The sequence below is a fragment of the Kitasatospora sp. NPDC053057 genome, from assembly GCF_044546945.1.
GTDB lineage: Bacteria > Actinomycetota > Actinomycetes > Streptomycetales > Streptomycetaceae > Kitasatospora.
The window spans coordinates 1-86,299 of sequence record NZ_JBITZP010000019.1 but is presented as its reverse complement, the minus strand read 5'-3'; the positions used below and the strand labels follow the sequence as shown (position 1 = coordinate 86,299).

Genomic DNA, 86,299 nt, shown 5'->3' with positions numbered 1-86,299 from the left:
GGTCACCGAAGCCGGCACCACCTCGCCCAGGTCCACCAGCTCGAAGGCGCTGTCATCCAGCACCAGGTTGTCGAAGTCCTCCATGTCTTTCACCTCCTTCGCCTGTCTCGTGCGGGGCACGTGCGTCGCGGTGTCAAGCACCGGATCAGGTGCAGGAGCAGCACGGGCAGCAGCAGCAGCAGCTGCTGGCGCCACCGGAAGCGGACAGCTCCGTGAGGCCGTAGCCGGCGGTCACCGAAGCCGGCACCACCTCGCCCAGGTCCACCAGCTCGAAGGCGCTGTCATCCAGCACCAGGTTGTCGAAGTCCTCCATGTCTTTCACCTCCCTTCTCGTCGTCAGGTCGATGCGCCCACAACCACATCGGGGCAGCACCGACGATCAGAGTGCTTTCACCTCCGGCAGGACCTGGTCGCAGAAGAGCTCCAGGGTCTGCCGAGCTTCGGGGAGCGGCATCGCGCCGAAATCGACCTGCCACAGGATCTGGTCGACGCCGCCGATGTGGTCGTTGAACGAACGGATGCGGTCGATGACCGTGGCCGGCGATCCGACGATCGCGCCGCCTTCGGTGTAGAGCTTGTTGGGCTGCAAGTTGCGCAGCATCCAGCCGAACCCGGAGTAGCCGCGGTAGGCGGAGGACTCCCTCCGGTCCCACGGGCTCACGGCTTCCGCCCACACGTCCAGGTAGCGACGCAGGTAGGTCTCGGCGATCTCGGTCGCGCGCTCGTCGGTCTCCGCGACCACCAGCGGCAGGCTGGCCATGACCCGGGGCCGCAGTTCGGAACCGCCGTGCGCCGCCTGGAAGGCGTCGCGGTAGAGGGTCAGCTGGTCACGGAACTCGTGGGGCGAGATCATCGGCGTGATCAGGAGCCCCAGCCCCTCGGTGCCCAGCCAGGTGAAGCTTTCCGGTGTGCGCACCGCGGCCCCCCACATCGGCGGGTGCGGCTGCTGGGTGGGCCGCGGCAGTCCGGTCACGTCGCGGTAGGAGAAGAACGGCGTCTCTTCGCTGACCTTCTCCTCCGTCCAGATCCGCCGTACCGCGCGGATGGTCTCGCGGTACCGGTCGACGCTCTCGTCCATCTCCACGCCCAGCGCGTCGAACTCGTCCGGCAGGTACGCCCGGGCGAACCCCACGTCGAGCCGGCCACCGCTGATCGCGTCCACCTGGGCGGCTTCCGCCGCCAACTGGATCGGGTGGTGGAAGACCGGGAGGACGCATCCGGTGATGAGCCTGACCGAGCTCGTCCGAGCGGCCACCGCGGAGAGGAAACCCAGCGGGCTGGGGCAGTAACCGCCGTAGTGGTGGAGATAGTGCTCGGTCATCTTCACCGAATCCAGACCACCCGCCTCCGCCTGGACCGACAACTCCAGCGCGTCGCTGAAATAGGTCTGCGGAGATTTCGTCTCCGGGGTGCAGTCAGGAAGAAAAGAAAGCCCGAAGCGCACCGATACCACACTCCCTATAACAGCCGAATTTCCACCAGATGAATCCCGGGGGTTCGTCACCCGAGCACTCCGGGGCCTGTCGGCACACCACCGGGTGTTTCGCCGCTGACGCTACATCGGGTCACCAGGGCCGTCAATAACGACCAGGATTCGGGGCCCGAACTCAAATAAAGCTCAAATCTTCCCGGTATCCTCGGAGATACCTAAGGTGCTGGGAGTGCGTTATTGACGCCGTTGCACGGCGCTGGAAATGTTGGCATCCGTTGGCACCCTATTTAGCCGGGGCGTTGCGCCCGGGTGAACGGCGCCGGAAAGCGGAACCCGGGCGATGTCGTGCGCGCGGGTGTCGCGGTGTTGTGCGCGGTCCTGAAGGGCACGTGGAAGTGCCGCTTCGGCGTACAAAATGTCCATCTTGCCCGACTCCGCCTGGATGTGTAGTCATGACCTCCACCATCGACACCAACGACGTCGCCGCCGGAGTCGCCAACGCCGGCAGGAAGTCGACGCAGACGCCCGACCAGCGGAAGGTCGTCCAGCTCGTCGAGTTCACCGCGATGCAGGGGGTCCGTTACAGCGTCACCCTCGGGTACCTCAAGGCCACCGCGATCGCCGACCCTGCCCTCGACGCGGCCTGCGACTTCCGGATCAGCGTGCGCGAGCAGAGCGGCGGGGAGCAGGCGACGAAGGAACTGCTCGACACCTGGGACGAGCCGTTCGCCGTCGCGCTGACCGTGTTCTTCTGGAACCGCGCCCAGTCCCTGGAGCTGGCCCGCCAGGTGAAGGAGCGCTGGCCGAACTGCCGCGTCGTGGTCGGGGGCAACGACGTCAGCTACCAGCAGGAACCGCTGTTCGCCGAGGCGCCCTGGTTGGACGTGCTGGTGCACGGCGAGGGCGAACTGCGGTTCCGCGACCTGCTGCACGCCTTCCTGGCCGACGGGGACCTCGACGCGATCCCCGGCATCAGCCACTGGCGGGACGGTGTCGTCGTCACCAATCCGGACGCGGACCGCATCACCGACCTCGACCAGGTCGTCTCGCCGATCCTCACCCCGGTGTACTCCGACGAGGAGATCACCGGCTCGTCCATGATCGTCTACGAGACCAACCGGGGCTGCCCCTACGGGTGCGCGTTCTGCTACTGGGGAGGCGCGACCAACTCCAAGGTCCGCCAGTTCGACCTGGGGCGGATCTTCGCCGAGCTGGACCGGCTGATCCGGCTGATGCCCATGGACGCCACGCTGTTCATCGCGGACGCGAACTTCGGCATCCTCGCCCGCGACCGGCAGATCGCCGAACACATCGTGGAACTCAGCCGGCGCTACGGCAAGCGACTGATCGTCAGCACCAACTGGGCGAAGAACGGCAACGAGCGCATCGTGGAGATCGCGAGCATGCTGCACGCCGCCGAGCTGACCGGAGCGATCACGTTGTCCGCGCAGTCCTTCGACGCGGACGTGCTGAAGATCGCCAACCGCGCCAACATCCGCACCGACCACTACCGCCGGCTGCTGGCCCGCTTCCGCGAACTCGACGTGCCCACCTACACCGACCTGATCTGGGGCCTGCCCGGTGAGACCTTCGACAAGTACCTCAACGGGATCGAGGAGGTGTTGACCGCAGGCGGATCCCCGGTGATCTACCCGCTGCTGCTGCTGAACAACACCGACTACTCGCGCGAGTCCTTCAAGGACGAGCAGGGGTTGCGGACCCGCTGGATGCCCGCCGACATCACCAATCCCGAACTCATCGCCGACGTGGTCGTCGAGCACAGCGCCATGACCGCCGAGGAGTGGGTGCGGGGCATGGAGTTCCGGGTGTCCATGACGCTGTTCCAGAAGATCCTGCTGCGCTGCGCGCTCCGCGTCCTCCACGCGACCACGGGCGTCCGCATGGTCGAGCTGTGCCGGCAGCTGTGGTCGTTCCTGCTGGACGACTGCGCCGACCCGTTCATGCGCGCCGTCGCCCGCGATGTCGCCGCCGTCTACCGGGATCCGTCAGCCCTGGACATGGGGCTGCTGAGGACGGTCATCGGCAACCAGGTCGTCGTGCCCGAGGAGGTGCACTACCAGGCCTTGCTGTGCCGCGCCGTACGCACCGAGCGCGCCACGGCGGACCTGCTCAACGCGGCGGTCGACCACCTGTGCACCTGGCTGGCCGGCTGCGGATTCGAGGTCGACCGCGTGCTGGTCGACAGTGCGCTGACCCTCGACATCGCGGCGACGACGATCCTGCGCGCGAGTCTGCGCGGCGAGCTCGTCGAGAAGGAGTTCGCCGTCCCGAGGCGGGGCTGGGACCTGCTCGTCGCCGCCGGTGACGTGCCGTCAAGCCTCGACACCGGCGATCAGGGGAATCTCGTGCGCGGCACGGTGTGGGCGCCGCCGCGCTGGGTCGACTACCCGATCAGCGTCTACGCGCTGTCCATCTGGCACGGCACCGGTCGGCCGCTGTACGACCTGCTGTTCGCGCTGCCCGACCGGTTGCCGGCCGTCGCGTGACCGTGGTGCACCAGCCGGGGTTCGGTCACGTCCGGGTCCGGGTCGGCCGGGATTGACAGCCCTTCGCTGACACGAACATCATGGGCACATCACGTGCATCACGTATCTTGCGCACATCACGTGCATCATGCGCATCACGCACATCACGCGCGGCCTGGGGTACCGCATCCCGCTCAAGGCCGCTGCTGTGTCCCGTGAACGTTGGGGGACCATGACCACCGAACGCCCTGTCCACTGCTCCGAAGCCAGCCGCTCGATCCTCGATCAGATCACTGACAAGTGGTCGATGACGGTCATGGCGGTCCTTGAGGAGCCCAGACGGTTCAACGAGATCAAGCGCCGCATCGAGGGCGTGACCCAGCGGGTCCTGACCCAGACTCTGCGCCGTCTGGAACGCAACGGGATGATCATGCGCCGGGTGCTGCCGACCTCGCCGGTCGGGGTCGAGTACTCCCTCACCAAGCTCGGCGAATCCCTGCGGGAACCGTTCGACCACCTGTGCGCCTGGACCGCCGCCAACACGGACGAGATCCGGGCGCACCAGATGGAGTACGACCGCCGGACGCACCGAGGCCGAAGCCAGAAGGCTTCCGCGCCAAGACAGTTGGAAGAGGCCGAGCGCGCCTGACGTGGCGACGGGCGGCTGGCTCGGACCCCCGGCCCCGCCATCACGTTGCACGGCCCGGCCCCCGTTCCCCGCAGCGCGTGTGACGGTGCGTCACCTCCGGCCACGGGTAATCGTCCTGAGGGCGGCCGTCACGCGGTGCTGCCTTCTGTTCGAACTGCCGGAGCTGTACCGGCTGTTCGGGGCGGGGTGGCTCCACCTGGGGGTGGATGGGGGTGGGGGCGGTGGTTCCACCCGGGGGTGGTGGTGAGGGGTCGGGGCGGCGGCGGAGGCTGGCGGCATGGGTTCTCTGCAATCGGCAACGGTCCTGCTGACCGATACGTGCGTTGCGATCTTCTGTGTGGCCTGGGTCGCGGGTGTTCTGTACTTCGCGGTGGTGGGTCGTGCCGGCTTCCGGGGGTGGCTGGGCGGGCTGCGCCGTTCGCTGCTCCGGCGGGTCCTGCTGGTCGTCGGGGTGTACGTGGTGTTCGCCCTGCTGGACCGTACTCAGGCCTTCTGGCGCCACTTGCGGTACTGGCAACCGGAACTCGCGCTGGTGGGCGCCGCGTTGGTGGTCGCCTCCACCGTGCTGCTGCTGTGGGCCCGTTGGGTCCTGGGCACGATGTGGGCCAGTGTTCCCGCCGTCCAGGAGCGGCACGAGCTGCGCACCGACGGCCCGTACGGGCTGGTTCGTCACCCCATCTACACCGGTCTGCTCGGTCTGATCGGCGGGGGGATGCTGGCTTGCGGCTTCGGGGTGTGGATCGCCTACCTGCTCGTCGCCGTTCCCTGGCTGCTGCTGAGGGTGCGGGCCGAGGACGGCATGATGGCCGGCCTGTTCGGCGTGGACTACGAGGGCTACCGGGCCCGGGTCCCGGCGCTGATCCCGCGCGGGTGGTCCCGCTCCGGTCCGACCGGGCCCTGACGGCACCCGGGCGCCGGGTGGTGATCTTGCGTGGCAGGGAGGTGGGGTGACTGCCAGGGCGTTCGATGCGGTGCTGTGTGATGTGGACGGCGTGATCCGGTTCTTCGACGGGGCCGAGGTGGCGGCGTTGGAGCGGGCGGCAGGGGGCGGGGCAGGAGGCGGGGCAGGCGGTGGGGCAGGTGGCGGGGCAGGAGGGCGCGGGTGAGGATCGGGGGGACCGTACGGACCCCTGAGAGTGGTGGGCACGGATGCCGGAGCAGATGGGGGAGACGCGGGCGGAGCTGTCGGCGCGGTTGAACTGGCTGCGGGCGGCCGTGCTGGGCGCCAATGACGGCGTGGTGTCGACGGCCGGGATCGTGACCGGGGTGGCGGGCGCGGCCGGGTCCCGTACGGCGCTGCTCGCGGCGGGGGTGGCGGGGCTGTTGGCGGGGGCGATGTCGATGGCGGCCGGTGAGTATGTGTCGGTCAGCACCCAACGGGACACCGAGCGGGCCGCGTTGGAGAAGGAGCAGCGCGAGCTGACCGAGGACCCCGAGGGCGAGCTCGACGAACTCACCGACTACTACCGGGACAGCGGGCTGGCCGCCGGCCTGGCCCGGGAGGTGGCGGCGGCGCTGACCGAACGGGACGCGCTGGCGGCCCACGCGCAGACCGAACTGGGCATCGACCCCGAGGCGTTGACCAATCCCTGGGCGGCGGCGCTGGCCAGCGCGGCCGCGTTCACGCTGGGCGCGCTGGTGCCGCTGCTGGCGGTGATGCTGCCGCCGGAGGCGTGGCGGCTGTGGTTGACGGTGGCCGCGGTGGTGCTCGCGCTGACCCTTTCGGGCTGGGCCAGCGCCCGGCTGGGCGGGGCCGGGCCTTGGCGGGCGGTGGTACGCAATGTCGCGGGCGGACTGCTGGCGATGGCGGTGACGTACAGCGGCGGCGTGCTGCTGGAGCACATCACCGGCTGAGACGCGTGGGGCGGATGCGCTCGGGAGGGAGGCGCGCGGGACGGAGGCGCTCGGGAGGCGGGCGCTCGCGCCCTGTGTTTGTGTGGCTGCAAACCGCTTGGGAGAGGTGAAGTGCCGTGACCATGCCCCCGTTCGGATCGAGCGACCCGTTCTCCGACCTGCTCAGCCGGTTCTTCGGGATGAGTCCGCTGGCCTCCCCGCCCGCCGTGCAGCGGGTGCCGATCGGGCGGTTGCTCAGTGAGTCCTCGCAGGAGCTGCTGGGGCTCGCCGCGCGGCGCGCGGCCGAGGACGGGAGCAGCGATCTCGACACCGCGCACCTGGCCTGGGCGGCCACCCGGGTGGAGCCCTCGCGGCGAATGCTGGAGCGGGCGGGCATCGACCCGGACCGGCTGTCCGACGACCTGGAGAACGCGCTGCCGTCGGGGAGCCCGTCCTCGCTGGACGGGCAGCCCGCGCTGACACCTTCGGCCAAGCGCGCGCTGCTCGCCGCGCACGCCCGTTCGCAGGCGGTCGGGGCCTCGTACATCGGCCCGGAGCACATCCTCGGCGCGCTGCTGGAGCAGGAACGTTCCGGCGCGGGGACGGCGCTGCGCAACGCGGCGCCCTCGCAGGAGGCGCTGAAGTCGGTGCTGGAGGGGCGCGGCACCGGCGGTGAGCGCAGCAGTGCGGGGGCGCATCCGAGCGAGACGCCGACACTGGACGAGTACGGGCAGGACCTCACCGAGGCGGCGCGCTCGGGCCGGCTGGACCCGGTGGTCGGGCGGGCCGAGGAGATCGAGCAGACCGTCGAGATCCTCTCCCGGCGGACCAAGAACAACCCGGTGCTGATCGGCGAGCCGGGCGTCGGCAAGACCGCGATCGTCGAGGGGCTGGCGCAGCGGATCGTCTCCGGGGACGTGCCGCAGAGCCTCAAGGACAAGCGGGTGGTCACCCTCGACCTGACCGCCCTGGTGGCCGGTTCCAAGTACCGGGGCGAGTTCGAAGAGCGGCTGAAGAGCGTGATCGACGAGGTCACGGCGGCCGAGAAGAGCGTGATCCTGTTCCTGGACGAGCTGCACACCGTGGTCGGCGCGGGCGGTGGCGGCGAGGGCTCGATGGACGCCGGCAACATCCTCAAACCGGCGCTGGCGCGCGGCGAGTTGAGCGTGGTCGGCGCGACCACGCTGGACGAGTACCGCAGGCACGTGGAGAAGGACGCCGCGCTGGAGCGCCGCTTCCAGCCGGTGCTGGTGCCGGAGCCGAGCGTCGAGGAGACGATCGAGATCCTCCAGGGGCTGCGCGACGCGTACGAGGCGCACCACCAGGTGCGGTTCGGCGACGAGGCGCTGGACGCGGCGGCGACGCTCTCCGACCGGTACGTCAGCGACCGCTTCCTGCCCGACAAGGCGATCGACCTGCTGGACCAGGCCGGTGCCCGGGTGCGGCTGCGCAGCCTGACCGGCTCCACCGCGGCGACCTCCGTGCAGGACCGGATCACCAAACTGAAGCGGGAGTTGGACGAGGCCGTGGCGGACGAGGAGTTCGTGCGGGCCGCCAATCTGAAGACCGAGCTGCGGCAGACCGAGGACGAGCTGGCGGCGATCGCCGAGTCCCGCGAGGAGGTCGTCGACGTGACGGCCGACGACATCGCTCAGGTGCTGTCCTCCCGGACCGGCATCCCGGTCGCGGAGCTGAACGCGACCGAGAAGGAGCGGCTGCTCAGGCTGGAGGAGCACCTGCACGAGAAGGTGGTCGGGCAGGACGAGGCGGTCACCGCCGTCGCCCAGGCGGTGCGCCGCGGCCGGGCCGGGATGGGGGACCCGGAGCGGCCGACCGGCTCCTTCCTCTTCCTCGGGCCGACCGGCGTCGGCAAGACCGAGCTGGCCAAGGCGCTGGCCGCGCTGCTGTTCGGCGACCCGGACCGGATGATCCGCTTCGACATGAGCGAGTTCCAGGAGAAGCACACCGTCTCCCGGCTGGTCGGCTCGCCGCCCGGCTACGTCGGCTACGAGGAGGCGGGGCAGCTGACCGAGGCGGTGCGCCGCAAGCCGTACAGCGTGCTGCTCTTCGACGAGGTGGAGAAGGCGCACCCGGACGTCTTCAACCTGCTGCTCCAGGTGTTGGACGACGGGCGGCTGACCGACTCCCAGGGGCGTACGGTCGACTTCCGCAACACCGTGGTGATCATGACCAGCAACATCGGGTCGCAGCGGATCCTGGACCGCTCGGGGAGCGTCGACCCCCGGAGCGGAGCTCCTGACCAGGCACTGCGGGACGACCTGATGCGTGACCTGCGCCAGCAGTTCCGGCCTGAGTTCCTCAACCGGATCGACGAGGTGATCGTCTTCCACGCGCTCACCCGCAAGGACCTGCTCTCCGTGGTCGACCTGCTGCTGGAGCGCAGCCGGCGGCGGCTGCGGGCGCAGGACGTGCAGCTGGACGTCACCGAAGCGGCCAAGGAGTTCCTGGTCAACCGCGGCTACCAGCCGGAGTTCGGGGCCCGGCCGCTGCGCCGGACGATCCAGTCCGAGCTGGACAACCGGATCTCCAACCTGCTGCTGGACGGCACCGTGCGGGAGGGGGACACGCTGATCGCGGACGTGAGCGACGGTGAGCTGGCGGTGACGCTGGCGCGGCCGGAGCCGTCGGCGACCTTCGAGCAGGCGGAGGAGCGGGCGCGGGCCGCCGCGGCCGCCGAGGGCTGAGCCTTCTCGTGCTGCCATCCCTCGTGCAGCCATCCGGTTCGGGCGTACTCCAGCGGGAGTACGCCCGAACGCCACTGGTGGAGGACGCGCGCGGGCGGGGCCGCGTAGTGGCGCAGGCCGCTGAATTGTCAGTGACGTGCTCTATGTTTGCCTCGGCAATCGAAGGGGGTGTTCCACGATGTTGTCCGGCCGCCGGTACCGGCTCGAACTCACGGCTGAGCAGGCCATGTTGTGCGAGGCGTTCGGTGACATCTGCCGGTCGGTGTGGAACACCGCGCTGGAGCAGCGCAGGGAGTACCGACGGCGTGGGGCGTGGATGAACTACGTGCCGCAGGCCGCGGAGCTAGCCGAGGCCAAGCGGGAGTTTCCGTGGCTGGCCGATGCGCCGTCCCACGTGTTGCAACAGACCCTCCGGGATCTGGACCGGGCGTGCCGGGAGCACGGCACCTTCCGAGTTCGATGGTGTTCCAAGGCCCGCTGGACGCCGTCGTTCCGGTTCCCGGCGGGGAACCTCATCACCGTCGAACGCCTCGGACGGAAGTGGGGCCGGGCGAAGCTCCCGAAGCTCGGCTGGGTTCGCTTCCGCTGGTCCCGGCCACTCGGTGGTGAGGTGCGCTCGGCAACTGTCATCCGCCAAGGACAGCACTGGTTCGTGTCGTTCCTGGTGGAGGATGGAAAGATCACGCCCGAGCGGCATGCGATGAACGGGCTGGAGGCGACCAGGAGGATCGCCGAGGACCCGGCGCTGTCCTCCGTACGGGTGGTCGTGCTGACCACCTTCGAGCTGGACGAGTACGTCTTCGAGGCGCTGCGCTTGGGTGCGGCGGGCTTCCTGGTCAAGGACACCGAGCCGGCCGACCTACTGCGGGCGGTGCTGGTGGAGGCCTTCGGGACGGTCGGTGGGCTGGGGCTCGGCGCCTTCCTCGGCTGGGCGCTGGTGAAGGCCTCGGACAGCGCCGGGACGGGATCGTTCGCGATACCGCCCGGGCAACTGGCCGTGGTGCTGCTGGCCGGACTGCTGGCGGGCGCGGTGGCCGGGCTCCGCCCGGCGGGCCGGGCGGCGCGGCTGGACGTACTGCGGGCGATCGCGACGGACTAGGCCTGTCCGACGGAGTGGGAGGGCGAAGCCGGGACAGAAGGGAGAGACCCCCGGGAGCCCCTTGGCTCAGGACCTCGCGGCCTGCGGGAACACCTCCCGCAGGAGCGGGTCTGGCAGGCCGCGCTTGCGCCACTCGCGTGGGTAGCCGAGCGAGACCTCCTCGAACGGGACGCCGTCGTAGCTGGTCTTGCGCGGGATGTGCAGGTGGCCGTAGATCATCGCGGCGGTGTTGAAGTGGCGGTGCCAGTCGGCGGTCAGTTCGGTGCCGCACCACTGGGCGAACTCGGGGTACCAGAGGACCTCGGTGGGGTGGCGGACCAGCGGATAGTGGTTGACCAGGACCAGCGGGACGTCCGGGTCGCAGGCCGCGAGCCGCTGCTCGGTCAGCCGGACGCGCTCGCGGCACCAGGAGTCGAGGTCCGGGAACGGGTCCGGGTGGAGCATCCGCTCGTCCGCGCAGACGATGCCGCTCTCGTAGGCGGCCGCCAGGGACTCCTCCTTGGTGGTCGTGCCCGGGGCACGGAAGGAGTAGTCGTACAGGAGGAAGAGCGGGGCGATCCGGACCGGTCCGCCGGCGCCCTGCCAGATCGGGTACGGGTCCTCGGGGGTGACGACGCCGAGAGCACGGCACAGTTCCACCAGGTGGTCGTAGCGGGCCACGCCGCGGAGCTGGACCGGGTCCTCGGGGTGGGTCCACAGCTCGTGGTTGCCGGGCGCCCACACCACGCGGGCGAAGCGTTCGGCGAGCAGGCCGAGCGCCCACTCGATGCTGGTGGTGAGTTCGGCGACGTCGCCGGCGACGAGCAGCCAGTCGTCGGGATGGGTGGGCTGGAGCTTCTCCACTAGATCGCGGTTCTCCTGGTAGGAGATGTGCAGATCGCTGACCGCGAGCAGTCGCCCGCCCCCGCCTGCCTCACCGCCCGCCTCACCGGGCGTCGACTGTGCGTCGCTGCGGATCTCGGTACTCACTCCTGCCCCCCTGGGTTCACCCGGCCGATGTGGCCACCCTACGTGGCGGGCGGGGGTCGCGGGCCGGGTTGACGCGATCAGCTGTTCGACCCGGGGCCGGGGAGCTGAGGGGAACTGAGGTCGGATCAGGAGCTGATGTCGATGAGCACACCGTGGGAGGTGGCGGTGGTGACGGCGAGGATGGCCAGCGAGGCGATGCCGAGGGCCAGCCCGAGGAAGGCGCGGCCGCGGCGGCTGGTGCCGCGGACCAGGGCCAGCGTGGCCAGGGTGATCGCGATCGGCCCCAGGACGATGTTGAAGAGCAGCAGGCCCGGGAGACCGAGGAGGAAGGAGGCGATGGCCAGGTTGTCGGCCTCGGCCGTGCGCTGGCGATTGGCGTCCCGGCGGTTGCTGACGGCGGGGTTGGTGACGGTGCTCATGGCGGTGATGGTCCTCTCAGCGGGAGTGGACGGGGGGCGGTGCCGGTGGCGAGGCGATCCGCCGGGGTCAGCGGCCCCGGGTCAGCGGTGCCGCAGGCGGGCGATGCCCTCGCGGGCGCCGAAGGCGAGCAGCCAGGCGGTGATGGCGGCGGAGGCGGCGAGGAACACCGGGAGGGGGAGGTGGGCGGCGGTGCCGATCAGGACTCCCATGGCGACCAGTGCGGAGAACAGGATCACGGCTGGCTCCTTCAGCTGCGGCTGCTGCTGCGCCGATTTCGGTTGACAAGTGTTCACTGACTTCGAGCCCCACTGTACGCCCGGCTGGCCAAGTTCGGCAAACAACTGTTTACTGAATGGCGTGAGTCACACCGTTGGGGCCAGACAGGCCCAGAAGCAGCAGAGTCGACGGGCCTTGCTGGACGCGGGGCTGCACCTGCTGGCCGATCAGAACCTGGCGAGCCTGGGCGTCCGCGAGGTCACCCGGGAGGCCGGGCTGTCCCCGGCGGCCTTCTACCGGCACTTCCCCGACCTGGCCGCGCTCGGCGTCGCGCTGGTCGAGGAGTCGCTGGCCAGCCTGCACGTCATGATCCGCTCGGTGCTCACCGAGGCCGGCGGTGCCGAGGAGCTGATTGACCGTGCGGTCGACGTGATCCGGCAACATGTCCGTGAACACCGGCCGCACGTGCGCTTCCTGGCGCGCGAGCGGCACGGCGGGGTCCGGCAGGTCCGCGAGGCGATCGACGCCGAGCTCGGCCGCTTCGCCGCGGAGGTCGGCTCCGCCCTGGCGCTCCAGCCGGTCTCGCGCGGCTGGAGCGAGCAGGACCTGCGGATGCTCGCCGAGTTGTACGTGGACCACATGGTGTCGACGGCCTCCGCCTTCCTGGAGGCCCAGGAGGCGGACCCCGCCCGTGAGCAGCGGATCGCCGCCACCGCTCGGCTGCAGCTGCGCCTGATCAGCCTCGGTCGGCGCCATTGGCAGGGGAGTTGAGCGTACAGGTCGGCCGGAAGCCCTGACGGTGGTCGGCCGCTTGCCTTAGTGTGCCGATTGGCCGCTCGGTCAGGGCGGACCTCTTGACATATGGTCATGTCCACGACAATTTTGGGAGACCCCCACACCGAGAGGTCTCTCATGAAGAAGCCGCTCATAGGCATGCTCACCGCGGTCCTGGTCGCCGGAGCCACCGCACTGACCGGAGCTGCCCCGGCTCAGGCCGCCAGCGCAACCACTGCCACCGCAACTGCCGCCACCGCGAAGGTCGCCAGGGTCGCCGCCGTACCGGACAAGGCCGCCCGCCCCCTCGACGCCGTCGACTTCAGCGGCACCGTGGCGCTCAGCAACTGCTCCGGCTCGCTGGTCCGGATGCCAGGTTCGGTCGGCAGCGACCTCGGACTGGTGCTCACCAACGGCCACTGCCTGGAGACCGGCATGCCGCGCCCCGGCCAGGTGATCGTCAACCAGCCGTCCAGCCGCACCTTCACCCTGCTCGACGGCTCCGCCAATGAGGTCGGCACGCTGAACGCCACCAAGGTGGTCTACAGCGCGATGACCGGCACCGACGTGACGATCTACCAGCTCGACTCCAGCTACGACACGATCCAGGCCCAGACCGGGATCTCCCCGCTGACCGTCTCCGGCGACCACCCCGTGCAGGGCACCGACATCCGGGTGGTCTCCGGCTACTGGAAGCAGATCTACTCCTGCTCGGTCGACGGCTTCGCCTACCAACTCAAGGAAGCCGACTGGACCTTCAACGACTCGGTCCGCTACACCTCGGGCTGCAACGTGATCGGCGGCACCTCCGGCTCGCCGGTCGTCGACGCGAACACCGGCCTGGTCGTCGCCGTCAACAACACGATCAACGAGAACGGCGAGTCCTGCACCCTCGACAACCCGTGTGAGGTCGACCAGTCCGGCGCGGTGACGGTGCACCAGGGCATCGGATACGCCCAGGAGACCTACATCATCCCGGCCTGCTTCTCCGCCGGGAACACTTTCGACCTCACCCTCCCGGGCTGCACGCTGGCCCGCCCGTAACCTGCTCCCCCCGTAAGCCTGCTCCGCCCGTGAGCACGACCCGCCCGCGGGCACCGACCCGCCCGCGGGCACCGACCCGCCCGCGGGCTCCGACCCGCCCGTGAGCCCTGGCCCGCCCGCACCGCACCCCTTCAGCGGGCGGCCACCCGAGCAGCCGACGGAACCGAGGCAACCCCACTGACCAGCACCTTCCCCCGATGGGCCACCCGCCACCAGGTGGGTGGCCCATTCGGCCGTCCCCGGGCGGCCGCCGCACCACCCGCACCGCAGTGTGATGCCGACGAGGCAGCTGTCATGTCCGTTTACCAGATGGAGAGTTGATGACAACCAAGCTGAAGAGGCTGTTGGTTTCCGTCCTGCTGATACCGGTGTTCGCGATCACCGGCCTGGCCACCCCGGCCGCGGCCGCCGTCGGCCAGGGGAGCGAGGCGGCCGCGGCCGCGCACGGCCGGAGCCCCGCCGACGATCCGAACGCCGACATCAAGGACCGACTGGCGGCGATCCCCGGGGTGACGATCACCGAGGAGCAGCCCACCACCACCGGCCACCGCTACTTCCTGGCCACCTACACCCAGCCGATCGACCACTTCCGCCCCTGGCTGGGCACCTTCCAGCAGCGCTTCAGCGTGCTGCACCGCGGCTACGACCGCCCGACCGTCTTCTACACCAACGGCTACACGCTGGGCACCACCCCGTCCCGCACCGAGCCGACCCGGCTGGTGGACGGCAACCAGGTCTCCATCGAGTACCGCTTCTTCACCCCCTCCCGCCCCGAGCCGGCCGACTGGTCCAAGGCGGGCATCCGCCAGCAAGCCGCCGACTCGCACAAGCTGGTGACCGCGCTCAAGCGGATCTACCAGCAGGAGTGGCTCTCCACCGGCGCCAGCAAGGGCGGCATGTCCTCCACCTTCTACCGCCGGTTCTACCCGGACGACGTGGCGGGCACGATCGCCTACGTCGCGCCGAACAACACCGACGTCAGCGACTACTCGGCCTACACCGACTTCTTCCGCAACGTCGGCACCCCCGAGTGCCGCGCCAAGCTGAACGCCGCCCAGCGCGAGCTGCTGGTGCGCCGCGACCGCCTGGAGCCCCGCTACATCGCCGACAACAAGGCGGCGGGCTCCACCTTCAACACCCTCGGCACCCCGGACCGCGCCTACGAGGCCGGCGTGCTCGACGTGGTCTGGGCGTTCTGGCAGTACAGCCTGGAGTCGGACTGCGCCAAGGTCCCGGTGGCCGCCACCGCGACCGACGACGAGCTGTACGCCTGGTACGACGCGCAGTCGGGCATCACCGGCAACAGCGACCAGTCGCTGGCGAAGTACACCGCGTACTACTACCAGGCCGCGACCGAGCTGGGTGCGCCGTTCTTCGACGTCTCGTACCTGCAGGACCAGCTGCACTACGACTACAAGGAGCTCTACTCGGCCCGCTCCTACGTGCCGAAGGAGATCCCGACCGTCTTCAACCCGTACGCGATGCCCGACATCGACCGCTGGGTGAAGCGCGAGGGCGAGCGGATCATGTTCGTCTACGGCGGCAACGACCCCTGGGGTGCCAAGCCGTTCCACCTCGGCTGGGGCAGCGACGACAGCTACGTCTACGTCGTGCCCGGCGGCAACCACGGCTCCAACATCGGCAAGCTGCCGGCCGAGCAGTCGGCGGAGGCCACCGCCAAGGTGCTGGAGTGGGCCGGTCTGGGTGACCAGGCCGCCGCCCGCTCGCTCGCCAAGTCGCCGCAGGCGGGGGCACCCTTCGGCCCGCTCGACGTCGAGGGCCAGCGGCTGGAGCAGGAGCGCCGCCCGCTGTAACCCTCGGTAGCAGTCCCGCAGAACCAGGAGGCCGCCCCGCCCGGGGCGGCCTCTCGTCGTTCGGGCCGGGCGCCGCAGCCGCCGGCACCAGGGCGACCGCGCCGACCCCGCCTACCGACGCACCCCCGCCGACCCCCGCCGATCCAGCCGACCCTGCCAACCCCGCCGATCCGGCCCCCTCCCCGAAGCACTGAATCAGTGCTTCAATACTTCCATGGCCTACCGACGCACCCCCGCCGTCCAAGCCCGCCTGGACGCCCAGCGCGAGGCGGTGCTGCAGTCGGCGGTGGGCCTGCTCGCCGAGCGCGGCTACGGCGACTGCACCATGGCCGCCGTGGCGGACCGCGCCGGGATCGCCACCGGCAGCCTCTACCAGCACTTCGCCAACAAGGCCGAACTGTCGGTGGAGCTGTTCCGCCGGGTGGTCACCCGCGAGATCGCCGCCGTGAACGCCGCCGTCGCCCGCCGGGACGCTCCGCAGCAGCGGATCGCCGCCGTGGTGGAGACCTTCGCCGCCCGCGCCCTGCGCGCCCCCCGGCTGGCCTACGCGCTGCTGGTCGAGCCCGCCGACGCGGTGGTGGACGGCGAGCGCCTGGTCTTCCGGCGGGCGTTCCGGGACGTGATCGCCACCGAGATCGCCGCCGCCGTGGCGGCCGGCGAACTCCCCGAGCAGGATCCGGTGCTGACCGCCGCCGCCCTGGTTGGCGCGGTCGGCGAGGCACTGGCCGGCCCGCTCGCGGCCGAACCCTCCGATCCCGGGCGGGCCACGGAGGTGGTCCCCGCCCTGGTCTCCTTCACCCTGCGTGCCCTGGGAGGACGCGATGACAGCGACGCATGAGGTCACCAACCAGGTGCCCCTGCCGTACGGCCACGACACCGCCGCCGACCCGACCCTGCTCGCCGCCCTGCAGCGGGCCGGCGCGGGCTGGGCCGAGCCCGAACTGCGCGAACTCGGCCGCCTGGCGGGCTCCGAGCAGGCCGCCGAGTGGGGCCGGCTGGCCAACGAGAACCCGCCGGTGCTGCGCACCCACGACCGCTTCGGCCACCGGATCGACGAGGTCGAGTTCCACCCGTACTGGCACGAGCTGATGCGCACCGCCGTCTCGTACGGCCTGCACGCCGCGCCCTGGCGGGACGAGCGGCCCGGTGCCCACTCCGCCCGCGCCGCCAAGTTCTTCGTCTGGGGCCAGGTCGAGGCCGGCCACACCTGTCCGATCTCGATGACCTACGCCGCCGTCCCCGCCCTGCGCCAGAACGCCTCCCTGGCCGCCGAGTTGGAGCCGCTGCTGGCCGCCACCGAGTACGACTTCGGGCTGCGCGAGCCGCGCACCAAGCGCGGGCTGATCGCCGGCATGTCGATGACCGAGAAGCAGGGCGGCTCGGACGTCCGCACCAACACCACCGCCGCCGCGCCGCACGCCGACGGCACCTACCGGCTCACCGGCCACAAGTGGTTCACCTCGGCGCCGATGTCCGACCTCTTCCTGACCCTCGCCCAGGCCCCCGGCGGGCTCAGCTGCTTCGTGCTGCCGCGCATCCTCCCGGACGGCAGCCGCAACCGGCTGCACCTGATGCGGCTCAAGGACAAGCTCGGCAACAAGTCCAACGCCTCCGCCGAGCTGGAGTACGACGGCGCGGTCGGCTGGCTGGTCGGCGAGGAGGGCCGGGGCGTGCCGACCATCATCGAGATGGTCAACATGACCCGCCTGGACTGCACCATCGGCGCCGCCTCCGGCATGCGCTACGGCGCCACCAGGGCCGTCCACCATGCCCTGTACCGGCGGGCGTTCGGCAGGGCGCTGGTCGACCAGCCGCTGATGCGCAACGTGCTGGCCGACCTGGTGGTGGAGTCCGAGGCGGCCACCGCCGTCGCGATGCGGCTCGCCCAGGCCACCGACCTCGCCCTCGCCGGGGACGAAACCGAGACGCTGGTACGGCGGTTGGGCCTGGCGGTGGCCAAGTACTGGGTGTGCAAGCGCGGCCCGGCGCACTCCGCCGAGGCGCTGGAGTGTCTGGGCGGCAACGGCTACGTCGAGGAGTCCGGGATGCCCCGGCTCTACCGGGAGGCGCCGCTGGTGTCGATCTGGGAGGGCTCCGGCAACGTCGCCGCCCTGGACGCCCTGCGCGCCATGGCCAAGCGCCCGGAGACGATCGAGGCCTTCCTCGGCGAGCTCGACGCGGCCGCCGGCGCGGACCGCCGACTGGACGCGGCCGTCGCCGAACTGCGCAAGCAGCTCAGCGACTTGACCGATCTGGAGTACCGCACCCGGCGACTGGTCGAGTCGATGGCGCTGGCCTTCCAGGGTTCGCTGCTGGTCCGGTACGGCAGCCCGGCGGTGGCCGACGCCTTCTGCGCCAGCCGGCTCGGCGGCGACCACGGTGCCGCCTACGGCACCCTGCCGCCCGGCGTCGACGCCGGGGAGATCATCGACCGCGCCCGCCCGGTGCCCGCATGAGCGAGCGGAGCGAGCGAGTCATCAGGAGGTGCGCGTGGGCGCATGGCCCTGCCGAGCGCGGCGAGGCGGGCGCATGAGCACCCAAGAGGCCACGGAGGTACGGGAGTTCTGGCAGTCCCTGGGCCTGCCCGGACTGGTCGACGTGCACACCCACTTCATGCCGAAGAACGTCCTCGACAAGGTGTGGGCCTACTTCGACGCGGCCGGCCCGCTGGTGAACCGCGCCTGGCCGATCACCTACCGGGAGGCCGAGGACCAACGCGTCCAGCGGCTGCGGGACTTCGGCGTCCGGGCGTTCACGTCCATGCTCTACCCGCACAAGCCGGGCATGGCGAGCTGGCTGAACGCCTGGGCCGCCGACTTCGCCGCCCGCACCCCGGACTGCCTGCACACCGCGACCTTCTTTCCCGAACCCGGGGCGGCCGGTTACGTGGCGCGGGCGATCGAGGACGGCGCCCGGGTGTTCAAGGCGCACCTCCAGGTCGGCGGCTACGACCCGACGGACGCCCGGCTGGACGAGGTCTGGGGCCTGCTCGCGGAAACCGGCGCCCCAGTGGTCACCCACTGCGGATCCGGCCCGGTGCCGGGCAAGTTCACCGGCCCGGGGCCGATCGGCGCGGTGCTGGACCGGCACCCCCGTCTGGTCCTGGTGGTCGCCCACCTCGGCATGTCCGAGTACCGAGACTTCCTCGACCTGGCCGAGCGCCACCCGGCCGTCCGGCTGGACACCACCATGGCGTTCACCGACTTCGCCGAGGCCGACGCCCCGTTCCCGCGCGACGAACTGCCGCGCCTGCGCGGGCTGCGCGAGCGCATCCTGCTGGGCAGCGACTTCCCCAACATCCCGTACCGGTACGTCCACCAGCTGGAGGCGCTGGCCGGGCTGGGGCTGGGGGAGGAGTGGCTGCGGGCGGTCTGCCACGACAACGCGGCCGTCCTGTTCGAGCTCGGCTGACGAGGTCATTCGGCCTCACCTGACGACGCGCAGCACGCCCACCGCGTCCGCGTGCAGACCGGGCGCGGCGACCAGGAAGCTGTCCGAGTCGGCCGTCCAGGCCGCCCCGGCGGCGTCCGTCACCGCCGCGCCCGCCTCGCTCGCGATCAGTGCTCCGGGCAGCAGGTTGCCCGCGTCCTGCCCGTACTCCCAGAACAGCGCCAGGTGCCCGGAGCCGACCTGGGCCACCTGCAGGGCGGTCGGGCCGAGGTTGCGCACCGCCAGCACCGCGCCCACCATCGCGGACAGCGACTCGCCGGCCCGGCGCAGCGCCACCGGGTCGGCGGCCACCAGCGGCGGCTGGCTGGTGGCGGCCACGGTGGCCGCCAACTCGCGCTCCAGCGGCGCGATCGGCCGACCGTCCAGCTGCGCCCCGCCGCCCAGCACCGCCCGGTAGGTCCGGCCCGCACCGAACAGCTCCGGGGCGTGCACCACGGCCAGCACCGCCGCACCGTCACGCACCAGCGTCGCCGTCACCGCCCAGTGCGGCTGCCCGAGCAGGTACTGCACCGCGCCGTCGGTGGCGTCGCACACCCACCACTCGCCCTCGGCGGGCACCCCGTCCAGCTCCTCCGGCACCCACCCGGCCTGCGGGCGCAGCGCGCTCAGCCGCTCGCGCAGCTCGGCGGCGGCCGGGCCGTCCAGCTCCGCGAACCGCGCCATCGCCTCCTCGGCCGTCCGCTCCGGGGTCGGCTCGGTCGACCGACCGGCCGCCAGCTCGGCGCCGACCCCGCGCACCGCCGCCTCCACGGCCTCCGCCAGGGTCCACAGCTCCACGCCGTACTCCGTCATGTCGTACTCCTCGACTCGATCGCTTCCGCGGGCCGGTCCGTTCCGGCCGAACAGGACAAGGAGTACCGTCAGGGCTGCCGAACAGGACGCTCAAGCGCGGAGAAGCGACGGAGATCGGACATCCATGAATCTCGCCACGACCGATCCGGACACCGTGCTGGACCTCCTCGACCGCCGCCTGGTCTGTGCGCTGCAGCTGGACGGACGGGCCGAGCCCGGCCGGATCGCCGAGGTGCTGGGGGTCTCCGCCCGGACGGTCACCCGCCGGCTGGGCCGGATGCGCCAGGCCGGGGTGCTGCAGGTGGTCCGGATGCCCGACGTCGAGGACGCCGCCGTGGGCGCGCTGCTGCTGCGGGTCCGGGTGCTGCGCGGCCGGGTGGACGCCATCGCCCAGGCGCTGGCCGACCGCTCCGACATCCCCTTCGTCGACGTGATGCTCGGCGGCCACGAGGTCGGCGCCGTGATGATGAGCGACGCCGGTGCCCGCGACCGCCTGCTCTACGGACAGCTGCCCGCGACCGGCGCCGTCACCGAGACCACCACCCACGCCGTTCTGCACGCCTTCGCGGACGCCGGTCAGTGGCAGGCCGGCTGGCTGACCGACGAGGAGGCCGCCGCACTCGCCCGGCCCCCGGCGCCGCGCCCCGCCACGCCCCCGCCGCTGGACGACCTCGACCGCGCCCTGCTGGAACGTCTGGGCGAGGACGCCCGGCAGTCCCACGCCGTGCTGGCCGGAGCGGTCGACGCACCCGAGTCGACCGTACGGCGCCGGCTGCACCGGCTGGACCGGCTCGGGCTGCTGCGCACCCACGCCACCGTGGACCCCCGGTTGCTCGGCATGGCCGTGGACGCCAACCTCTGGCTGGACGTGCCGCCCGGCCGGCTCGCCGAGGTCGGCGCCGAGCTGGCCCGCCACCCCCAGGTGCACGGCGTCTTCGCCACCAGCGGCCCGACCAACCTGCTGGCCACGCTGTTCTGCCCGGACCACGGCGGCCTCTACCGCTTCCTCACTGACACCCTCGGCCCGCTCGGGGTGACCCGCGCCGAGACCACGATCACCGCCCGCGCGGTGAAGCGGGCGGGCGTGCTGCTGCACCGGCCGCGCCGCCCGTGAGCACGCCGCCGCATGGCCTGAGGCGGGGCGGCCGTCAGCGGTCCGGGCCCACCGCGGACCGCAGGAAGCGGTCCGTCTCCGCGTCGGCCGGCAGGAAGGTCTCCAGGGCCAGTTCGGAGACGGTCACGTCCAGCGGTGTGCCGAAGGTCGTGACCGTCGACAGGAAGGACAGCACCCGGCCCTCGTGCCGCAGCCGCAGCGGCAGCGCGACGGGACGGCCGACCTCCCCGACGCCCTCCGCCGGATCAGCCGGGTCCGCCGGGTCGCCGGCCGGCTCGGGGTAGCCGCCGACCTCCTCCCGCAGCCGCCGCAGCGACTCGGTGCCGACCAGCTCCACCTGCTGTTCCAGCCGTTCCAGCAGGTGCCCGCGCCACTGCCGGTGGTTGACGATCCACGGCGCCAGCCCGTCGGGGTGGAGGGCGATCCGGACCGCGTTGAACGGCGGCCGCAGCAGGTGCGGGGCGACGCCGTCGAGCAGCAGGGCGAGCGCGCGGTTGGCCGCCAGCACCCGGAAGTCCCCGTCGACCACCAGCGCCGGGTACGGGTCGTGGGCGGCGAGCAGCCGCTCGATGCCCCCGCGCAGCGCGTCCATCGACGGGTCGTCCAACGGCGTTTCGGGGAAGTGCGGGGCGTACCCGGCCGCGAGCAGCAGGGTGTTGCGCTCGCGCACCGGGATGTCCAGCTGTTCGGCCAGCCGCAGCACCAGCTCCCGGCTCGGGTGGGAGCGGCCGTTCTCGACGAAGCTGAGGTGCCTGGCCGAGCAGTCCGCCCGCAGCGCGAGGTGCTGTTGGCTGAGCTGTCGCCGTTCCCGCCAGCCGCGCAGCAGCGGGCCGACGCCGGTCCCCGTCGGGCTGCCCATGCCCGCCATGATCGTCATGATCGAGGACGGTACTCGAACGGGCCCGGCCCGCGGGAGGGGGCGGTGCGGATCAGACGCCGGTGGACGAGCCCGGGCGGATGACCATCAGCACCACGACCACGGCCCACAGCAGGTTGAACACCCCGGCGGTCATCGGCAGCATCCGCAGGCCGCTGACGGCCTTGGTGCGCTGCTCGTCCTCCGGGGCGAGGCCGAGCGCGTCCACGGCGGCCTGCTGGCCGGGCAGGACGAAGAGCAGCAGCGAGAGCGCGGCGACCGCGGTGAGGATCATCGAGGCGATTAGCCAGGACTGGCCGAGCACGTCCATCACCTGGGCCAGGCCGATGCCCAGCACCGGCACCGCGACGCCGAGCAGGGCGTAGACCTGGGTGATCCGGTGCAGGACGCGCAGCACGCCCGCGTCCGAGGCCTGGTCCGGTCCGCCGGCCAGGGCGGCCTTCGCCCGGCGCGGGAACATGCTGACGGCCACCGCGACCGGGCCTATGAACAGGACCGACGCGAGGACGTGCAGGCTCAGCAGGAACTTGGCCATGGCGGGGCACCCTTTGATCCGGTGGGCAGCTGGGGTCGGCGGGCGTGCGCGGTCGGCGTGCCCACGACCAGGCACGCTAACACCGCTTATTCACCGGCCCCGCGCTCGGGTGCCCTCGCCCGGCCTCGCCCGGCTCAGCCCGCCGGGACCAGCTCCACGATGCGCGGCGGGGCGGTGCTGACGGCCGCGACGGCGGCGCCGTGCTCGGGGTCGGTCCAGTCGAGCAGGTGGAGGTCCTCGAACCGGCTGCGCAGCGGGGCGCCGGGCGGGACGTCCAGCGGCAGGGCGGACATGTCGACCTGCCCGAGGGTGTCCAGGGTGGCCCGTCCGATCTTGATCAGCGACTCCTTTCGCACCCACTGCCGCAGGAACGCCCGGTTCGGCTCCGGGGCGGCCTCGACCAGTGCCAGTTCGGCCGGGGCGAGGACCCGGCGGGCGACCGCGCCCAGCGAGCCGCCCCGGGCGGCCAGCTCGACGTCCACGCCGACGGGCTGGTGGCCCGCCCCGGCCGCGACCACGCCCCGGGTGTGGGACAGGCTCACCTGCACCCCGGGGTGGTCCGGCAGGTAGGGCTTGCCGTGGTCGGCCAGGCCGCAGTCCGGGCACTCCTGGGCGAGGACCAGCCCGGCCGCCGGAACGCCGAGCAGCCGGGCGGCGCAGAGCCGGACCAGGACGTGCCCGGCGACGAAGTCGGCCCGTCCGGACTCCTGCCGGAAGCGCGCGGCGCGCGCCCGCTCGATCTCGGTGAGCAGGTGCTCGCCCGCTTCGGGGTGCCGCAGTACGGCGTCGGCGGACGCGACGGCGACGAGCGGCGCGCCCTGCTCCTGGGCCTCGGTGGTCATGCCGTCCAACCTAACCCCTTGGGCTGTTCGAAGGACTTTCGTATCCGATCTGAGGGGCCGTGAGGTGTGAATAGCCCGTTTTGGGGTTGGATGTCCCGAATCTATGAGATTGACAGCTGATAATACGGAACATGGCAGGTCATCCATACCTGCCCTTTTCTATGCGCGGAGGAATTGTCGATGGGTCAGGCCACCGGTTCGCCGGATCACAGAACGACCGCCGTGAGAGGCCGGATACCCCGCGAGCCCCGAGTCGAGCAGCCCGAAGGCCCGTTCCACCGCCGCCTCGACCCGCTCCCGCACCGCCCCGGCCGGTTCCCCGGCGACCATCGCCCGCCGGATCTCGGCGAGCACCGCCCGGTGGGCCCCGGCGACGGCGCCCGCGACCACCCGGGGGAGCGGGTCCTCCGGGTCGGCCCCCGACTCCTCGGCGAGGACGGCCGCCAGCTCCGCCTCGGCGCGCTCGCCGAGTTCCAGCAGTCGGGCCCGCAGTGCCGGGCTGTCCGCGATGATCCGCCAGAACGTGCTCACCTCGGGGTTCAGCCCGACCGTCGGTTCCCCGTCGGCGACGCCCGCCAGCAGGTCGGCCCGTACGGCGTCCATGGCGGAGCTACCGGCCGGCCGCCGTCGGACCACCTCGGCCAGGTGGGCGGCCACTTCGTCCTGCCGGTCGAAGAACAGGTCCTCCTTGGTCGGGAAGTAGTTGAAGACCGTGTTGGGCGAGACCCCGGCGGCCCGGGCCACCTCGACCACGGTGACCTGCTCGAAGCCGCGCTCGGCGAACAGGCCCATGGCGGTGTCGGCCAGGAGCTCCCGGGTCTGCTGCTTCTTGAGTTCGCGAAGTCCCATAGCGGGATCCTACTGCCAAATCATGGTGTCACTTAAAACTTGCAGTGACACCAAAAATATCCGCTACGGTGTCCGCATGACTTTCACCTTCGGCATCTACCCCGGCGGGTCGCTCGGCGACGAGACCGGCCTGATCGAGCCGGTTCGCCCCGACGATCCCGCCCGGATCACCGCCGCACTGCGCGAACTCCAGGGCGACGAACCGGAGTTCCTGGTCCGCGCCTACCGCTCGTACGCGGCTGACGAGCACCGCACCCCGAAGCGGCCCGAGCAGTACGCGACGGACGGGAGGAAGCTTGAGCTGGTGCTGCAATTCGGCGTCCGCAGCGGCGAGTTGGACGGCTGGACGGACTACGTCCGGCAGGTCGTCCGGACCGAGGGTCCCCGCCTCGCCGTCGTGCAGATCTGCGAGGAGCCCAACCTGGACCTCCCCGTCCTGGACGGCAGCATCCCGAACGTGCGCCGGGCGCTGGTCGAGGGCGTCATCGCAGCCAAAGAGGAGGCGCTGGCCTGCGGTTACGACGGTCTCGCGGTCGGCTTCAACGCGGTGCCGTCCTTCGACCCGGCCGACACCTTCTGGCCGGAGCTCGGAAAGCTCGCCGACGAGCGCTTCCACGGCGCCCTGGACTACGTGGGCCTGGACTTCTTCCCGGACGTCTTCCGCCCCGTCCCGGGCGGCCGACTCGCGGAAGCCGTGCGGGCGGTGGTCACCGGGTTCCGCGACGACGCGCTGCCCCGGGCCGGGATCGGCCCGGCGGTTCCGCTGCGGATCTGCGAGAACGGCTGGCCCACCGGCCCGGGGCGGAGCGAGGAGCGACAGGCCGAGGTGGTGGAACAGGTGGTCCGGGCGGTGGCCGAACTGGCCGACCGGCTCGCCGTCCGTAGCTACTCGTTCTTCGCCCTCAGGGACGCCGACAGTGCCGGTCCGGGGCTGTTCCACCACTTCGGCCTGCTGCGGGACGACTACACGCCCAAGCCCGCCTTCGACGTCTACCGCAAGCTGGTCGGCGAACTGACGGTTCGTTAGTCCACTGGCGGTGCGAGGGGCCCGCGCGCTCGCTCCCCCGTCGTCCGGTTACGTCACCTCGCCCCGGCGGGAGAAGCGCTCATCCCGCCACTCGCCGCTCGCCAGCACCTCGGCCAGCTGCCGGGCCGCGTCCCACACCTCGGTGTACGAGAGGTAGAGCGGAGTGAAGCCGAAGCGCATCAGGTCCGGCGCGCGGAAGTCCCCGATCACCCCGCGCGCGATCAGGGCCTGCACCACCGGGTAGCCGTCCGCGTGCCGCAGCGCGACCTGGCTGCCGCGCCGGGCGTGCTCGCGCGGGGTCACCACCTCGACCCCGTCCAGGTCCTCGACCAGCGAGATGAACAGGTCGGTCAGAGCCAGGCTCTTCGCCCGTACGGCGGCCAGGTCGGCGCGCTCCCAGATGTCCAGCGAGGCGCCCAGGGCGGCCTGGCCGAGCAGCGAGGGCGAGCTGGTCAGGAAGCGGCCGATGCCCGGCTTCGGGTCGTACCCGGGCTCGAAGGCGAACGGGCGGGCGTGCCCGAACCAGCCGCTCAGCGGCTGCCGCGGACCGGCCGCCAGGTGCCGTGCGGCGACGTACAGGAAGGCCGGTGCGCCGGGGCCGGAGTTCAGGTATTTGTAGGTGCAGCCGATCGCGAAGTCCGCGTTCGCGGCGCCGAGTTCGATCGGCAGCGCGCCGACCGAGTGGCACACGTCCCAGATCATCAGGGCGCCCGCGGCCTGCACCCGGGCGGTGATCCCGGGCATGTCCAGCAGCTCGCCGGTGCGGTAGTCCACGTGCGACAGGACCACCGCGGCGACGTCGCCGTCCAGGTGCCCGTCCAGCTCCTCGGGGCGGATCAGCACGCTGCGCCCGCCCTCGACCAGACCGGTCACGCCCTCGGCGATGTACAGGTCGGTGGGGAAGGCCTCGACGTCACCGAGCACGGTGCGCCGCCCCGGGCGCAGCTCCAGCGCCGCCGAGAGCACCTTGAACAGGTTCACCGAGGTGGTGTCGCAGACGACCACCTCCGCCGGATCGGCCCCGATCAGCGGCGCGATCCGCCGCCCCAACCGGTACGGCTGCTCGAACCAGCCGGCGTCGTTCCAGCTGCGGATCAGCTCCCGGCCCCACTCCTGCTCGACCACCTGCGCCACCCGCTCCGGCGTGCGCACCGGCAGCGCGCCCAGCGAGTTGCCGTCCAGATAGATCACCCCGTCCGGCAGGGCGAACTCCTTGCGGAACGCCGCCAGCGGGTCGACGGCGTCCAGCGCCGCGCACTCCTCGCGCGTGATCATGCCCGTTCTCTCCTCCGCCACCGACTCGGTCACAGCTCGTCCCTGATCGTCCACAGCTCCGGGAACACGTCCTGCTCGGCCGCCTTGCGCAGCCAGGTCAGCCCGCTGGAACCGCCCGAGCCGGGCTTGGCGCCCATGGTCCGCTTGACCGAGCTCAGGTGGCGCTGGCGCCAGCGGGTGACCCGCTCGGCCACGTCCAGCAGCGCCTCGCCGAGCGGCTGCAGGGCCGCGAACTCCGGCTCGGTGTACACCCGGCGCCAGGCCGCCGCGACCTCCTCGGACGGGCGGTAGCGCTGCTCCGAGGGCTCCGCGTGCACGGCCAGGCCGCGCCGGGCCAGCAGGCCGAGCACCTCGTCGTACAGGCCGGGGGAGCGCAGCGCCTCGGTCAGCTCGGCCTGCGTCTCGGGCATCCCGTCGTACATGTTCAGCAGCGCGGCGTTCTTGTTGCCGAGCAGGAACTCCAGGTGCAGGAAGGCCGAGGACTGGAAGCCGGAGGCCTCGCCGAACAGCGAGCGGAAGGAGTTGAACTCCTGCGGGGTCATGGTGGCCAGCAGGTCCCAGGACTCCACCAGCACGTCCTGAACGTGGGTGCCGCGGCGCAGCGCGGCCAGCGCGGCGGTGAGGTCGTCCTCGCGCAGCGCCTGCCGGGCCGTCGTCCACTCGTGCCGCAGCAGGTCGAAGAGCAGCTCCATCACCTGCGTGGTGACGATGAACGACAGCTCGGCCGGCTCCTTGCTGCGCGGGTGCTGGAGGCTGTGCAGCTCCTCCAGACGCACGTACTGCGCGTACGGGGTGCCCCGACCCGGCTGGCCGCCCCTACCGAACGACAGGTTGGGTGTCTCCACCGTGTCGTGCCCCATCCCGATTCCTCCTGGTCCGTCCGGGCCTCGTCGCCCGGGGCCGGCGGAGCGGACGGACGTCCTGGTTCCACCGGGGTGCCCATTGTGCGGCGGTGGCACGTCCCGCTTGAATGGTCGACGGGCACCGTAAGCGCGTTTCGACCTGTCGTTCGCGAGGCATTCGGTCGATCCGCTTTACGAATGAAAAACCGCTGATCACAACCGCTCCGGGGAGCCGTCATGGACGCCGTCGACCGCCGCCTGCTGGCCGAGCTGCAGGCCGACGCCAGGCTCTCGTACAACGAACTCTCCCGCCGGGTGAGCCTGTCCGCACCCGCGGTGGCCGAACGGGTCCGCCGCCTGGAGGCGGACGGGGTGATCAGCGGCTACCACGCCCACGTCGACCCCACTCGGGCCGGGCTGCCGATCACCGCGCTGGTCCAGGTCCAGTGCTACGGCCCGCGCTGCGTGCTGCGCGACCCCGATGTGGCGACCTGGCCGGAGGTGCTCCAGCTGCACCGGGTCACCGGCGGGGCCTGCTGCGTGCTGCTGGTCGCGGTGGCCACGATGGCCGAGTTCGAGGCGCTCTGCGATCGGCTCGGCGGCTACGGCCCGCCGGCCAGCTCGATGATCCTCTCCAGCCCGGTGCCCTGGCGGCCGCTGCTGCCGAGCTGACGGCCGCCTGCCGGGAACCGGCGGCCGACGGCCGGCGGCTGGCCTTGACGTGGACGTCAAGGAGTAGGTTCCTCGGCATGCCGAACGAGCGCCACATCCTGCTGCTGCCCGGGAGTCTGCGGGCCGGTTCCGCCAATGAGGCCGTGCTGCGCACCGCCGCCGCGGTGGCCGGCGACCTGCCGGGCGTCCGGACCACGTACTACGCCGGGCTGGCCGGGCTCCCGCACTTCAACCCGGACCACGACACCGACCCGCTGCCGGAGCCGGTGGCCGGGCTGCGGGCGGCGATCGAGGCGGCCGACGCGCTGCTGTTCTGCACCCCCGAGTACGCCGGGACGCTGCCGGGCTCGTTCAAGAACCTGCTGGACTGGACGGTCGGCGGGGTCGAGATCTCGGACAAGCCCGCGGCCTGGATCAACTGCGCCGCCCCGGGCCGCGGCCAGGGCGCCGAGGCCACCCTGGGCACCGTCCTCGGCTACACCGGCGCGGCCGTGCTGGCGGAGGCCTGCGTCCGGATCCCGCTGGAGCGCGGCGCGGTCGGCGCGGACGGGCTGGTCGCCGACCCGCTGGTGCGCGAGCGGATCGGCGAGGTGCTGGCCTGCCTGGCCGCGGCCTGACCACCGGCGGGCCGATCCGGCGGGCCGATCCCGCGGGCTCAGTGCGCTACGGGCAGGTGAGCCCCCAGCCCGGCCAGCCCCTCCAGGAAGAGTTCCACGCCGACGGCCGCCAGCAGCAGCCCGAGCAGCGGGGACGGCACCTCCAGCGAGGTGCTGTGGGTGCGCCGCATCAGCGGCGCGAGCACGGCCACGCAGAGGTAGTCCGCGGTCGGGCGTGGCGTTAGTCTCCCCCATCCGCCCGTTCATTCCTGGCCACGGGCGAATTCGCCCGGATGGCGGTCCCGGCTCGAACGGGTGGGCGCTCTCGGGTGCCATGGAGGTACGTACGACCACACCTTGGCGGTACGGCCACTCCGTGGCGGAAACGAGGATGCGACATGTGCCTGAACCGTAAGGACCTGGGCCTGCTGGCCCTGCGCAGCGCGGTCGGCGGGGTGCTGATCGCGCACGGCACCCAGAAGCTGTTCGGCTGGTTCGGTGGTGGCGGCCTGGAGGGCACCACCCAGGCGATGGACCACATGGGCTTCCACCCGGCCCGGGAGAGCGCCATCGCGGCGGGCGTCGGCGAGGCGGGCGGCGGGGCGCTGCTGGTGGCCGGGCTGGCCACCCCGGCGGCCGGCGCGGTGGTGGCCGGGACGATGGCCGGCGCGGTGGCGGTGCACGCCCCGGCGGGCTTCTTCGCGATGTCCGGTGGCTACGAGTACCCGGCCTTCCTCGGTGCGACCGGCCTGGCGATCGGCCTGGCCGGCCCGGGGCGGTACTCGCTGGACCACCTGACCGGGCACGTCTTCGACCGGTCGTGGGTCGGTGTGCTGGCCTTCGTGGCGAGTGCGGCGGGCGCGTACGGCGCGGTGGCGCGGCGCCGCCACCTGGTGCGGCTGCGCGAGGAGCGGGCGGCGGTGGAGGCCGACGCGCAGGAGGGTTCCGGGCTGTCCTAGCGTCCTGAGTCACCCGGAGGCAGCACCCCTGCTGGCGGGGGCGGCGGGCGGCTCGGAGGGTGGGCGGGGAGGTGTGCCGGGCAGCCCGGCACCGGGAAGGAACGAGGACCGCATGGACCGCCAGCCGCTCACCCGAGCCGCCTCCGGGCCGCGCCCCACCGCGCAGCGCCCGACCCGGCTGACGAAGCGTCATCATCGCTTGGCGGCAGCGGTGTTGGCCGCCGCCGCGCTGGGTTCGGCGGTGCTGGCCGGCTGCTCCTCCGGGAAGAGCGCGAGCAGCTCGGCCTCCTCGGCGGCCGGGGAGGCGCAGAAGCTGGCGAGCGCCGCCGCCTCCGCCGCGTCGGAGCTGGCCTCGGCGGCCGGCGGAGTGGGCGGGGCGATCGCCTCGGCGGAGGCCGCGGCCTCGTCGGCGATCTCGGCGGCCTCCTCGGCCGTCGCCGGGATCAAGGGCGGGCTGGACGCCAAGGGGGACGTGTCCGTCGGGGCGGTGTCGACCGGCTCGGACGGCAAGGCCCAGGTGCAGCTGACCGTCACCAACCACGGGCAGCAGTCGTACCGGTACGTGATCCAGGTGAACTTCACCGACGAGGGCGGCAAGCTGCTGGACGCGACCGCGGTGACCGTCCAGGACGTGGCCGCGGGCCAGAGCGCCCAGGCCGTCGCGCACGCCAACCGCGACCTCTCGGGCACGGTCAAGGCCGAGGTGGCCAACGCCGTCCGCTACTGAACCCTCGCGGCTCGGGCCCGGTTCGGGGCGGGAGTGAGGGTGGGGGGAGGACGGGGCGGGGCGGGTGCGGGGCGGGTGCGGAACCTTAAGCGGGTCTCAAGGCCAACGGCACCTCTTGACGGGCGAGTTGGTCTAGTCCATTTTTATTGCCCAGGTGCAGGGAGCCCCTGAACCGGCGTCACCGGTCTCGTGCCGGGGCGCCGGTTCGGCACATCCCGGTGTCCGTCCGTGTCCGTCAAGGCCTGCCCGCTCGATTCCCCACCCCTGATCTGTCATGTCCCGGTCGTCCGGCCCCACCCGGACGTGCAACCCCACCGGGCGACGGAACCCCCACACCCAGGAGTCACGCACCCATGCTGCGCTCACGCATTGAAAGGGCCGGAACCCCGGCTCCGGACGGGGCCCGCCGGCGCCGCCCGAAGGGCCTGGCCGTCATCGCGGCCGGCACCACCGCCTCCCTGCTGCTCGGCGCGGGCCTCGCGCTGTCCGGCGGCGGCGCGGCCAGCGCCGCGACCACCAACTCCACCGGCGCTACCGCCACCAGCGGCGGCATCAAGGTCGCCTACTACGACCAGTGGTCGGTGTACGCCAACGCGTACTACCCGAAGACGATCCAGGACACCGGCGTGGCCGGGAAGCTGGACTACCTGATCTACGACTTCGCCAACATCTCCCCGACCGACCTGGGCTGTTTCGAGGCGACCAAGGCCGCCGACACCAACGACAACAACCCCAACGCCGGTGACGGCGCGGCCGACGCGTTCGCCGACTACCAGAAGAGCTTCGGCGCGGACATCTCGGTGGACGGCGTCGGCGACGTCTGGAACCAGCCGATCGCGGGCAACTTCAACCAGCTGAAGAAGCTGAAGGCGAAGAACCCCAACCTCAAGATCCTGCTCTCGATCGGTGGTTGGACCTACTCCAAGTACTTCTCGTCGGCGGCCGCCACGGACGCCTCGCGCAAGCACCTGGTCTCGTCCTGCATCGACATGTTCATCAAGGGCAACCTCCCGTCCGACGCCGGCTACGGCGGCCCGGGCACGGGTGCCGGCATCTTCGACGGCATCGACATCGACTGGGAGTACCCGGGCGGCGGCGGCCACACCGGCAACATCTCCAGCCCGGCCGACAAGCAGAACTTCACCCTGCTGCTGCAGGAGTTCCGCAACCAGCTGGACGCCCAGGGCAAGGCCGACAACAAGACCTACGCCCTCTCGGCGGCGGTCGGCGCCGGCCAGGACAAGATCATGAACGTCGAGACCGACAAGATCGGTCAGTACCTGACCTTCCTCGACGTCATGACCTATGACATGCACGGCGGTTGGGACCCTCAGGGGCCGACCAACCACCAGGCCCCGCTGTACTCCGGCCCGAACGACCCGTCGACCCCGGCCAAGCCGGGCAACGGCAAGTACTCGATCGACAACGCCATCAAGGCGTGGACGGTCGGCGACGCCCAGTACGGCATCCCCGGCGGCTTCCCGGCCAACAAGATCAACATGGGTGTGCCGTTCTACTACCGCGGCTGGACCGGCGTCCAGAACAACGGCAGGAACGGCCTCTTCCAGCCCGCCACCGCCCCGGCCGCCGGCGCCGCGATGTCCGGCAACGTCGCGGGCATCCAGATGTACAAGGAGCTGGCCGGCTTCGTCGACAACCCGTCCAAGACCTTCTGGGACGACGACGCCAAGGCGACCTACTTCTACGACGGCAACACCTTCTGGAGCGGTGAGGACGCCCGGTCCATCCAGGCCAAGCTCGACTACGCGCACTGCAACGGCCTCGGCGGCTCCTTCGCCTTCTCGCTGTACGACCTGGGCACCAACACCACCCTGTTCGACAAGATGGTGAGCGCCACCAACGGCTCCGCCGCCGGCTGCCCGGCCCCGCCGACCGGCACCCCGACGCCGACCCAGACCCCGACCGGCACGCCCACCGGCACCCCGACCGGCACGCCCACCGGGACCCCGACCGGCACTCCGACCGGCACTCCGACCCCGCCGGCCACCTGCTCGGCCGCCCCGAGCTGGGACCCGAACGCCACCTACGCGGCCGGCGGCACCAAGGTCTCGTGGAAGGGCCACTACTACACCAACAAGTGGTGGACCAAGGGCGAAGATCCGACCCAGAGCGGCCAGTGGGGCGTCTGGGCCGACAACGGTCCCTGCTGAGCGGCTGACCGCCCGAGGGCCCGACGGACCTCGCGGCACCTGAACGAGCACGGGTCCGGCCCGCCGGGGGAGCATCCCCCCGGCGGGCCGGACCCGTGCGTTCCGCCGTGTCCGGCCGCTACGGCGCCAGGTCGGCCGTGCGCCCGAGCGCGTCCGGCTGGCTCTCCTCGATCCGCCGCAGCATCCGGGCCAGCAGGCCGGACAACGCGGCGCGCTCCTCGCCCGCGAGGTCCTGCAGCAGCTCCTCCTCGAACACCGCCGCCATCCGCATCGACTCCAGCCACTTGTCGCGGCCGTTCTCGGTCAGCTCGATGATCACCCGCACCCGGTTGGACTCGTCCCGCTCCCGGGTGACCAGGTCCTCGGCCACCATCCGGTCGATCCGGTGGGTCATCGCGGCCGGGGTGAGCCCCAGCCGCTTGGCCAGCTCGCCCGGCCCCAGCCGGTACGGGCTGCCGCTCACCACCAGCGCCTTGAGCACCTCCCACTCGGCGGAGGTGATTCCGAGCACGGTCAGCTGCCGGTCGTACGCCACGCCCATCCGCCGGGAGACCCGGTTGAGGGTCTGCACGATCGTCTCGACCTGAGGGTCGACAGTGGGGAACTCCCGCTGGTACAGGGCCACTTGCTCGGCGATGCCGAACTCCAGCGGAGTGGCCCGCGGAGGCTTGTCGGCAGCCGGCGACGGCTTGTCCGTAGTCATGCGGACCAGTGTCGCACGGGCGTGCACTCCTTAAGCCTTTGACTCCGCAGCCTTCCGGTGCTAAGACTTTATCTCGTCACAGTTTAGGTCTGAAATCTTCTGGGCTTAAGAGTTCCAGTCGAAACCAGGAAGGGATGTGCACGGTGACCGGCACGGTGAAGCAGCAGAGGCAGCAGCGTGGAGCGGGCGGCCCGCTGCGCCGCGTCCAGATCGGCAACGCGCTCAGTGCTTTCGGCAGCGGATTCACGATGCCGTACATGTTCGTGTACGTGGACCAGGTGCGCGGGCTGGGCTCGCTGGCGGCGGGGATGGTGTTCACCGTCTTCGCGCTGGCGGCGCTCGCCGTCCTCCCGTTCACCGGGCGCGGCATCGACCGGTACGGTCCCCGTCCGGTGCTGCTGGCGGGCGCGGGCCTGGCCGCCACCGGCGCGTTCGCCTTCGGTCACGCCACCGGTACGCCGGCCCTGCTGGTCTCCTCGTTCCTGTTCGGCGCGGGTGTCACCACCTGCCAGCCGGCGCTCGCCACGATGATCGTCCGCTGCTCGACGGCGGCGACCCGCTCGCACGCCTTCGCGCTGCAGTTCACCCTGGTCAACCTGGGCATGGGCATCGGCGCGCTGGTCGGCGGGCAGATCGTGAACATCGCCGACCCGGCCAGTCTCACCCGGCTGTTCACCATCGAGGCGGCCACCTTCCTCGGCCTGGCCCTGGTCACCGGCACCGCCCACGTTTCCAATGGTTACGGCCCGATGGCCCAGCTGAGCGTCGTCCAGGAGAAGAACGACGGCCCGACCGGCCTGCGCGCCCTGTTCGCCGACAAGGCGATGGTGCGGCTCAGCGTCCTCGCCGGGCTGATCTTCTTCACCTGCTACGGCCAGTTCGAGTCCGGCGTCGCGGCCTTCGCCACCGACACCGTCGGCACCGCGCCCTCCACCCTGGGCTTCGCGATCGGTGCCAACGCGGTGACCATCGTGGTGCTGCAGATGTTCATGGTGCGGATCACCGCGCGCCGCCGCCGCACCACCGCGATGGCCGCGGCCGGCGTGGTCTGGCTCGGTGCCTGGGCGATGGCCCTGGTGGCCGGCCTGATCCGGACCGAGACCATGGCTGCCACGGTCGCCATCGTCTCGATCTACGCCCTCTTCGGCGTCGGCGAGTCGCTGCTGGCGCCCACCATGGGCCCGATGGTCGCGGACCTCGCCCCGGCCCGGCTGCTCGGCACCTACAACGCCGGGTACGCACTGGTGAAGCAGATCGCGATCGCGGTCGGCCCGGCCGTAGGCGTGCTGCTGGTCGGCTCCGGCACCTGGCCGCTCTACCTCGCCGCCATGGCGGGCTCGACGCTGCTGATCGTCCTGCTGGCGCTGCGGCTGCGCCCGTACCTCACGGCGGAGCAGGACAACGCGGCCCCGGCAGTGGTCCGCACCGCGGCCCCGGTCCGGGAGCTGCAGACCGCCGCGTGACGGTGCCCGTAACGGTGTTCGAGACGGGCGTCGGCCAGGTCACCTGGTCGGCGCCCGTTGCGCTTGGCTTCCCGGGCACCGCCACATAATGTCAGTGGCTGTTGACCGCCCCGGCCCCGGCTCGGGCAGCAGACCCGGGCCCGGTACAGCACCCGCGGGCCCCGCAGACAGGCGAATCGGCAGGCTATGACGCAAGCGGCGCTCACGCACCCCCCGGCGGCCCCGGCCACCGCCGAACCGGACCCGGCCCCGGCCCCGCGCGGGCTGCTGCGCTGGGCCGCCGACCGCTCCGGCTGGCTCGGCCCGATCGGCATCGCGATCTTCGCCGGCCTGCTCCGGTTCTGGCACCTCGGCTATCCCAACGCCTTCGTCTTCGACGAGACGTACTACCCCAAGGACGCCTGGTCCCTGCTCCAGCAGGGCTACGAGGGCACCTGGCCCGACCACGCCAACACCGACATCCTGGCCGTCCCGCAGTCCATCCCGCTCAGCTCCGCGCCCGAGTTCATCGCCCACCCGCCGCTCGGCAAATGGGTGATGACGATCGGCGAGCAGCTGTTCGGGCTGCACCCCTTCGGCTGGCGGTTCATGACCGCCCTGCTCGGCACCGTCACCGTGCTGATGCTGGCCCGGATCGGTCGCCGGCTCTTCGGCTCCACGCTGGTCGGCTGCGCCGCCGCCCTGCTGATGTCCGTCGACGGCCTCCAGTTGGTGATGAGCCGGGTCGGTCTGCTGGACGGCATCCAGATGTTCTTCGTGCTCGCCTCCTTCGGCGCCCTGCTGATCGACCGCGACCACGCCCGCGCCCGGCTGGCCCTTGCCGCCGAGGCCGGTGACGACGGCGACACCGTGCGGCTCGGGCTGCGCCCCTGGCGGATCGCCGCCGGGGTGCTCATCGGCGCGGCCTGCGCGGTCAAGTGGAACGGCGCCCCGATCCTCGCCGCCTTCGGCGTCCTGACCGTGCTGTGGGACCAGTCCGGCCGCCGCGGCGCCGGCGCCCGCCACCCCTGGCGCTCCATGCTGCGCCGGGACGCCGTACCCGCCTTCCTCGCCATGGTCGGCTCCGCCCTGGTGGTGTACGTCGGGGCCTGGAGCGGCTGGCTGGCCAGCGGCGCGAACGGCGAGGGCGGCTACGACCGGCACTGGGCGGACGGCCGCGCCGGGCTCTCCCCGGACCACGCCTTCGGCATCCCGCTGCCACAGGTCTCGATGAGCTGGGTGCCCGCGCCGCTGCGCAGCCTGTGGCACTACCACTCGCAGATGTACGACTTCAACACCGGCCTGAGCACCCCGCACACCTACCAGTCCAACCCCTTCGCCTGGCTGGTCGACGGCCGCCCGGTCTCGATGTACTGGGAGCAGATCCCGACCGGGACGCGCGGCTGCACCTCCTCCGGCGGCTGCGCGGCGCAGATCCTGGGCCTGGGCACCCCGTTCCTGTGGTGGGCGGCCTGCTTCGCGCTGGTCTACCTGCTGTGGCGCTGGTTCTTCCGCCGGGACTGGCGCTCGGGCGCCGTGCTGTGCGCGGTGGCCGGGATCTACCTGCCCTGGTTCCAGTACCAGGAGCGGACGATCTTCTCCTTCTACATGGTCGTGCTGGTGCCGTTCCTGTGCCTGGCCGTCGCCCAGATGCTGGGCGCGATCCTCGGCCCGGCGGGCTGCAGCCCCGAGCGCCGCCGGTACGGGGCGATCGGGGCCGGGCTGATCGTGCTCGCGATCGTCGGCTGCTTCGCCTTCTTCTACCCGCTGTACACGGCGGAGGTGATCCCGATGTCGTCCTGGCAGGACCGGATGTGGTTCACCAGCTGGATCTGACGCCGGTGCCGTCGGCGGCGTCCGGCGGGCAGCTGTTGCCGGTCACCCCGGCGCTCGGAGTGGTCACCGCGGCGCTGCTGCTGGCCGCCGTGGCGGTGGCCGGGTGGGGCCTGCTCGGTCACGGGCGGGCGGTGGCGCGGGCCGGGCTGCGGGCGGTCGTCCAGCTCGCGGCCGTCGCCGCGGTGATCTCCTGGGTGGTCGGCTCGCGGTGGTGGTCGGCGCTGTTCGTGCTGCTGATGTTCACCGTCGCGGTGCACACCGCCGGGCGGCGGATGACCCCGGGCCCGGGCTGGGTCTGGGCGGCCGCCCCGATCGGCGCCGGGGTGCTGCCGGTGCTCGCCCTGCTGCTGGGTGTCGGGCTGCTGCCGCCCAGGGGCCTGTCGGTGATCCCGGTCGCCGGGATCCTGATCGGCGGCGCGCTCACCGCCACCTCGCTCGCCGGGCGGCGCGCCCTGGACGAGCTGCGGCAGCGGCGCGGCGAGGTGGAGGCTGCGCTGGCGCTCGGCTTCGACGAGCGGGACGCGCGGTTGGAGATCTGCCGTACGGCGGCCGCGACCTCGCTGGTCCCGGCGCTGGACCAGACCCGGACGGTCGGCCTGGTCACCCTGCCCGGCGCCTTCGTCGGCATGCTGCTCGGCGGCGCCTCGCCGGTCCAGGCGGGGGCGGTGCAGCTGTTCGTGCTGATCGGGTTGCTCGCGGTGGAGTCGGTCGCGATCGTCGTGGTGCTGGAGCTGGTCGGGCGGGGGCTCGTGACGGCCGGGGCGGTCGGCGGCGTCGGGTAGGCTGGGGCGCGTTGAAGGGGAGTAGCCCTCCACCGGACCGTCGACATACTGGCCCCCACGGGCCCGGCGCCCGGGGCACCGCTCGGTTGGCGGCTGCCGGCGAGACCTTCGGCCGCAGTGCTGTGACCGTTTCCAGTGCTGTCGGGCCGAAGCGTCCCCTGACGGACCTGCGGAGGCCGGACGGCCCGACCGAGGGATTCCTCCGATGAGTCTGACCATTGCCGCGTTGACGTTCGGCATCATCTTCCTGGCGGAGCTGCCGGACAAGACCGCGCTGGCCAGCCTGGTGCTCGGCACCAAGTACCGGGCGAGCTACGTCTTCGCGGGCGTCGCCGCCGCCATGCTGCTCCAGGTGGTGCTGGCGCTGGTCGCCGGGCACCTGCTCTCGCTGCTGCCGCACCGTTGGGTGGAGGGCATCACCGGCGTGCTGTTCCTGGTCGGCGCGGCAATGCTGTTGTTCCACGGCGGCGAGGACGAGGACGAGCACGCGGCCAAGGAGCCGTCCTCGAACCGTTTCTGGAAGGTGGCCGGGACCAGCTTCGTCGTCGTCGCGGTCGCCGAGTTCGGCGACCTGACCCAGATCATGACCGCCAACCTGGCCGCCAAGTACGCAGATCCGCTGGCCGTCGGCCTCGGCTCCTGGCTGGCGCTGTGCGCGGTCGGCGGGATCGCCATCGTGGGCGGGCAGAAGCTGCTCAAGCACGTGCCGATGAAGCTGATCATCCGGGTGGCGGCGGCGATCATGGTGGTGCTGGCCGGGGTCAGCATCTTCGGGGCGATCACCGGCTGACGGTGACCCCCCTGCCGGCGGCGGGGCTCAGCAGCCCGGGTCGGCGCTCAGCACGGCCTGGGTCTTGGGGCCGTAGACGCCGTTCTCGCCCTTGATGCGGTTCTCGCGCTGGTATTCCTGCAGCGTCGACCGGGTCCAGTCGTCAAAGGTGCCCGTGACGATCGACTTGTCGACGAATCCGCACGCGGCGTTGACCAGCTGCTGCTGCATCGCCCGGACGTCGGGCCCGCTCATCCCGAGCTGGAGCAGTCGCGGCGTCGGGGTGGGCGTCGGCGTGGGGGTGGGCGTCGGGGTCGGCGTGGGCGTCGGGGTGGGGGTCGGCGTCGCAGAGCGGGTCGGGGTGGGGGTGGGCGTCCTGGTCGGGCTGGGTCTGGCCGAACGGGTCGGGGTGGGGCTCGGTGCGTCGGTGGTCGGCGCCGGGGCACTGGTCGCCGGGGCGGCCAGGGTCGGCGGGTCCACCGGGGCGGGCGCGAGCGTGGTGACGGGCACCGGCTCCGCCTGGTGGGTCGGCTGGGCGGAGGGCGTCACGGCGTACGCGAGGCCCACGGTCAGCGCCAGCAGGCCGGCGCCGACGCCCGCGATCAGCCCCTTGTGCCGGGCGAACGGGCTCCGATCGGCCTGCTCGGCGGCCCGTCGCGCGGCCCGTCCGCCGGCGGCGGCGGAGCCGGGCTCGGGCCCCCCGTTGTCGAACGGGAAGTAGCCGAGGTCGTCCCCGGCGCCGGGCTGGACGGGCGGATGCGGCTGGACCGTGGGGAGAACGGTGGTGGCACCGGCGGCGTACGCGTCCGGCGCGGGGCCGGGGACGGGCGGCAGGACGGTCGTCGCGTAGGCGTCCGCGTCCGGCCCGAGCGGCGGCGTGCCCGGTCTGCCCTGGGGGCCCGGCTGGACCGGCGGCAGGACGGTGGTCGCGAACGGGTCGGCGGCCGGCAGCGGCTCGTCCACGACCTGCCCGGACACCTGGGGCACGTACGGGCGGACCAGCGGCGGGCCCTCCAGGTGGGGGAGGACGGCGGTCTCGTCGAGGCTCCGGTCGGGGAGGCAGCCGCACCCGGTGGAGCGGGCGGTGCCGCACGTCGGGCAGTGCTGGTCCGGCATCGGCCGGTCCTCCTCGGTTCTCGGGTCTCGCGATCGGGCCTGATTATGCAGGACGTCCCGGAGGGTGGACAGGGGCGTCCGTCCCCCGGCGGGGGTGTTGTGCCGGTTGGTGGTGGTTGGGCCCCGGGGAAACCGCCGGAGGGCGCGGGACGGGCCCGGTGCTTACGTTCGGCTCAACCGGGCGGCGCAAACCAGGACATATCTGCCAGCATGGGGAACCGGGAGTGATCATCCACCGGGCGTCCGGTCGTCCGGCCCCGCAACCCCGCGACGCTACGGAGACGCCATGACGGACCCTCCCCCGACCTCCGGCCGGGGCCCGGAGCCCGAGCCCGGCCCGCCGGAGGTCACCGCCCCCAACCTCTGGGTGCCGATCGGCGCCCTGCTGCTGGCGATGCTGCTCGCCGCCCTCGATCAGACCATCGTCTCCACCGCGCTGCCCACCATCGTCAGCGACCTCGGCGGCCTGGACCACCTGTCCTGGGTGGTCACCGCCTACCTGCTGGCCTCCACCGCCGCCACCCCGCTGTGGGGCAAGCTCGGCGACATGTACGGCCGGAAGAGGTTCTTCCAGGCCTCCATCGTGATCTTCCTGATCGGCTCGGTGCTCTGCGGACTCGCCCAGAACATGGGCGAGTTGATCGCCTTCCGGGCCCTCCAGGGCCTGGGGGGCGGTGGCCTGATGGTGCTCTCCCAGGCGATCGTCGGCGACCTCGTCGCGCCCCGGGACCGTGGCAAGTACCAGGGCGTCTTCGGCGCCGTCTTCGGCGTCACCAGCGTGCTCGGACCGCTGCTCGGCGGCCTGTTCGTCGACCACCTCAGCTGGCGCTGGGTCTTCTACGTCAACCTGCCGATCGGCGTGGTCGCCCTGGTGGTGATCGCCGCCGTGCTGCACGGGCTGGAGGTCCGGCGCGACCACCGGATCGACTACCTGGGCACCACGCTGATCGCCGCCGTCGCCACCTGCCTGGTGCTGATGACCTCGCTCGGCGGCACCACCTGGGCCTGGAGCTCCTGGCAGATCGTGGGCCTCGGAGTGCTCGGGCTGGTGCTGCTGCTCGCCTTCGTCGAGGTGGAGCGGACGGCCGTCGAACCCGTCCTGCCGCTGCGGCTGTTCCGCTCGCGGACCTTCAGCCTGGTCGCGGTGATCTCCTTCGTGGTCGGGTTCGCGATGTTCGGCGCGCTCACCTACCTGCCGACCTTCCTCCAGGTCGTCCAGCAGGTCTCGCCCACCATGTCCGGCATCCACATGCTGCCGATGGTGCTCGGCATGCTGCTCACGTCGATCGGCTCCGGCCAGGTCGTCGCCCGCACCGGCCGCTACCGGATCTTCCCGATCGCCGGGACGGCCGTCACCACGATCGGACTGCTGCTGCTCTCCCGGCTGGACGAACACAGCGGCACCGGTGAGATGAGCCTCTACTTCCTGGTCTTCGGACTCGGGCTGGGCCTGGTGATGCAGGTGCTGGTGCTGATCGTGCAGAACTCGGTCGGCTACCAGGACCTCGGCGTGGCCACCGCCGGCGCCACCTTCTTCCGCTCCATCGGCGCCTCCTTCGGCGTCTCCATCTTCGGCACGATCTTCGCCGCCGGCCTGCGCTCCCGGCTCGCCGACGCCCTGGCCGGCCAGCCGCTGCCGCCGGGCTTCCGGGCGGAGCAGATCGGCGCCGACCCCCGGCTGATCACCCGGTTGCCCGCCGCCGCCCAGGCCGGGGTCCACCACGCGTACGCCGAGTCGATCACCCGGGTGTTCCTGTACGCGGTGCCCGTCGCGGTGGTCGCCTTCGTCCTGTCGCTGTTCCTGCGGGAGCAGAAGCTGCGCTCCACGGTGACCGCGCCCGACCTGAGCGAGTCCATCGGGATCAACCCGGTCGAGCGGTCCTCCCTGGACGAGATCGCCCGTGCCCTGTCCGTGCTGAGCACCCGCGAGGCCCGGCGCGACCTGTTCCGGCGGATCACCGCCACCGCCGGACTCGACCTGCTGCCCGCCTCCAGCTGGCTGCTCCTCCAGATGCACCACCACGGCTCGGTGGAACCCGCCGAACTCGCCGAGCGGCGGATCGTGCCGATCGCGGTCGTCGAGGCGGCCGCCCGCGAGGTGGAGGGCCGGGGCCTCGCCGCCCGCACCGGCGGCCTGCCCCTGCGCCTCACCGAGCCCGGCGAGGAGGCCGCGCTGCGCCTGGTCGACGCCCGGCGCACCCAGCTGGCGGAACTGCTGGGCGACTGGGACGAGCAGCAGTACGACGACCTCGCCGAACTCCTCACCCGACTCAGCACCGCCCTCTGCGCCGGCCGGCGCGACCGCCCCGACCCACCCCTCGGCCCCCAGCCGCCGTACTACGGCGAAGGCCGGTCGTTCTAGGCAGTTGCCTACGGAGTGCCGAACCAACGAGGGGTGTCGAGCCGGAAGGGGTCCCCGGGGGCGAGCTGCCGCAGGCCGTCCTCGATCCGGCGGAGCTGCTCCTCACCGAGGGTTTCCGACCACTCCGCGCGCAGCTCGTCGAAGATCCGCGCCGAGCGCACCAGGCAGTCCACACCCCGGTCGGTGAGCCGGACCACCTTGCGGCGGGCGTCGGCCGGGTCGCTGCCGCGCTCGACGTAGCCGAGCTGCTCCAGGTTATCGACGGTCTTGCCCGCCGCCTGCTTGGAGACGCCGAGCCGACGGCCGAGCTCGACAGCGGTGGTGCCCTGCGGGCCGATCGCCTGGAAGACGAAGCCGTACATCGGCCGCAGATCCGGGTGCCCCTCGCGGGCGATGCGCTCGTGCAGCTCGTCGATGATCGTCCGGAAGGCGAGCAGCAGGCGCAGCGGCAGCTCGAAGCCGGGCGGGGCGGGGTCACTTGACACAATAGACAACCTCATTGACCATATAGGCAACGTCATTGTCCATCTTAAGGGGTTCCTCCGCCATGCCCGTGATCCGCTCCGCCGACGCCCGTCGCATCGAGACCCCGAACGCCGTCATGACCACCCTCGCCTCGCCCACCCAGGGCGCGACCGCCCTCGCCCAGTGGCGGGTCGAGATGCCCGCCGACCGGCAGGGCCCGCTGCATGCCATGGACACCGAGCAGATCTGGACCCTCCTCACCGGCTCGGCCACCGTCTCCCTGGCCGGCGAGACCCTGACCGTCGGCGCGGGCGACACCCTCGTCCTCCCCGCCGACGTCCCCCGCCGACTGGCCACCGCCGAAGGCTTCACCGCCCTCGTCGCCTCCCCCTCCCCGTCCCACGCCTACAACCCCGACGCCCGCACCCCCGCCGACGCCTGCGCCCTCGCCCCGCGCGACGCCGAGCGCCTCCTTCCGCCGTGGATCGCCTGAGCCGCGGCGCGTGAGGTGTAGGAGACTGCTAGGCGGCAACCGAGCCGGCGGCCGCGCCGTACGCGGGGCCCCGGCGGATCAGTGAGGAGCGGCATGTCCGTCGTCAAGATCAACGGACTGACGGTGCCCGCCGAGCAGCGCGAGGTGCTGGAGCAGCGCTTCGCCTCGCGGGCCGGCGCGGTGGAGAACTCCGACGGCTTCGAGTGGTTCGAACTGCTGCGCCCGCAACAGGTTCGCTGATGTACCTCTGAGGGGGGTCACCACCAAGGTCCACCTGAGTGCGGACGGCCGCTGCCGCCCGCTGTCCCTGATCATCACACCAGGGCAGCGGGCGGACTGCACGCAGTTCGAGCCGGTGCTGGAGAAGCTACGTGTCCCGCGGATCGGGCCGGGCAGGCCCCGCAAGAAGCCCGACAGTCTGGCCGCCGACAAGGCGTACAGCAACGGGCCGTGCCGCGACTACCTGCGCAGACGCGGCATTCGGCACACGATCCCGGAGAAGACCGACAGCCAGGCCGCCCGCCTGCGCAAGGGATCGCGCGGAGGGCGGCCACCGGCATTCGACCTGGAGCGGTACAAGAACCGGAACACGGTCGAACGGGCCATCGACAAGCTCAAGCACGCCAGAGCAGTCGCAACCCGATACGACAAACGCGGATACGTCTACCTCGGGACCGTCACCGCAGCCGCCCTCGTCATCTGGCTCCGCACATGATCGACCGGACAAGTCCTAGGCGTGCGCCGTGGCCCGGCATGGAAGCTCCCGGTCGGGCGCGGGCGGCAGCCCGATCCGAGCCAGGTCGGTGCGTTCGGCGTCGGGCGCATCGAAGGACTTCGCGTGCTTGGCCGCATCGACGGAACCGGGTCCGTGGATGGTGAGTTCGAAGTCCTGGTGCGCCTTGGCGTCCGGCGCGAACGGCAGGCGGATCCGCCCGTCCGCGACCAGACGGCGCACCTCGGCCCGGCTCAGGCCGAGACCGAGCTGGAGCAGCCGCTCCACCCGGACCGGCGCGGGCAGATCGAAACGCACCTGCACCGAGAGCGGGTTCGGGTCGTCGAGCGCGTACAGCGGCATCCGGGTCTCCAGCTCCCACGTCCCGGTCCAGTCGAGCCGGTACCAGTTCTTCGCCGCGAGCGACGCGCTCATCACCAACTCCCGTACCACTGCCGGGTCGTTGATCTCGTACGCCACCAGCCGGGCCGGCTCCAGCGTCGAGACGTGGACGCGCTCGTGGACGGGCACCTTCGAGGTCCGGTCGCACGTCGCGCAGCTCAGCAGCAGCCAGACGTCGAGCAGCTTGCCGTTCCCGTTGACGCGGATCTTCCCAGAGGCGCGGTGCCGCATACCGGGACAGTCCGGGCAGGACCGGACGACGGTGGGCAGGGCGGACTGACGCACGGCCCACAGGGCCTTGCGGTCGGTATTCATGTGTGTTGGGTGCTTTCAGGACTCAGCAGGAGGGCATGCCGAACTCACTCGGCGGCTCCCGCTCTCTGACGGATGCTCACGAGGGGCGCGACCCATCGCCCCGGGGCCGGGTCGTCAGGCTCCGAGGTCGATCGCGCGACAGGTACGTACTACGTGGCAGTCATCAAAAGTCCATGCGGGCGATCATGATCGAGACGGCGGCCCGCGGCAACCGAATTTCCCTGTGCCCTCGGCCAGCGGTCGCGCGCAGCCCCGCCCCGTGGTGGATCACGAGCAGAACGTCCGGTCCCGGGACGACTGCGCGAAGGTGCCGGCAGCGATCGGGGAGCAGGCCGGCGCCCAGGTCACCCGAACACCCGGTGCTGTCCAGGCGTGTCGTCCCGCTCGCGCCAGGAATCCAGTGGCTCGGTGGTGGCCCGCTCCAGCAGCCAGGTCGCCGCCTCCACCAGCCCTCGCGCCGCGTCCACCGGAGTGTCGAACGACGCGCTCATCTCCTCGATGGTGTGCATGCCGCAGTCCACCACATGGTCACAGCGGACCGAGACCGTCGCCTCCAGCGCCCAGCACACCGCCCACGCGCGCTCCCGGTTCAGATCGACGATGAAGGAAACCTCGGGCACCTCCGCACAACCGAAGAGGGCAGCCGCCGCCCCACCTCCCATGTGATGGAACTCCAGCCCACTGCCCGTCCAGCCCGGTCGGACTCCCAGACGCTCTGCCAGGGTCTCGATTCGGGCGCTTGCCTGACGCAGGAGGGTCAGGAGTTCGTGCAGCTGACGGGCCCCCGGGCAACGCGGTCTTCGGCGTGAGACAGTTCCACAAGCTCCAGCAGCGGCTCAAGGGCCTCCTGCATCTCGGCGAACCCTGCCAGACCTCGACCGGCACCCGCGCGGTCACGGTAGTCGTGACTTCGCCCGAGCTCGGCTAGCGCCACGACAGCGGCATGCCGCAACTCCCTTTCCACTTGCCTGCCCGCCCCTCCCACGACTTCGGGAAAGTTACCGCCGAGGCACCCTATGGATGATCGGCCGGACAGCTCCTAGTTGAGGCAGGATGGACCCCATGAGCGTAGTCAAGATCAACGTACTGACCGTTCCCGCCGAGCAGCGCGAGGTGCTGGAGCAGCGCTTCGCCCACCGTGCGCACGCCGTCGAAAGCTCCGACGGCTTCGAGTGGTTCGAGCTGCTCCGCCCGGTCGAGGGCACTGACAACTACCTCGTCTACACGCGCTGGCGCGACGAGGAGTCCTTCCAGGCCTGGATGGAGGGCCCCATGAAGTCGGCCCACCAGAACGGCGGTGAGGGCGAGGCTCCCAAGCGCCCCGCCGCCTCCGGCTCCACCCTCTGGTCCTTCGACGTCGTCCAGTCGGCCGGTCCCAAGAACGCCTAAGTCACTCCGCTGCTCCTCGCCTCGGGCCCTTCCCCTCGCGGGGCAGGGCCCGAAGTGCTTCTCAGCTGCCCGCGATGATCGCTAGGTGCTCGGCGGCTGACCGGGACAGGCTGTCGAGGAGGGCTTGACCCTTCGCCGCCGTTCCGAGGGAAGGCTGTCCGATGATGCCGTTCTTCGTGTAGCCGGCCATGCTGAGCGTGAGCAGGTGCGGACGCTCGGGGGCGGAGTGGTCGTCCTGGTCGATGCCCTCGCGGATGAGCTCCGGGGCGCCGTGGAGGAGGAGCGACACCTCCAGTTCGCCGCCGTGCATGTCCTCGGCGCCGCTGGTCTCCAGGGCGGCGGCTTCGCGGGCGCGGTGCCAGTCCTCACGGACGGGGAAGAGGGCGACGCGCGGGCTCTCGGTGTTGGCCTCCTGGACGACGTTCGAGAGGACGTAGTTGCCGCCGTGGCCGTTCACGATGAGTAGGCCAGGGACGCCGGAGGCCTGGAGGGACTTCCAGATGTCGTTGATCACGGCGTAGAGCGTGGCGGCGCTGATTCTGACGGTGCCCGGCATGTGGGCGTGCTCGTGGGAGCAGGACAACGTGATGGGCGGCAGGAGGAACAGGTCGTAGTCGGTGGCGATCCGCTGGGCGATCAGGCTGGCGACGATGGTGTCGGTGGTCAGGGGCAGGTGATTGCCGTGCTGCTCGAAGCTGCCGACCGGCAGTACGGCGACCTTGGCGCCGCGGCGGCGTTCGTCTGCGGAGGTGGCGGCCGTGATCAGTGCGTCCATGGGCTCAGCCCCTCTCATCAGGTCGTCAGCGGTCGAGAGGGCTCCCGCTGCTCATCAGGGTCAAACGGCCGGTGAACGTGGCTACTTCGGGTACGGCGCTCCACCGACGGAGGGCGTTGCCCGCTGCGGACAGTTCGGCCATGGCCCGGGCCGACTCGGTGTCGATGGCGATCGACAGCGCCCGGTCGGCCGCGGCGGCTGCCTGCTCCGGCTCGCCGGACACCGCGTAGGCGCGCGCCAGCCGTGAGAGGTACACGCCCTGGTCATTGCGGTAGATCGGCGGCAAGATCTGTAGCTCGGCCTCGAACATGCCCACGGCCGTTCGCGGATCCCCGAGTTCGATCAGGCAGTTCGTCCGCTGCATCTCGATGTAGGTCGGCGTGCAGTACGCCAGATCAAGTGCGTCGTCGGCGTGCGAGTCGTCTGGTTCGGCAGCGAGTTCGTGGGCCTCGTCGAACTTGGCCTGCGCGAAGCGCGGGTTGCCCATGAGCGCGTGGCCCTGGGCCTCCTGCTGAGCGGCCAGAGCACGGATGCGCAGCGTGGCGCCAGTTGCCCGTTGAGCGGCGCGGGCGAGGCTGACAGCCTTCTGGGCGTTGCGCTGCGCGGTGGCCTGGTTGCTCTTCCGGAAGAGTACGTAGGCGGCCATGACGTCGTTGCCGGACTCCTGTGCCCATTCCATCGCGCGGTCCGACCAGTAGAGGGCCTGGCCGAAGTCGCCGAGATCCTGGTTCAGCCAACCAAGGAACTCTGTGGAACGGGCGCCGATGATGAGGAGTTCATCGCGGGCGCGGCCGCCGGGTTCTACTGCGGTGCGGGGCTGCTGAAGGCGGTGACCCGAACCATCGTGGTGAACGGTCGGACGGTTGGTGTCCACAGGTGGCACCCGCGCCGCGCGGGGGAGGTGTCGGGGAAGTGAGGCCGCTTCGAGACGCTGGTGGGCCGGGGTCGGAACTGGTCCTGGCGGGCGGAGGATCCGGGCCTGAGGCGGGTTCCCCGTACCCGTTCCCGGTGATCACGGAAGTCCGGGGCGTGACGGCGCCCGCGCGGTTCAGCAGGCTGCCGGACGCGATGGCCGCGCTCCTGAAGACGCTGAGCGCGCTGCCGCTCAGCCCGGACCAACAGGGGTACTCGCTGGCTGGTTCTCGCTGCGTGGTGCACGTGCTGCGGGACAGCGTACGGGCCGTTCGGGTATTCCGAACGGCCCGTACGCGCGGCCTGCTCGGTACGCCCTACCCGCCGCTGGCGGTGGTCTGCGCGCCGTCGGCCGTGCTGGTGTGGCGGGGCCGGGCCGCCGGTTGAGCGGCCGTGCGGCTCAACTGGGCAGCTTCCAAAGCTGGTTGGGGCTGGCCTGACAGTCCCAGATCTGGAGTCTGGTCCAGTCGGCGCTGCTGCCGTCCCGGGCGTCCAGGCAGCGGTTGGAGACGGGGTTGAGCAGGGTGCCGTCGGGGCGGGGCAGCCAGTGTTGGGCGCCGGTGCCGTTGCAGTCGTAGAGCTGGGCGGGTGTGCCGGCGGCGGTCCAGCCGTTGGTGACGTCCAGGCACTTGCCGAAGGCCCGTAGCGAGCCGTCCTGTTGGACGGACCAGTCCTGGGCGCCGGTGGAGTTGCAGTGGTAGAGCTGGACGGCGGTGCCGTTGACCGTCGCGGCCCGGGCGATGTCCACGCACTGTCCGGCGACTCCGGTCAGCGGGCCGCTCGGGCGGGGGGTGGTCCAGTGCTGCTCGGCGGCCCCCGTGCAGTCGCGCAGCAGCAGGCGGCCTTCGGCGGTGGTGAGGCAGCGGTTGGAGGCCGGGTTCAGGAGCAAGGCGTCCGGGCTCAGGCGCCACGCCTGGTCGGTGCCCTGGGTGTCCTGGTGGCAGTCCCGCAGCAGGACGGCGGCCCCGTCCGCGGAGCCGGACGGGGTGAGGCAGCCGCCGAGAACCCCGATGCTGCCGTCCGAGCCGACCGTGGCGTCCTGGGCCGCCGTGCCCGCGCAACTCGCCGTCCGCACCGGCTGGTTGGGGTCGGCGGCGGCGGCCTCGGCGTCCAGGCAGGACCCGTCGGAGCCGGTGATCCGCCCGGACCAGGCGGAGACGGCGGGGGAGCCCTGGGTGTCCACCGTGCCGCGCAGCCGGGGCACGCGGGAGGAGGAGCCGACCGTGAGGCCGTACCGGCCGCCGGGGACGCCCCAGCCGTGGACGTCCTGGTCCCAGACGGCGAAGGCGGAGCGGTCCAGCCGCAGCTCCACGTGGGTCGAACCGCCGGGCGCCAGCGTGACCTTGTCGAAGGCCTTGAGCTGCTGCGGCGGCTCGCCGGCCGCGGACGGGAAGGTCAGGTACAGCTGGGGCACCTCGGTGCCGGTGCGGGTGCCGCGGTTGGTGAGGTCGAAGCCGACCCGCACCCGGCCGGCCGGGTCCGGGCCGGTCACGGTGAGGTTGGCGTAGTCGAAGGTGGCGTAGGAGAGGCCGTGGCCGAAGGGGAACAGCGGGGCGGTGCCGCTGGCGTCGTACCAGCGGTAGCCGGTGCCGAGCCGCTCGGTGTAGTGGTAGGTGCCGTCCGTGCCCGGGTACTGGGCAGGGTCCTGGACGGGGGTGGCGTTCGCCGAGGTCGGGAAGGTGACGGGCAGTCGCCCGCCCGGGTCGGCGTCACCGAACAGCACGTCGGCGAGCGCGGCGCCGCTCTGCTCGCCCGGGTACCAGGCCTCGACCACCGCGGGCACCGCGTCCAGCCACGGCATGGTGACCGGTCCGCCGGTGTTGAGCACCACGATGGTGTGCGGGTTGGCCTTGGCGACGGCCCGGATCAGCGCGTCGTCCGCCGGGGCGAGGTCCAGCGAGCCGCGGTCCGCGCCCTCGGTCTCCTGGTCGCCGACCACCACCACGGCGGCGTCCGCCCCGGTGGCCACCGAGGCCGCCGCGTTCGGGTCGTCGCCGGGGTGGTAGCGCACCGTGGTGGCGGAACCGGCCCGCGCCGCGATGCCCTGGCGGGGCGTCACCGTCTGCTCCGGGTAAGGGGTGACGTGCGAGGAGCCGCCCCCGCCGGTGTACGCGCGGTCCGCCCACGGGCCGATCACCGCGATGGACTTCAGCCGGGTGGCGTCGAGCGGCAGGGCGGAGTTCTCGTTGCGCAGCAGAACCGTTCCGGCGGCGGCGGCCGTACGGGCGTCGCGCGCGCCGGCGGCCGGGTCGGAGGCGGGCGGCTGGCCGCCGTCGAGCGCCCCCGTTCGCGCCATCAGCCGCAGCACCCGCCGGACCTGGTCGTTCAGCACGGCCGGGGCGAGCCGCCCGTCGGCCACGGCGGTGGGCAGGTCGGCGAAGTAGGTCGAACCGCCGAACTCCTGGTCCAGGCCCGCCGCCGCGGCGTTGACCGAGGAGTGGGTGGCCGGGTAGTCGGAGCCGACCACACCGTCGAAGCCCCAGCGGCCCTTCAGCACGTCGCGCAGCAGCGGGAAGTCCTCGCACGCCCAGATGCCGTTGACCGGGTTGTAGCCGCACATCGCCGACCAGGCCCGGCCGTCCCGGACGGCGGTCCGGAAGGCGGGCAGCTCGATCTCGGCGAGGGTGCGCTCGTCCACCTCCGAGCTGTACGACTGGCGGTTGTCCTCCTGGTTGTTGGCGGCGTAGTGCTTGACCTGCGCGGCGACGTGCTGCGCCTGGATGCCGCGCACCTCGGCGGCGGCGACCCGCCCGGCGAGGAACGGGTCCTCACCCAGCGTCTCGAAGTCCCTTCCGCCCTGCGGGATTCGTACGATGTTCACCATCGGCGCGTACAGCACCTGGTAGCCGCGCGCCCGGGCCTCGCGGCCCAGCACGTCGCCGTAGGTGGTGGCCAGCGCTGGGTCGAAGGCGGCGGCCAGTGCGACGGGCGCGGGCAGGGCGGTCGCCGGCCGGCCGTCCCGCACGCCGGCCGGGCCGTCGGAGAGCAGCAGCGGCGGGATGCCGAGGCGGGGCACGCCCGCGACGTAGCCGACGGAGTGCACGCCGTCGGGGGCGTCCAGGCCGCGCAGCAGGGTGACCTTCTCGTCGGTGGTGAGCTGCGCCAACAGGCTCTCGATGCGCTGCTCCGACGAGGTCGGATCGCCCTTCGGCCCTTCCGGGGCGGCCGCGGCGTTGCCGGTCGTGGCCGCGGCCAGCAGGCAGCCGCCGAGTCCGAGCCGGAGGATCCGCATCCGCAGGGGGAGACGTCGCATGGCAACCACCACCGATCGACGGAGTCGTACCTGGCCGAGTGGCCTGAAGAAATGACGATCCATCAAATTTACGGTGTACGGACACGGGATGTCAGGTGGCGTGCACAGTGCGTGTCGGGCGCATTCGGGGCGCGCGCAGTGTGGCGCGAAGGTTTCACCCGGCCGGCGGCGGCCGGAAGTCGACCGGCGCGTCGAAGGCCGCCCGGCGGGTGGTGCGGCGCAGGGCGCGCAGTACGGGCGTGCCGAGGGTGAGGCACAGTACGACGGTCAGCGCGGCGCGCGGCAGGTCCCAACCCAGGGACGTGGTGAGGCAGTAGGCGGCGAAGCGGACCAGGTTGGCGGGCAGTGGGTCGCCCGGGACGAAGGAGATCGAGCCGGCCATCCCGCCGATGTACGGCCAGCCCTGGAGGTTCATGACGGTGCCGTAGAGGACGGCGGACGCCGCCCCGTAGCCCCCCAGCAGCAGCAGTTCGCGGCGGCCGCGCAGCGTGGCGGCGCCCGGCAGCAGGCCCGCGCCGAGGCAGACCCAGCCCATGGCGAGCATCTGGAACGGCAGCCACGGCCCGACCCCGCCCGTGAGCAGCGCGGAGGCGAACATCGACAGCGAGCCGAGGACGAACCCGAAGCCCGGGCCGAGCACCCGCCCGGACAGCACCATCAGGAAGAACATCGGCTCCAGGCCCGCCGTCCCCGCCCCGAGCGGGCGCAGGGCCGCACCGGCCGCCGCCAGCACCCCCAGCAGCGCGACGGACTTGGCGTCCAGCCCCGGCGCACCGCCGCCCGCTGAACGGCCCTCGGAGATCTGCGCGATGACGACCGCGAGGAGCAGCGGGAGCAGCAGGGCGAACAGCCAGGGGGCGTCGGCGGAGTGGCCGACCAGGGCCGACCTGGTGGAGGCGAGCAGCGGCCAGCCGAAGGCCGCCACGCCCACCAGGGAGACGAGGGACAGCGCCGCGACGGACCGGCGCCCGAGCGGGACGGGACGGCTGCTCATGCGCTCAGCGCCTTCGCTACCTGCTGGACGGTGAGCCACGGCCCCGGCGCCAGCACCTTGGCGACCTGCGGCGCGAAGGCGGGCGAGGAGACCACCACCTCCGCCGTCGGCCCGTCCGCGACGATCTCGCCCTCGGCCAGGATCAGCGTCCGGTGCGCCAGCTCGGCGGCCAGCTCGACGTCATGGGTCGCCAGCAGCACGGCGTGCCCCTCGGCGGCCAGCGAGCGCAGGATCTCCACCAGCCGGGCCTTGGCGGCGTAGTCCAGGCCGCGGGTCGGCTCGTCCAGGAGCAGCAGCGGGGGCCGGGCGGTGAGGACGACGGCGAGGGCGAGGGTGAGCCGCTGGCCCTCGGAGAGGTCGCGGGGGTGGGTGGCGTCGGCGATGCCGGGCAGCAGGCGTTCGACCAGGGCGCGGCAGGTGCCGGCGGCAGCGCCCGCGTCCGTGTCCGCGGCGGCGCACTCGGCGGCGACGGTCTCGCCGTACAGCAGGTCGCGCGGGTCCTGGGGGACGAGGCCGACGTGCCGGATCAGTTCGGCGGGGCGGGTGCGGTGCGGGGTGCGGCCGCCGACGGTGACGCTGCCGGAGGTGGGGGCGTGCAGGCCGACCAGGCCGCCGAGCAGGGTGGACTTGCCGGCGCCGTTGCGGCCCATCAGGGCGGTGATCTCGCCGGGGCGCAGCGCGAGGTCGACCCCGCGCAGGGCCTGGACCGGGCCGCGCCGCATGGCCAGGCGGTCGGTGGCGGCGATCGGCGCACCGTCCGGAAGGTCGGCGCGAGCGGGTATCCGCCCGTCGAGCCGCTCCCGCAACCCTGAAGCCTTGCGACGGGCGTCGCGGACGGACAGCGGCAGCGGCCGCCAGCCCGCGAGCCGGCCGAGGCCGACCACCGGCGGGTGCACGGGGGAGTGCGCCATCACCTCGGCGGGTTCGCCCAGTACCGGTTCCGCGCCCGGGGTCAGCAGCAGCACCTGGTCGGCGTACTGGACGACCCGCTCCAGCCGGTGCTCGGCCATCAGCACGGTGGTGCCGAGGTCGTGCACCAGCCGCTGCAGGACGGCCAGCACCTCCTCGGCCGCGCCCGGGTCGAGCGCCGAGGTGGGCTCGTCCAGGACCAGCACGCGCGGGTGCACGGTGAGCACCGAGCCGATCGCGACGCGCTGCTGCTGGCCGCCGGAGAGGGAGCCGAGGGCGCGGTCGCGCAGGTCGGCGAGGCCGAGCAGGTCGAGGGTCTCCTCCACCCGGCGCCGCATGATGTCGCCCGGCAGGCCCAGGGACTCCATGCCGTAGGCGAGTTCGTCCTCGACGGTGTCGGTGACGAACTGCGCGATCGGGTCCTGTCCCACCGTGCCGACCAGGTCGGCGAGTTCGCGCGGCCGGTGCTCGCGGGTGTCCCGGCCGCCGACGGTGACCCGGCCGTGCAGCACCCCGCCGGTGAAGTGCGGCACCAGGCCGCTGACCGTGCCCAGCAGGGTGGACTTGCCTGAGCCCGACGGGCCCACCAGCAGGCAGAGTTCACCCTCGGGGACGGTCAGGTCGACGCTGTTCAGCACCGGCTCGGCCGCGTCCGAGTACCGGACGGAGACCTGCTCGAAGGTGATCACGAAGCCCTCCGGGGCGGGGTCGGGGCGGCGAACGCCGGTACCAGGCCGAGGAGTACGGCCAGCACGGCGGCCAGCGGCAGCACGGGGACGGTCGGCGGGACGACGGTGGGGGCGAAGGCGGCCGGATCCCGGGACGCGAGGTAGGTGACCAGGGCGGCCGCGGCGATGCCGGAACCGGCGGTCAGCCATTCGGGAAGCGCCCAAGGGTCCGGGCGGTAACGCGTTCTGACGGAGCGTCGGTTGCCGAGCAGCAGTCCGGCGAACGCGGCGGCCAGGCCGAGCAGGAGCACCGGCAGCGCCCAGCCGGCGCCGCCCGCGGTCAGCAGCCCGTACGCGGCCAGGCAGACCCCGAGCAGCCCGGCCAGGGTCAGCGCGGCGGTCACCCGGGCGAGGCGGCGCGGGACGTCGGCGGTGCGGCCGAAGCCGCGGGTGTCCATCGCCGCCGCCAGCGCGATCGACCGCTCCAACGCGCCCTCCAGAACGGGGAGTCCGACGCTCAGCACCGCCGCCACGCCCCGGTCGTTTCGGCCCCGCAGGCGGCGGGCGGCCCGCAGCCGGCGGACGTCGGCGACCAGGTTCGGCGCGAAGGTCATCGCCACCACCACGGCCACGCCCGCCTCGTAGAGCGCGCCGGGCAGGGCGCGCAGCAGCCGGGCCGGGCTGGCCAGCGAGTTGGCGGCGCCGACGCAGACCAGCAGGGTGGCCAGGCGCAGCCCGTCGTACAGTGCCGAGAGCAGGCCTTCGAGGGTGACCCGCCCGCCGATCCGCACCCCCTGCGCCCAGGCGGGGAGCGGGAGTTCGGGCAGGGTGAACAGCACGTGGGTGCCGGGGATCGGCGAGCCGAGCAGCACCGCGAAGACCAGCCGGATGCCGAGCACCAGCAGGCCGAGCCGCAGGAACGCCCCGTACGACCGCGACCACGGCGCATCGCCGCGGCGCGCGGCGACCACGTAGCCAGCGGTCGCGGCGAGCAGCAGCAGGATCACCGGATTGGTGGTGCGGGTCGCCGCCGCACCCAGCCCGAGCGCCCACAACCACCAAGCCCCGGGGTGCAGTTGGCGCGGGCCGGTGGGCGGTCGGGTGCTACGGGAGGGGCTGCTCACGGATCTGTCCTGGGGAGGGTTAGGAGTGGCGGCGGCGGGCCTGCCAGACGGCGCCCCCGGCGAGGACGGCCACCAGCGCACCGCCGGCGACCAGGCCGAGGTCCGGGCCGCTGCCGTGGCCGGCGGGCTCGGCGGTTTTGGCGGCCTCGGCGGACCCGCCGGCCGCGTCCACCTGGTCGCCGCAACCCGCCTTCGGGTAGCCGGCGATGGCGCACAGCAGGCCGTTGGAGTCGTAGCGCAGCGGCGGGGCGACGGCGGCCAGCACCTCGGCCGAGGTGGCCCGCGGCGCGACGCTGGCGCAGGCCGTCCGCTGCCCGGGCGGCTGCGCGTTGGACGCCCCGCCGTCCTCGGCCGTCCCGAAGTCCAGCACGACGGCCACCCGCTTGTGGCCGTCCTGGGCGGGCGTGGCCGCACAGACCTCGTCGAAGCGGGTCGCCGTCCGCGGTTTCGCGGCCTCCTGCCCGCCGTCCGGGCTGACGGCGAACCGCCACCCGTCCACCGCGCCGTCCGGCGGCACGGCGATCGCGGGCCCCTGCCGCTGGTACGCCCACGCCCCGCCGTCGCCCCCGCGCCAGAACGACCAGTACCGGTACCCGGCCGCCTGTGCGGGCGACGCGGCGGAGACCAGCAGCACCAGCACCCCGAGCAGGGGCAGGAGGACGGCGCCCAGGGCCCGGCCCGTCCGGGTGTCAGGGGCGAAACGCATCAGAGGTTCGGGTTGCGCTTGCGCTGGAGGCTGAGGAGGAGGCCGCCGCCGATGCCGATGAGGAGGCCGACGATGATCAGCCAGAACTGGCCCATGCCGTCGCTCTTCTTCTTCGCCGGGGTGGCGTCCGCCGAGATGGCGGCGTTGGCCTTGGGGGTGGGGCCGAGGGCGGTGAGCCGGCCGGTGAGGTCGGCGGTGGAGCGGTGGGCGGCCTGGGCGACCAGCAGGAGGCTGGCGGTGGCGGCGGCGTCGGTGCCGTTCTTGGTCCAGGTGGTGCCCTGCCCTTCCAGCCAGTCCACGGCGTCGGTGGCCTGCTCGGGGTGGCCGCTCTGGACGAGGGCGAGGGCGGCCCAGGCGGTGGCGGTGTAGTCGGGCTTGGGGTCGGCGCCGGGGGTGGTGAGGGTGAGGTGTTCGCCGCCGGCCGTGAGCTGGGCGGTGAGGTAGGTGGCGACGGCCTCGCCGGACTCGGCGTGCGGGATGGTGGCGGGCGCGGAGCCGTCGGCGCAGGCGAGGGCCTTGGGGGTCGCGTCGGCGTGCACCGAGGTGGCGACCGGCAGGTGCCCGCCGGCGGCGGCGAGGGCGGCCTGGGCGCTGGCCAGGGTGTTGGGGGCGAGGGTGCCGGCGGCCGGGTCGGGCTGGTAGGCGAAGGCGCCGCGCTGGTCGACGGGGGCGGTGCAGCCGAGCTGGAAGCGGGCGAGACCGTCGAAGGCGTTCTTGCCGGCCGCGCCGCCGTTGCCGGGCTTGGCGACGCCGGCCGGGTCGGTGCGGGCGGCGAACAGCGCGTTGACGGCGAGCCCGGTGGAGTTGGCGTCGCCCGGGTTGCCGGGGTTGTAGGGCCAGCTGCCGTCGGCGTTCTGGTTGGCCTTGAGCCACTGCACGCCCTTGTCGACGGCCGGCTGGTGCCCGCCGAGGGCGACCAGGGCCTGGATGGCGACGGCGGTGGCGTTGCTGTCCTCGGTCTTGGCGTCGCAGGCCGCGCCGGCGGCCCGGTAGGAGGGCCAGCCGCCGTCCTCGCACTGCTGCCCGGTGAGCCAGTCCACCGCGGAGTCGGCCGGGGTGACCTTGGCCGCCGTCAGCGCGGTGAGCGCGAGGGACTGCCGCCAGACGCCGTCGTAGGTCGGGTCGCTCTTGCCGTACAGGCCGTCCGGGACGGCGACGGCGGTGGGCGACGGACTGTCGGCGAGGGCCGGTCCGGCGGCGACGCCGGCGAGCAGCGCGGCGGACAGGGCGGCGGCGCCCAGGCGGGCGGCGGTCAGCATGGTGCGGGTGTGCCTTTCGGTGAGCGGTGGGGGCCCGGGCGGGGCCGTTCCGTAGTCCTCGACGGGTGCCGGACGCGGGCGTCCGGCTCGCCGCTCGTCCCTCCCCGGGTGCTCCGGCTCGCCCGGCGCGCGGTCGGGCTCACGGTTGCGGGTCAGCGCCGGATTCGCACCGGCTTCCCCCGGGGGAGGAGCGGGATGGAGTTGTGCTGCCCGTCGACTCTAACCGCCGGGCCGTGGCCCGCGGCCCGGCCGGAGCAGGAACAGGTTCCAGTAATCAGGCCCTCACGGCAGGGCCAGCAGCCGCGCGGCGGTGTGCAGGTCGGCCCGGACCTCGGCGATCGAGGCGCGGCCGGAGAGCCAGGCGACCAGGGCCGAGTGCCAGGTGTGCTCGATCACCCGGACGGCCGCGCGCTGGCTGTCGCTGGGCGGTCCTGACTGGCCGATCGCGTCCAGGATGAGCTGTCCGGTGGCGGCGCTGACCAGGTCCACCTCGGCGCCGACCGAGCGGTCCGCGAAGCACATCGCGCGGACCATCGCCTCGGCCAGCAGCGGTTCGCGCTGGAGCGCGTGGAAGGCCCGGGTGAGGGTGTCGGCGACCCTGGGCGCCGGTTCCCGGTCGGTCGGCGGGTGCCGCCGGATGTGCTCCTGGAGCTCCTGCAGCTGCTCCAGCATGACCGCGACCAGCAGGTGGACCTTGGACGGGAAGTACCGGTACAGCGTTCCGAGGGCGACCTGCGCGCTCTCCGCGACCTCCCGCATCTGCACCGCCTCGTACCCGCCGCGGGCGGCCAGCGCGGTGGCGGCCCGCAGGATCCGGCGGCGCCGTTCGGCCTGGCGCGCGGACAGCGGCGGCTCGGCCGGGGGCGTGGCGGAGGGGCTCACGGACGTGGTCGGCGACGGCAAGTGTGCTCCCGGGGGCGCGTGGGTGGCGGCGTGCTCCAGAAAGGTCGGCCCGAAGGCGACCTGCGGTCGGTCGGGGCAGGCGTGGCGGGAATCACCAGCCCTGGCTCCTGAGCGAAAGCTACGGGCCGGTATCTTCGAGGTCTCTCATTGTTCACACGGTCGATGACGAGTTCCACAGCCACTGAAACCTGATCTACTTTAGCGACCGGCGCCACCATTGGGGCCGCTCGCACCGATAGCAGCCAGAGATGAGGGCCGAGGATGACCGCGCAGCCGCTGCGGATTGCCCTGCTGTCATACCGCGGGGACCCGTTCTGCGGCGGTCAGGGCGTGTACGTACGGCACCTCTCCCGTGAGCTGGCCAGGCTCGGCCACCACGTGGACGTGATCGGAGCCCAGCCCTACCCCGTGCTGGACGAGGTCGAGGGCCCCGGAACGGTGCGCCTGGTCGAGCTCCCCAGCCTGGACCTCTACCGCGCCGAGGACCCCTTCCGCACGCCCGCCCGGGGTGAGTTCCGCGGGCCGGTGGACGTGCTGGAGTTCGCCACCATGCGCACCGGCGGCTTCCCCGAGCCGCTCACCTTCTCGCTGCGCGCCCGTCAGTACCTGGCCCGGCACAAGGGCCGCTACGACGTGGTGCACGACAACCAGACCCTCGGCTACGGCCTGCTGGGCCTGGCCCGGCACGGCTTTCCGCTGGTCACCACGATCCATCACCCGATCACCGTGGACCGGCAGTTGGAGCTGGACGCGGCCACCACGAGGGTGAAGCGGCTGTCGCTGCGCCGCTGGTACGCCTTCACCCGGATGCAGCGCCGGGTCGCGGCCCGGCTGGACCACGTGATCACCGTCTCCGGCACCTCGCAGCGTGAGATCGCCGAGCACCTGGGCGCCGCCCCCGGCGCGGTCTCGGTGGTGCCGATCGGCGCCGACACCCGGCTCTGGTCGCCCTCCGAGGGGGTCGCACGGGTCCCCGGCCGGATCGTCACCACCTCCAGCGCGGACGTGCCGCTCAAGGGGCTGGTCTTCCTGGTCGAGGCGCTGGCCAAGGTCCGCACCGAGCGGGACGCCCACCTGGTGGTGGTCGGCAAGCCGCAAAAGGACGACGGGCCGGTGGCCGAGGCGGTGCGCCGCTTCGGGCTGGCGGAGCACATCGAGTTCCGCACCGGCCTGACCGACCAGGAGCTGGTCGACCTGTACCGCTCGGCCGAGGTGGCCTGCGTCCCGTCGCTGTACGAGGGCTTCTCGCTGCCCGCCGCCGAGGCGATGGCCACCGGCACCCCGCTGGTCGCGACCACCGGCGGGGCGATCCCCGAAGTGGCCGGGCCGGACGGCGAGACCTGCCTGGCCGTGCCGCCGGGGGAGGCGGACGCGCTGGCCGCCGCGCTCGGCCGGCTGCTGGACGACCCGCGGCTGCGCGCCGAGCTCGGCGCGGCCGGCCGGCAGCGGGTGCTGGCCCGGTTCACCTGGGAGCGGGCCGCCGAGCTGACCGCGGACGCGTACCGGGCGGCGATCGCCACCGGCGTCGGCGCCCGGGCCCGCTCCGGGCCGGGCTGGCGGTACGTGCCCTGAGCCGGGCGGCCGGGTGGTCGAGCCTCACCGCTTCGGCCCGGCGACCTGCGCGTGGCCTGACGAAGCTTTCTGGCGAAGTGTTCTGACGAAGCGTCAAGAACGCTTGGTAGCAATAGGAATGGGAGCCCTGCAGTGCTGACCGTCGATTTCTCGCGCTTCCCGCTCGCCCCCGGCGACCGGGTGCTCGACCTGGGCTGCGGCGGGGGCCGGCACGCGTTCGAGTGCTACCGCCGCGGCGCCAATGTGATCGCCCTCGACCAGAACGCCGAGGAGATCGCCGAGGTCAAGAAGTGGTTCGCCGCGATGGAGCTGGCCGGTGAGGCCCCCGAGGGCGCGTCGGCGGTCGCGATGGAGGGCAACGCGCTGGCGCTGCCGTTCGAGGACGAGTACTTCGACAAGATCATCATCTCCGAGGTGATGGAGCACATACCCGATGACAAGGGCGTGCTCAACGAGATGTTCCGGGTCCTCAAGCCGGGCGGCCTGCTCGCCGTCACCGTGCCGCGCTGGCTGCCGGAGAAGATCTGCTGGGCGCTGTCCGACGAGTACCACGAGGTCGAGGGCGGCCACATCCGGATCTACCGGGGCGACGAGCTGCTCGGCAAGCTCAAGGACGCCGGCCTGGAGCCGTACGGCACCCACCACGCCCACGCGCTGCACTCGCCGTACTGGTGGATCAAGTGCGCCGTCGGCGTGGACAACGACAAGGCGCTGCCGGTCAAGGCCTACCACCAGCTGCTGGTCTGGGACATCGTCGGCACCCCGGTGATCAGCTCCCTCACCAAGGCCGCCGAGAAGGCACTCAACCCGGTGATCGGCAAGAGCTTCGTCGCCTACGCGTCCAAGCCGAACCGCGCGGAGCCCCGGCAGGCGGGCGCATGACCGCCGCCGTCCCCGAGGTGCTGCTGCTCGACGGGGTGCTGGACGCCGAGCAGGCGGCCGACACCGTCCGCAGCATCCTGGCCGAGCAGCGCCCCGACGGCGCGATCCCGTGGTTCGCCGGCCACCACCTCGACCCGTGGGACCACACCGAGGCCGCGATGGCCCTCGACACCGCCGGCGAGCACGCCGCCGCCGAGGCCGCCTACCGCTGGCTCGCCGCTCAGCAGAACCCGGACGGCTCCTGGTACGCCGCGTACACCGACGGCGTGGTCACCGACCGGGCCAAGGAGAGCAACTTCTGCGCGTACATCGCGGTCGGGGTCTGGCACCACCACCTCAGCGCCGGCGACGACGCCTTCCTGGAGTGGATCTGGCCGGTGGTCCGGCGGGCGCTGGACTTCATCGTCGGCCTGCGGCTGCCCGGCGGCCCGATCGCCTGGCGGGTCGACGAGGACGGCGCCGCCACCGAGGAGGCGCTGCTCACCGGCTCGTCCAGCATCCTGCACGCGCTGCGCTGCGGCCTGGCCATCGCCGACTACCTGGAGGAGCCGCAGCCCGACTGGGAGCTCGCGGCCGGCCGGCTGCGACACGCCATCGCCCACCACCCCGAGCGGTTCCTCGACAAGGGCCGCTACTCGATGGACTGGTACTACCCGGTGCTCGGCACCGGCCTGCGCGGCGAGGCGGCGCTGGCCCGGATCGAGCGGGACTGGGAGCGCTTCGTCGTCCCCGGCCTCGGCGTGCGCTGCGTCAGCGACCGCCCGTGGGTGACCGGCGGCGAGAGCGCCGAACTGGCCCTCGCGCTCTGGGCGATCGGCCAGTCCGACCGCGCGGTGGACATCCTGCGCTGGATCCAGCAGCACCTGCGGCACCAGGACGGCTCGTACTGGACCGGGTACGTCTTCGAGGACGACGCGATCTGGCCCGAGGAACGCACCACCTGGACGGCCGGGGCGCTGCTGCTCGCGGTGGCCGCGCTCGGCGGGGACCCGGCGACCGTCGCGGTCTTCGGCGGGGAGCAGCTGCCCGCCGGGCTGGTGGTCCAGGACTGCTGCTGAAGGGCGGACGGCGAAGGGGGCGGGACCGGTGACCCGGTCCCGCCCCCTTCCGCATGCCGTGGGTGGCGTCAGCCGCGCTGGATGCCCGCCGTGTCGGCCAGCACGCCCTGGGTGCCGTCCGGCAGCTGGGCGACCAGGGCCGCGCCGCGCTGCTCGACGGCCAGGTACCAGGTGCCCGGCACGACCTCGCCGATCGGGGCGCCGGCCGGGTTGTCCTTCGGGGCCAGCTGGCGCGGGGCCGGGACGGCGAACCAGAACGGCTGGAAGTCCGCCGCCGGGGCGGCCGGCTGCTGGGCGGCGGCCGGGGCCGGCTGCGGGGCCGGGGCGCCGGCGTCCTGCGGCTGGACCGGCTGGCCGGGCTGCGGCTGGCCGGCGGCCGGGTAGCCGTAGCCACCGGGGACCGGCTGGGCGCCGAAGGCCGGGTCGTGGCCCTGGGTCGGGTAGCCGTACTGGCCGGGGGCGCCCGGGTGGCCGGGCTGACCCGGCACCGGGTAGCCGCCCTGGTACGGGACGGCGGCCGGGCGGTCGGAGACCAGCGGGGCCTTCAGCGCGGGCACCAGCGGCGCGGCCGCGGCCGCACCGGCCAGCACGATCAGCGAGATCAGGCCGAGCCAGGCGCCGAAGCCGTGGCCGAAGTTGGGGGCCGACGGGCCGCCGCCCAGCGACCAGACCGAGGTCCACAGCGCCGCGACGGCGAACGCGATGCCCCACTGGTCCAGCCGCAGGCCGAGCACCTGGCGGTTGGCGGCGGCGGGGCCCTGGAAGCGCTGCACCAGGATCAGGACGGCGGCGGCGATGCCCAGCAGGAAGACCGAGGGCAGGATGGGGAACAGCTGGGTGCTCCACGCGTTCTGCGAGGTGTCCCCGCAGTACCGGCCGCTGCAGTCCACGGTCCAGTAAGGCAGGAAGGAGGCGATGAACAGCAGGACGGCCGCGCCTGCGACGGCGGCGTCTCCCCTGGTGAGAGCGCGCAGATTCACTTACGTTCCCCTCGTTGACGTGTCGTGGACGGTGCTTCGCGCGGTCAGGCTGACCGGCCGAAACTCCCGAACGGACCAGAAGCCTAGGCCCAACCGCCCTGCCGGTGCACAGCGGGACCGGGAACGGGTCGAAGTCGTTGCAAACCGTGCGGGCGCGGTGGTGTGTCGTCCACCGGGCCCACCCGTCCCAACTCCCCTGCCGGGCCCGCTCAGTGCGTGGTCAGGAAGGCGGTCAGCGCGTCGGCGATCCCCTGGGCGGCCTGTTGCCGCCACTGAGGGTCCGTCATCCGTCGGGCGTCCGCGGAGTTGCGCATGTTACCGCACTCGATGAACACCTTGGGAACGGCGGAGAGGTTGAGGCCGCCCAGGTCGGAGCGGGTGTCGAGGCCCTCGTCGGCGATGTAGTCGGCGTACGGCTCGCCGGTCGCGGCGTGGAAGCGGTCGCGCAGCAGCAGGCCGAGGCGGTGCGAGGGTTCGACGATCGCGGAGTTGTCCGCCTTACCGGCGACCACCTTGGCGGGCATGATCACATGGAAGCCGCTGCCGCTCGCCGGAGCGCCGTCGCCGTGCACCGAGACCGCGACGTCGGCGTGCGCGTCGGCGCCCGCCCGGGCGCGCTCGTCCACGCACGGGCCCCAGGGGCGGTCGCCGTCCTGCACCAGCACCACCTTGGCGCCCCGGGCGGTCAGCAGGGCGCGGGCCCGGCGGGAGACGTCCAGGGTGTAGTCGGCCTCGGTGTAGCCGGCGTCGGTCTCGGTGCCGGTGGTGTCGCACTCCTTGTGGCCGTTGCCGACGTCCACCTGGCGGTTGATCTCGGTGGGGTGGGAGAAGTTGCCGGGGTTGTGGCCGGGGTCGAGCACGATGGTGCGGCCGGCGAGGTCGGCGGTCCCGGTCGGCGTCGGGGTCGGCGTGCCGGTGGGAGCCGCGGCCGTCTCGGTGGGCGTGCCCGTCGGCGTGCTGCCGGACGGCGGTGCCTCCGGGGTGGCCGGCGCCTGGCCGGTGGACTGCGCGGCGCTGGGCGGCGCGGCCGTGGCGACCGCCGTGGCGGCGGCCGGGTCGGAGTGGTCAAGGGCCCGCCAGCCGAACCAGCCCGCCGTGCAGAGCGGGACGACCGCGGCCACCACGGTGGTGGCGCGCAGCAGGGCGGAACGGCGGGGCGGTCGGGAGGTCGGGCCGGTCACGGTGGTTCAGATCCTGTCCGAGGTGGGCGCGGTGAGGCCGTAAGCGGTCGCGATCGGCTTCCACTTGGTCAGGAAGTCGTTCTTCGCCTGGGTGGCCTGTGGGTTGAGTTCGTCCGCCTTCTTCTTGTCCGCCGTGGTCGGCGCGGTGCCGGAGCAGCCCTGGCCGGCCACCGTGCGCGCCCAGCTCGCGTACGACCGGTCCACGTCGGCGGACAACTGCCAGGCGGACTTGAGCGCGTTCACCGCGTCCGTGCCGCCCGGCAGGTCGGTGACGCTCAGCTTGGAGAGCTTGGTCAGCAGGCCGTCGCGCTGTTTGGCGCCGCTGTCGAAGACCTGTGCCGCGCTGTCGATGTCGGCCTTCGCCGGGCAGCTGGTCACCTTGGCCACCGCATTGCCGATCTGGGCCCGGGCGTTGCCGCCCTCGGCGAGCAGGCTGTCCAGCGCCTGGGCCTGGGCCTTGGCGTTGGGGCCGGCGCCGGACGCGGTCGGGGAGGGCGTACCGGAGGGCGAGGCCGTGGCGCTCGGCGCGGCGTCCGTACCGCTGGGCGCCGGGGCGGGCTGCGGGTCGCCGGAGCCGGTCGCGCTGGCGGCCGAAGGGGCGGGCGCGGCCTGGTCGTTCTTGTCGCCGCTCTTGGTCGCGTACAGCAGGCCGCCGCCGACCGCCACCACCAGCAGCAGGGCGAAGCCGATCAGCAGCGGGGCCTTGCGGTTGGCCGGGCGGTCCCGGTCCTCCTCGTCGTCGAGCGGCTGGGCGGTCGGATAGTCCGGCTGGGCGGGGTAGGGCTGGGCGCCGTACCCGGGCTGCTGGTGCGGGGCCTGTTCGTGTGGGCTTTGCCGGTACGGGCCTTGCTGGTACGGGCCGGCCGGGGGCGGCGGCGGATACACGTAGCCGGGGCCGGGGAGCCGCCCGTCCTGGGGGCCGCGGTCCTGCGGGGCCGCGTGGGAGGGGAACGGCGTGGGCGCGGCCGGGCCCGCCGCGGGCGGGGCGCCCGGGGGCGGCGGGGTGACGCGGGGGAGGGCGGTGGTGGGGTCCCCGGGGCCCGGCTCCGGGGTGGTCGTCGGGGCGGGGCCCGGCGCCGACGTGTCCGGCGGCGGGCCGAAGCCCGGGGCGGTGGACAGGTACGGGCGGGCGCCCAGCGGCGGGCCCTGGTCGCCGACCGCGCCCGCGCTGGGGGGCGCGGTCGGCCCGGCGGGGGCGGAATCGGCGTCCGGGCGCTGTGGATTGCGGACCCAGCCGCCCGCGCCGCCACGCGCGGTCGGGTCCCAGACCGCCGGAGCGGTGTTGTGCTGGTCCGTCATGTGCCGCTGGCCCCCACCGTCCGCCGATGCTCTGCCTGGTGCTGCCGCCCGTGCCGCAGCTGCCTGGTGCTGCGCGGACACCGTACCGTTCGAGCCCCCGCCGGACAGCCCCGGCACGACGTTAGAGCATCCGGGCCGGGCTTCGGGGGCGATCTCGCGGGGTGGTCGGGGAAGGGGACTCGGGCTGGACGGCTACGCGGCGGCCCGGCGCAGGACGCGCAGCGAGCCGGTCACCGAGACCTCCTCGAAGCCCTCGGCCAGCGCCCGCAGGTACACCCGGTACGGGGCCTGGCCGCCGTCCGCCGGGTCCGGGAACACGTCGTGCACCACCAGCAGGCCCTCCGGCGCCAGGTGTGGCGCCCAGCCCTCGTAGTCGCCGGTGGCGTGCTCGTCGGTGTGCCCGCCGTCGATGAAGACCAGGCCCAGCGGCCGGCCCCACAGCGCGGCGATCTGCGGCGAGCGGCCGACCAGCGCGACCACGTGCTCCTCCAGCCCGGCGGCGTGCAGGGTGCGGCGGAACCGGGGCAGGGTGTCCATCCGCCCGACCTCCGGGTCCACCAGCGTCGGGTCGTGGTACTCCCAGCCGGACTGCTGCTCCTCCGAGCCGCGGTGGTGGTCCACGGTCAGCGCGACCGTCCCGGTCTCCCGGGCCGCGGCCGCCAGCAGGACCGCCGAGCGGCCGCAGTAGGTGCCGATCTCCAGCACCGGCAGCCCGGTGTGCCGGGCCGCCGCCACCGCCGCCGCGTACAGCGCGAGGCCCTCGTCCACCGGCATGAACCCGGTGGCCGCCTCGAACGCCGCCAGCACCTCCGGCGCCGGGCGGGCGCCCTCCAGCAGGTCGGACATGCGGTGCTCCTCGGGTTCGGGCGGCGGACGGACGTGGTCGGACCCTACTCGAAGGTAGCGGGGGCGGCCCTGGCGGGTCGGCCGGGCGCACCCCGGGTGCCCGGGCCGGTTCTGGAACGCGTTCTAGTCCGGTTCCGGCGGCCGTGCCAGAATCGGCCCGACCCTTGATCCGAGGCACACCGGGAGCAGCCCCATGCGCGCAGCCGTCCTGCACAAGACCGGCCAGGACACCCTCGACGTCCGCGAGGACGTCACGGCGGTCGGCTTCGGACCGGGCACCGTACGGGTCCGGATGCGCGCCGCCAGCCTCTGCCACTCGGACCTCTCCGCGATGAGCGGCGTCCTGCCGCAGCCCGCGCCGTTCGTCCCCGGGCACGAGGGCGCCGGGGACGTCGTCGAGGTCGGCGAGGGCGTGACCGGCGTCGCCCCCGGGGACCGGGTGGTGCTCTGCTGGATGGCCCCCTGCGGCCGCTGCGCCCACTGCGAACGGGGCCGCGGCCACCTGTGCGTCGCAAGCCTGCGGCGGCTCGGGGCGCCCGGCTTCCGGCTGGCCGAGGGCGACACCGAGGCCTCCGGCTTCTACGGCACCGGCGCCTTCGCCGAGGAGGTGGTGGTCGCCGCCGACGCCGTCATCAAGGTGCCCGCCGACCTCCCGTACGAGGCCGCCGCCCTCATCGGCTGCGGGGTGACCACCGGCATCGGCGCCGCCGTCAACACCGCCCGGGTCGAGCCCGGCTCCACGGTCGCGGTGATCGGCGCGGGCGGCGTCGGCGTGGCCACCGTCCAGGGCGCCCGGGTCTGCGGCGCCGCCCGGATCACCGTCGTCGACCCGGTGGCCTCGCGCCGCGAGCGGGCGCTGGCCTTCGGCGCCACCGAGGCGATCGCCCCCGAGGAGCTGCGGGCGGCGGCCAAGGGCCTGCCCGGCGGCGGCTTCGACCACGTCTTCGAGGCGGTCGGCCGCGCGGCCACCGTCCGGGCCGGCTACGACGCGGCCCGGCGCGGTGGCGCGGTCGTCGTGATCGGCGCGGGCGCGCAGGACGACCTCGCGCAGTTCACCATGGGGGAGCTGTTCTTCAACGAGAAGCGGCTGCTGCCCTCGCTGTACGGCGGGGCGCCGGTGGCCCGCACCATCGCCCTGGTCGTGGACCTGTGGCGGGCCGGGCGGATCGACCTGGACGGGATGATCACCCACCGGGTCGGGCTGGCGGACGTGAACCGGGCGATCGAGCAGATGCGCAGCGGCGAGGCGCTGCGGACGGTGGTCTCGCTCGGGTAGCCCGGTCCCACCGGGCCGGGAACGTGCGAGGGCCCGCCGGGATGTTCTCGGCAGGCCCTCGCGGGGTTTCGCGGTTCGTTCCTCGGGATCAGCCCCGGGCGCCGGCCGCACGGTGGCGACCGTGCGGGTCCGTCCCGGGGGTGTCGTCGGACGCGGAGCCACCGCGGTGGCGACCGTGCGACGCGGTGTCCTTGGCCGTCTTCTCGTCGGCGTCGGTCCCGGTCATCACGGGTCCGGTGGTGTCGGTGAGGGTGTCGGACATGAGAATCGTCTTCCGTGCGGAGGGTGCGGGTCATCGGCGCCCGTCCGGTGCCTGCGGCACACGGTCGGGTCCCCGATCGGGCGCTCGGTACGCGCCCACAGCCGGTGATCGCGGCCCGTGCCCCGGCCACCATAACGGCCGGGGCTGACGAGATCCTATCGACCTCGTGGGGCGAGTCCCCGCGCTGCCCGGGTGCGTGTGAGGTCAGCCCGGCCGGCCGGTCCGCAGGAACGCGGCCAGCAGCTCGTGCAGCACGGCGGCGCCCTCCTCGGCGAGCACCTCGTGCCCGGCGCCGGCCGCCTCCACGTAGCGGAAGTCCGCGCCCTCGACCCGCCCGATCCGCAGCAACTCGTGCCGCAACGACCGGGATTGGCTCACCGGCACCACCTCGTCCCGGTTGCCGTGCACCACCAGCAGTGGCGCGCTCAGCCGGTGCGCCAGCTGGAGCACGTCGCGCGGGCCGCGGGCGTCCAGGATCGGCTCGCCGCCGCCGAGCCGGGCGGTCAACGCCCGTACGGGGGGCGCCGCTTCGGCGAGCAGCCGGGCGCCGGACAGGAACGGTGCGACCACCGCGCACCGGGCGACCTGCTCGGCCGGGGCGTGCGCGGCCGCCAGCAGCGCCAGGAACCCGCCGTAGCTGACCCCGAACAGTGCGGGCGGTTCCAGGCCGAGCGCCGCGCGCTGGCCGGCGATGCCCTCCAGCAGGTGCAGCACGTCGTCCAGGTCGGGCCCGCCCCAGGCACCCCGGACGGCCAGCGCGTGCGGCACCCCGTAGCCGGTGGAGCCGCGCTGGTTGGGCGCGACCACCGCCAGGCCCTCGGCGGCCATCCGCTGCAGCGCCGGGTCGAACTCCAGCCGCCAGGCGTCCGCCGGCCCGCCGTGCAGGGCCAGTACCAGGTGCGGGCTGCTCAGCCAGGCGTCACCGCCGTACACCACGGCCTCCAACGGGCCGGCCGGGCCCGCGAGTTCGAGGCTCTGCGCGGGCTGCCAGCGGCCGCCGTCGCCGGGCGGCGTGCTGCCGTCCAGGCGCCAACCGGCGGGCGGGGTGCGGGCGCCGCGCGGCCCGCCGGGCTGCCAGGGCGGCACGGTGTCCCGCCACGGGCCGGGCAACCCCGAGCCCAGCGGTGCGAGTTGGAGCGGCAACGGCATCGGGACGGATCCGGTCGCAGCCGGTCCGTGCGCCAGCAGGGCGTCCACGTCCAGGGTGGCCAGCGCCGCCGGGTGGTCGGGGGAGGAGTACGGGATCCGCAGCCCGGCCTCGCCCCAGTGCCCGACCGTGCCCAGCCGCCCGGGCGGCACCGGCAGCGGGTCCAGCCGTCCGACGGCGGGCCGCCACAGGGCGAGCGCCGACCCGGCGCCGTGGTCGATCTGCACCGCGACCCGGGGGCCGTCCGCCGCCTGCCGCAGCGCGACCGGTCGCAGGACCATGCCCGTGACGTGCAGGCACTCCGGGAACCGCAGCGGCTCCCCGCCGCCCAGCACGCCCCAGCCCAGCCGGTCGGTGCCGGGCGCGTCGCTGCGCACCATCGCGAAGCCGCTGTCCGGGTCGAACAGCACCAGCCGGTCGTTGCTGTGCTCGCCGATCTCCAGCAGCGGGGTGGCGGTGCCGCTGCGCAGGTCCAGCACCACGCTGCGGACCAGCCCGCCGGCCACCCGGTCCAGCGCGAGCAGCGCGCCCGTGCGGTCCAGCCAGGTGCCGCCGCCGTGCAGGCCGGGAATCTCGGCGACCTGCACGGGTTCGCTGCCGTCCGCCCGGACCAGCCACGCCGTGGTCGCCGGGCGGGTGTCCGTGCCGAGGGCGACCGCCACCGGAGTGCGCGGTCCGGCGCCGGGCGGCACCGGGAGCGGCAGCAGCCGCAGCCCGGACAGCCGGAGCGAGGCCACCTGCTGCTCCACGGTGCCGTTCTCCCCGGGCGAGAGCCGGACCAGGTCGTGCCGCTCGCCGTCGTGCCGGCAGACCAGCACCGAGCCGTCGGGCAACGCGACCAGCTGTGAGCGCAGGTCCTGCGACCGGTTGCCGGACAGCGGCAGCGCGGCCGGCGCGGCCGGTGAACCGTCCGGCGGGAGCCGCCAGCCCTCCACGTACCAGCCGCTGTCGGCGGCCGCGGCCAGGCAGGCCGCATGGCTGCCGTCGGCGGCGAACGCGAAGCCCAGCCGGCGCAGTGCCCGGGTGGTGGTGCGGGTGGCCACGTTCACGCTCCGCTCGCCCTCATGTGCCACCACGTCCCTTTCGTCCGTTGCCGGGGCAACTCCCGTTCGCAGGAATGAAGTTAGTTTCGACAAAACCGAAGCCTCAACGCAGAGCCGGTCACTTCACTCGTAAGGGTGAGCAGGGGGCGGTTTCGAATTCGTACGAGTGCCGCACTGTGCGCCACGGGCGCCGGGCGTGCGGGTGCACACGGTCCGCGCGGGCCCGTACGGACGCCCCGTCCCAGGTTGACGCCGGTCCGCTCCGGGTTGACGCGCATCCGTACGCCCACGGCACCGGCGTCCGAACGATCACCGCACCGGCCTCCGAACGAACGCCGCGCCCGTCCCCCGATCGGCCGAGGCCCGACCGCCCCCGCGCGCACGGTAGTCTCGACAGGTGCCGAAACTGTCCGACGTCATCACCGCCCTCGAAGAGGTCTACCCCCCGCAGTGGGCGGAGTCCTGGGACGCCGTCGGCCTGGTCTGCGGGGACCCTCAGGCCGAGGTCAGCCGCGTGCTGTTCGCCGTCGACCCCGTCCAGGCGGTCGTCGACGAGGCCGTGGAGTGGGGCGCGGACCTGGTGGTCACCCACCACCCCCTCTATCTGCGCGGCACCACCAGCGTCGCCGCCACCAGCTTCAAGGGCCGGGTGGTGCACACGCTGATCACCAACGGCATCGCGCTGCACGTCGCCCACACCAACGCCGACCACGCCGACCCCGGCGTCTCGGACGCGCTCGCCGAGGCGGTCGGTCTGCGGGTCACCGGCCCGCTGGTGCCGGACCCGACGGACCCGCTGGGCCGTCGCGGCACCGGCCGGATCGGCCTGCTGGAGCCCCCGCTGACACTGTCCGCCTTCGCCGCGCAGGTCGCCAGGGGCCTGCCCGCCACCGCCGCGGGCGTGCGCGTCTCCGGCGACCCGAACCGGCAGGTGAGCCGGGTGGCGGTGTGCGGCGGCTCGGGCGACAGCTTCTTCGCCGACGTACGGGCGGCCGGCGTGGACGCCTACGTGACCGCCGACCTGCGCCACCACCCGGCCTCCGAGGCCACCGAGGCCGCGCCGGTCGCGCTGGTCGACGCCGCCCACTGGGCCACCGAGTGGCCCTGGCTCGGCCTGGCCGAGCGCGCCCTGCTGGCCGTCGCCGACAAGCGCGGCTGGGCCGTGGAGACCAAGGTCTCCCACCGGGTCACCGACCCGTGGACCGCGCACGCCCCCATGTCCTTCACCGCCTGACCCGATTCACAGGAGCTTTCCCCTTGAACGCCGCGCCCGCCGACCAGATCCGCCTGCTCGACCTCCAGGCCATCGACTCGAAGCTCGACCAGCTGGCCCACCGGCGCCGGGGCCTGCCCGAGCACGCCGAGATCGAGAAGGCCACCGCCGACCACACCGCGCTCAAGGACCTCGTCGTCGCCGCCGAGGCCCAGAAGGGCGACACCGCCCGCGAGCTGACCAAGGCCGAGCAGGACGTCGAGCAGGTCCGTGCCCGTGCCGCCCGCAACCAGCAGCGCCTGGACTCCGGCGCGATCACCTCGCCGAAGGACCTGGAGAACCTCCAGCACGAGATCGGCTCGCTCGCCAAGCGCCAGGGCGACCTGGAGGACGTCGTGCTGGAGATCATGGAGCGCCAGGAGAGCGCCAAGACCCGGGTCGAGGAGCTGAGCGCCCGCCTGGAGCACTCCACCGTGGTCCTCAAGGAGGCCGAGGCCCGCCGCGACGCCGCCTACGCCGAGATCGACGGCGAGGCCGACAAGGTCAAGCGCGACCGCGAGGCCGTCGCCGCCGTCATCCCGGCCGACCTGCTGAAGCTGTACGCCAAGCTGCGCGAGACCCAGGGCGGCGTCGGCGCGGCCCGCCTCTACCAGCGCCGCTGCGAGGGCTGCCGCACCGAGTTCTCGATCACCGAGCTGAACGCCATCAAGGCCGAGCCGGCCGACCAGGTCGTCCGCTGCGAGAACTGCTCGCGGATCCTGGTCCGCACGGCCGACTCGGGCGTCTGACCCGGTGGCGGCGCGCTTCATCGTCGAGGCGGACGGCGGGTCCCGGGGCAACCCGGGGCCGGCCGGCTACGGCGCGGTGGTCCGCGACGGCGACACCGGGCAGCTCGTCGCGGAGGCCGCCGAGTTCATCGGCCACGCCACCAACAACGTGGCCGAGTACCGGGGCCTGATCGCCGGACTCAGGGCGGCCCGCGAGCTCGACCCGGACGCCTCGGTGGACGTCCGGATGGACTCCAAGCTGGTCGTCGAGCAGATGTCCGGGCGCTGGAAGATCAAGCACCCCGACATGCAGCCGCTCGCCGCCGAGGCGCGCACGGTCTTCCCGCGCGGCCGGGTCACGTACACCTGGATCCCGCGCGAGCGGAACAAGGACGCCGACCGGCTGGCCAACGAGGCGATGGACGCCGGCCGCGACGGGCGCCAGTGGGAGCCCCGCAAGCCCGCCGGGGCCACCGGGGCCACCGGGGCCCTCGCGGCCGAGCCGCCGCCGGAGAAGAGCGCCCCCAAGGCCGGCTGGGCCGCCCCCGCCGACCTCGGCACCCCGACCACCTTCGTCCTGCTGCGCCACGGCGAGACCCCGCTCACCCCGGAGAAGCGCTTCTCCGGCAGCGGCGGCACCGACCCGGAGCTGTCCGACAAGGGCCGCTGGCAGGCCGAGCGGGCCGCCGAGGCGCTGGCCGCGCGCGGCAGCATCCAGGCGGTCGTCGCCTCCCCGATGCGCCGCACCCGGCAGACCGCCGAGATCGTCGCCGCCCGGCTCGGCCTGGAGGTCCGGTACGAGGAGGGGCTGCGCGAGGTCGACTTCGGCGCCTGGGAGGGCCTGACCTTCGCCGAGGTGCAGGAGCGCTACCCGGACGACCTGTCGGCCTGGCTCGGCTCCGCCAAGGCCAAGCCGACCGGCAGCAGCGAGAGCTTCACCACCCTCACCCACCGGGCCGGCGTCGCCCGGGACAAGATCCTCGCCCGGTACCCGGGGAAGACGGTGCTGGTGGTCTCGCACGTCAGCCCGATCAAGACGCTGGTCCGGCTCGCCCTCGGCGCCCCGCCGGACTCGATGTACCGGATGGAGCTGTCCGCCGCCTCGATCTGCGCCGTCCAGTACTACGCGGACGGCAACGCCTCGCTGCGGCTGCTCAACGACGGCTCGCACCTGCGCTGAACCCCTTCCGAGGGGGTCGGCGCACGGCGGTCAGTGCACCTCGGTGACCACCACGTCCAGCTGCCACGGCTTGCGCGCCGTGCCCTCCGCGGCCAGCTCGACGTGGTGGCCCAGCGCCAGCAGCGCGTCCATCAGCTCGGCCGGCGTCTTCGGCTCCGCCCCGGCGACCAGCAGGTCCCGGACGATCCGCCCCTTGGTCGCCTTGTTGAAGTGGCTGACCACCGTGCGCCTGCCGTCCCGCTCCTGCAGCACCCGGACGGTCGCCGTACGGGAGGCCACCTCGCCGGCCGGCTTCCAGGCCGCCGCGTACGCGGAACTGCGCAGGTCCAGCACCAGCCCGTCCGCCACCTCGGGGAGCACGGCGGCCGTCGCGCTCCGCCAGTACGCGCCGAGCGCCCCCAGCACGGGGAGTTTCACACCCATCGAGCAGCGGTAGGACGGGATCCGGTCGGAGATCCGCACCGCGCCCCACAGGCCGGAGAACACCAGCAGCGAGCGCTCGGCGCGGTCGTACGCGGCGGCGTCCAGGGTGGCCAGGCCCAGGTTGTCGAACAGCACCCCGGTGTACACCTCGGCGGCCGGGCGGGCCCCGGCGGTGGGCAGCCCGGCGTTCTTGGCGATCTCGCCGCGCAGGCCGGGGGTGAGGCCGAGCACCTCGGCGGCGGTGTCCTCGTCGCCCCGGCACAGCCCGACCAGCGAGTCCAGCACCGCACCGCGCGCCGCCGTCAGCCCCGGCAGCGACAGCCCGTCGAGCACGACCGGCTCGCCGTCCTCGGACGCGGCCTTGCCCTCCGAGGGCGGCAACAGCACCAGCACAGCGGACTCCTCAACACTTTGTGGCGGACGGACCACGCCACCCTACTGCGGCCGCCCCGGCCGCCGGAGCCGCCCTCGGGATGCGGCGGAGGCCGGCGGCCCCCGGCAATTCGCAACCTCGGCGGCCTGCTCTCCGCGATCGCCCGTCCGCAGGCGAGCCTGTTCGGCTCCGACGCCTACCCCGACCTGTGGACCAAGGCGGCCGCCCTCGGCCAGAGCCTGTCCCGCAACCACCCGCTCGTCGACCGGAACAAGCGCACCGCCTTCGAGGCGATGCTGCTGTTCCTGGACTACAACGCCGAGCCCTACACCGACCCGCACCCGGACGACGCCGTGGCCTTCGTGCTGCGGCTCGCCACCGGCGGCTACGACGACGCGATCGCCCTCGCCGCCAAGGACCTCAAGTCCCTCCTGGGGCGCTGAGACCGAGGACGGGGAGCCCCGGCGCGTCCGCCGGGGTCCTCCGTCCGGAATCACCCGATTCCGCCCTACGCTGGCCTGCATGCCTCGCCGAAAACTACGCGTCAAGGCCGCCGACTCCGCCCGGATCAACACCGAGCTGACCGAACTCCGCACCCACCTGGAGATCCACACCGAGTGGCCCGAGGCGGTGCTCGCCGAGGCGGAGGAGGCGGCCGAACGCCCCAGGCTGCCGGAGTACGACGCCACCGACCTGCCGCTGTTCACCGTCGACCCGCCCGGCTCCCGCGACCTCGACCAGGCCATGCACCTCAGCCACCGCCCCGGCGGCGGCTACCGGGTGCACTACGCGATCGCCGACGTCGCCGCCTTCGTCCACCCCGGCGGCGCCATCGACACCGAGGCCCGCCGCCGGGTCGAGACCCTCTACTTCCCCGACCACCGCGTCCCGCTGCACCCCACCCGGATCTCCGAGGACGCCGCCAGCCTGCTGCCCGGCGAGACCCGCCCCGCCCTGCTCTGGCAGCTGGACCTGGACGCCGACGGCGCCGTCGTGCTGGCGGACCTCCGCCGCGCCCTGGTGCGCTCCCACCGCCGCCTGGACTACGCCGCCGTCCAGCGCGCCGTGGACCTCGGCGGCGCCGACGAGCAGCTCGCCCTGCTCGCCACCGTCGGCCGGCTGCGCGAGGAGCAGGAGCGCGCCCGGGGCGGGATCAGCCTGCCGGTGCCCGAGCAGGAGGTCGAGGAGACCCTGCACGGCTACGTCCTCGGCTACCGCGCGCCCGGCCCCGCCGACGGCTGGAACGCCCAGATCTCGCTGCTCACCGGCATGGCCGCGGCCGAGCTGATGCTGGACGCGGGCGTCGGCCTGCTGCGCACCCTGCCCGCCGCACCAGCCGCCGCGTACGAGCGGCTGCGCCGGATCGCCGCCGCGTTGGACGTCGACTGGCCGCAGGCCGTCCCGTACCCGGACCTGATCCGCTCGCTGGACCCGGACGTGCCGCTGAACGCCGCCTTCCTCAACGCCTGCACCGGCCTGCTGCGCGGCGCCGGCTACCACGCCTTCGACGAGTCCCGCGGCCTGCCCGCCCCCGCCGAGCCGGGGCACGCCGCGCTGGCCGCCCCGTACGCACACTGCACCGCGCCGCTGCGCCGGCTCGGCGACCGCTTCGCCCAGGAGGTGTGCGCGGCGGTGGCGGCGGGGGAGGACGTGCCCGACTGGGCGCGCGAGGCGCTGCCGGCCGTGCCGGCGCTGATGGCGAGCGGGGACCGGCGGGCGGGCGAGGTCGAACGGGCCTGCGTGGACCTGGTGGAGGCGGAGCTGCTGGTCGGCCGGGAGGGCGAGGACTTCTCCGCGGTGGTCATCGAGGTGGACGAGAGGCGCCCCGGCTCGGGCACCGTCCAGCTGCGCGAGCCGGCCGTCCGGGGCCGCTGCGAGGCCGCGGCGAACGGCTCGCCCGACGGGGCCGCCGCCCGGCTGCCGCTCGGCCGGGTGATCGACGTCCGGCTCACCAGGGCCGACCAGGCCACCCGGACGGTCCGCTTCGCCGCCGTCTGAGGGGCCGTTCGGTGGGCCGCCCGAGGGGCCGCCCGGTGGGCCGTCCGGGAGGAATGCCGTCGCCCGAAGCCGCCGACCGGCCACCCGGACGGTCCGTCGTTGCGCCCTGCCCCCGCCCCGGGGGTGGGAGGATCGGTCCGTGCCCGATCCCCAGCCCCCCGCCCCCGCCGCCGCCCGCGTCCCCGTCGCCGGGCGGCGCCGCCGTCTGCTCGTCCTCGCGATCTGCTGCCTGAGCCTGTTCATCGTCGGCCTGGACAACACCGTGGTGAACATCGCGCTGCCGGTGATCCAGAAGGACCTGGACGCCCCGGCCTCCGGCCTGCAGTGGATCATCGACGCCTACACTCTGGTGCTGGCCTCACTGCTGATGCTGTTCGGCTCGGTGGCCGACCGCTTCGGCCGCCGCCGGGTGTTCCAGATCGGGCTGACCTGCTTCGCGCTCGGCTCGCTGCTGTGCAGCCTGGCGCCGAGCCTGGAGTGGCTGGTGGCCTTCCGGGCGCTGCAGGCGGTGGGCGGCTCGATGCTCAACCCGGTGGCGATGTCGATCATCACCAACACCTTCACCGACCCGAAGGAGCGGGCCCAGGCGATCGGCGTCTGGGGCGGCGTGGTCGGCATCTCGATGGCGCTCGGCCCGCTGCTCGGCGGCTTTCTGGTGGATGGCGCCGGCTGGCCCTCGATCTTCCTGATCAACGTCCCGGTGGCGCTGCTCGCCATACTGCTGACCGTCCGTTACGTCCCCGAATCGCGCGCGCCGCGGCCGCGCCGGCTCGACCCGGTGGGGCAGCTGCTGATGATCGTGCTGCTCGGCTGCGGCACCGCCGCGATCATCGAGGGCCCGGGCAACGGCTGGACCTCCCCGCTGATCCTCGCCCTCGCCGCGGCCGCGGTGGCCGCGCTGATCGCCTTCCCGCTCTGGGAGCGGCGGGTCGCCGAGCCACTGGTGGACCCGCGGTTCTTCGCCAGCGCGCCGTTCACCGGAGCCACCGTCACCGCGGTCTGCGCCTTCGCCGGGCTCGGCGGCTTCCTCTTCCTCAACACCCTCTACCTGCAGGACGTCCGGCACTACGGCCCGGTCGAGGCGGGCCTGTGGACGCTGCCGATGGCCGGGCTGATGCTGGTCTGCGCGCCGCTGTCCGGACGGATCGTCGGCAGCCGGGGGCCGCGCCTGCCGCTGGTGGTGGCCGGGCTCGGCCTGGCCGCGAGCGGCCTGCTGCTCACGAGGCTGACCGCGGACTCCCCGGCCGCGCTGCTGCTGGTCGCGTACGCGCTGTTCGGCTTCGGCTTCGGCCTGGTCAACGCGCCGATCACCAACGCGGCCGTCTCCGGCATGCCGCGCTCTCAGGCGGGCGTGGCCGCCGCCGTCGCCTCGACCAGCCGCCAGGTCGGCCAGTCCCTTGGTGTCGCGGTGATCGGTACGGTCGTCACCTCGGCCGTGGTCGGCCCGATGGCTACCGGTTTCGCCCCGGCCAGCCACGCCGGCTGGTGGATCCTGGTCGGCCTGGGCGGCGCGGTCCTCGCCCTCGGCCTGCTCACCACCGGCGCCTGGGCCACCGGCACCGCCGCCCGGGTCGCCGCCCGCCTCGGCGCCGAGCCCCCGGTGGCCCGGTCCGGTGTTCGGGAGGTGCCGCCCGAGCGGCTACCATGACCACTACGGCGGAAGAGCCGGCCGGGCGGCCGCGACGGGTCCCAGACCCGCCGAGGAACGTCCGGGCTCCACAGAGCAGGGTGGTGGGTAACGCCCACCCGGGGTGACCCGCGGGACAGTGCCACAGAAAACAGACCGCCCACCGCTTCGGCGCGTGGGTAAGGGTGAAACGGTGGTGTAAGAGACCACCAGCGACCGGGGTGACCCGGCCGGCTAGGTAAACCCCACCTGGAGCAAGGTCAAGATCGGCGCCTCCGGGCGCCGTGCGCGAGTGTTCGAGGGCTGCTCGCCCGAGCTCGCGGGTAGACCGCACGAGGCTGTCGGCAACGGCAGCCCTAGATGGATGGCCGTCTCCCCGGGCCGCGCAAGCAACCCGGGTGACAGAACCCGGCGTACAGGCCGGTCTCGTCCGCCGTACCAGGGGCTTTGCCCCCGGAAGGGCCTCTGACCTGCGTCGGAGGCCCTTTCCGATCTTTCGGGGGCTTGCCGTGTTACGCGGCAAAAAGTCCCCGGAACGTCCCCCTGACAGAGCGGAAAGTCCCCGAAAAGTCCCCCAGGATGATCTTGATCGAGAGGTCTTGACCTGGGCTCGGAGCGCGCGGTTGGGCGGGCAGGAAGCGGGTCGGGGTGTCAGGCATTGCTCGGCAAGTTCGCGGACCCGTGCGAAGGCGACGATCTCGGCCTTCGGCTCGAGGGCGCTGGTGGGTTCGTCGGCGATGACGAAGTGGGTGGGGCGTCCGCCCGGGGCACAGCGGGGTTCGGTGTCACGGGTGCTACATCGGGTGCCCGTTGTGCAGGACGAGCTGGCGGCTCTCCGCGCGGGCCTGGGTGAGCGAGGACAGTAGGGCGTAGCGCGTCGGCGGCAGGATCGGCCGCCATTCGGTGAGGCGGCGGAAGGCGTAGCTGTCGTGTTCGTCGGACAGCAGGATCGCTTCGGCCTGGGCGGCAGTGAGCCAGCCTCCGTCGAAGTGGTAGTCCGTCATGGCCGGCCGGTGCTCGGTCGGGTCGCGGAAGTCCGTCCCCAGGGGGCGCAGGATGCCGGTGAGGTCGAGGCCGGTCTCCTCCAGAGTCTCGCGTGCCGCAGCCCTCAGCGGGTTCTCGTCGTGGTCGAGGCGGCCCCCGGGGAACAGCCAGCGTGGGTCGGCACCCAAGGCGTCCCGCTGCTCGTTCGGGGCTTCGTGGAGCAGCAGGATCCGGCTGCGCTGGTCCGTAAGGAACACGGCGCAGCCGTGGAGCGCCTGCGGCAGTGTCTTCAGGTGTTCGGCGGGGGGAATCCACTGCGGCATCGTGAGCCGTCTCCTGTTCGTTGGCGCAGCCGGTTCAGGCCAGGCCCTCGGGTTTGTCGCCCCGATAGAGGACATGCACGTGGAGGTGCTTGGACTCCTGGTAGTCGCCGAGGTTCGTCACGACGCACGCGGCGCCGTGCTCCGCCCGGACCTGGGCGGCCACCGACCGGACGACCCGCATTACCTCCGTCAGCAGCTCCTCGCCGCCGTCGCCCAGCTCTTCGAGCGAGGGGACGTGCTGCTTCGGCACGACCACGATGTGCACCGGGTAGCTGGGCCGGGTGTGGTGGTAGGCCAAGACCAGGTCCGTCTCCTGGACGGTGTCCACCGGCGTGAGGCCCTTCAGCACCTGCTCGCAGTAGAAGTCGGACATGCTCAGGCTCCGATCAGTTCGATGTACGGCGGGTACAGCCGCTTGGACGCCTCGACCAGCGGCACCCGGGCGGCGGACTGCTCGGCCAGCAGCTGGTACGAGATCATGGGGCGGTGCTCTCCTTCGGGTCGGTGCGCTCGCGCTGGTTGGGAATCCCGCGGTCGTTCTGCAGCTGCCACAGCTCGTGGAAGAGGCCGTTCGTGTCGGCGACGAGTTCGGTGAAGGTGCCCTGCTGGATGATGCGGCCGTGGTCGAGGACCACGATGCGGTCCGCCATGGCGACGTTGGCGAGGCGGTGGCTGACCAGTACCACGGCGCGGTCACGGGCGAGAGCACGCAGGCCGGAGAAGATCCGGTGCTCGGCACGGGGATCGAGCGCGGACGTCGGCTCGTCCAGGACAAGCAGGCCCGAACGCCGGTAGAAGGCCCGAGCGATGGCGATCCTCTGCCACTGGCCGCCGGAGAGTTCCTGTCCGCCCCACATCTCCCGTGCGAGGAGGGTGTCCAGGCCGGCGCGCAGATCGTCCAGGACATGGACGGCCCCGGAGGCGAGGGCGGCGGCGTGGACCGCCTCGTCACCACCGTGCGGTTGGCCGAGGGTGATGTTCTCGCGGGCGGTCAGGGGGAAGCGCGCGTAACTCTGAGGCACGACCGCTGTTTCCTTCCACAGGGCCGCCGGGTCCAGGTCGCAGGTGTCGACGCCGTCCCACGTCACCGCTCCCTCGGTGGGGAGGTAGAGCCCGGAGAGGATCTTGGACAGCGTGGTCTTACCGCTGCCGTTCTCGCCGACCAGGGCGAGCACCTCACCGCGCCGGACTTCCAGGGTGACCTTCTGAAGGGACGGGGTGTCAGAGGACGGGTAGGTGTAGGTGAGGTTCTCGGCCCGGACGGACAGTGGGCTGCCGGGGACCCGGTCGCCACGGTCGATCCGGTGGCCGCCGGCCTCGTCCAGGAACGTCGACCAGTCATCCAGGTAGAGCCCGGTGCGGTAGAGGTCGGCGCCGTAACCCACGATGCCGCGCAGCCCCGAACTGGCGGCTCCGAGCGCGAAGAACGCGGTGCCCGCCGACGCCAGCGACATGTGGCCGGTAGCGAGCAGCAGGACCACGGCGCCCCACACCAGTGCGGTCGCCACGCCGGTCGCGATGGCTCCGAGCACGTACACCTTGGCGCTTCGCCAGGCGGCGTTATTGGTGGCGGCGGTGACGCGGTCGCCGACCGCTCGGTACTTCTCCAGCAGGAACGGCGCCATGGTGCTTGAGCGGATCTGGTCGGCGGGTTCCTTGTCGACCAGGTACCAGCGCAGCAGGCTCAGCACGCGCCGATCCTGGTGGGTCTTCACCATCGTGACGTAGCCGATCCGAGCGGAACGCACCGAGGCGATGCCCTGCGGGAGGGCTGCGAGTACGAGGAGCGGCAGCAGCACGGGGTGAAGGACGGCCAGGACCCCGGCGGCAGCGATGAGGGAGGCGCCGGAGGCGATCAAGTTCTGGGTCTCACCGATGAGATCGCGGGAGACTTCCACCCCGCGGTCGGCCGCGCTGAACCGATCGTTGTAGCCGGGGCGGTCGTAGGCGGTCAGCTCGGCGGCAGTGGCCGCGTCGAGCATCATCAGCTCGGCCTCGCGCGCGATCTTCGGGGAGATCCGGGAGGAGAGGGCGGTGACGGTGATCCCGAGCAGGGACCGGAGGCCGGCCGCCCCGGCGATGACCGCGATGGAAGGGATCGCCTGGTGGAGGCGGTCGATGATGTGGCCGGAGGCGATCAGGGCCTTGATCGTTCCGGTGGTGGCCAGCAGTCCGAAGGCGCCCAGCAGTCCGGAGATGGCCTGGCAGATCAGCAGGGCGGTGATGGCGCCGCGGTCGACCCGCCAGGCGAGGCCAAGGGTGCGGCGCATCAGGCTGGGCAGCCGGCGGGCCATGTTCCGGGCGGTCATGGACTCGGCGATCTCAGGGACGTCGCCGCCGGGGTGCTGGAACTTCAGCTCCTCGCTCGGCGTGGTGTTAGTCGGGGTGTCAGGGGTGGTGGTGTCGGTCACGGTCACCGTCCAGTCCGGGGGGCGTGAGGGGCGCTATCCGAGATAGCCGGGGGTGTGGAGCAGGACGGTGGCGCCGGTGTTGGTGGGCCGGGGGAAGCCGGTAGTGGCGACCGGTGAAGTCGCCCCGCCCCTTGCCGCACGGCGCTCGGGCGCGACGGCAAGGGGAAGGCACCGGTGCCGCCGTGCCGGTCATGTCCTGACCAGCTCCCGCTGGCCGGAGGCCGGGTCGAATCCATGGGTGGAGAACGCGGGCTCGCCGGCCAGATACGCCTCTACCGCGGCCTTGGAGGTCGGGAACATCGGGCTGGGCAGGACGGCGGCTGCGGGGTGCCAACGCACGTCCAGGTGCTTGTGCGGCTCGACGTTGGTCAGCTCGCCCGTGAACTCACTGGTGGCGAAGACGAAGAGCACGAACCCGCCGAGCCCGTCCCAGCCATCCTTGGCCTGGATCGTGTGGACCAGGCGCAGGTCGGACGGCCGGACGATGAGTCCGCTCTCCTCACGCAGCTCCCGGGCGGCGGCGTCGGGGATCGCCTCGCCGGGGTCGACTTTCCCACCGGGGATCGTCCACGCGGGGCCCGGGGTCCAACTGCGCTGGCCGTAGTGGACGGTGGCGATCTGGTCGGTTTTCAGATCGTGGGCGATGACTCCGACCGACAGCCTGCTCGTCTCGTGCATCAGGTGCTCCTTGTCGTGGGTGGGGTGGCGGTCCTTGGGTGCGGATGCGACGGGCGGCCTCAGCCGTCGCGCGGGGGCAACTCCGAGAGGGCGGTCTCTCGCATGATGCGGTCGACCGTGTCGTGAAGGGTGCTGGCGCTGCCGATGACGGTCTCGATGCCGCCGGGCAGGACATCGTGCTCGCGGTACCAGTCGCGCAGCTCGCGCTCGGTGACGGCTGCCTGGTATGCGGGATCGGCCTTCGAGGCGTGCCGGGCGAGCGTCTCGTCGATCGGGATGTCGAGGTAGTAGCAGCGGGAGACGCCGCGATGGTCGTTGACCAGGTTCGCGAGCATGTCGCCGTAGTGGTCGGCGTACAGGATGCCCTCGATGACGACGTGGTAGCCGGCTTCCAGCGCGTAGCGGGCCACCGTGTCGATCAGGCCGATGTTCGCGCCGCCGGGCCGATCGCGCTCGCGCAGCACGATCCGGCGCAGATTGTCCTGCCCGACCAGGGCCAGACCCCGGCCGAAGCGCTCCCGGACTTCGGCCGCCACCGACGATTTTCCGGACGCCGAGTTCCCTCGCAGGACAATGAGCCTGGTCTCCTCGCTTCCCACGGGCATCCGGGCAGCCGGAAGCCCCGGAGGGCTCGCGGTGCTCATGCCGGCCAGCCGACGACGGACAGCGGGTACCCGGCGGTAATCTGCGCGAGCGCGTCGGCGGCGTAGCCGACGACCGGTTCCGGAAGCTCATCCAGCGGCCACCACCGAAGAGCGGCGCACTTGTTCGGCTCGCGGTTGGTGATCTTCCCCGTGTATGAGCGCGGGGCGAAGAACAGCTGGAGGCGCCCGGCACCGTCGTCGGCGTCGAGGTGATGAAGGGTGTGCACCATGCCGAGGTCCTCCTCGCGGATGGTGATATCGAGTTCCTCCTTGGCCTCGCGGGCCATGCCAGCCAGCACGGACTCCCCCGCTTCGAGGTGACCTGCGGGAACATGCCAGCTGCCGTCCGCGAAGGAGGTGTTGGCGCGCCGCCCGAGCAGCACCCGGCCGGACCAGATGCACTCCTACAACCAGCGTGTGGGCCATCGGACTTCCTCCTTTCGAAACAGCGACACGCAGAGCTGCGACGGCGGCCCGCCCATGTCAGGGCATGACAAGCCGCGATCAGACTGGTGATCGTTCGTCGTACGTGAGTGCGTCGGCAGATGCCCCACCATAGGCAGCCCACCGAGGCCACGTCGGCATGTCGCGGTGTATTCCACACGATCCGGTGAACACCGCCAACTCGTCATACCGATAAGGCGGTTGATCAAACGGGGCAGTGTGCCACGAGCCACTGACAATCCGGCCGCGCCCAGGGCCACGGGGTGTGCTTCCGACCCCCGTCGGCCGGTCGCGGCAGAGTTCAACACAATGGCGGTCACGCCGAAGGCGGCGCGGATGCTCCGGCGCGTCGGCAAGTGCGGAGGCCGCCGATTCGGCGGGAGCAGGTCGGGTTGCCTCGCTGCCTCCGTTCCGTTCGGCGAAGGGAGTGAGGGGTGGGTGAGGGTGGTCCGGGTGGAGGGCGGCGCCCCGGGCATCGGCGCAGATCACGCCCGGGGCACGACCCGGCGGGTCAGGTCTGGGCGAAGCCGCGGGCCAGCTCGACATCGGTCACCCGTGCATCGTGGACCCGCAGTTCGGCCTGAGCCAGGTTCGCGTAGTGGGCGACCACCTCCGGCCCGAGCAGGTCGCCGGCCAGGGTGCTCGCCTCGAGCAGGCGCAGAGCCTCGCGCAGGGTGGTCGGCACCGCAGCATCGGCGCGGTCGCGATAGCCGTCTCCAGTGGTCGCCGCAGGAGGCTTGAGGCTGCCCTCGATTCCGCGCCGCGCGGCGGCCAGCACGGCGGCCAGCGCGAGGTAGGGGTTGGCGTCGGCCCCGGGCAGCCGGATCTCCAGGTGCAGCCCGCTGCCATGGCCGACCACCCGCACCGCGCAGGAGCGGTTGTCCCACCCCCACCTGAACCAGGTCGGCGCGAAGGAGTGAGGACGGTAGCGCTTGTAGGAGTTGACGTACGGCGCGTACAACGGCGCCAGGTCCGGCAGGCCCTCCAGCACCCCCGCCACCACCTGCCGGCCCAGCTCGGACAGCTCGCCGGGCCGCGCGAGGTCGGCGAGCACCGCCTGATCGCCCTGCCAGAGGGAGACGTGCAGGTGCAGGCCGGAGGCGACGCGGTCGGCGGGCGCGGCCATGAACGTCGGCAGCAGGCGCATGCGTTCACCGACCGCCCGGGCGGCGTGCTTGAGCAGCAAGTGCTGCTCGCACGCGGCCACCGGCTCCCCGTACGGGAACGTCACCTCGACCTGGCCCGGGGCACCTTCGGTCTTGACCGCCTCCACCGGGTGGCCGGCCCCGGCCAGGGCAGCGGTGAGCTTTGCGGTGTAACGCGCCAGATCACGCGGGTGGTCGAGCGCGTAGTCGCGATTGTCGGCCGTCACCGGGTGCAGGCCGCGGAAGCCGGTGGCGGCGGCCTGGGCGAGGGTGCCCTGGTAGAGCACGAACTCCGTCTCCAGGCCGACCTTCACCGTCAGACCCAGGCCGGCCAGCGCCTCGATCTGGCGTCGCAGTATCGCGGCCGGAGCGACGGGAACTGGCCGCTCGTCCGCACCGATCGCGTCGGCGAAGACCATCGCGGTGCGTGGCAGCCACGGCAGCAGCCGCACCGAGCCCAGGTCCGGGGCCAGGCGCACGTCCCCGTAGCCGGCCTGCCAGCCGGTCAGCTCGAAGCCCGGCAGCGGCGTCATCTCGATGTCGGTGGCGAAGACGTACGCGCACATCTCACCAGCCGCATCACCGTCGACGAGCCGGTCCAGGAAGAACCGTGCGTCGTATGCCTTGCCCTTGGCACGGCCCTGGGCGTCGACCACCGCGAGCAGCACCGTCTGGACTCGGCCGTCGGCGACCGCGGTGCGCAGGTCCTCCAGTGCGAGCCGGCCGCGCGGCGTGGTGCGAGGGACCGTGTCCTGGCGGGTCATCACACGACCTCCTCGGCCAGCTCGGCCATCCGCGCGCTGCCGACAGCGGGCGGGGCGTAGGAGCGCCCGGCGATCCACCGCCACACGGTGGCCAGCACCAGCGCGCACGCCAGGACGATCGGCGCGTAGTTGAACGAGTCGGAGGTGACGGGGCTCGACTGCGGCAGGCAGAACAGCACGGTCACCAGGGCGACCCACACCACCGCAGCCACCCCGATCGGGCGGCTCCAGCGACCCAGGTTCCACGGCCCGGGCGTGAAACGGCGCCCGGCGCGCAGCCGCAGGAAGATCGGCAGCGCGTACGCCGGAGTGATGCCCAGCACGTTGATCGCGACCACCGCGTTGTACGCAGTGACCGACCACATCGCCGGCAGCGCCAGCAGGAACGCCACCACGACCGACAGCCACACCGCCGCCACCGGGGTGCCGGTCCGCGGGGACGTGCGCCGCCACCAGCCGCTACCGGGCAGCGCACCGTCACGGGAGAACGCGAACACCATGCGCGAGGCAGCGGCCGTCTCCGCATTGCCGCAGAACAGCTGGGCGACGATCACCGCGAGCAGCAGCACCTTCGCCCCGCCCGTCCCGAGGGCGTCGAGGAAGATCTGCGCCGGCGGCACACCAGTTGAGGTTCCCACCGTTCCCGCGTAGTCCTTGATCGCGAAGGTGAGACCGAAGAGCAGCACGAAGCCGGCGATCCACGAGGTCCAGATCGAGCGCACGATCCCACGCGGCGCCGACATCGCTGCCCCGGTCGTCTCCTCCGACAGGTGCGCGGAAGCGTCGTAGCCGGAGAAGGTGTACTGCGTCAGCAGCAGACCGATCATCACGACGTACAGCGGACTCGACCAGCCGGTCCCGTTCGACCAGTGCCCGAACACGAAGCCCGCCGACTGGTGGTGGCTCGGCACCAGGACCAGCGCGCCGACGATCACCAGCACCCCACCGACGTGCCACCACACCGAGATGCTGTTCAGGACGCTGACCAGCCGCACCCCGGCCAGGTTCAGCACCGCGTGCACCAGCAGGATCACCGTGTAGATCACCATCAGGGAGCCCGGTGTCGGGGTGAAGCCGAACTGCATGTTCAGCAAGGCCCCAGTGAACGTGGCCGCCCCGTAGTCGATCCCCGCGATGCCGCCAAGCAGACCGAGCAGGTTCAACCAGCCCGTGTACCAGCCCCAGCCGCGCCCGCCCAGGCGGTCCGCCATGAAGTACAGCGCGCCGCTGGTCGGATAAGCCGAGGTGACCTCCGCGAGCGCCGCCCCGACCAGCAGCACCATCGCCCCGACGCCGACCCAGCCCCACATCATCACCGCAGGGCCACCGGTCACAAGCCCGAACCCGTACAGCGTCATGCACCCGGACAACACGCTGATCACCGAGAAGGACACGGCAAAATTTCCGAACGGACCCATCCGGCGCACTAGTTGGGGCTGGTAGCCCAACTGGCGCAGTAACTGCTCGTCACGAGGAGCAGCAGAGCTGTGCGTGTGAGACATCGAAGAACCTCCAAGATCGAAGAAGAAACGAAACGCCCCTCGGCGTCCTGACCGAACGGCCAGCCGTGCTCACGCTTTGCGGCACTGCGCGCGCGCCTGCACGAACTCCAGCTCCGCGCGCTCCGGAACGGTCGCGACGTGCGCCCACGGCATCCGGCTCGCGTACGGGCCGATCACCTCGAACACCCGCGCAGCCTCTGCTCGCCGGCCACCGGCCCACAGCGCGTGTGCCAGCACATTCAGGTCCACTGCCGAACGGGGCTCCAGCGCCTCGACCCCGAACCAGTGCGACCAGGCCCGATCGGCGCGCCGGACTGCGGACTCGTCAAGTCGCCACTGGCCCTTGTGCTCAGTGCGCAGTCGGCCGGCAGCCTGCACCAGCCTGTAGTGCTCGACGTGCGCATGGAGCGGCAGCACCAGCAGTGGTGACCCAGCCGGTGCCCAGCTCTCCGCCCATCTGACGAAGTGCCAGACGGCCTCCATCGGCCGCGGCCGCGACAGCCAGAACTGCAGCATCCGGACGTGCGCCTCACGGCAGACCGAGTCGCGCTGGTACGCCTCCTGCAGCAGCCCCCACGGGCCCGGCGGGAGGAAACTGCCGTACGGGGCGGCGGCTCGGTGCTCAGGAACCGCGAGGGGCTGATCCAACTGGGCCAACGCGATCAGGCACACCCATGGCACCGGGTCCGCAGGCGACGCCCGCGCCGCGGACCAGCACACCCCGCGCGCCTCGGCGGCCAGCACACCGGCCCACGCACCGTGCTCGCGGCTGGCCCGCAGCGCACGCTCCACTGCCACCCGGGCCCGCATCACCACGGCGTCGGGGTTCTGCGGCTCCTCCCTGCGCCACGTCTCGACCACATCCGAACCCGCCGCCACCGCCGCCAGGACCTGCGTCCGCCCCGTGCGCAACCCAACCGCCAGCCCGCTCTGGGCCAGCAGATCCCGCATGGCCATCCACCGCCCGGCCTGAACCTCCTCCACGACCGGCCGCAGCTCCTCGTCCGCGCCCGCTGGGTGGTACACGAGCCGACTGTCACCCCCGCCACTCACGCCTTCCGGCCGATCACGCCGTAGCGGGAGATCGCCGCTTCGCTCAGCTCGCAGGGCGCACCCGGAGCCGGCCTCCAACGGGAAACCAGCTCCAGACCAGGCGTCTCCAGCTCGAGCCCGTCCAGGAACCCGGCGACCTCCACCCGGCTCCGCGGATGGACCGGAATCTCGAAGGAGTCGTAGACGTCGATCAGTTGGTCCCACACCTGCGGTGCGAAGTCGGCGGTGGCATGGGACAGCAGCAGGAAGCTGCCCGGCGGAAGCGCTTCCACCAGCTCAGCGACCAGGCCGCGCGGATCAGCCGCGTCCTCGATCAGCTCCAGCTCCGCTTCCAGCAGCACCGCCACCGGCCGCCCGGGGGCGAGCATTCGTCTCACCTCTGGGGAAGCGAGAAGGGCCTCAGGGTTGCGCAGATGCCCGGGCACGACCGAACAGGCGGCCCGAGCCCGCAAATGCGCGAGCACGATCGGGTCGTCATCGACGTAGACCACCCGACGGAGCGGCTCCTCCAACTGCACCAGCTCGTGGATAGGAGAAACCGCCGGAAAGCCTGCTCCGACAACAAGGAACTCCTGCACCTCTCGGGCGACGTAGCGCACCGCCCGCTCCACGAACTGCTGCCGAGCCCGGGTGGCTAGCGGCAGTGCGGGCTCCACTGCGATCAGCCGTTCCAGCTCGAATTCAACCAGCCGTCGCAACACAGGCTCTGACCGGCGACTTTAGCCGACTGTCGAGGGCTTCAGCAGGTGTTCTCCAGCCGAGGGTC

The 86,299-nt window shown here is 72.7% G+C and carries 82 protein-coding genes, 1 other RNA gene, 4 pseudogenes and 1 riboswitch; of the genes and pseudogenes, 43 read left to right on the top strand and 44 right to left on the bottom strand.

The features are described 5' to 3' along the window. Positions 1-145: 145 nt before the first annotated feature. On the bottom strand, positions 146-313 hold the full coding sequence (locus ACIG5E_RS21135; protein ID WP_396535446.1) for a thiomuracin/GE37468 family thiazolyl RiPP peptide: 168 nt from the start codon (positions 311-313) through the stop codon (positions 146-148). Between the two features lie 66 nt (positions 314-379). Further along, positions 380-1,444: an LLM class flavin-dependent oxidoreductase gene (locus tag ACIG5E_RS21130; RefSeq protein ID WP_396535444.1), complete on the bottom strand. Its 1,065-nt coding sequence runs from the start codon at positions 1,442-1,444 to the stop codon at positions 380-382. Between the two features lie 440 nt (positions 1,445-1,884). Here ACIG5E_RS21130 and ACIG5E_RS21125 point away from each other — a divergent pair, with 440 nt between their 5' ends. The 8 genes and pseudogenes from ACIG5E_RS21125 to ACIG5E_RS21090 form a co-directional block, all read left to right on the top strand. Further along, positions 1,885-3,939, top strand: a complete 2,055-nt coding sequence (locus tag ACIG5E_RS21125; RefSeq protein WP_396535442.1) for a radical SAM protein — start codon at positions 1,885-1,887, stop codon at positions 3,937-3,939. Between the two features lie 127 nt (positions 3,940-4,066). Further along, a complete protein-coding gene (locus tag ACIG5E_RS21120) occupies positions 4,067-4,567 on the top strand; it encodes a winged helix-turn-helix transcriptional regulator (RefSeq protein WP_396535440.1) in 501 nt (166 codons plus the stop codon). Between the two features lie 337 nt (positions 4,568-4,904). Beyond that, the gene (locus tag ACIG5E_RS21115; protein ID WP_396535438.1) at positions 4,905-5,468 is read left to right on the top strand and encodes a methyltransferase family protein; all 564 of its coding nucleotides are present in this window, start codon (positions 4,905-4,907) and stop codon (positions 5,466-5,468) included. A gap of 248 nt (positions 5,469-5,716) precedes the next feature. Then, positions 5,717-6,421, top strand: coding sequence for a VIT family protein (locus ACIG5E_RS21110; RefSeq protein ID WP_396535436.1), 705 nt, complete (start codon positions 5,717-5,719; stop codon positions 6,419-6,421). A 122-nt stretch (positions 6,422-6,543) separates the two neighbouring features. After that, entirely contained in the window at positions 6,544-9,105 is a 2,562-nt protein-coding gene (locus ACIG5E_RS21105) for an ATP-dependent Clp protease ATP-binding subunit (protein ID WP_396535570.1), read from the top strand. A 178-nt stretch (positions 9,106-9,283) separates the two neighbouring features. Beyond that, positions 9,284-9,400 (top strand): annotated as a pseudogene (locus ACIG5E_RS21100) (helix-turn-helix domain-containing protein); the annotation flags it as partial. Positions 9,401-9,805: 405 nt separating this feature from the next. After that, positions 9,806-9,997, top strand: a pseudogene (locus tag ACIG5E_RS21095) (response regulator); the annotation flags it as partial. Then, positions 9,974-10,204 (top strand): annotated as a pseudogene (locus ACIG5E_RS21090) (hypothetical protein); the annotation flags it as partial. The pseudogenes ACIG5E_RS21095 and ACIG5E_RS21090, both read left to right, overlap by 24 nt. Positions 10,205-10,270: 66 nt before the next feature. Here ACIG5E_RS21090 and ACIG5E_RS21085 read toward each other — a convergent pair. From ACIG5E_RS21085 to ACIG5E_RS21075, 3 genes are all read right to left on the bottom strand, one after another. Next, positions 10,271-11,161 carry a metallophosphoesterase family protein gene (locus tag ACIG5E_RS21085; protein ID WP_396535568.1) on the bottom strand — a complete coding sequence of 297 codons (891 nt, stop codon included), beginning with the start codon at positions 11,159-11,161 and terminating at the stop codon, positions 10,271-10,273. A gap of 137 nt (positions 11,162-11,298) precedes the next feature. Beyond that, a complete protein-coding gene (locus ACIG5E_RS21080) occupies positions 11,299-11,592 on the bottom strand; it encodes a DUF4190 domain-containing protein (protein WP_396535434.1) in 294 nt (97 codons plus the stop codon). Positions 11,593-11,673: 81 nt separating this feature from the next. After that, positions 11,674-11,829 carry a hypothetical protein gene (locus tag ACIG5E_RS21075; RefSeq protein WP_270151505.1) on the bottom strand — a complete coding sequence of 52 codons (156 nt, stop codon included), beginning with the start codon at positions 11,827-11,829 and terminating at the stop codon, positions 11,674-11,676. Between the two features lie 121 nt (positions 11,830-11,950). Here ACIG5E_RS21075 and ACIG5E_RS21070 point away from each other — a divergent pair, with 121 nt between their 5' ends. The 6 genes from ACIG5E_RS21070 (at position 11,951) to ACIG5E_RS21045 (ending at position 18,852) form a co-directional block, all read left to right on the top strand. Next, positions 11,951-12,580: a TetR family transcriptional regulator gene (locus ACIG5E_RS21070; protein ID WP_396535432.1), complete on the top strand. Its 630-nt coding sequence runs from the start codon at positions 11,951-11,953 to the stop codon at positions 12,578-12,580. A 141-nt stretch (positions 12,581-12,721) separates the two neighbouring features. Further along, a complete protein-coding gene (locus ACIG5E_RS21065) occupies positions 12,722-13,627 on the top strand; it encodes a serine protease (protein WP_396535430.1) in 906 nt (301 codons plus the stop codon). Positions 13,628-13,947: 320 nt separating this feature from the next. Further along, the gene (locus tag ACIG5E_RS21060) at positions 13,948-15,441 is read left to right on the top strand and encodes a S28 family serine protease (RefSeq protein ID WP_396535428.1); all 1,494 of its coding nucleotides are present in this window, start codon (positions 13,948-13,950) and stop codon (positions 15,439-15,441) included. 214 nt (positions 15,442-15,655) lie between these two features. Next, the gene (locus tag ACIG5E_RS21055) at positions 15,656-16,279 is read left to right on the top strand and encodes a TetR/AcrR family transcriptional regulator (protein ID WP_396535426.1); all 624 of its coding nucleotides are present in this window, start codon (positions 15,656-15,658) and stop codon (positions 16,277-16,279) included. Next, on the top strand, positions 16,263-17,897 hold the full coding sequence (locus ACIG5E_RS21050) for an acyl-CoA dehydrogenase family protein (RefSeq protein WP_396535424.1): 1,635 nt from the start codon (positions 16,263-16,265) through the stop codon (positions 17,895-17,897). Before ACIG5E_RS21055 ends, ACIG5E_RS21050 begins: the two co-directional genes overlap by 17 nt. Positions 17,898-17,970: 73 nt before the next feature. Continuing rightward, complete coding sequence (locus ACIG5E_RS21045; protein ID WP_396535422.1) at positions 17,971-18,852, top strand: amidohydrolase family protein; 882 nt, start codon at positions 17,971-17,973, stop codon at positions 18,850-18,852. Positions 18,853-18,867: 15 nt separating this feature from the next. Here the strand turns inward: ACIG5E_RS21045 and ACIG5E_RS21040 are convergent, their stop codons facing one another. Next, positions 18,868-19,683 carry an inositol monophosphatase family protein gene (locus tag ACIG5E_RS21040; protein WP_396535419.1) on the bottom strand — a complete coding sequence of 272 codons (816 nt, stop codon included), beginning with the start codon at positions 19,681-19,683 and terminating at the stop codon, positions 18,868-18,870. 124 nt (positions 19,684-19,807) lie between these two features. Between ACIG5E_RS21040 and ACIG5E_RS21035 the strand changes: the two genes are divergently transcribed. Beyond that, positions 19,808-20,797 (top strand): Lrp/AsnC family transcriptional regulator, encoded by a 990-nt coding sequence (locus ACIG5E_RS21035; RefSeq protein ID WP_396535417.1) that lies wholly within the window; start codon positions 19,808-19,810, stop codon positions 20,795-20,797. A 34-nt stretch (positions 20,798-20,831) separates the two neighbouring features. On the opposite strand, the gene ACIG5E_RS21030 is transcribed toward ACIG5E_RS21035, so the two are convergent. The 4 genes from ACIG5E_RS21030 to ACIG5E_RS21015 all read right to left on the bottom strand — a co-directional run bounded on the left by ACIG5E_RS21030 (position 20,832) and on the right by ACIG5E_RS21015 (position 23,900). Next, entirely contained in the window at positions 20,832-21,674 is an 843-nt protein-coding gene (locus tag ACIG5E_RS21030; protein ID WP_396535415.1) for a helix-turn-helix domain-containing protein, read from the bottom strand. Between the two features lie 52 nt (positions 21,675-21,726). Further along, positions 21,727-22,209, bottom strand: a complete 483-nt coding sequence (locus tag ACIG5E_RS21025; protein WP_396535413.1) for a DUF2269 family protein — start codon at positions 22,207-22,209, stop codon at positions 21,727-21,729. Between the two features lie 134 nt (positions 22,210-22,343). Beyond that, the gene (locus ACIG5E_RS21020) at positions 22,344-23,051 is read right to left on the bottom strand and encodes a 4'-phosphopantetheinyl transferase family protein (protein WP_396535411.1); all 708 of its coding nucleotides are present in this window, start codon (positions 23,049-23,051) and stop codon (positions 22,344-22,346) included. Positions 23,052-23,210: 159 nt separating this feature from the next. After that, on the bottom strand, positions 23,211-23,900 hold the full coding sequence (locus tag ACIG5E_RS21015) for a TetR family transcriptional regulator (protein WP_396535409.1): 690 nt from the start codon (positions 23,898-23,900) through the stop codon (positions 23,211-23,213). A gap of 76 nt (positions 23,901-23,976) precedes the next feature. Here ACIG5E_RS21015 and ACIG5E_RS21010 point away from each other — a divergent pair, with 76 nt between their 5' ends. Continuing rightward, positions 23,977-24,927, top strand: a complete 951-nt coding sequence (locus ACIG5E_RS21010; protein ID WP_396535407.1) for a hypothetical protein — start codon at positions 23,977-23,979, stop codon at positions 24,925-24,927. A 48-nt stretch (positions 24,928-24,975) separates the two neighbouring features. Here the strand turns inward: ACIG5E_RS21010 and kynU are convergent, their stop codons facing one another. After that, positions 24,976-26,202, bottom strand: coding sequence for a kynureninase (kynU, locus tag ACIG5E_RS21005; RefSeq protein ID WP_396535405.1), 1,227 nt, complete (start codon positions 26,200-26,202; stop codon positions 24,976-24,978). Between the two features lie 29 nt (positions 26,203-26,231). Beyond that, on the bottom strand, positions 26,232-27,062 hold the full coding sequence (locus ACIG5E_RS21000) for a tryptophan 2,3-dioxygenase (protein ID WP_396535403.1): 831 nt from the start codon (positions 27,060-27,062) through the stop codon (positions 26,232-26,234). Positions 27,063-27,281: 219 nt separating this feature from the next. Between ACIG5E_RS21000 and ACIG5E_RS20995 the strand changes: the two genes are divergently transcribed. Together ACIG5E_RS20995 and ACIG5E_RS20990 are read left to right on the top strand one after the other, a co-directional pair. Then, complete coding sequence (locus ACIG5E_RS20995) at positions 27,282-27,716, top strand: Lrp/AsnC family transcriptional regulator (protein ID WP_396535401.1); 435 nt, start codon at positions 27,282-27,284, stop codon at positions 27,714-27,716. Between the two features lie 77 nt (positions 27,717-27,793). Beyond that, the gene (locus ACIG5E_RS20990) at positions 27,794-28,333 is read left to right on the top strand and encodes an NADPH-dependent FMN reductase (protein ID WP_396535399.1); all 540 of its coding nucleotides are present in this window, start codon (positions 27,794-27,796) and stop codon (positions 28,331-28,333) included. Between the two features lie 38 nt (positions 28,334-28,371). Here ACIG5E_RS20990 and ACIG5E_RS20985 read toward each other — a convergent pair whose 3' ends face one another. Then, positions 28,372-28,524 carry a hypothetical protein gene (locus tag ACIG5E_RS20985; protein ID WP_396535397.1) on the bottom strand — a complete coding sequence of 51 codons (153 nt, stop codon included), beginning with the start codon at positions 28,522-28,524 and terminating at the stop codon, positions 28,372-28,374. Positions 28,525-28,710: 186 nt separating this feature from the next. Here ACIG5E_RS20985 and ACIG5E_RS20980 point away from each other — a divergent pair, with 186 nt between their 5' ends. The 3 genes from ACIG5E_RS20980 (at position 28,711) to ACIG5E_RS20970 (ending at position 32,169) form a co-directional block, all read left to right on the top strand. Next, entirely contained in the window at positions 28,711-29,271 is a 561-nt protein-coding gene (locus ACIG5E_RS20980) for a DoxX family protein (RefSeq protein ID WP_396535395.1), read from the top strand. 112 nt (positions 29,272-29,383) lie between these two features. After that, positions 29,384-29,998 (top strand): FxLYD domain-containing protein, encoded by a 615-nt coding sequence (locus tag ACIG5E_RS20975; RefSeq protein ID WP_396535393.1) that lies wholly within the window; start codon positions 29,384-29,386, stop codon positions 29,996-29,998. A gap of 353 nt (positions 29,999-30,351) precedes the next feature. After that, the gene (locus ACIG5E_RS20970; RefSeq protein WP_396535391.1) at positions 30,352-32,169 is read left to right on the top strand and encodes a glycosyl hydrolase family 18 protein; all 1,818 of its coding nucleotides are present in this window, start codon (positions 30,352-30,354) and stop codon (positions 32,167-32,169) included. 118 nt (positions 32,170-32,287) lie between these two features. On the opposite strand, the gene ACIG5E_RS20965 is transcribed toward ACIG5E_RS20970, so the two are convergent. After that, positions 32,288-32,872 carry a MarR family winged helix-turn-helix transcriptional regulator gene (locus tag ACIG5E_RS20965; RefSeq protein WP_396236175.1) on the bottom strand — a complete coding sequence of 195 codons (585 nt, stop codon included), beginning with the start codon at positions 32,870-32,872 and terminating at the stop codon, positions 32,288-32,290. A 143-nt stretch (positions 32,873-33,015) separates the two neighbouring features. Between ACIG5E_RS20965 and ACIG5E_RS20960 the strand changes: the two genes are divergently transcribed. The 4 genes from ACIG5E_RS20960 (at position 33,016) to ACIG5E_RS20945 (ending at position 37,722) form a co-directional block, all read left to right on the top strand. Next, on the top strand, positions 33,016-34,335 hold the full coding sequence (locus ACIG5E_RS20960) for an MFS transporter (protein WP_396535388.1): 1,320 nt from the start codon (positions 33,016-33,018) through the stop codon (positions 34,333-34,335). Between the two features lie 186 nt (positions 34,336-34,521). Continuing rightward, positions 34,522-36,150, top strand: a complete 1,629-nt coding sequence (locus tag ACIG5E_RS20955; protein WP_396535386.1) for a dolichyl-phosphate-mannose--protein mannosyltransferase — start codon at positions 34,522-34,524, stop codon at positions 36,148-36,150. Continuing rightward, complete coding sequence (locus ACIG5E_RS20950) at positions 36,129-36,932, top strand: ABC transporter permease (RefSeq protein ID WP_396535384.1); 804 nt, start codon at positions 36,129-36,131, stop codon at positions 36,930-36,932. The genes ACIG5E_RS20955 and ACIG5E_RS20950 overlap by 22 nt, the downstream gene beginning before the upstream one ends. Positions 36,933-37,137: 205 nt before the next feature. Beyond that, a complete protein-coding gene (locus tag ACIG5E_RS20945) occupies positions 37,138-37,722 on the top strand; it encodes a TMEM165/GDT1 family protein (protein ID WP_396535382.1) in 585 nt (194 codons plus the stop codon). A 27-nt stretch (positions 37,723-37,749) separates the two neighbouring features. Here the strand turns inward: ACIG5E_RS20945 and ACIG5E_RS20940 are convergent, their stop codons facing one another. Next, positions 37,750-38,817, bottom strand: coding sequence for a peptidoglycan-binding protein (locus ACIG5E_RS20940; RefSeq protein ID WP_396535380.1), 1,068 nt, complete (start codon positions 38,815-38,817; stop codon positions 37,750-37,752). Between the two features lie 286 nt (positions 38,818-39,103). Here ACIG5E_RS20940 and ACIG5E_RS20935 point away from each other — a divergent pair, with 286 nt between their 5' ends. Continuing rightward, complete coding sequence (locus ACIG5E_RS20935; RefSeq protein ID WP_396535378.1) at positions 39,104-41,179, top strand: MFS transporter; 2,076 nt, start codon at positions 39,104-39,106, stop codon at positions 41,177-41,179. A gap of 8 nt (positions 41,180-41,187) precedes the next feature. On the opposite strand, the gene ACIG5E_RS20930 is transcribed toward ACIG5E_RS20935, so the two are convergent. After that, positions 41,188-41,679: a MarR family winged helix-turn-helix transcriptional regulator gene (locus ACIG5E_RS20930; protein WP_396535376.1), complete on the bottom strand. Its 492-nt coding sequence runs from the start codon at positions 41,677-41,679 to the stop codon at positions 41,188-41,190. A gap of 47 nt (positions 41,680-41,726) precedes the next feature. On the opposite strand from ACIG5E_RS20930, the gene ACIG5E_RS20925 reads away from it, so the two are divergent. From ACIG5E_RS20925 to ACIG5E_RS20915, 3 genes and pseudogenes are all read left to right on the top strand, one after another. Further along, positions 41,727-42,137 (top strand): cupin domain-containing protein, encoded by a 411-nt coding sequence (locus ACIG5E_RS20925; RefSeq protein WP_396535374.1) that lies wholly within the window; start codon positions 41,727-41,729, stop codon positions 42,135-42,137. Between the two features lie 93 nt (positions 42,138-42,230). After that, positions 42,231-42,362, top strand: a pseudogene (locus ACIG5E_RS20920) (antibiotic biosynthesis monooxygenase family protein); the annotation flags it as partial. A gap of 22 nt (positions 42,363-42,384) precedes the next feature. After that, positions 42,385-42,852, top strand: a complete 468-nt coding sequence (locus ACIG5E_RS20915; RefSeq protein ID WP_396535566.1) for an IS5 family transposase — start codon at positions 42,385-42,387, stop codon at positions 42,850-42,852. A gap of 15 nt (positions 42,853-42,867) precedes the next feature. On the opposite strand, the gene ACIG5E_RS20910 is transcribed toward ACIG5E_RS20915, so the two are convergent. After that, positions 42,868-43,566, bottom strand: a complete 699-nt coding sequence (locus tag ACIG5E_RS20910; RefSeq protein WP_396535372.1) for a DUF1062 domain-containing protein — start codon at positions 43,564-43,566, stop codon at positions 42,868-42,870. Between the two features lie 344 nt (positions 43,567-43,910). After that, entirely contained in the window at positions 43,911-44,186 is a 276-nt protein-coding gene (locus ACIG5E_RS20905; protein WP_396535370.1) for a hypothetical protein, read from the bottom strand. A 185-nt stretch (positions 44,187-44,371) separates the two neighbouring features. Between ACIG5E_RS20905 and ACIG5E_RS20900 the strand changes: the two genes are divergently transcribed. Continuing rightward, positions 44,372-44,494: a hypothetical protein gene (locus ACIG5E_RS20900; protein ID WP_396535368.1), complete on the top strand. Its 123-nt coding sequence runs from the start codon at positions 44,372-44,374 to the stop codon at positions 44,492-44,494. Between the two features lie 134 nt (positions 44,495-44,628). Then, positions 44,629-44,955, top strand: a complete 327-nt coding sequence (locus ACIG5E_RS20895; RefSeq protein ID WP_396535366.1) for an antibiotic biosynthesis monooxygenase family protein — start codon at positions 44,629-44,631, stop codon at positions 44,953-44,955. Positions 44,956-45,016: 61 nt separating this feature from the next. On the opposite strand, the gene ACIG5E_RS20890 is transcribed toward ACIG5E_RS20895, so the two are convergent. Both ACIG5E_RS20890 and ACIG5E_RS20885 read right to left on the bottom strand, forming a co-directional pair. Continuing rightward, on the bottom strand, positions 45,017-45,730 hold the full coding sequence (locus ACIG5E_RS20890; protein ID WP_396535364.1) for a creatininase family protein: 714 nt from the start codon (positions 45,728-45,730) through the stop codon (positions 45,017-45,019). A gap of 25 nt (positions 45,731-45,755) precedes the next feature. Further along, complete coding sequence (locus ACIG5E_RS20885) at positions 45,756-46,604, bottom strand: hypothetical protein (RefSeq protein ID WP_396535362.1); 849 nt, start codon at positions 46,602-46,604, stop codon at positions 45,756-45,758. A gap of 134 nt (positions 46,605-46,738) precedes the next feature. Between ACIG5E_RS20885 and ACIG5E_RS20880 the strand changes: the two genes are divergently transcribed. After that, the gene (locus ACIG5E_RS20880; RefSeq protein ID WP_396535360.1) at positions 46,739-47,029 is read left to right on the top strand and encodes a hypothetical protein; all 291 of its coding nucleotides are present in this window, start codon (positions 46,739-46,741) and stop codon (positions 47,027-47,029) included. Between the two features lie 13 nt (positions 47,030-47,042). Here the strand turns inward: ACIG5E_RS20880 and ACIG5E_RS20875 are convergent, their stop codons facing one another. The 7 genes from ACIG5E_RS20875 to ACIG5E_RS20845 form a co-directional block, all read right to left on the bottom strand. Next, positions 47,043-49,895: a glycoside hydrolase family 3 C-terminal domain-containing protein gene (locus tag ACIG5E_RS20875; RefSeq protein WP_396535358.1), complete on the bottom strand. Its 2,853-nt coding sequence runs from the start codon at positions 49,893-49,895 to the stop codon at positions 47,043-47,045. A gap of 154 nt (positions 49,896-50,049) precedes the next feature. Beyond that, entirely contained in the window at positions 50,050-50,889 is an 840-nt protein-coding gene (locus tag ACIG5E_RS20870) for an ECF transporter S component (protein ID WP_396535356.1), read from the bottom strand. Continuing rightward, positions 50,886-52,487 (bottom strand): ABC transporter ATP-binding protein, encoded by a 1,602-nt coding sequence (locus tag ACIG5E_RS20865; protein ID WP_396535354.1) that lies wholly within the window; start codon positions 52,485-52,487, stop codon positions 50,886-50,888. The genes ACIG5E_RS20870 and ACIG5E_RS20865 overlap by 4 nt, the downstream gene beginning before the upstream one ends. Further along, the gene (locus tag ACIG5E_RS20860) at positions 52,484-53,590 is read right to left on the bottom strand and encodes an energy-coupling factor transporter transmembrane component T (RefSeq protein ID WP_396535352.1); all 1,107 of its coding nucleotides are present in this window, start codon (positions 53,588-53,590) and stop codon (positions 52,484-52,486) included. Before ACIG5E_RS20860 ends, ACIG5E_RS20865 begins: the two co-directional genes overlap by 4 nt. Positions 53,591-53,609: 19 nt before the next feature. Beyond that, positions 53,610-54,296, bottom strand: coding sequence for an SCO2322 family protein (locus tag ACIG5E_RS20855; RefSeq protein ID WP_396535350.1), 687 nt, complete (start codon positions 54,294-54,296; stop codon positions 53,610-53,612). Next, positions 54,296-55,555 carry a prenyltransferase/squalene oxidase repeat-containing protein gene (locus ACIG5E_RS20850; RefSeq protein ID WP_396535348.1) on the bottom strand — a complete coding sequence of 420 codons (1,260 nt, stop codon included), beginning with the start codon at positions 55,553-55,555 and terminating at the stop codon, positions 54,296-54,298. Before ACIG5E_RS20850 ends, ACIG5E_RS20855 begins: the two co-directional genes overlap by 1 nt. Positions 55,556-55,661: 106 nt before the next feature. After that, a riboswitch (cobalamin riboswitch) is annotated at positions 55,662-55,735 on the bottom strand. 102 nt (positions 55,736-55,837) lie between these two features. Continuing rightward, positions 55,838-56,437 carry a TetR family transcriptional regulator gene (locus ACIG5E_RS20845; protein WP_396535346.1) on the bottom strand — a complete coding sequence of 200 codons (600 nt, stop codon included), beginning with the start codon at positions 56,435-56,437 and terminating at the stop codon, positions 55,838-55,840. A 282-nt stretch (positions 56,438-56,719) separates the two neighbouring features. Between ACIG5E_RS20845 and ACIG5E_RS20840 the strand changes: the two genes are divergently transcribed. From ACIG5E_RS20840 to ACIG5E_RS20830, 3 genes are all read left to right on the top strand, one after another. Beyond that, complete coding sequence (locus ACIG5E_RS20840) at positions 56,720-58,030, top strand: glycosyltransferase family 4 protein (RefSeq protein ID WP_396535344.1); 1,311 nt, start codon at positions 56,720-56,722, stop codon at positions 58,028-58,030. 132 nt (positions 58,031-58,162) lie between these two features. Then, positions 58,163-58,912: a class I SAM-dependent methyltransferase gene (locus ACIG5E_RS20835; protein ID WP_396535342.1), complete on the top strand. Its 750-nt coding sequence runs from the start codon at positions 58,163-58,165 to the stop codon at positions 58,910-58,912. Further along, positions 58,909-59,970: a prenyltransferase gene (locus ACIG5E_RS20830; RefSeq protein WP_396535340.1), complete on the top strand. Its 1,062-nt coding sequence runs from the start codon at positions 58,909-58,911 to the stop codon at positions 59,968-59,970. Before ACIG5E_RS20835 ends, ACIG5E_RS20830 begins: the two co-directional genes overlap by 4 nt. Before the next feature lie 68 nt (positions 59,971-60,038). Here ACIG5E_RS20830 and ACIG5E_RS20825 read toward each other — a convergent pair whose 3' ends face one another. From ACIG5E_RS20825 to ACIG5E_RS20810, 4 genes are all read right to left on the bottom strand, one after another. Then, positions 60,039-60,950, bottom strand: a complete 912-nt coding sequence (locus ACIG5E_RS20825; RefSeq protein WP_396535338.1) for a hypothetical protein — start codon at positions 60,948-60,950, stop codon at positions 60,039-60,041. A 209-nt stretch (positions 60,951-61,159) separates the two neighbouring features. After that, positions 61,160-62,131, bottom strand: a complete 972-nt coding sequence (locus tag ACIG5E_RS20820; RefSeq protein ID WP_396535336.1) for an N-acetylmuramoyl-L-alanine amidase — start codon at positions 62,129-62,131, stop codon at positions 61,160-61,162. Positions 62,132-62,137: 6 nt separating this feature from the next. Continuing rightward, positions 62,138-63,430: a hypothetical protein gene (locus ACIG5E_RS20815; protein WP_396535334.1), complete on the bottom strand. Its 1,293-nt coding sequence runs from the start codon at positions 63,428-63,430 to the stop codon at positions 62,138-62,140. Positions 63,431-63,622: 192 nt separating this feature from the next. Next, positions 63,623-64,276, bottom strand: a complete 654-nt coding sequence (locus ACIG5E_RS20810) for a class I SAM-dependent methyltransferase (protein WP_396535332.1) — start codon at positions 64,274-64,276, stop codon at positions 63,623-63,625. Positions 64,277-64,469: 193 nt separating this feature from the next. Between ACIG5E_RS20810 and ACIG5E_RS20805 the strand changes: the two genes are divergently transcribed. Next, on the top strand, positions 64,470-65,552 hold the full coding sequence (locus ACIG5E_RS20805) for an alcohol dehydrogenase catalytic domain-containing protein (protein ID WP_396535330.1): 1,083 nt from the start codon (positions 64,470-64,472) through the stop codon (positions 65,550-65,552). Positions 65,553-65,640: 88 nt separating this feature from the next. Here the strand turns inward: ACIG5E_RS20805 and ACIG5E_RS20800 are convergent, their stop codons facing one another. Then, positions 65,641-65,814, bottom strand: coding sequence for a hypothetical protein (locus ACIG5E_RS20800; protein ID WP_396535328.1), 174 nt, complete (start codon positions 65,812-65,814; stop codon positions 65,641-65,643). Between the two features lie 204 nt (positions 65,815-66,018). Next, positions 66,019-68,004 carry an alpha/beta hydrolase family protein gene (locus ACIG5E_RS20795; protein ID WP_396535326.1) on the bottom strand — a complete coding sequence of 662 codons (1,986 nt, stop codon included), beginning with the start codon at positions 68,002-68,004 and terminating at the stop codon, positions 66,019-66,021. Positions 68,005-68,401: 397 nt separating this feature from the next. Between ACIG5E_RS20795 and ACIG5E_RS20790 the strand changes: the two genes are divergently transcribed. The 3 genes from ACIG5E_RS20790 to ACIG5E_RS20780 are packed head-to-tail and all read left to right on the top strand — an operon-like array spanning position 68,402 to position 71,164. After that, entirely contained in the window at positions 68,402-69,238 is an 837-nt protein-coding gene (locus tag ACIG5E_RS20790; protein WP_396535324.1) for a Nif3-like dinuclear metal center hexameric protein, read from the top strand. A gap of 23 nt (positions 69,239-69,261) precedes the next feature. Beyond that, positions 69,262-70,005 (top strand): zinc ribbon domain-containing protein, encoded by a 744-nt coding sequence (locus ACIG5E_RS20785; RefSeq protein ID WP_396535322.1) that lies wholly within the window; start codon positions 69,262-69,264, stop codon positions 70,003-70,005. 4 nt (positions 70,006-70,009) lie between these two features. Beyond that, positions 70,010-71,164 (top strand): bifunctional RNase H/acid phosphatase, encoded by a 1,155-nt coding sequence (locus ACIG5E_RS20780; protein WP_396535320.1) that lies wholly within the window; start codon positions 70,010-70,012, stop codon positions 71,162-71,164. Positions 71,165-71,194: 30 nt separating this feature from the next. On the opposite strand, the gene yaaA is transcribed toward ACIG5E_RS20780, so the two are convergent. Continuing rightward, positions 71,195-71,980 carry a peroxide stress protein YaaA gene (yaaA, locus tag ACIG5E_RS20775; RefSeq protein ID WP_396535318.1) on the bottom strand — a complete coding sequence of 262 codons (786 nt, stop codon included), beginning with the start codon at positions 71,978-71,980 and terminating at the stop codon, positions 71,195-71,197. Positions 71,981-71,998: 18 nt separating this feature from the next. Here yaaA and ACIG5E_RS20770 point away from each other — a divergent pair, with 18 nt between their 5' ends. The 4 genes from ACIG5E_RS20770 (at position 71,999) to rnpB (ending at position 76,016) form a co-directional block, all read left to right on the top strand. Beyond that, positions 71,999-72,403 (top strand): type II toxin-antitoxin system death-on-curing family toxin, encoded by a 405-nt coding sequence (locus tag ACIG5E_RS20770; protein ID WP_396535316.1) that lies wholly within the window; start codon positions 71,999-72,001, stop codon positions 72,401-72,403. 79 nt (positions 72,404-72,482) lie between these two features. Further along, entirely contained in the window at positions 72,483-73,958 is a 1,476-nt protein-coding gene (locus ACIG5E_RS20765) for an RNB domain-containing ribonuclease (protein ID WP_396535314.1), read from the top strand. A gap of 139 nt (positions 73,959-74,097) precedes the next feature. After that, the gene (locus tag ACIG5E_RS20760) at positions 74,098-75,606 is read left to right on the top strand and encodes an MFS transporter (RefSeq protein WP_396535312.1); all 1,509 of its coding nucleotides are present in this window, start codon (positions 74,098-74,100) and stop codon (positions 75,604-75,606) included. A gap of 13 nt (positions 75,607-75,619) precedes the next feature. Continuing rightward, an RNA gene (gene rnpB / locus ACIG5E_RS20755) (RNase P RNA component class A) lies at positions 75,620-76,016 on the top strand. A gap of 363 nt (positions 76,017-76,379) precedes the next feature. Here rnpB and ACIG5E_RS20750 read toward each other — a convergent pair. The 10 genes from ACIG5E_RS20750 to ACIG5E_RS20705 all read right to left on the bottom strand — a co-directional run bounded on the left by ACIG5E_RS20750 (position 76,380) and on the right by ACIG5E_RS20705 (position 86,189). Continuing rightward, on the bottom strand, positions 76,380-76,892 hold the full coding sequence (locus tag ACIG5E_RS20750; protein ID WP_396535310.1) for an NUDIX domain-containing protein: 513 nt from the start codon (positions 76,890-76,892) through the stop codon (positions 76,380-76,382). Between the two features lie 34 nt (positions 76,893-76,926). After that, complete coding sequence (locus ACIG5E_RS20745; RefSeq protein WP_396535308.1) at positions 76,927-77,265, bottom strand: HIT domain-containing protein; 339 nt, start codon at positions 77,263-77,265, stop codon at positions 76,927-76,929. A 103-nt stretch (positions 77,266-77,368) separates the two neighbouring features. Then, entirely contained in the window at positions 77,369-79,303 is a 1,935-nt protein-coding gene (locus tag ACIG5E_RS20740; RefSeq protein ID WP_396535306.1) for an ABC transporter ATP-binding protein, read from the bottom strand. 189 nt (positions 79,304-79,492) lie between these two features. After that, entirely contained in the window at positions 79,493-79,981 is a 489-nt protein-coding gene (locus ACIG5E_RS20735) for an NUDIX domain-containing protein (protein ID WP_396535304.1), read from the bottom strand. 59 nt (positions 79,982-80,040) lie between these two features. Then, entirely contained in the window at positions 80,041-80,625 is a 585-nt protein-coding gene (locus ACIG5E_RS20730; protein ID WP_396535302.1) for an AAA family ATPase, read from the bottom strand. Next, positions 80,622-81,008 carry an NUDIX domain-containing protein gene (locus ACIG5E_RS20725; protein ID WP_396535300.1) on the bottom strand — a complete coding sequence of 129 codons (387 nt, stop codon included), beginning with the start codon at positions 81,006-81,008 and terminating at the stop codon, positions 80,622-80,624. Before ACIG5E_RS20725 ends, ACIG5E_RS20730 begins: the two co-directional genes overlap by 4 nt. Positions 81,009-81,580: 572 nt before the next feature. Beyond that, entirely contained in the window at positions 81,581-82,978 is a 1,398-nt protein-coding gene (locus ACIG5E_RS20720; RefSeq protein WP_396535298.1) for a glutamine synthetase family protein, read from the bottom strand. Then, entirely contained in the window at positions 82,978-84,480 is a 1,503-nt protein-coding gene (locus ACIG5E_RS20715; protein ID WP_396535296.1) for an amino acid permease, read from the bottom strand. The genes ACIG5E_RS20720 and ACIG5E_RS20715 overlap by 1 nt, the downstream gene beginning before the upstream one ends. 69 nt (positions 84,481-84,549) lie before the next feature. Continuing rightward, complete coding sequence (locus ACIG5E_RS20710; protein WP_396535294.1) at positions 84,550-85,464, bottom strand: hypothetical protein; 915 nt, start codon at positions 85,462-85,464, stop codon at positions 84,550-84,552. 65 nt (positions 85,465-85,529) lie between these two features. After that, complete coding sequence (locus tag ACIG5E_RS20705; protein WP_396535564.1) at positions 85,530-86,189, bottom strand: SAM-dependent methyltransferase; 660 nt, start codon at positions 86,187-86,189, stop codon at positions 85,530-85,532. Positions 86,190-86,299 lie beyond the last annotated feature (110 nt).

Excerpts from the sequence above, each read along its gene's own strand:
- ACIG5E_RS20945 (WP_396535382.1), top strand. The coding sequence starts at position 37,138 with ATGAGTCTGACCATTGCCGCGTTGACGTTCGGCATCATCTTCCTGGCG.
- ACIG5E_RS21110 (WP_396535436.1), top strand. The coding sequence starts at position 5,717 with ATGCCGGAGCAGATGGGGGAGACGCGGGCGGAGCTGTCGGCGCGGTTG.
- ACIG5E_RS21135 (WP_396535446.1), bottom strand. The coding sequence starts at position 313 with ATGGAGGACTTCGACAACCTGGTGCTGGATGACAGCGCCTTCGAGCTG.
- ACIG5E_RS20735 (WP_396535304.1), bottom strand. The coding sequence starts at position 79,981 with ATGCACGAGACGAGCAGGCTGTCGGTCGGAGTCATCGCCCACGATCTG.
- kynU (WP_396535405.1), bottom strand. The coding sequence starts at position 26,202 with ATGATCACGCGCGAGGAGTGCGCGGCGCTGGACGCCGTCGACCCGCTG.
- ACIG5E_RS21065 (WP_396535430.1), top strand. The coding sequence starts at position 12,722 with ATGAAGAAGCCGCTCATAGGCATGCTCACCGCGGTCCTGGTCGCCGGA.
- ACIG5E_RS20805 (WP_396535330.1), top strand. The coding sequence starts at position 64,470 with ATGCGCGCAGCCGTCCTGCACAAGACCGGCCAGGACACCCTCGACGTC.
- ACIG5E_RS20935 (WP_396535378.1), top strand. The coding sequence starts at position 39,104 with ATGACGGACCCTCCCCCGACCTCCGGCCGGGGCCCGGAGCCCGAGCCC.
- ACIG5E_RS20980 (WP_396535395.1), top strand. The coding sequence starts at position 28,711 with ATGTGCCTGAACCGTAAGGACCTGGGCCTGCTGGCCCTGCGCAGCGCG.
- ACIG5E_RS20965 (WP_396236175.1), bottom strand. The coding sequence starts at position 32,872 with ATGACTACGGACAAGCCGTCGCCGGCTGCCGACAAGCCTCCGCGGGCC.
- ACIG5E_RS20815 (WP_396535334.1), bottom strand. The coding sequence starts at position 63,430 with ATGACGGACCAGCACAACACCGCTCCGGCGGTCTGGGACCCGACCGCG.
- ACIG5E_RS20975 (WP_396535393.1), top strand. The coding sequence starts at position 29,384 with ATGGACCGCCAGCCGCTCACCCGAGCCGCCTCCGGGCCGCGCCCCACC.
- ACIG5E_RS20850 (WP_396535348.1), bottom strand. The coding sequence starts at position 55,555 with ATGCTGACCGCCGCCCGCCTGGGCGCCGCCGCCCTGTCCGCCGCGCTG.
- ACIG5E_RS20875 (WP_396535358.1), bottom strand. The coding sequence starts at position 49,895 with ATGCGACGTCTCCCCCTGCGGATGCGGATCCTCCGGCTCGGACTCGGC.
- ACIG5E_RS20730 (WP_396535302.1), bottom strand. The coding sequence starts at position 80,625 with ATGAGCACCGCGAGCCCTCCGGGGCTTCCGGCTGCCCGGATGCCCGTG.
- ACIG5E_RS21000 (WP_396535403.1), bottom strand. The coding sequence starts at position 27,062 with ATGGGGCACGACACGGTGGAGACACCCAACCTGTCGTTCGGTAGGGGC.
- ACIG5E_RS20830 (WP_396535340.1), top strand. The coding sequence starts at position 58,909 with ATGACCGCCGCCGTCCCCGAGGTGCTGCTGCTCGACGGGGTGCTGGAC.
- ACIG5E_RS20990 (WP_396535399.1), top strand. The coding sequence starts at position 27,794 with ATGCCGAACGAGCGCCACATCCTGCTGCTGCCCGGGAGTCTGCGGGCC.
- ACIG5E_RS20715 (WP_396535296.1), bottom strand. The coding sequence starts at position 84,480 with ATGTCTCACACGCACAGCTCTGCTGCTCCTCGTGACGAGCAGTTACTG.
- ACIG5E_RS21125 (WP_396535442.1), top strand. The coding sequence starts at position 1,885 with ATGACCTCCACCATCGACACCAACGACGTCGCCGCCGGAGTCGCCAAC.
- ACIG5E_RS21020 (WP_396535411.1), bottom strand. The coding sequence starts at position 23,051 with ATGACCACCGAGGCCCAGGAGCAGGGCGCGCCGCTCGTCGCCGTCGCG.
- ACIG5E_RS20750 (WP_396535310.1), bottom strand. The coding sequence starts at position 76,892 with ATGCCGCAGTGGATTCCCCCCGCCGAACACCTGAAGACACTGCCGCAG.
- ACIG5E_RS20720 (WP_396535298.1), bottom strand. The coding sequence starts at position 82,978 with ATGACCCGCCAGGACACGGTCCCTCGCACCACGCCGCGCGGCCGGCTC.
- ACIG5E_RS20745 (WP_396535308.1), bottom strand. The coding sequence starts at position 77,265 with ATGTCCGACTTCTACTGCGAGCAGGTGCTGAAGGGCCTCACGCCGGTG.
- ACIG5E_RS20955 (WP_396535386.1), top strand. The coding sequence starts at position 34,522 with ATGACGCAAGCGGCGCTCACGCACCCCCCGGCGGCCCCGGCCACCGCC.
- ACIG5E_RS20930 (WP_396535376.1), bottom strand. The coding sequence starts at position 41,679 with ATGAGGTTGTCTATTGTGTCAAGTGACCCCGCCCCGCCCGGCTTCGAG.
- ACIG5E_RS21080 (WP_396535434.1), bottom strand. The coding sequence starts at position 11,592 with ATGAGCACCGTCACCAACCCCGCCGTCAGCAACCGCCGGGACGCCAAT.
- ACIG5E_RS20895 (WP_396535366.1), top strand. The coding sequence starts at position 44,629 with ATGAGCGTAGTCAAGATCAACGTACTGACCGTTCCCGCCGAGCAGCGC.
- ACIG5E_RS20970 (WP_396535391.1), top strand. The coding sequence starts at position 30,352 with ATGCTGCGCTCACGCATTGAAAGGGCCGGAACCCCGGCTCCGGACGGG.
- ACIG5E_RS21025 (WP_396535413.1), bottom strand. The coding sequence starts at position 22,209 with ATGGCCAAGTTCCTGCTGAGCCTGCACGTCCTCGCGTCGGTCCTGTTC.
- ACIG5E_RS20840 (WP_396535344.1), top strand. The coding sequence starts at position 56,720 with ATGACCGCGCAGCCGCTGCGGATTGCCCTGCTGTCATACCGCGGGGAC.
- ACIG5E_RS21105 (WP_396535570.1), top strand. The coding sequence starts at position 6,544 with ATGCCCCCGTTCGGATCGAGCGACCCGTTCTCCGACCTGCTCAGCCGG.
- ACIG5E_RS21010 (WP_396535407.1), top strand. The coding sequence starts at position 23,977 with ATGACTTTCACCTTCGGCATCTACCCCGGCGGGTCGCTCGGCGACGAG.
- ACIG5E_RS21120 (WP_396535440.1), top strand. The coding sequence starts at position 4,067 with ATGCGCATCACGCACATCACGCGCGGCCTGGGGTACCGCATCCCGCTC.
- ACIG5E_RS20810 (WP_396535332.1), bottom strand. The coding sequence starts at position 64,276 with ATGTCCGACCTGCTGGAGGGCGCCCGCCCGGCGCCGGAGGTGCTGGCG.
- ACIG5E_RS21030 (WP_396535415.1), bottom strand. The coding sequence starts at position 21,674 with ATGACGATCATGGCGGGCATGGGCAGCCCGACGGGGACCGGCGTCGGC.
- ACIG5E_RS21060 (WP_396535428.1), top strand. The coding sequence starts at position 13,948 with ATGACAACCAAGCTGAAGAGGCTGTTGGTTTCCGTCCTGCTGATACCG.
- ACIG5E_RS20890 (WP_396535364.1), bottom strand. The coding sequence starts at position 45,730 with ATGGACGCACTGATCACGGCCGCCACCTCCGCAGACGAACGCCGCCGC.
- ACIG5E_RS20855 (WP_396535350.1), bottom strand. The coding sequence starts at position 54,296 with ATGCGTTTCGCCCCTGACACCCGGACGGGCCGGGCCCTGGGCGCCGTC.
- ACIG5E_RS20925 (WP_396535374.1), top strand. The coding sequence starts at position 41,727 with ATGCCCGTGATCCGCTCCGCCGACGCCCGTCGCATCGAGACCCCGAAC.
- ACIG5E_RS20910 (WP_396535372.1), bottom strand. The coding sequence starts at position 43,566 with ATGAATACCGACCGCAAGGCCCTGTGGGCCGTGCGTCAGTCCGCCCTG.
- ACIG5E_RS20800 (WP_396535328.1), bottom strand. The coding sequence starts at position 65,814 with ATGTCCGACACCCTCACCGACACCACCGGACCCGTGATGACCGGGACC.
- ACIG5E_RS21035 (WP_396535417.1), top strand. The coding sequence starts at position 19,808 with ATGAATCTCGCCACGACCGATCCGGACACCGTGCTGGACCTCCTCGAC.
- ACIG5E_RS20765 (WP_396535314.1), top strand. The coding sequence starts at position 72,483 with ATGCCTCGCCGAAAACTACGCGTCAAGGCCGCCGACTCCGCCCGGATC.
- ACIG5E_RS21050 (WP_396535424.1), top strand. The coding sequence starts at position 16,263 with ATGACAGCGACGCATGAGGTCACCAACCAGGTGCCCCTGCCGTACGGC.
- ACIG5E_RS21055 (WP_396535426.1), top strand. The coding sequence starts at position 15,656 with ATGGCCTACCGACGCACCCCCGCCGTCCAAGCCCGCCTGGACGCCCAG.
- ACIG5E_RS20870 (WP_396535356.1), bottom strand. The coding sequence starts at position 50,889 with ATGAGCAGCCGTCCCGTCCCGCTCGGGCGCCGGTCCGTCGCGGCGCTG.
- ACIG5E_RS21040 (WP_396535419.1), bottom strand. The coding sequence starts at position 19,683 with ATGACGGAGTACGGCGTGGAGCTGTGGACCCTGGCGGAGGCCGTGGAG.
- ACIG5E_RS20995 (WP_396535401.1), top strand. The coding sequence starts at position 27,282 with ATGGACGCCGTCGACCGCCGCCTGCTGGCCGAGCTGCAGGCCGACGCC.
- ACIG5E_RS21015 (WP_396535409.1), bottom strand. The coding sequence starts at position 23,900 with ATGGGACTTCGCGAACTCAAGAAGCAGCAGACCCGGGAGCTCCTGGCC.
- ACIG5E_RS21045 (WP_396535422.1), top strand. The coding sequence starts at position 17,971 with ATGAGCACCCAAGAGGCCACGGAGGTACGGGAGTTCTGGCAGTCCCTG.
- ACIG5E_RS20940 (WP_396535380.1), bottom strand. The coding sequence starts at position 38,817 with ATGCCGGACCAGCACTGCCCGACGTGCGGCACCGCCCGCTCCACCGGG.